This window comes from Shewanella atlantica (assembly GCF_003966265.1).
Lineage (GTDB): Bacteria > Pseudomonadota > Gammaproteobacteria > Enterobacterales > Shewanellaceae > Shewanella > Shewanella atlantica.
Map to the genome: position 1 here is coordinate 403,701 of NZ_RXNV01000002.1, position 115,343 is coordinate 519,043.

The 115,343-nt window shown below is 43.8% G+C and carries 108 protein-coding genes and 6 tRNA genes (2 of these 114 cut by a window edge); 70 read left to right on the top strand and 44 right to left on the bottom strand.

The window, feature by feature from the left end; translation table 11 throughout:
• Nucleotides 1-949, bottom strand: partial view of an adenylosuccinate synthase gene (locus EKG39_RS06985; RefSeq protein ID WP_126505021.1) — the 5' portion only. 308 nt of this gene lie to the left of the window's left edge; only the first 949 of its 1,257 coding nucleotides appear in the window; its start codon is at nt 947-949; its stop codon lies beyond the left edge, outside the window.
• A 134-nt stretch (nt 950-1,083) separates the two neighbouring features.
• Here EKG39_RS06985 and EKG39_RS06990 point away from each other — a divergent pair, with 134 nt between their 5' ends.
• The 5 genes from EKG39_RS06990 to EKG39_RS07010 all read left to right on the top strand — a co-directional run bounded on the left by EKG39_RS06990 (nt 1,084) and on the right by EKG39_RS07010 (nt 9,429).
• A complete protein-coding gene (locus EKG39_RS06990; RefSeq protein ID WP_126505022.1) occupies nt 1,084-1,998 on the top strand; it encodes a LysR family transcriptional regulator in 915 nt (304 codons plus the stop codon).
• A gap of 604 nt (nt 1,999-2,602) precedes the next feature.
• Entirely contained in the window at nt 2,603-3,838 is a 1,236-nt protein-coding gene (locus EKG39_RS06995; RefSeq protein WP_126505023.1) for an HD domain-containing phosphohydrolase, read from the top strand.
• A 151-nt stretch (nt 3,839-3,989) separates the two neighbouring features.
• A complete protein-coding gene (locus EKG39_RS07000) occupies nt 3,990-4,751 on the top strand; it encodes an N-acetylmuramoyl-L-alanine amidase (RefSeq protein ID WP_126505024.1) in 762 nt (253 codons plus the stop codon).
• 467 nt (nt 4,752-5,218) lie between these two features.
• Entirely contained in the window at nt 5,219-5,974 is a 756-nt protein-coding gene (locus tag EKG39_RS07005) for a DUF4197 domain-containing protein (protein ID WP_126505025.1), read from the top strand.
• Between the two features lie 422 nt (nt 5,975-6,396).
• Nucleotides 6,397-9,429 carry a UvrD-helicase domain-containing protein gene (locus tag EKG39_RS07010; protein ID WP_246028432.1) on the top strand — a complete coding sequence of 1,011 codons (3,033 nt, stop codon included), beginning with the start codon at nt 6,397-6,399 and terminating at the stop codon, nt 9,427-9,429.
• Between the two features lie 149 nt (nt 9,430-9,578).
• Here EKG39_RS07010 and EKG39_RS07015 read toward each other — a convergent pair whose 3' ends face one another.
• A complete protein-coding gene (locus tag EKG39_RS07015; protein ID WP_126505026.1) occupies nt 9,579-10,910 on the bottom strand; it encodes a sensor domain-containing diguanylate cyclase in 1,332 nt (443 codons plus the stop codon).
• Between the two features lie 787 nt (nt 10,911-11,697).
• On the opposite strand from EKG39_RS07015, the gene EKG39_RS07020 reads away from it, so the two are divergent.
• A complete protein-coding gene (locus tag EKG39_RS07020; RefSeq protein WP_126505027.1) occupies nt 11,698-12,945 on the top strand; it encodes a patatin-like phospholipase family protein in 1,248 nt (415 codons plus the stop codon).
• 230 nt (nt 12,946-13,175) lie between these two features.
• Entirely contained in the window at nt 13,176-13,538 is a 363-nt protein-coding gene (locus EKG39_RS07025) for a group I truncated hemoglobin (protein WP_126505028.1), read from the top strand.
• A 129-nt stretch (nt 13,539-13,667) separates the two neighbouring features.
• On the opposite strand, the gene EKG39_RS07030 is transcribed toward EKG39_RS07025, so the two are convergent.
• Nucleotides 13,668-14,051 carry a hypothetical protein gene (locus EKG39_RS07030; protein WP_126505029.1) on the bottom strand — a complete coding sequence of 128 codons (384 nt, stop codon included), beginning with the start codon at nt 14,049-14,051 and terminating at the stop codon, nt 13,668-13,670.
• A gap of 245 nt (nt 14,052-14,296) precedes the next feature.
• Between EKG39_RS07030 and EKG39_RS07035 the strand changes: the two genes are divergently transcribed.
• A complete protein-coding gene (locus EKG39_RS07035) occupies nt 14,297-15,013 on the top strand; it encodes an RluA family pseudouridine synthase (protein ID WP_126505030.1) in 717 nt (238 codons plus the stop codon).
• Between the two features lie 115 nt (nt 15,014-15,128).
• Here EKG39_RS07035 and EKG39_RS07040 read toward each other — a convergent pair whose 3' ends face one another.
• The gene (locus EKG39_RS07040) at nt 15,129-16,262 is read right to left on the bottom strand and encodes a tyrosine-type recombinase/integrase (protein WP_126505031.1); all 1,134 of its coding nucleotides are present in this window, start codon (nt 16,260-16,262) and stop codon (nt 15,129-15,131) included.
• Nucleotides 16,263-17,112: 850 nt separating this feature from the next.
• Between EKG39_RS07040 and EKG39_RS07045 the strand changes: the two genes are divergently transcribed.
• Nucleotides 17,113-17,625: a hypothetical protein gene (locus EKG39_RS07045; RefSeq protein ID WP_126505032.1), complete on the top strand. Its 513-nt coding sequence runs from the start codon at nt 17,113-17,115 to the stop codon at nt 17,623-17,625.
• A gap of 91 nt (nt 17,626-17,716) precedes the next feature.
• Here EKG39_RS07045 and EKG39_RS07050 read toward each other — a convergent pair whose 3' ends face one another.
• Nucleotides 17,717-18,691, bottom strand: a complete 975-nt coding sequence (locus tag EKG39_RS07050) for an ABC transporter substrate-binding protein (RefSeq protein ID WP_126505033.1) — start codon at nt 18,689-18,691, stop codon at nt 17,717-17,719.
• A gap of 545 nt (nt 18,692-19,236) precedes the next feature.
• Nucleotides 19,237-20,286, bottom strand: coding sequence for an oxidoreductase family protein (locus EKG39_RS07055; RefSeq protein WP_126505341.1), 1,050 nt, complete (start codon nt 20,284-20,286; stop codon nt 19,237-19,239).
• Nucleotides 20,287-20,532: 246 nt separating this feature from the next.
• On the opposite strand from EKG39_RS07055, the gene EKG39_RS07060 reads away from it, so the two are divergent.
• Complete coding sequence (locus EKG39_RS07060; RefSeq protein WP_126505034.1) at nt 20,533-20,880, top strand: hypothetical protein; 348 nt, start codon at nt 20,533-20,535, stop codon at nt 20,878-20,880.
• Nucleotides 20,881-20,928: 48 nt separating this feature from the next.
• The gene (locus EKG39_RS07065; RefSeq protein ID WP_126505035.1) at nt 20,929-21,624 is read left to right on the top strand and encodes an SDR family oxidoreductase; all 696 of its coding nucleotides are present in this window, start codon (nt 20,929-20,931) and stop codon (nt 21,622-21,624) included.
• A gap of 112 nt (nt 21,625-21,736) precedes the next feature.
• Here EKG39_RS07065 and EKG39_RS07070 read toward each other — a convergent pair whose 3' ends face one another.
• Both EKG39_RS07070 and EKG39_RS07075 read right to left on the bottom strand, forming a co-directional pair.
• Nucleotides 21,737-22,792 (bottom strand): hypothetical protein, encoded by a 1,056-nt coding sequence (locus tag EKG39_RS07070; protein ID WP_126505036.1) that lies wholly within the window; start codon nt 22,790-22,792, stop codon nt 21,737-21,739.
• A 212-nt stretch (nt 22,793-23,004) separates the two neighbouring features.
• Entirely contained in the window at nt 23,005-24,702 is a 1,698-nt protein-coding gene (locus EKG39_RS07075) for a dipeptidyl-peptidase 3 family protein (RefSeq protein ID WP_126505037.1), read from the bottom strand.
• Between the two features lie 206 nt (nt 24,703-24,908).
• Between EKG39_RS07075 and EKG39_RS07080 the strand changes: the two genes are divergently transcribed.
• Nucleotides 24,909-25,463 (top strand): GNAT family N-acetyltransferase, encoded by a 555-nt coding sequence (locus tag EKG39_RS07080; RefSeq protein WP_126505038.1) that lies wholly within the window; start codon nt 24,909-24,911, stop codon nt 25,461-25,463.
• 102 nt (nt 25,464-25,565) lie between these two features.
• Entirely contained in the window at nt 25,566-26,909 is a 1,344-nt protein-coding gene (locus tag EKG39_RS07085) for an NAD(P)/FAD-dependent oxidoreductase (protein WP_126505039.1), read from the top strand.
• 26 nt (nt 26,910-26,935) lie between these two features.
• On the opposite strand, the gene EKG39_RS07090 is transcribed toward EKG39_RS07085, so the two are convergent.
• Nucleotides 26,936-27,934: an ABC transporter substrate-binding protein gene (locus EKG39_RS07090; protein ID WP_246028433.1), complete on the bottom strand. Its 999-nt coding sequence runs from the start codon at nt 27,932-27,934 to the stop codon at nt 26,936-26,938.
• Between the two features lie 322 nt (nt 27,935-28,256).
• Between EKG39_RS07090 and EKG39_RS07095 the strand changes: the two genes are divergently transcribed.
• A complete protein-coding gene (locus tag EKG39_RS07095) occupies nt 28,257-28,532 on the top strand; it encodes a hypothetical protein (RefSeq protein WP_126505041.1) in 276 nt (91 codons plus the stop codon).
• Nucleotides 28,533-28,655: 123 nt separating this feature from the next.
• Nucleotides 28,656-29,045 carry a glycine zipper family protein gene (locus tag EKG39_RS07100; protein ID WP_126505042.1) on the top strand — a complete coding sequence of 130 codons (390 nt, stop codon included), beginning with the start codon at nt 28,656-28,658 and terminating at the stop codon, nt 29,043-29,045.
• Nucleotides 29,046-29,155: 110 nt separating this feature from the next.
• On the opposite strand, the gene bfr (EKG39_RS07105) is transcribed toward EKG39_RS07100, so the two are convergent.
• Nucleotides 29,156-29,638, bottom strand: a complete 483-nt coding sequence (gene bfr / locus EKG39_RS07105) for a bacterioferritin (RefSeq protein WP_126505043.1) — start codon at nt 29,636-29,638, stop codon at nt 29,156-29,158.
• 1 nt (nt 29,639) lies between these two features.
• On the bottom strand, nt 29,640-30,110 hold the full coding sequence (gene bfr, locus EKG39_RS07110; RefSeq protein ID WP_126505044.1) for a bacterioferritin: 471 nt from the start codon (nt 30,108-30,110) through the stop codon (nt 29,640-29,642).
• 393 nt (nt 30,111-30,503) lie between these two features.
• On the opposite strand from bfr (EKG39_RS07110), the gene EKG39_RS07115 reads away from it, so the two are divergent.
• Entirely contained in the window at nt 30,504-31,907 is a 1,404-nt protein-coding gene (locus tag EKG39_RS07115) for a transporter substrate-binding domain-containing diguanylate cyclase (RefSeq protein ID WP_126505045.1), read from the top strand.
• Nucleotides 31,908-31,974: 67 nt separating this feature from the next.
• Here the strand turns inward: EKG39_RS07115 and gap are convergent, their stop codons facing one another.
• Together gap and EKG39_RS07125 are read right to left on the bottom strand one after the other, a co-directional pair.
• Nucleotides 31,975-32,985 (bottom strand): type I glyceraldehyde-3-phosphate dehydrogenase, encoded by a 1,011-nt coding sequence (gap, locus tag EKG39_RS07120; RefSeq protein WP_126505046.1) that lies wholly within the window; start codon nt 32,983-32,985, stop codon nt 31,975-31,977.
• 418 nt (nt 32,986-33,403) lie between these two features.
• Nucleotides 33,404-34,252, bottom strand: coding sequence for a DUF2989 domain-containing protein (locus tag EKG39_RS07125; RefSeq protein ID WP_246028434.1), 849 nt, complete (start codon nt 34,250-34,252; stop codon nt 33,404-33,406).
• Nucleotides 34,253-34,456: 204 nt separating this feature from the next.
• On the opposite strand from EKG39_RS07125, the gene EKG39_RS07130 reads away from it, so the two are divergent.
• The 11 genes from EKG39_RS07130 (at nt 34,457) to EKG39_RS07175 (ending at nt 41,045) form a co-directional block, all read left to right on the top strand.
• Complete coding sequence (locus EKG39_RS07130) at nt 34,457-35,896, top strand: glyceraldehyde-3-phosphate dehydrogenase (RefSeq protein ID WP_126505047.1); 1,440 nt, start codon at nt 34,457-34,459, stop codon at nt 35,894-35,896.
• A 318-nt stretch (nt 35,897-36,214) separates the two neighbouring features.
• Nucleotides 36,215-36,290 (top strand) — tRNA-Gly (locus EKG39_RS07135).
• 160 nt (nt 36,291-36,450) lie between these two features.
• A tRNA-Cys gene (locus EKG39_RS07140) sits at nt 36,451-36,524 on the top strand.
• Between the two features lie 83 nt (nt 36,525-36,607).
• A tRNA-Leu gene (locus EKG39_RS07145) sits at nt 36,608-36,693 on the top strand.
• 852 nt (nt 36,694-37,545) lie between these two features.
• A complete protein-coding gene (locus EKG39_RS07150) occupies nt 37,546-37,950 on the top strand; it encodes a hypothetical protein (RefSeq protein WP_126505048.1) in 405 nt (134 codons plus the stop codon).
• Nucleotides 37,943-38,116, top strand: coding sequence for a hypothetical protein (locus tag EKG39_RS23325; RefSeq protein ID WP_185817537.1), 174 nt, complete (start codon nt 37,943-37,945; stop codon nt 38,114-38,116). The genes EKG39_RS07150 and EKG39_RS23325 overlap by 8 nt, the downstream gene beginning before the upstream one ends.
• Before the next feature lie 6 nt (nt 38,117-38,122).
• The gene (locus EKG39_RS07155) at nt 38,123-38,635 is read left to right on the top strand and encodes a hypothetical protein (protein ID WP_126505049.1); all 513 of its coding nucleotides are present in this window, start codon (nt 38,123-38,125) and stop codon (nt 38,633-38,635) included.
• Nucleotides 38,636-38,882: 247 nt separating this feature from the next.
• Nucleotides 38,883-38,958, top strand: a tRNA-Gly gene (locus EKG39_RS07160).
• A gap of 163 nt (nt 38,959-39,121) precedes the next feature.
• Nucleotides 39,122-39,195 (top strand) — tRNA-Cys (locus EKG39_RS07165).
• 83 nt (nt 39,196-39,278) lie between these two features.
• Nucleotides 39,279-39,364: transfer RNA gene (locus EKG39_RS07170), tRNA-Leu, on the top strand.
• 484 nt (nt 39,365-39,848) lie between these two features.
• Complete coding sequence (locus EKG39_RS07175; protein ID WP_126505050.1) at nt 39,849-41,045, top strand: amino acid aminotransferase; 1,197 nt, start codon at nt 39,849-39,851, stop codon at nt 41,043-41,045.
• 102 nt (nt 41,046-41,147) lie between these two features.
• On the opposite strand, the gene yvcK is transcribed toward EKG39_RS07175, so the two are convergent.
• Entirely contained in the window at nt 41,148-42,050 is a 903-nt protein-coding gene (gene yvcK, locus EKG39_RS07180) for a uridine diphosphate-N-acetylglucosamine-binding protein YvcK (protein WP_126505051.1), read from the bottom strand.
• A 138-nt stretch (nt 42,051-42,188) separates the two neighbouring features.
• On the opposite strand from yvcK, the gene EKG39_RS07185 reads away from it, so the two are divergent.
• Both EKG39_RS07185 and EKG39_RS07190 read left to right on the top strand, forming a co-directional pair.
• Complete coding sequence (locus EKG39_RS07185) at nt 42,189-43,016, top strand: glucosaminidase domain-containing protein (RefSeq protein ID WP_126505343.1); 828 nt, start codon at nt 42,189-42,191, stop codon at nt 43,014-43,016.
• Entirely contained in the window at nt 42,994-43,620 is a 627-nt protein-coding gene (locus EKG39_RS07190) for a DUF2987 domain-containing protein (protein ID WP_126505052.1), read from the top strand. The genes EKG39_RS07185 and EKG39_RS07190 overlap by 23 nt, the downstream gene beginning before the upstream one ends.
• 100 nt (nt 43,621-43,720) lie before the next feature.
• Here EKG39_RS07190 and ttcA read toward each other — a convergent pair whose 3' ends face one another.
• From ttcA to ccoN, 11 genes are all read right to left on the bottom strand, one after another.
• Nucleotides 43,721-44,671 (bottom strand): tRNA 2-thiocytidine(32) synthetase TtcA, encoded by a 951-nt coding sequence (gene ttcA, locus EKG39_RS07195; RefSeq protein WP_126505053.1) that lies wholly within the window; start codon nt 44,669-44,671, stop codon nt 43,721-43,723.
• A gap of 78 nt (nt 44,672-44,749) precedes the next feature.
• Nucleotides 44,750-45,682, bottom strand: a complete 933-nt coding sequence (uspE, locus tag EKG39_RS07200; protein WP_126505054.1) for a universal stress protein UspE — start codon at nt 45,680-45,682, stop codon at nt 44,750-44,752.
• Nucleotides 45,683-46,045: 363 nt separating this feature from the next.
• The gene (etrA, locus tag EKG39_RS07205) at nt 46,046-46,795 is read right to left on the bottom strand and encodes an electron transport transcriptional regulator EtrA (protein WP_126505055.1); all 750 of its coding nucleotides are present in this window, start codon (nt 46,793-46,795) and stop codon (nt 46,046-46,048) included.
• Nucleotides 46,796-46,850: 55 nt separating this feature from the next.
• Nucleotides 46,851-47,543: a sulfite exporter TauE/SafE family protein gene (locus EKG39_RS07210; protein ID WP_126505056.1), complete on the bottom strand. Its 693-nt coding sequence runs from the start codon at nt 47,541-47,543 to the stop codon at nt 46,851-46,853.
• The gene (ccoS, locus tag EKG39_RS07215; protein WP_126505057.1) at nt 47,540-47,725 is read right to left on the bottom strand and encodes a cbb3-type cytochrome oxidase assembly protein CcoS; all 186 of its coding nucleotides are present in this window, start codon (nt 47,723-47,725) and stop codon (nt 47,540-47,542) included. Before ccoS ends, EKG39_RS07210 begins: the two co-directional genes overlap by 4 nt.
• Entirely contained in the window at nt 47,722-50,100 is a 2,379-nt protein-coding gene (locus EKG39_RS07220; RefSeq protein WP_126505058.1) for a heavy metal translocating P-type ATPase, read from the bottom strand. The genes ccoS and EKG39_RS07220 overlap by 4 nt, the downstream gene beginning before the upstream one ends.
• 156 nt (nt 50,101-50,256) lie before the next feature.
• Nucleotides 50,257-50,736, bottom strand: coding sequence for a FixH family protein (locus EKG39_RS07225; RefSeq protein ID WP_126505059.1), 480 nt, complete (start codon nt 50,734-50,736; stop codon nt 50,257-50,259).
• Between the two features lie 110 nt (nt 50,737-50,846).
• Complete coding sequence (ccoP, locus tag EKG39_RS07230; protein WP_126505060.1) at nt 50,847-51,815, bottom strand: cytochrome-c oxidase, cbb3-type subunit III; 969 nt, start codon at nt 51,813-51,815, stop codon at nt 50,847-50,849.
• Nucleotides 51,815-51,982, bottom strand: a complete 168-nt coding sequence (locus EKG39_RS07235; RefSeq protein WP_126505061.1) for a cbb3-type cytochrome oxidase subunit 3 — start codon at nt 51,980-51,982, stop codon at nt 51,815-51,817. Before EKG39_RS07235 ends, ccoP begins: the two co-directional genes overlap by 1 nt.
• A gap of 15 nt (nt 51,983-51,997) precedes the next feature.
• A complete protein-coding gene (gene ccoO / locus EKG39_RS07240; RefSeq protein WP_126505062.1) occupies nt 51,998-52,624 on the bottom strand; it encodes a cytochrome-c oxidase, cbb3-type subunit II in 627 nt (208 codons plus the stop codon).
• A 12-nt stretch (nt 52,625-52,636) separates the two neighbouring features.
• Nucleotides 52,637-54,064 carry a cytochrome-c oxidase, cbb3-type subunit I gene (gene ccoN, locus EKG39_RS07245; protein WP_126505063.1) on the bottom strand — a complete coding sequence of 476 codons (1,428 nt, stop codon included), beginning with the start codon at nt 54,062-54,064 and terminating at the stop codon, nt 52,637-52,639.
• A gap of 262 nt (nt 54,065-54,326) precedes the next feature.
• On the opposite strand from ccoN, the gene EKG39_RS07250 reads away from it, so the two are divergent.
• Nucleotides 54,327-54,800 (top strand): hypothetical protein, encoded by a 474-nt coding sequence (locus EKG39_RS07250; protein ID WP_246028435.1) that lies wholly within the window; start codon nt 54,327-54,329, stop codon nt 54,798-54,800.
• A 75-nt stretch (nt 54,801-54,875) separates the two neighbouring features.
• Here the strand turns inward: EKG39_RS07250 and EKG39_RS07255 are convergent, their stop codons facing one another.
• Nucleotides 54,876-56,456, bottom strand: coding sequence for a DUF3369 domain-containing protein (locus tag EKG39_RS07255; RefSeq protein ID WP_126505064.1), 1,581 nt, complete (start codon nt 56,454-56,456; stop codon nt 54,876-54,878).
• A gap of 680 nt (nt 56,457-57,136) precedes the next feature.
• Here EKG39_RS07255 and EKG39_RS07265 point away from each other — a divergent pair.
• On the top strand, nt 57,137-58,429 hold the full coding sequence (locus EKG39_RS07265) for a tyrosine-type recombinase/integrase (RefSeq protein WP_126505066.1): 1,293 nt from the start codon (nt 57,137-57,139) through the stop codon (nt 58,427-58,429).
• Nucleotides 58,430-59,729: 1,300 nt separating this feature from the next.
• Here EKG39_RS07265 and EKG39_RS07270 read toward each other — a convergent pair.
• Nucleotides 59,730-60,032, bottom strand: a complete 303-nt coding sequence (locus EKG39_RS07270) for a helix-turn-helix transcriptional regulator (protein WP_126505067.1) — start codon at nt 60,030-60,032, stop codon at nt 59,730-59,732.
• 184 nt (nt 60,033-60,216) lie between these two features.
• Here EKG39_RS07270 and EKG39_RS23330 point away from each other — a divergent pair, with 184 nt between their 5' ends.
• The 24 genes from EKG39_RS23330 (at nt 60,217) to EKG39_RS07365 (ending at nt 73,716) form a co-directional block, all read left to right on the top strand.
• A complete protein-coding gene (locus tag EKG39_RS23330; RefSeq protein WP_185817538.1) occupies nt 60,217-60,369 on the top strand; it encodes a hypothetical protein in 153 nt (50 codons plus the stop codon).
• Nucleotides 60,366-60,599: a hypothetical protein gene (locus EKG39_RS07275; protein WP_126505068.1), complete on the top strand. Its 234-nt coding sequence runs from the start codon at nt 60,366-60,368 to the stop codon at nt 60,597-60,599. The genes EKG39_RS23330 and EKG39_RS07275 overlap by 4 nt, the downstream gene beginning before the upstream one ends.
• Nucleotides 60,587-60,748, top strand: coding sequence for a hypothetical protein (locus tag EKG39_RS23335; RefSeq protein WP_185817539.1), 162 nt, complete (start codon nt 60,587-60,589; stop codon nt 60,746-60,748). The genes EKG39_RS07275 and EKG39_RS23335 overlap by 13 nt, the downstream gene beginning before the upstream one ends.
• Nucleotides 60,748-60,927: a hypothetical protein gene (locus tag EKG39_RS23340; RefSeq protein ID WP_185817540.1), complete on the top strand. Its 180-nt coding sequence runs from the start codon at nt 60,748-60,750 to the stop codon at nt 60,925-60,927. Before EKG39_RS23335 ends, EKG39_RS23340 begins: the two co-directional genes overlap by 1 nt.
• Complete coding sequence (locus EKG39_RS07280) at nt 60,917-62,851, top strand: replication endonuclease (RefSeq protein WP_185817541.1); 1,935 nt, start codon at nt 60,917-60,919, stop codon at nt 62,849-62,851. Before EKG39_RS23340 ends, EKG39_RS07280 begins: the two co-directional genes overlap by 11 nt.
• Nucleotides 62,852-62,865: 14 nt before the next feature.
• Nucleotides 62,866-63,039: a hypothetical protein gene (locus tag EKG39_RS23345; RefSeq protein ID WP_185817542.1), complete on the top strand. Its 174-nt coding sequence runs from the start codon at nt 62,866-62,868 to the stop codon at nt 63,037-63,039.
• Nucleotides 63,039-63,248 carry a hypothetical protein gene (locus tag EKG39_RS07285; RefSeq protein WP_126505070.1) on the top strand — a complete coding sequence of 70 codons (210 nt, stop codon included), beginning with the start codon at nt 63,039-63,041 and terminating at the stop codon, nt 63,246-63,248. The genes EKG39_RS23345 and EKG39_RS07285 overlap by 1 nt, the downstream gene beginning before the upstream one ends.
• Nucleotides 63,248-63,589 carry a hypothetical protein gene (locus EKG39_RS07290; RefSeq protein WP_126505071.1) on the top strand — a complete coding sequence of 114 codons (342 nt, stop codon included), beginning with the start codon at nt 63,248-63,250 and terminating at the stop codon, nt 63,587-63,589. The genes EKG39_RS07285 and EKG39_RS07290 overlap by 1 nt, the downstream gene beginning before the upstream one ends.
• 45 nt (nt 63,590-63,634) lie before the next feature.
• The gene (locus EKG39_RS07295) at nt 63,635-64,075 is read left to right on the top strand and encodes a hypothetical protein (RefSeq protein ID WP_126505072.1); all 441 of its coding nucleotides are present in this window, start codon (nt 63,635-63,637) and stop codon (nt 64,073-64,075) included.
• A complete protein-coding gene (locus EKG39_RS07300) occupies nt 64,059-64,682 on the top strand; it encodes a hypothetical protein (protein ID WP_126505073.1) in 624 nt (207 codons plus the stop codon). The genes EKG39_RS07295 and EKG39_RS07300 overlap by 17 nt, the downstream gene beginning before the upstream one ends.
• 88 nt (nt 64,683-64,770) lie before the next feature.
• Nucleotides 64,771-66,102 (top strand): AAA family ATPase, encoded by a 1,332-nt coding sequence (locus tag EKG39_RS07305; protein ID WP_126505074.1) that lies wholly within the window; start codon nt 64,771-64,773, stop codon nt 66,100-66,102.
• Nucleotides 66,080-66,727: an RloB family protein gene (locus tag EKG39_RS07310; RefSeq protein WP_185817543.1), complete on the top strand. Its 648-nt coding sequence runs from the start codon at nt 66,080-66,082 to the stop codon at nt 66,725-66,727. The genes EKG39_RS07305 and EKG39_RS07310 overlap by 23 nt, the downstream gene beginning before the upstream one ends.
• Nucleotides 66,728-66,979: 252 nt before the next feature.
• Nucleotides 66,980-67,786, top strand: coding sequence for a major capsid protein P2 (locus EKG39_RS07315; RefSeq protein WP_126505076.1), 807 nt, complete (start codon nt 66,980-66,982; stop codon nt 67,784-67,786).
• Between the two features lie 10 nt (nt 67,787-67,796).
• On the top strand, nt 67,797-68,135 hold the full coding sequence (locus EKG39_RS07320) for a hypothetical protein (protein WP_126505077.1): 339 nt from the start codon (nt 67,797-67,799) through the stop codon (nt 68,133-68,135).
• A 124-nt stretch (nt 68,136-68,259) separates the two neighbouring features.
• Nucleotides 68,260-68,424, top strand: coding sequence for a hypothetical protein (locus tag EKG39_RS07325; protein ID WP_246028436.1), 165 nt, complete (start codon nt 68,260-68,262; stop codon nt 68,422-68,424).
• Nucleotides 68,370-68,762 carry a hypothetical protein gene (locus EKG39_RS07330; RefSeq protein ID WP_126505079.1) on the top strand — a complete coding sequence of 131 codons (393 nt, stop codon included), beginning with the start codon at nt 68,370-68,372 and terminating at the stop codon, nt 68,760-68,762. Before EKG39_RS07325 ends, EKG39_RS07330 begins: the two co-directional genes overlap by 55 nt.
• On the top strand, nt 68,762-69,526 hold the full coding sequence (locus tag EKG39_RS07335) for a hypothetical protein (RefSeq protein WP_126505080.1): 765 nt from the start codon (nt 68,762-68,764) through the stop codon (nt 69,524-69,526). The genes EKG39_RS07330 and EKG39_RS07335 overlap by 1 nt, the downstream gene beginning before the upstream one ends.
• Nucleotides 69,523-71,016 (top strand): hypothetical protein, encoded by a 1,494-nt coding sequence (locus EKG39_RS07340; RefSeq protein ID WP_126505081.1) that lies wholly within the window; start codon nt 69,523-69,525, stop codon nt 71,014-71,016. The genes EKG39_RS07335 and EKG39_RS07340 overlap by 4 nt, the downstream gene beginning before the upstream one ends.
• Nucleotides 71,016-71,645 carry a hypothetical protein gene (locus EKG39_RS07345; RefSeq protein WP_126505082.1) on the top strand — a complete coding sequence of 210 codons (630 nt, stop codon included), beginning with the start codon at nt 71,016-71,018 and terminating at the stop codon, nt 71,643-71,645. Before EKG39_RS07340 ends, EKG39_RS07345 begins: the two co-directional genes overlap by 1 nt.
• Nucleotides 71,599-71,985, top strand: coding sequence for a hypothetical protein (locus tag EKG39_RS07350; RefSeq protein WP_126505083.1), 387 nt, complete (start codon nt 71,599-71,601; stop codon nt 71,983-71,985). The genes EKG39_RS07345 and EKG39_RS07350 overlap by 47 nt, the downstream gene beginning before the upstream one ends.
• Before the next feature lies 1 nt (nt 71,986).
• The gene (locus EKG39_RS07355; RefSeq protein WP_126505084.1) at nt 71,987-72,430 is read left to right on the top strand and encodes a hypothetical protein; all 444 of its coding nucleotides are present in this window, start codon (nt 71,987-71,989) and stop codon (nt 72,428-72,430) included.
• Nucleotides 72,430-72,624, top strand: a complete 195-nt coding sequence (locus EKG39_RS07360; protein WP_126505085.1) for a hypothetical protein — start codon at nt 72,430-72,432, stop codon at nt 72,622-72,624. Before EKG39_RS07355 ends, EKG39_RS07360 begins: the two co-directional genes overlap by 1 nt.
• The gene (locus tag EKG39_RS23350) at nt 72,602-72,745 is read left to right on the top strand and encodes a hypothetical protein (RefSeq protein ID WP_185817544.1); all 144 of its coding nucleotides are present in this window, start codon (nt 72,602-72,604) and stop codon (nt 72,743-72,745) included. The genes EKG39_RS07360 and EKG39_RS23350 overlap by 23 nt, the downstream gene beginning before the upstream one ends.
• A 128-nt stretch (nt 72,746-72,873) precedes the next feature.
• Nucleotides 72,874-73,716 (top strand): DUF2971 domain-containing protein, encoded by an 843-nt coding sequence (locus EKG39_RS07365; RefSeq protein ID WP_185817545.1) that lies wholly within the window; start codon nt 72,874-72,876, stop codon nt 73,714-73,716.
• 105 nt (nt 73,717-73,821) lie between these two features.
• Here EKG39_RS07365 and EKG39_RS07370 read toward each other — a convergent pair whose 3' ends face one another.
• Nucleotides 73,822-74,304, bottom strand: coding sequence for a hypothetical protein (locus EKG39_RS07370; protein WP_126505087.1), 483 nt, complete (start codon nt 74,302-74,304; stop codon nt 73,822-73,824).
• A gap of 798 nt (nt 74,305-75,102) precedes the next feature.
• On the opposite strand from EKG39_RS07370, the gene EKG39_RS23355 reads away from it, so the two are divergent.
• Nucleotides 75,103-75,246 carry a hypothetical protein gene (locus tag EKG39_RS23355; RefSeq protein ID WP_185817546.1) on the top strand — a complete coding sequence of 48 codons (144 nt, stop codon included), beginning with the start codon at nt 75,103-75,105 and terminating at the stop codon, nt 75,244-75,246.
• An 8-nt stretch (nt 75,247-75,254) separates the two neighbouring features.
• Here the strand turns inward: EKG39_RS23355 and EKG39_RS07375 are convergent, their stop codons facing one another.
• Nucleotides 75,255-75,839, bottom strand: coding sequence for a hypothetical protein (locus EKG39_RS07375; RefSeq protein WP_126505088.1), 585 nt, complete (start codon nt 75,837-75,839; stop codon nt 75,255-75,257).
• Nucleotides 75,840-76,362: 523 nt separating this feature from the next.
• On the bottom strand, nt 76,363-79,104 hold the full coding sequence (locus EKG39_RS07380) for a fibronectin type III domain-containing protein (protein ID WP_126505089.1): 2,742 nt from the start codon (nt 79,102-79,104) through the stop codon (nt 76,363-76,365).
• A 1,351-nt stretch (nt 79,105-80,455) separates the two neighbouring features.
• Here EKG39_RS07380 and EKG39_RS07385 point away from each other — a divergent pair.
• On the top strand, nt 80,456-80,770 hold the full coding sequence (locus EKG39_RS07385; RefSeq protein ID WP_126505090.1) for a hypothetical protein: 315 nt from the start codon (nt 80,456-80,458) through the stop codon (nt 80,768-80,770).
• A 476-nt stretch (nt 80,771-81,246) separates the two neighbouring features.
• Here EKG39_RS07385 and EKG39_RS07390 read toward each other — a convergent pair whose 3' ends face one another.
• A complete protein-coding gene (locus EKG39_RS07390; protein ID WP_246028437.1) occupies nt 81,247-81,993 on the bottom strand; it encodes an alpha/beta fold hydrolase in 747 nt (248 codons plus the stop codon).
• Nucleotides 81,994-82,231: 238 nt separating this feature from the next.
• Here EKG39_RS07390 and EKG39_RS07395 point away from each other — a divergent pair, with 238 nt between their 5' ends.
• The 3 genes from EKG39_RS07395 (at nt 82,232) to EKG39_RS07405 (ending at nt 83,492) form a co-directional block, all read left to right on the top strand.
• Nucleotides 82,232-82,438, top strand: a complete 207-nt coding sequence (locus tag EKG39_RS07395) for an AbrB/MazE/SpoVT family DNA-binding domain-containing protein (protein ID WP_126505092.1) — start codon at nt 82,232-82,234, stop codon at nt 82,436-82,438.
• Nucleotides 82,439-82,637: 199 nt separating this feature from the next.
• Nucleotides 82,638-83,153 (top strand): DUF6515 family protein, encoded by a 516-nt coding sequence (locus EKG39_RS07400; protein ID WP_126505093.1) that lies wholly within the window; start codon nt 82,638-82,640, stop codon nt 83,151-83,153.
• Nucleotides 83,154-83,234: 81 nt separating this feature from the next.
• The gene (locus EKG39_RS07405) at nt 83,235-83,492 is read left to right on the top strand and encodes a hypothetical protein (protein WP_126505094.1); all 258 of its coding nucleotides are present in this window, start codon (nt 83,235-83,237) and stop codon (nt 83,490-83,492) included.
• A gap of 222 nt (nt 83,493-83,714) precedes the next feature.
• On the opposite strand, the gene EKG39_RS07410 is transcribed toward EKG39_RS07405, so the two are convergent.
• Nucleotides 83,715-83,915 (bottom strand): hypothetical protein, encoded by a 201-nt coding sequence (locus EKG39_RS07410; protein WP_126505095.1) that lies wholly within the window; start codon nt 83,913-83,915, stop codon nt 83,715-83,717.
• Between the two features lie 139 nt (nt 83,916-84,054).
• Nucleotides 84,055-84,729 carry a LysE family translocator gene (locus tag EKG39_RS07415; RefSeq protein WP_126505096.1) on the bottom strand — a complete coding sequence of 225 codons (675 nt, stop codon included), beginning with the start codon at nt 84,727-84,729 and terminating at the stop codon, nt 84,055-84,057.
• 1,612 nt (nt 84,730-86,341) lie between these two features.
• Between EKG39_RS07415 and EKG39_RS07420 the strand changes: the two genes are divergently transcribed.
• Nucleotides 86,342-88,105: a hypothetical protein gene (locus EKG39_RS07420; RefSeq protein WP_126505097.1), complete on the top strand. Its 1,764-nt coding sequence runs from the start codon at nt 86,342-86,344 to the stop codon at nt 88,103-88,105.
• A gap of 85 nt (nt 88,106-88,190) precedes the next feature.
• On the opposite strand, the gene EKG39_RS07425 is transcribed toward EKG39_RS07420, so the two are convergent.
• The gene (locus EKG39_RS07425; RefSeq protein WP_126505098.1) at nt 88,191-88,856 is read right to left on the bottom strand and encodes an SDR family NAD(P)-dependent oxidoreductase; all 666 of its coding nucleotides are present in this window, start codon (nt 88,854-88,856) and stop codon (nt 88,191-88,193) included.
• Nucleotides 88,857-89,081: 225 nt separating this feature from the next.
• Nucleotides 89,082-89,999: a GGDEF domain-containing protein gene (locus EKG39_RS07430; RefSeq protein ID WP_126505099.1), complete on the bottom strand. Its 918-nt coding sequence runs from the start codon at nt 89,997-89,999 to the stop codon at nt 89,082-89,084.
• 260 nt (nt 90,000-90,259) lie between these two features.
• On the opposite strand from EKG39_RS07430, the gene EKG39_RS07435 reads away from it, so the two are divergent.
• Both EKG39_RS07435 and EKG39_RS07440 read left to right on the top strand, forming a co-directional pair.
• Nucleotides 90,260-90,868: a class I SAM-dependent methyltransferase gene (locus EKG39_RS07435; protein WP_221767369.1), complete on the top strand. Its 609-nt coding sequence runs from the start codon at nt 90,260-90,262 to the stop codon at nt 90,866-90,868.
• Between the two features lie 311 nt (nt 90,869-91,179).
• On the top strand, nt 91,180-93,597 hold the full coding sequence (locus EKG39_RS07440; protein WP_126505100.1) for a Lon protease family protein: 2,418 nt from the start codon (nt 91,180-91,182) through the stop codon (nt 93,595-93,597).
• Nucleotides 93,598-93,691: 94 nt separating this feature from the next.
• Here the strand turns inward: EKG39_RS07440 and EKG39_RS07445 are convergent, their stop codons facing one another.
• The 7 genes from EKG39_RS07445 to EKG39_RS07475 all read right to left on the bottom strand — a co-directional run bounded on the left by EKG39_RS07445 (nt 93,692) and on the right by EKG39_RS07475 (nt 100,766).
• Nucleotides 93,692-94,132 carry a universal stress protein gene (locus EKG39_RS07445; protein WP_126505101.1) on the bottom strand — a complete coding sequence of 147 codons (441 nt, stop codon included), beginning with the start codon at nt 94,130-94,132 and terminating at the stop codon, nt 93,692-93,694.
• A 255-nt stretch (nt 94,133-94,387) separates the two neighbouring features.
• Nucleotides 94,388-94,633, bottom strand: a complete 246-nt coding sequence (locus tag EKG39_RS07450; protein WP_126505102.1) for an acyl carrier protein — start codon at nt 94,631-94,633, stop codon at nt 94,388-94,390.
• Complete coding sequence (locus EKG39_RS07455) at nt 94,630-95,826, bottom strand: dihydrolipoamide acetyltransferase family protein (RefSeq protein ID WP_246028438.1); 1,197 nt, start codon at nt 95,824-95,826, stop codon at nt 94,630-94,632. Before EKG39_RS07455 ends, EKG39_RS07450 begins: the two co-directional genes overlap by 4 nt.
• Nucleotides 95,827-95,858: 32 nt before the next feature.
• Entirely contained in the window at nt 95,859-96,842 is a 984-nt protein-coding gene (locus tag EKG39_RS07460; RefSeq protein ID WP_126505103.1) for an alpha-ketoacid dehydrogenase subunit beta, read from the bottom strand.
• Nucleotides 96,839-97,834, bottom strand: a complete 996-nt coding sequence (pdhA, locus tag EKG39_RS07465; RefSeq protein ID WP_126505104.1) for a pyruvate dehydrogenase (acetyl-transferring) E1 component subunit alpha — start codon at nt 97,832-97,834, stop codon at nt 96,839-96,841. Before pdhA ends, EKG39_RS07460 begins: the two co-directional genes overlap by 4 nt.
• Nucleotides 97,831-99,600: an acetate--CoA ligase gene (gene acsA, locus EKG39_RS07470; RefSeq protein ID WP_126505105.1), complete on the bottom strand. Its 1,770-nt coding sequence runs from the start codon at nt 99,598-99,600 to the stop codon at nt 97,831-97,833. Before acsA ends, pdhA begins: the two co-directional genes overlap by 4 nt.
• A gap of 245 nt (nt 99,601-99,845) precedes the next feature.
• Nucleotides 99,846-100,766 carry a manganese-dependent inorganic pyrophosphatase gene (locus EKG39_RS07475; protein WP_126505106.1) on the bottom strand — a complete coding sequence of 307 codons (921 nt, stop codon included), beginning with the start codon at nt 100,764-100,766 and terminating at the stop codon, nt 99,846-99,848.
• A 176-nt stretch (nt 100,767-100,942) separates the two neighbouring features.
• On the opposite strand from EKG39_RS07475, the gene EKG39_RS07480 reads away from it, so the two are divergent.
• Nucleotides 100,943-101,368: a LexA family protein gene (locus EKG39_RS07480; RefSeq protein ID WP_126505107.1), complete on the top strand. Its 426-nt coding sequence runs from the start codon at nt 100,943-100,945 to the stop codon at nt 101,366-101,368.
• 135 nt (nt 101,369-101,503) lie between these two features.
• Entirely contained in the window at nt 101,504-102,757 is a 1,254-nt protein-coding gene (locus tag EKG39_RS07485; RefSeq protein ID WP_126505108.1) for a Y-family DNA polymerase, read from the top strand.
• A 150-nt stretch (nt 102,758-102,907) separates the two neighbouring features.
• Here EKG39_RS07485 and EKG39_RS07490 read toward each other — a convergent pair whose 3' ends face one another.
• Both EKG39_RS07490 and EKG39_RS07495 read right to left on the bottom strand, forming a co-directional pair.
• Entirely contained in the window at nt 102,908-103,249 is a 342-nt protein-coding gene (locus tag EKG39_RS07490; RefSeq protein ID WP_126505109.1) for a P-II family nitrogen regulator, read from the bottom strand.
• 264 nt (nt 103,250-103,513) lie between these two features.
• Nucleotides 103,514-103,888, bottom strand: a complete 375-nt coding sequence (locus tag EKG39_RS07495; protein WP_012142513.1) for a hypothetical protein — start codon at nt 103,886-103,888, stop codon at nt 103,514-103,516.
• A 442-nt stretch (nt 103,889-104,330) separates the two neighbouring features.
• Between EKG39_RS07495 and EKG39_RS07500 the strand changes: the two genes are divergently transcribed.
• The 5 genes from EKG39_RS07500 to EKG39_RS07520 all read left to right on the top strand — a co-directional run.
• Nucleotides 104,331-105,329: a DUF4382 domain-containing protein gene (locus EKG39_RS07500; RefSeq protein ID WP_126505110.1), complete on the top strand. Its 999-nt coding sequence runs from the start codon at nt 104,331-104,333 to the stop codon at nt 105,327-105,329.
• A 469-nt stretch (nt 105,330-105,798) separates the two neighbouring features.
• Nucleotides 105,799-106,989 carry an efflux RND transporter periplasmic adaptor subunit gene (locus EKG39_RS07505; RefSeq protein ID WP_126505111.1) on the top strand — a complete coding sequence of 397 codons (1,191 nt, stop codon included), beginning with the start codon at nt 105,799-105,801 and terminating at the stop codon, nt 106,987-106,989.
• A 3-nt stretch (nt 106,990-106,992) separates the two neighbouring features.
• Entirely contained in the window at nt 106,993-110,175 is a 3,183-nt protein-coding gene (locus tag EKG39_RS07510; protein ID WP_126505112.1) for an efflux RND transporter permease subunit, read from the top strand.
• Between the two features lie 515 nt (nt 110,176-110,690).
• Nucleotides 110,691-111,566 (top strand): RnfABCDGE type electron transport complex subunit B, encoded by an 876-nt coding sequence (locus tag EKG39_RS07515; RefSeq protein ID WP_221767370.1) that lies wholly within the window; start codon nt 110,691-110,693, stop codon nt 111,564-111,566.
• Nucleotides 111,567-111,627: 61 nt separating this feature from the next.
• On the top strand, nt 111,628-115,343 hold the 5' portion of the coding sequence (locus tag EKG39_RS07520; protein WP_126505113.1) for a 2-oxoacid:acceptor oxidoreductase family protein. It continues 1,210 nt past the right edge of the window; the window shows 3,716 of its 4,926 coding nt (coding positions 1-3,716); its start codon is at nt 111,628-111,630; its stop codon lies beyond the right edge, outside the window.

Consider the following 115,343-nt stretch of genomic DNA (forward strand, 5'->3'; position numbering starts at 1 on the left):
CACCATTACGGGTGGCGACAGCATCGAAGTAACCCATATCACGTGGACGGCCGGTAGTAGCGCCATACTCATTTGATGTTTCACGGAAGTTATCCTGCTCTTCCATCGCAGTCACTAATGTACCGGTACCTACAGATGAGCTGAACGATTTAGCCACGGCAATAATACGTTCCGGGCGAAGAGCGGGTAGTCCGCTGCCAATACCTGCATATGCGGCTGTTACGTTAGAAGAGGTTGTCCATGGGTATTCACCATAAACAAGGTCACGACCTGCACCTAATTGAGCTTCAAACAGTAAGCTGGCATTCTTGCTTTGCATCACTTTTAGCGGCTCTGTCACGTTGCAGATAAATTCACGCCAAGGTGCCGTGACTTCTAATAACCATGCGGTCATCTCTTCGGCGCTTTGAGTGAAGTCGCAGCTTGGGTATAGGGCTTTTAACTGTGGCATTTTCCAGTCGAGCATAAAGCGAATACGCTCAAGTAAGACTTCAGGTTGCATTAACCAACCGACAAGAATGCCTTTCTTCATGACACGATCGCCATATGCAGGTGCAATACCTTGTCTGGTAGAGCCGTAAGCACCATCGCCTAAACGTTCCTCTTCCAGAGTATCTTCCAGTGCGTGCAGTGGCAGACATAGGGTTGCACGGTCAGAAATGTGTAACTTGACGTTCACGCCAGCGGCTTTAACTTCTGCAATCTCTTCGGTTAACGCTGCAGGGCTGATAACCATGCCTGGGCCAAGGACCGCTGTACAGTCCGGGTTGAATATACCACTTGGCAGTTGATGTAGTTTAAAGGTACCAAAGTCATTGACGACAGTATGGCCCGCGTTATTACCACCTTGAAAACGAATGCTTGCAGAGGCATCTGCAGCAAGATAATCAACGATACGGCCTTTACCTTCATCGCCCCAATTAGCACCCACAACAACAATAGACGGCATATCACACACTCCTGAATAATTAAGCGGCTATGCTAATTGAAATTCTTAGATATGAGAAATTAATAATTATTATCGGTTTGATAAGAATTTCATATATCATGGGCAGGTTATCTCTATTTTATCGGGAAAAGGGCATGATCGATCTCAACTGGCTTAATACGTTTGTCACCTTAGCTAAGCATCAACATTTTGGTAAGGCCGCTGCGGCACTGCATATGACTCAGCCTAATGTCAGCCTGCATATCAAGCAGTTAGAGAATACGACAAGAGTGAAATTAATCGAGCGAAATCCATTTCATCTGACTGAAGCTGGCGTTCGTTTATTAAAGACCAGCGAAAAAACCTTAATGGAGTTGCAAGTTTGCCAGGCAGATCTCAACGCCATTAATGATCTCAGCCAAGGAACACTCACCATTGCGGCCAGTGACATCATCTCTCGCTTACTTTTGATCTCGCCATTTCAACTGTTCAAAGCCGAATTTCCGGGGATCGATTTTTCGCTGTTAAATACCACCTCATCACAAGCATCTGAATTGGTTAAAAATGCACAAGCAGATTTGGGCTTTGTGATCGCTCAAAAAGAGAGTCAGCCGCTGCATTTTACTGAGTTACAACAGATACGATGGTGTGCATTAGGGGACAACCTGGCGCTATGGCAACGGGCAAAACTTGACCCGGAACTGGTATTGGAGAGTGAGCCTACCTTGATTTTATTAGGCCATGATACCCGTACCCGAGATCTACTCGACTCAGCATTGCCTTCGCTGAATCTGCCAAAGTATCGGATCATGGAGGTTGGCAGTGTCGATGCACAGATAGACTGGGCTGAAGCGGGCTTTGGCGTGGCGATAGTGCCGGAGTTTTCCATTTACAGTAAACGCAATCTCGAAAATCATCTCAAAACTCATCTCAAAACAGAGGTGACGCCGTTACCGGAGTTTCCCACCACAAGCCTAGGTTATATTGTTCGCCAAAACCAGATACTATCGAAGGCTATCAAACAGCTATTAAAATGGGTCGATGAGGAGATCATTCGCTCGCAGAAGTAGGGGGACAAAGCTAAGTCGATTATTGTTCCTTACACAATCGACATTTCCACATCTGACCCATAGGGATATGGGAAATGTATGGGAAGTGTCTGGAACACTTCATACCTTGGCGGTCAGTTGACGCTTCGTTGTATAAGCTTAGTCGACGCTTTGCTGAAGAAGCTAAGACGATATAAAAAACGGAATGACAGAGCTATATCTAAATGTAGGACAGACTTTAGTCGGGAATGGGTCTGCTTTACAAAAAGCTTCGCGGCTAAAGCACGCTCCTACAAGTCGTTATTTTGAACTGATTCTTTCTGATATGTAGAACCTAAATTTTAGAAAAATTGGAAAACTGGAGCCTGGAATAAGTCCGGGATGACGTTGAAAGATCGGAATGACGTAAGAAGTTAGATACCGAAATGAGTCCGGTATGACGGTTATGATGCCCAAGATGATGGAATAGATTCGAGTAGTCGGTTTGCCCTCATCATTTTTCCTGTTTAATTCGTATATTATTAGCCCAGATCAAGCGCATTTCTGCAATCACATATATCCTGACTATACTAGTAGCACATGATTGGCTTATGTTTAAAAAAGTAGTAATTTTGAGGTGTTAGACATGGAAGAAGCACGAAACTCTCAACCCGAAAATAGCGAAAACATGATTGATATGGACGCCATGGGGGATTTCTATGATGACTTCAAGACTGCTCATGAGACATGTGATTCTGTATTAATCGATTTAGAGCTGGATCCCTCTAACGCCACTCTGCTTAACTCGCTGTTCAGGTCCATTCACACCATAAAAGGCAACTTGATTTATGTAGGGCTGAAAGATATTACACCGCTTATTCAGAGCGTGGAAGACCTACTGGATGCCATCAGAAAAAACCGCATCGAATACGATAGCCTGTTATGTGATGTCGTTCTGCTCACGCTAGATAAAACTGAGAGTATGGTTCAGTCAAGAATCGATGACTTACCCAGTGTTTTGTCGGATGATGAGATTGACCGTTTGTGTATCAATATCAGCTGCATTGCCGATGTCGCACCAGAAGCAAGAATTGAATACATTAAAAAATGCTTATTTATACTGGACCCGGATACTCACTTAAACAATAGCTATCTTAATCTATCCCTCGAGGATAAACCTCTCGTTTCCTCAACAACAGAGGAAAGTGATGAAGGCAGCCGTGAGCCTTTAGTTAATACTGATTATTTAGTCGACAACCAAGTTGTTGCCGATAAAAATATTAGAGATGTGCTGAAAAGCCACGATATCGAACTTGATGAAGATATTCATTTCTTCGAAAGTCTAAGTAGCCCATTAGAAAACCGTTCTTTCTATTGGAAGGGACGTACGGTACGTCTACTGATGCTAGCGCTGGCGATGAATGACAGGTCAGGGGGACTGGTTAATCCAACTCAGCTAGCGGTTGCCGTGCTTCTACATGATATCGGCATGTCATTTTTACCTAAAACGCTGCTTACCAAGAAGGGGGTCTTCACCGAAGAGGAGCGACAAGCCTTATATCGTCATCCCAACTCGGGTTATCAATTACTCAGGGAGTCAGAAAGGTGGGCTCAGGCTGCTCAGATTGTTCTACAACATCATGAACAGGTGGACGGCTCGGGTTATCCGAATCGCTTGAAAGGAGATGAAATTTGTCATGGGGCTAAAATTTTAGCCATTGCCGACACTTTCGATGCCAGATCCCATGAAAGAGCGCATCGCACGCTACTTAAGCGTCCGCTGGTTCGGACCATGAATGAGATCAATAACTTCTCAGGTACTCAGTTTGATCCGTTCTGGGTAGTGATTTTTAATCAGGTTGTATGTGAGCTTGAAGGTTAGGTAATCAGGATTTAAGCAAAGTGTTTTCGTTTGAGCTGAGTTGCTATCCCTTTGTTTTGAGCTAAGATATTAGCTAAACATCGATATACTTGCCTTCTTTGCAAGTTATCAATGATGACAAATTGCTAATAAGTTTATTCAAGGAACGAATATGACTAATGCTACCGGTCCATCACGTGTCACTCGCCTTTCTGTATCCGTTGCGATAAATCCCACGACCTTTCATTTCACGCTACCGCCGGGTCATAGGCCCCAGTTTGCACCATTAAAGGAGGAGTTGCACCCAGCCTTTGGATGGTTGACCAAGAACAGAGCCCGCTCGCGAAGGCGTGATGTGTTTGAGTCTATCGACACTATTGTTATCCATGCTACCGCAGGTTTTGCAACAGAGCATGCGGTGGACACATGGAAAGAGAGAAAGGCGAGTGCCCACTGGATCATACCCGATGAAAATGAAGCCGAGCATGGTCACTTCATCTGGGCCACTGTGGCCGAAGCGAAAGCGGCCTATCATGTTGGCAATGTCGATTATGAACCGATATTAGGTGAAGGGCCGAATGTTAACGACCGCAGCTTAGGCGTTGAACTGGTTAATACTCAGAATGTTGAATATTATCGCGACCCCTATTCCCTGTGGCAGATAGATATGTTGGCTCGCATCGTCCTCTATGCCTGGGCTAAGTACCCCAATCTTAAACACGTTATCTCCCATGCCAGCTTAGATCCTTCCCGGCGAACTGATCCCGGCGAAAATTTTCCCTGGGAGGTGTTCAAAGATAAGGTTCTTACACAGTCTGTATTGGAAGAACGACATCCTTTGGTACTCGCCGCAAGTGACAAATCTGTGCCGCCTGATACCGATAACTTGAATCTTGCGGTAACGGACAGGGCGGGTCATTGTTGCGAGCCGTAGACGTACGGTTTTTTCCCCATCGAGTCGTCACTCTGCGCTGGTAAAGCCGGCTCCTGCCGAGGGTCACACCCTCGTGGGTGAGACTACCCCTACAAAGAATATACATCTTAGAGGATAAAGCTGGCGCTTATAGAGATGGGAACAGAGCTATATCTAAATGTAGGACCGGCTTTAGCCGGGAATGATTCTCCTTTGCAAAAACCTTCGCGGCCAAAGCCAGCTCCTACAACACATCATTCTTTATAAATAGTTAAATCCTGTTTCTGGCATTTGCTCCTTTATGAAGAGGTACCCATAGGGCCTGTGATAATCCTGATATCACTCAGGCACTTCCACGTCCGTGTGGGTCAGATGGTAAATGTAAGAAAGCGTCTGGAACGTTTCTTACCATGGCGGTTAAACGACGCACCTTTGCTGGTATGAATGGACTATCTTTAATACAAAGTGATTTATCTGTTGGAGTTTCCATGAAAGTGCTCAATAAGCTTTATATCCTGATGTTTACTGTGTTCTTTATTACGGCATCCTTGTTGTCGATTCAGGTTTATGCCGGTGACGAGTGGTGGAAAAGCATTACCAAACAGTTAGAGACGAAAGACGAAACAAGAGCTGGGGAGCTCAGTATCGGCGAAATGGGGGATGCATTTAAACAAGCACTGCAAATTGATTCAGAAAACGTTGTCAATCAATTAGGCGGTGTTGATGGCTTTAATGGTGATGCATCTATCCACATTCCGTTACCCGACGAGATGGACATGGTCAGAGGGATGTTAGATAAAGTAGGCATGTCTGCGATGGTAGACGATCTGGAACTCAAGCTTAATCGCGCAGCCGAAGCGGCTACACCCAAGGCGAAAGCTCTTTTCGTACAATCTATCTCTGAAATGACCTTTGATGATGTAAAGACTATCTATGAAGGCCCTCAGGATTCCGCGACTCAATACTTTAAAAACAAGATGTCACAATCTTTAGCGACAGAGATGGAACCGATAGTTAAAGAAACGTTAGCCAGTGTAGGAGCTGTACAGGCATACGACTCTGTTATGGGTAAATATCAAAGTATGCCATTCGTACCAGATGTGAAAGCTGATTTGACCTCACATGTAGTAGAGAAAGGAATGGAGGGGATTTTCTATTACATTGCAAAAGAGGAGGCTGCAATCAGACAAGATCCTATGAAACAGACCACAGAGTTATTGCAGAAAGTATTTGGCGTAAACTGATTTAGATGGATTGGTTTATCAATCACAAATATCAATCGCGGCTGAAGCCTGCTCCTGCCGAGGGTCACACCCTCGTGGGTGAGACTACCCCTACAAAGAATATACATCTTAGAGGATAAAGCTGGCGCTTACAGAGGTAGGAACAGAGCGGTATCTAAATGTAGGACCGGCTTTAGCCGGGAATGACTCTCCTTTGCAAAAAACTTCGCGGCTAAAGCCAGCTCCTACAATTCGTCACTGCCTTACCGCTTGTTTATTGCTCTGTCAGTTTTTCTTTTTATGACTCTCCATGACTCAGCTATAGCTATCTTGTAAACTTAATTCTTATCTCTTTCATATAACTTTCATATATTTCTGAGCCTCATGTCATACCTTTTTTCTCTTTTAGGGCTGATTTTTAGGCACAGCTTTTAGGACTCACCTTGTCTCGACTCATTCCTGCTGACACCGATTCTTTCGCATCTTGCTCAAGTTCATCTGCTCCGGCTATGAATAAACCATCGTCAGGTATCACTGCAGATATACAGGCGGCAGGCGAGTCTGCTCCCGCTCTAACGGGAGTAGGGCCTTCCAATGTAGATCAAGCTGAAAAGCTTATAACTTACAGTTGGTTCGGTAGAGTTTTTAAGAAGAGTCAACTTGCTGTCAGATACAATGCCGATGGGCTTACTCTCACATCTCTATATACAAATCGCCTGTTTGCAAATCAACTTTTATCGACTGGGGCAGGTAGCTTTGACCAACATACCGATAAGAATACTGTTGACTACCCTATTAAAAATGGCGCGGGCCATGATAAGGACACTGAGATTCATTTTAACTGGCAGCAGCTAGATAAGCCGGCGGTGTTTAATTGGAGTTTCTTCGGCTATCTGATGAGCTTCACGGTCGGGGAGAAAATCTACACTACTCCTTTTCTCTCTTACGACTCCAAGTCAAAATTTAGTAATGATATGGATGTGTACTGGGCTGTAGCCAACCGACAAGGGCTATGTGAGCTAGTAGCCAGAATTGAAAAGGCCATGACTCATGAGTATTTGCGTCGTTCACGTATTAAAATGATCACCGCACGGATAGCCCGCGAATATGCGCGCTGGTTTCCCTGGTCACAGAACCCATCTCTTGAGCTTCCCCAAGAGATCCAAGCTGCTTTATCTAAGTTAAAGCAGTTCAAAGCCTGGACAGAACAAGATATTGAGCAGATCCGTGAGCAATATGTACAGCTGCAGCTCATCATGCACAAGGCGTTTTTCGATAATGTGGAGTCGAATCCACTGACAGAGAAACAACGACGGGCTTGCGTTATCGATGATAATAACAATCTCTTATTGGCTGGTGCCGGGACGGGAAAGACCAGTGTAATGGTGGGCCGGGCTGGTTATTTGATTCAAAGCGGTCAGGCCAATGCGAGTGAGGTATTACTGCTTGCTTATGGCAAGGTCGCCGCTAAAGAGATGGAAGAACGTATTAAGCTCAAACTGGGTTCGCCTTTAACTCCCGGTGAAACAAGCCAACCGGAAAATGGTGTCGCTGTTAACGATATAAGGGTGAGCACCTTTCATAGCTTAGGCATGCGAATTATCACCGAGGTCGAGGGGGCTACGCCGAAGTTGTCGGCCTGGGTTAATGATGACAAAGGTAAAGATAAATGGCTTAACGACACGCTGGGATCTTTGCTTAATGACACGCGTTATCGTAAGACTTTGTTGGCATTCTTAGGTGAGCATTTTCATTCAGAGATGAGCCCATTCAATTTTGAGAATGAACAGGATTATTTAGCTTATTTAAGCGCTAATGATATTCGAAGCTTCATGGGCGATAAGGTTAATAGTTTTGCAGAAATGCAGATAGCTAATTGGCTGTTTAAGCAGGGTATAGAGTACCAACATCAAGCGAGCTATCAGCATAAGAGCTGTGATAAAACTAGTGATAAGAGGGTGCGTCAATACAAGAGTAACTTCTATCTTCCTCATGATGATCTGTATATTGATTACTTTACTATCGATGAAACCGGGCTAGCGCCTGTGTTTATCGATAATGATTCATATCAGGATTCAATAGAGTGGAAACGCGAGCTTCATAGTCAAAATAAGACTCACTATGTAGACCTGTATCATCACCAGCACAATCAGGGTCAGTTGCTTAAGGTGCTTTCAAAAAGACTGAGTAAATACCGTGTTAAACGTGCGCCTATCGATGATGAAACACTGTTAGACCAGTTACAAAAACAGGGTTATATCACCAAGCTGGCAAAGTTATTCGGTCAGGTACTGACACTCTATCGGGGGGCATGTCTAGATGATAAGTCACTTGCCGAGCTCCTGTCTTCATCGGTATTTCAAAAACAAACAGAAGCTGCATTTAAGTTAATAAAACCCATTTTAAAATCATATCGGGCTCATTTAAATGCAAATGGTGAAATAGATTTTGAAGACATGATAGCAAAGGCGATTGAGTATATTGAAAAAGGGGAGTTTATCTCTCCCTGGCGCTTTATCATGGTGGATGAGTTTCAGGATATCTCCGAACCGCGAGCTCGACTGGTTAGGGCATTGCGAGACTCGACTCATTGTATTTCAAAAGAAAAACATGCAAAAGAGGCAGAACCGACCGCTGGAACTGAGGCCAAAACCCAGCCAAAAAACCTCGTAAAATCAGGGCGTTCAGCCTCACTGTTTTGTGTTGGTGATGACTGGCAGGCGATTTATCGTTTCAGTGGCGCAGATGTGAAATTGACTACACAATTTGAACATTACTTTGGCCCCGTCACTAAGAGCCACCTGGATCTGACATTTCGTTTTAATTCACGTATCGGCGATGTTGCGACCCGTTTTATCACACAAAACCCAATGCAACTGAAGAAGACCATCAACTCGGTCAAAAAAGGCATCAGATCGGCTGTGACGGTTGTTAAACCCAGGGCTACAAACAAACAGGCTGGTGAAAAGGATCAGCAAGACGCAATAAATCAAAACCAGTTTACGAATAGTACGCTCACTGAAACCCTAAATGCGATTAACCAGTTAGTGAGTAAGGAAAAAGGCAAACCAGAAGCAAAACAAAAAACTAAGCAAAAAGCTAAACAAAGGGTCTATCTGCTTGCCAGGTATTGGTTTGTGTTGCCGAATCAACAGGAGTTAGCGTTACTCAACCAAGCCTATCCGGGGATTAACATTGAGTGCCAGTCATTTCATGCTTCGAAGGGAAAGGAGGCTGACTATGTGATTATTATGGGGCTGACTACCGGCGTTCATGGTTTTCCATCGCTTAAGACAACGTCCCCCGTAGTTGATGCTTTACTTCCAGAGGCTGAGGATTTTCATTTTGCCGAAGAGCGCCGCCTTTTTTATGTGGCATTGACCCGAGCTAAGCATAAGGTGTACCTGTTGGCCGATAATAAAGATGTAAGCCCGTTTGTAGGTGAGATCTCACAGCTATGTAGGAGCCAGGTTTAGAGATTAAATGTAGGAGCATGCTTTAGCCGCGAAGAATCTAACATTGTAGGAGTCGGCATTTGCCACGAATGCTATACACTTATCGAAGCCCTTCGGTTTATGACATAGGTGTGAATAATTTCTGTGTGTGATTTTGATAATAAATGTACTCAATCAGATACACGATTCCTGCCGCCGACTTTGGCCTTGTATAGTGCCTCATCTGCGCGATTCATTATGCTTTTTACATCGTCTTCAGGTTCAAACTCTACGACACCAATACTTATCGTAAATGGAATTTGTTCCTCGTTTGGTCCGATAAACTCCTGTTCAGAAATATGATGGCATAATCGATTGGCTGTCAGTTTTGCCGCATATAGCTCGGTTCCAGGGAGGATGACCGTAAATTCCTCACCGCCGAACCGTGCAATTTTATCTCCCTCCCGCAGTAGTCCGGTGGCTGCATCGGCAAAGCATTTTAGAATTTGATCGCCAACCATATGGCCATAGGTATCATTGATCTGTTTGAAATGGTCTAAATCGATCATCAACAGGGAAAATCGAAAGCCATACCGCTTAAAGCGATTCGACATGCTTATTAGCTTATGGTCGAGATAGTTACGGTTTCTCAGTCCTGTAAGATAGTCTGTATTAAGCTTGAATTTCAGTTCATCAAGCAACTGTGTTCGCTGAGATACATCCCTTATGATTGCGGTAAATTCGGTATCTCCTTCAACGACTATCTTAGATATGCTGATTTCTGCGGCAAACTCCGCACCACTTTTCTTGAGGCCGTATATCTGAATCCTTTCTCCCATGTCACGGGAAGAGACCTGTTCATTGTTAAACTCTTCTACATACTGTGAATGATTATCTCTGTGGCGAATCGGCATCAGGCTAGTGATTGGCTTACCGATAATCTCTTCGGCGCGATAGCCAAAGATTATTTCTGCCGCCCGATTAAAATAATTAATTGTCTGATATCTGTCCATGGTAATGATTGCATCAAAGGCTCCCTTAACCACTGAGCTGTATCTGGCTCCTGTCTTGTTTATTTCGGACTCGATGGCAATTTTGTCATCCATATTTATCCCCGTTATCATCACCCGCTTTTGATGACCCTGGGGTTGAGCCATAGGTTTCAAGAACAAACGCCACCATTTCGACTTTTGGCCTCTCTCGAATGCCTGCTCCAACTCTATCGGTTCGTCTGTATTAAATACCTCGGGAAGAAACCTCATCAGAGTATTAGCGACCGAGGTAACCAGGATGGTGTTAAGCGAGCAATAAGGTGTTAGGGGGGGAGTCTCACCGAGCATTTCTTTAAAACGTTCATTACACGCAAGAATGATAAACTCATCGTCATGTTGTTCAACCACGGCGACACTGGCATGGATGGCTTCGACCATTTGTTGCAATTTTTGTGGCGTTTTCAACATGAGTTTCGCTTCAACCTCCAAGATCAACCATTTAAGTCTAGTTGCAAGTTGCAGTTTTTTCATAATCTAAGGATTCCCCTATGACATTTTTGGATGTCTCTTTTATAGCCAACTTAGCTGGTTAAAACACAATCAGAGCAAGTTTTAATGCGTAAATATGCATACCTTTGCATAGCGGTTAGAAAATTCTCGGGAATACATTTTTGCTTTTGCATAGGCACTGAATAAATGGTGCATGAGATGATAAAGCAGATTGTTATGCTTATTCAGGTGGAAACATGAAATCGATAACTACTGGTGGCCAGTGAGCTCGTCTTAAAAATCGAATGACAAGATAATCTATCGAGGTTTTTGTAGGAGCTGGCTTTAGCCACTAATGACATTATGTAAGAGCCGGCTTTAGCCGCGAATCGAAATAACCTTTGTCATTCCGGCATGCCTTTGGCCAGAATCTAGATTTAGGATAAAACATGCTGAACTGGTACCCCATTCGTTGACGAGATCGACACGGATATTAAAGCTTGTTTAACCTATTAAATCGATTCTTTGTGCTTACTTTTTTAAGCGCTATTTGAGTGATTATTTTTTGTGAGATAGTCATACTAAGTGCATGTCTTTTACTATGCTTAGATGTGTTAATTGGTTTCAAGTTGATTTAATTGGAGTTGATTAGTTCAAACCACACCGTATGCTGACCAACTGTTTAAAATAATATATTTGTGTACACCCTAGATATATAGCAGCAAGTAGAGTACATCGGCCTTAGGTAAGTTATTGATTAATAGTGCATTGCCTTTCTGCGAGAATGGTGATGACATAGGTTGTTCTCGATTAATAAAAGGATTAGGTTATGCAACTGAATCAGCAGTACTTGTGTCTCTTGTTGTCTCTGCTTTTCATTTCCGGCTGCTCAACAGTACCAGACCACACCCCAGTTCCTGAACACCTTGTAAATAAAGTTGAACCTATGGGGATACCCGAAATTAGAGCTTGGGGCGATGTTAATGACTATGTCATTGGCACTTATGGTGAGACCGTGCTTGCAAGACAGGACGCTGCAGGGCTCTTGTTGAATGAGGATGGTAGTTTTAAAGAAGCCAATATGTTGACTCTATCTGGTGGCGGAGAAAATGGTGCCTTTGGTGCAGGAATTCTCAAGGCTTGGAGTGATTCAGGATCACGACCTGAATTTTTAGCCGTGACAGGTATCAGCACTGGCGCGATCATCTCTGTTTTTGCTTTTTTAGGAACAGACTATGATGACCAATTAACCAGCTTTTATATTTCAACCGATGCTAAAGATTTATATGTTCAAAAAGGCTTTCTCTCTGCGATCACAAGCCTATCTTTATTCGATACAAGCCAATTTGAATCCGAGGTACGTGACACCATTAGTCCAGAGTTACTCTCACGAACTGCTGAGGCATATGAACAGGGACGCATTCTACTAATAGGTACAACTAATCTCGATGTTCAGCGCATGGCTATTTGGGATATGGGATATATTGCGTCACTGGGAACCCCTGAAGCAGAAAAGCTGTTTGAAGATATTGTGTTAGCTTCTGCGTCTATTCCTGGTATGTTTCCTGCTGTGCCTGTGAATGTCGAGTATGAAGGGGAGCAATATCAAGAAATTCATGTTGACGGTGGTGTAGTGCGACAAGTGTTTTTACTTCCTGATGAAATAGCCATAACTCCAGAGCTGTTGACTTATCCTGACAGAGAACGCCACTTATTCGTCATACGTAATGGTGAATTTAAGGCTACCTACAAACAGACGGAACTAAAGCTACTAAGCATCACAGGCAGATCCATATCCACATTACTCAAATATCAAGGACGTGGTGATGTAATGCGCTTGTACAACAAGGCTCACGAAGCAAATATGAATTTCAATATGGCCTACATTGATGATGATTTTGTGACTCATTTGAAAAAGAATATATGCAAGCTCTGTTCGATTACGGTTACACAAAGTTTCAATCAGGAAACCTGTGGAAAGCTAAACCGCCAGGTATCGACTCTAAAGAACTTAAGTTCCTTAAAATATCAGAAAAACCTTAATAAAGGGGCTTACCAGTTATTACTGGTTCCATAAATTTTAAATTCGATATTTCAATGTTCAAGTTTCCTGTTCGCGTCACCGATGGGCTTCTCTGTAGTGGCTCGGCACACTAAGCCAATGACTCTAAATAGAAAAATATCACTACGTAAATTCTTACAATTTTAGACTTCAAGTCAGGTGAAATTGATACGCATTTAAGATCCATAAAAGGACCTGTTTACTATGCTTAGATGTGTTAATTGCTTTCAGGTAGGAGTTTTACAATGAGTGATGCAAGTTTGTATGAGCGCCTCGGAGGTGAGGGGAAAATAGCCCTTATTGCAGCCGATATTTTCGATACTCACGCCGCTAACCCGACGATTGCCAGCCGATACAAAGACTCAGATAGGGAGAGAGTCATTAAGGTAGTCACCGAGTTTCTCTGTTCGGGTACCGGTGGGCCACAGGATTATACGGGTAAGAATATGCTCGATGCACACAGAGCGATGAACATAAATGAACGTGAATATATGGCTGTATTGGATGACATCATAGTGGCGTTAGACAAGAATGATGTTGGAGAGCGGGAAAAACAAGAGATGTTGATGATTGCTTACTCTATTAAGGCAGAGATCATCGGAGTTTAAGCTACCCATTTTGGTGCATGTCCTATTAATCTGTTAACATTTTTACCTGTTAATAGATTTACATAACCGTATTAAAGCAAAACGCAGCCATTTAGGCTGCGTTTTTATGATGCTTGCGTAACACTTTAACTAGTGTTCCTCTTTAGTGACAGATACCGTCCACTCATACAAGGGCGCTTCGTTATCGATCTTAAATTCTAATGAAGCTTCTTGTCCATCGGGTAATAGTGTAAAGCCGGGTAGAGTTTCAATATTGAGGAAGTCACCCTTGCGATAAATAAGCTGTGCGGTCAGATCAATCTGCCCCAGATTATCCGAGAGACTTAAACGTAAGATATTGGCGCTCTCGAGTTCTATCGGAAACTCTATAGGGTGGCCTGCTCCTATCGTCACTTGAGTAGGACCTAACGTGATACCGTCGCGTATCAGATCTGTATTAACCACGTAGTCTTCGGAATGACATGCACTTAATAATGTTATCAAGATAAGTGAAAAAATAACTCGTAAAAACATCGTACTCTAATGATGGATAACTTTAATGTCGCCATGGTAACACTAATCGTTATCAGATTAGTTACTTTTTACTAACCAATTGTAGGCTTGCCTCATCTTTTGAGTTCTCGTTCAGCTTGTATTCAGCAAAATTTTAATGGTGTAATAACTCTGGAGACAAAACACGCTCATTACAAAATACTCTACTTCAGCCTGTCTCTATTTTTCTGTATTATCTGCCTCCTGAATTAATTGTAAGGTGAGCTATGCAGCCCCAAGCCGACCCGTTTATCGTTCCTGTATGTCATGATGAGATAGAGATCTTATATCAGGATGAGGCATTGATTTTAATCAATAAACCCAGTGGCTTATTAAGCTTATCCGGTAAGCATCCGGATAATAAGGATTCGGTTCACTTTCGTCTTGTTCAGGATTTTCCGACCTGTACTATGATCCATAGATTGGATTTTGGTACCTCAGGCATCATGTTAGTTGCGATGAATAAGCAGGTGAATGCGCAACTTTGTAAACAGTTTAGTGAAAGAACCGTGTCGAAAAGCTATACAGCACTACTACATGGTCATCTCGGTGCCGATGAGGGGGTGATTGACTTTGCTATCGCGAAAGATAAAGAGAACTTTCCGCTGATGAAGATCTGCCAGCAAAGCGGAAAGCCTGCGGTCTCAAAGTTTAAGGTACTCGAACGTTTCGTTCAGACTAACGAGCACGCTTATTTCCAAGAGCATGAAAAAGCGGGAGATAGGACGGTTACCCGGGTTGAATTTGAGCCGGTCAGTGGTCGGACTCATCAGTTGAGGATTCATAGTCAGCAGATCCAACACCCGATTCTGGGCTGTGATCTCTATGCCACCGATGAGGCGTTCTTTGCCTCTTCCAGATTAATGTTACATGCAACCGAACTCGCCTTTGATCACCCAATAACGGGTGAGCGGATGAATATTATATCTCCGAGTCCGTTTTAGCTGTCGTATAAAAAATTTAAATTGTGCGGAGCCGATAGTGTAGGACCGGCTTTAGCCGGGAATGGATCTTCATTGCATAAAGATTCGCAGTGAAACACGCGCCTACAAAATAGCCTTAATCTTTTGGTTTCAGATAGTGTCTGAGTGATCTCGGATCTGTGTGCCCGGTTCTTGCCATTATATAGAGATGATCTTTGTCATTCTCATGGAGCTGGGTAACACAACCACTTCGTAAACTATGTGCTCCGTAGAATTCAGGACTTAACCCGGCTCTCAGACAATACTTCTTTATCATCTGGTAAATGTCATCACCACGAAGAAAACCGCTGTTTTTATTTAAACGGGGCTCTTTAGTTTGCATTGAAGTCAGGTTAATTTTTCTATTTGTTGCATCGCTGACACTGTATGGCCTGATCTGACTCCCATCTCGTGAGATCGAGCGAAACAGGTGACCCTGCTTTATTTTTGAAATTTCTATCCACTCTTTAACGGCGTCGAATGCGGCTAAGGTTTCTGTCTGCGGTAGATCTTTCCACTCCCTTTGTCCTTGCTGATTACTCTTGGAGTAGGGCAGGCGTACTTTGAGCTTATTTCGCAAAAAACTGACATGGTTAACTTGAATGTCGGCAAGCTCAGAGCGGCGAAAGCCTCCCTGAAAACCGAGTTGAATAATGGCTTTATCGCGTGCTCTGGTAAGTGGTTGCGGGTGCTGATTGATCACATCTATCAGCATTTCCAGTTCATCATACATTATCGGTTGTTGATCGTAGTCCGCAACTTTTCGATACTTGTTTCGACTTAACCCACGCATCACCCGGATCACCAAGGGGTGTTCAGTCGGCGAGTGAAATCCGGCCTTAATATGATGATATCTTATCGCAGCCAATCTTGAGGTTAATGTCTGCCGGGAAAGTTGGGCACCACTGCTTTGTTGAATACTCTCTTTTTGATGACCGATAAAGGAAATAACAGAACGGGGATCGGCGGGCAGCGGGCTTAAACCATGTTCAAGGCAGTAACGATTAAATATTGAAAAACTGGAGGTATAGACTCGTCGGGTATTTTCTGAGATCTCATACTCGGTTTCGCTGGCAGCACTCTTATAATCATCAAGGATTGAGAGAGGCAGTTGAGTCTCTTCGAAGAATGACTGTTCAGATGTGTTTCTATTACCACTTGTTCCGGATGGAACAATAGTGCTGTGTGAAGGCAAAACTGAATTTGGTGTGTGGTGCGCAGACTTTGACATGATATTTAAGGCACCTATAAAGATATAATTGCTAGCGGGTAGAGTTAATAGAAAATAGTGATCGGTTTATTAATTAGCCGATGGCTGAGTCCATTTGTGACTATTTAATAAACAACACATCAAAACTGACTGATTGAATAAATACTCTTTCATCCAAATTAAGTCCCAAATTATAGAGACAAGCAGCCACCTCTACCAGTGATAATCGTCATTATCACTGGTAGAGTGTCTAAACGAATAAATAACAATCAGAGTGATTGTATATTATTCGTTTATTCGACTTAGAGCAGGGACGATGTTCTTCAGGAAAAAGTACCTCGCGTACTTAAGGCAACTTTTACGGTTTTGCTAACAAGGTGCTTGTTCAACAAGCCCTGAGTGTTTGTCGTGTCTCAGAGCTGTGCAACTAATTTCCCCTGGGATATCAAGCTAATACCTGCTTATAAATAGTACGTTAAGCTAGTTTTTTGAGCGGTCTCAGGTGAAATTAACAGGGTAATTACCGGTTAGGTTTAGCAAATTTAAAGAATGGTTGCACCATTTTATAGCGTGTTGTTTAGTTAATCTCATCAATTGTTGAAAGGGTATCCTTAACCGGATGTTTAATGTGTCGTGAAGCAACCACGATTTTCATATTAAACTTTTGCTTGTCGAAACTGCGGGGCAAGGTTTCAAATCAAGGTAGTACACAATCGCATATAATGGTGTAACCATACTATTGTTTTGTGTTCTTTTGATGTGTAATATACCGAGATTAATAATTGAAATTTATACATGAAACACGTTTATAGATAGTTCACTCGTAACTAAATAAAAAAGATATTAAATTGCATCAAGCAAGGGAGAAGTTATGGAGCAGCAACAAGCATGGGTTTATCACGGAGAGAATCCTAAGGCTGGAAGAAAACTTCTTTTATTGGAAGTTGAAGAATTGATGCTGGCAATTCCATTAATATATCGCCTCATTCATCCGGATGAAATGTTATTAAGAAAGGATTGGTTCCTACCAGAGTTAATTGAAGACAACTCTCAAGAAAGTTCTCGAAAAAGTGACAAATACATTTCACTGGTCCCTCTACTACAGCGCGTTACTCAACTAAGAAAAGACCATGAGTTATTATCCGCCCCCTTACAGCAACTGAATCTTAGTCTGAATTCATACTTCAGTGATTTGGGTTGGCGCATGGTTAGAAGGGAATTGTCGCAGCTCAAGAAAAGACAAAAGAAAGCGCATATAGAACTTAGCAAAGATATCATCACAAAATTGAAGCATTACATGGAACGTGGTCAGTTTGAGAGTTTCGATCAGGCAATTGATAATTTGTTAACCGAAGTAAACACTAGTCATGAGCTTGAACAGTAATTTTGTAGCTCACTGGGACATGGTTCTCTTGGTTAGGAGTTATCAAGACCGCGATGAGCAACCAATGGGAATATAAACGATTGCGTTAAGGTCAATCTACAAGAGTACTTTTCTTTAGTAACGTCGGTGGAAGCTGGATACTCCAACGATCTAATTCATGCTGACTAAACATGAACGTGCCACGTTTTGGCGTCGATATCGCGGGTAAGGTTCCTTTAACAAAAAAGTGATTAACTTTCTCTGCAGCTGCAAGACCTTGCTCGGTACCGTTGATAATTAAGCCTCCAATCGCTTTTCCTTCCCCAATGGAATATGACCAAAATGCAAAAACGGGGAGGGGGCTTTTTCTACTTGTCCAGTGACTGACTTTGTCCAGGCTGACGTTTTCGCAGAACCTATTGGTTAATGCTGCATAGTTAGCGATGATGATTGCATCATAGCCATTCTCCTTTGTTTTCGCGACCGTAGCTTTCCAGTCATGAAAGCTCTGCTCGAGAGTTATGTCGACCTCGATATCTGAGATAGTTTGTTTGAATTTGTCATCGAAGGAGGTTTCTAATATGGCATAGGAAGTTGGATTCCTATCCATCAATACTTTGACCTTTCTAATGCTGGGCATTAGTTGACGTAACATAAAAACTGAACGTTTTAGTAATGGGCGTTCCAGTGAGCCCGAAACATTCTTATCGAGTGTAATATAGTGACGGGGGTTGGCATTGATGCCGAGAAATACCAGAGGAATTTGAGCCTCAACAATTCTGGAGCCCAATAGTTTTAGAGCGTTATCATCGGCAAGCACCACAACCTTTGGCTGTTGCTCTTGAATAAATTGCCACGTTTGATTAGCGATCGCTTCATATTCAGTGGCCGGCTTACGCTTAGTGTCCATCTCATATTCGGAAATACTATGACCGTTGACACCGGAAAGAAAGCCATCTCGATACTCTTGAACCCAGGGGTACCCTTGATGGTAACTATGAATAAAGGCAACATCGGCCGCAATTGCATCTTCTGCAAACATGCAAAATAATAGGCCGAATAGTGATGATTTAAATGCCAATTCCATATTTTTACAATCTATTCCCAAGTCATCTATATATATCATTTTCTGTGACAATATGCTGATTTTATTTCGATAAAAGTGTTTTATGTTAACTAAGTTATGTTTAGCATGCTTCCCTATCTACAGTTTAATAACTACTGCTTCATAATGGTGCGACAGAACACTGGCAAGAAGACCGAGCAGGTAAGAGCAAAGGCGACAAGGACTAACTTTTGTGACGATTTGATTTGATTTGGTTTGAGTGCAATAGTTTGAGTGCAATAGTTGTAAAATCCGGTAAACAACAAGCATACAAAAGAGAGTCCTGATTTCGTAATTTCGCGTCACTTGACGCTCTTGGTCACTGACCGCTTTACGTTTATCCGTTAACTCTCTTATACTATTAGTTTAGTCCAGATCAGGCTTAATGGGTAACAAATAACGTGAAAATTTGAATCTGAATTATCCTCTGTAAGCCTTTACCCATAAGCCTTTTAGAGGGAAATACTATGGGAGTAAACGACAAAATATCGCTCTCTATTTCGCTATAGTATATTTATATTTAAAATCTATATTTTGCCGGATGAAGACACAAGACTCTCAAGGGCAATGTCAGTCATTTTTTGGCTGAAACCATTATTTTTAGGATGATCCGGAGACCAACCAAGTATAAAGCGCTGAAAATCTGCCCATGCAACAAAAAATAGCGGGCGCCATTCTCGCTCGACCATCTCGAAATCAAGATGGGAATTATTCAACTTCAATGCAACACTCAGTTGTGAGAAGTAATGTTCAATTAGCTCTTCATACTCCAGATGACATTGTTCCTCAGTTAAACAGCTTCCTATAAAGTAGATTAGATCTTTCATTCCACAACCAGCCCCGACGTATTGAAAGTCTACGGCAGCAACCCGATCGCAGTTTTGACTAAAACAGAAGTTAGCGACTTTTGCATCCCCATGAACCAGAGTCTTAAATCGGCAGCTATTCAATTTTAAATCAAGGTCTGAAGCAGCGCTCTTTAATGGTGAGTCTGGCATAACTGCATATTCGTCGGAACGTGTGCCCAGGTGCCAATAGGTTCCAATCGGCCACAAACCTTCAGGCCAAGTTTTATCAGGTGAATCTTGCAAGAACCTGGCATGAAAATGGGCTAACCAGGTGATGCACACTTTACTCTGCTCAATGGTCAGGGACTTCTTTCTCACCATAAATCCAGCCTGATCTAGATCGCTGAGTAAAATTAAACACTTTTCAGCTGTTTGCACGGATCCGGCATTTATTTGGCTGTTTTCATGACTAATATCTTCTAAGATACCAAAACATTCGGGTACAAAAGAGGGACCACTGCACTGTAAGGCCCAGTCACGGTACCAGTTTGCTTCGACCCGATAGGATAGCAATTTTCTTCTATGGGAATGCTGCGAATCCCATCCTCTTGGGTGAGCCGACTCAGTTGGTGGGGAGACAGATTTGACTATGATACTCTCAGGACAATGTTCCCCCTTGATCCTATAACGTACAATCTCGCCATAACCACTCCATAGCGTCTGCACCGATTCTAATCTCTGCACCGCATTACAATTTAATCGCTGTAAAATATATTCTTCTGTATTCAATGCTATTTCATCAAAATTCGTCATTGGATAATTTTATATCAATTGAAGGTGTTATGAATAGACTATGGTAATATGAATTTTCTTTAACTCACGGAGTGAGCTAAAAATTTGCTGAGTCTAACAGCATTTAACTGATTGAGTGTTCGACGATAAACTTGAAAAAATCATGTCTTATGAATACTTTTTCAAATGGATTTTTACAAAAGGAGTTATAATTATCTATACCTCTATTTCGATATTCAAGTTATGACGACATCACGCGCGCTGCCTCAAGAGAAGAAGCTGACGGTTTTAAGTCGGATTGAACCTGGTTGCCTCGGGCCTGATGGTATCGATCATATTGAGTCATTTTGTCGATTCGCCAATCACGAGCTTAAAAAAGTCGACCCGGATTTTATCAAATGGATACCTTTGCCCCGATACGACAAGTCACTGTCTGAGATGCAATATTCAGTAAATAAGAAGCAGTTAAGCCGTGATAAAGCAGCCCAGTACCTTGCTCTCTTTGAAAGTGAACTTGATGATTTTGAAGAGCATTTTCATGACAAGGTCTCATTGTTGATAAATGAGTTTCTTTCTAAACATAAAGAGTAACCTTGCGTTCGAGGCTTACTCATTATCGCCCTAATAAGGATTTTCAAAATGGCAAAACATCTTTTTATCACAGGTGCTAATCGTGGCATCGGTTTAACTCTGGTTCAACATTATCTTGCTGATGGCTGGCTTGTGACTGCCTGCTGCAGAGAGCCGGAACAAGCCGAAGAGTTACAGTCGTTACTGGAAGATAATGAAGGGCTCTCGATATTTCAACTCGATGTCACCGATTATGAAGGGGTAGATGAACTAGCTGAAAACCTTGCAGATGAGCCAATCGATCTGCTTATTAATAATGCAGGCTATTACGGCCCTAAAGGTAGTGGTTTTGGCGGTACTGACGTTGAAGAGTGGCGTCAGGTTATGGAAATAAACACCATTGCCCCCTTAAAAATTGCAGAAGCCTTTTGTGCAAATTTAGCGCTTGCCGAGAACGGGGTCTATGCTGCTATTTCATCTAAGATGGGCAGTATGGGTGATAACGCGAGTGGTGGTTCCTATATTTATCGCTCGTCAAAGGCTGCACTAAATTCTGTAGTAAAAAGTTTATCTATCGATTTACAACCCGAGGGCACAAGCGTGGTCGCTATACACCCTGGATGGGTTCAAACAGCTATGGGCGGGCCCAACGCATTAATCACTACCGATGAATCAGTTACCGGCATTAAGCAGTTTCTAGATGGTTTGTCGACAAAACACAATGGTGGTTTTTATGATTTTAAGGGTAATGAGATAGCTTGGTAATTAAGCAATAAAACAAGATACCAGGCCGATATCGGTCGCCTGGTATCGGTCGCCTAGTATCGAGTTCTATCACAAAACAGAGCCGTGAGTGCTACCTTTGCACTTGCCATTATCAACTCAGTGCCGGGAAGGCTGGAGAGATACACTTCTTAACTTCGAACGTAAATCCATATTCTGCAGTTTTATCTTTTCTTATTTCCACTATTTCATAATCATTAAGTTCAACGACATTACTACCTGGTGATATCTGGCATCGTGAACGACTGTCGGATTCCAGTTGATAAGCGAAACGTGCAATCAAAGTTCTGACCAACTTCTCATAATCAGAACGGACATCTCTATACTGTTCTTGCTTCAGTTTTTTACTTTCATCAGAAGCGAAAGACAAACCTATAGTCATGTCCTCATTCGTTACCTCTTGAGCTTCAACTCCACTTTTAGCACTATTGAGCTCTTTCACGAGTTCTTGTTTATCATTTTCAGAGAGCTTGTTTAGCACTATCCCATCAGGATCGTTTAAGTCGGCTGATAATTCATTATTCAAGCTGGCGATTAAAATTAGATGATAAAGCACAACCGAAGCTAATATCAGACGTATGAACATGGTCGTATACCTGAAGTGGTTGTGGTTAATCAGCCTTAACCCTTTTACGCCGAAAGGTTTTAAGAGCAGTAAGCCTATAAGATAAAAAGGTACTGCAACTTGTAACATCAATATGGCCAACGCTGTCATGGCTATTACCCATGCTGGCAAGTAAAGCAATATGGCAAAGTTGTGGGTATACGAGAAGTGTGTGGTAGCGACACCTACCACCTCATTCACCACAGATGCTGCACCAGCAATGGCAAAGTTTGCGATGATAGCGTAAAAAAGCAGTAAAACAGCTTTGCCAGATAAAGAGTGCCAGACACGCACAAAAAGAGGCCAAAATTCCAGGGTTAATGCAATAACAGTAATTATTGCAACTAAACCCAAATTATCAGGAAGAACAAGAAGGATAAGGGATAGAAGATAAAGCTTCTGAGCAAGAGTCAGTCGACCTAGCACACCACTTGTTGAACTGATAAATTTTGCAATGAGCTCGTAGATGACGACTGCAAGTTTCCTTGGTCTGCTAACTGCTTTTTTAAAACGTACACCAGGCTCTTCTTGTGGTATCTGTTCCATCTATATCCTTTCCTGAAATATGCTCCATATAAATCAGATGATAACCTTTTTGTAACAATCGCTCCATCGATTTTCCCATCAATAAGCCTGTCATTAAGGTTGATAATATTAAATAAAACGCCCATCAATCTACTCAGATTGATGGGCGCTAAGATGTTACTCATCGCAAACACGCTTAAAAAAGACTGTTCTCTATAAGTTAAGGATTAAGTTTAAATTTTTGGATAATTTGGCCTGATATCCGTTGGAATGGATTCCATTTTTATGTTCAGTTTAGCGACTTCGGCGGCCATGACTGCATACTTTTCCAGGAACAACTTCGATTTTTGATATTCACCCAGCGCTTGGATCATACAAACATCATGTACAAGATCTGAGATTGCCTGAGCCATGGTGTCTAAGTTAACGGTGTAACGCTCAGTAGCAGGATCGAAGCTGAAGGCTTGCTTCTCTTTAAAGTAATTATATTGAAAGGCAGCTCCTGCTCCATGAGCCTCATGAACGCCGAATCGCATAGAGCGGAATAGACCTGCAAAATAAGTGACTAACATGCTATCGCGCTCAGCCTTTGGCAGCTGGCCTTTATCCATCAAAAATAGCATATTGTAAGCACCCATCACATCCGCTTTTCCTTCCTCTATCTTAGAGTAGGTCTCCTGGAGTTGCTCTGCGACAGTGGTATTTTTACCATCCTTGACTATAGAACCAGGGCCCAAACCATGGGACAACTCATGGAACAGTGTCTCGTTGAAAAAATATTTCTCCATCAACAAAGACTGCTGCTCTTCGGCAATAATCAGCTGGGAAATAGGTTTCATAACCGCATTGTACTTAGCGTTCAGCACATTTTTAAGCATCACCTTCTTGCTGCCTTTTACCTCGCGAACATATTCGTCGTTCGGTAAGTTAAAGGCAGTGGTTTGAACTGCAGGCTTATTGTCTCCGCCACCAGCGACCTGATCGACCACTGAGATAGGGGACTCAGACCCGCGCTGCAGGTTTTTATGCTGATCCGGTATCGGCAGGTTCAACTCCATCTGTTTGAGATACTTCTTGTATACATCGAGTTTTGCACTGTCCTGAGGGTTTCTGACGGTTATGAAAGCTTCATAAAACGTCTTATATCCGAACAATTTATCGGTATACGTTTCATAAGGACCGATGGCAACTTCAAGACTACCATCGAGATCCATCCATGCCATCTCAGAGTCCCGGTATTCGTCGTTAAGAAAAGCATCGGCACGTTTATTGAGGAAGGTTTTAAGGCTTTTATCTAACGTTAGTTCTGCGGCTTCGCGCATCAAGTCTGCCGATGCTTTCATCTCTTTAGCGTAATATTGGCTATAGGGGATGGCAATGAGTTTATCGCCCTGACGGCGAATGACGGTATAACCACTCTTGAAGTCAGCTTCGTCTTCCGGATGAAGCCTGATCCACTCATTAAACTCCTCTTTACTCATGTCAGTTGGGTAGACACCGGCACCATCGGGCCTCTTGATATCACCAAAGAAGTTTTTATCTCCCTCTAAGGTATCCCAGGGGCCATAGTGAAGATCATAGAGAGAAAGTATCAAATCTTTGTCTGCAAGAGATGAATCCAGGATTTGAGCACGTATTGAGGCATTATCTTCATAAGTCTGGCGCAGATACACCTCATCAAGAATATCGGCAACTTGTATTAACTTTATTAATACTTGTTTGTCGATGTCACTGAGCGCCGTAAGATCTGCTTTCATGTCAATGGTCACGAACCTATCTAACATCTCCTGATACACGTTATTTGCAACAGTCTGAGAGTTTTGAGAACTGTTCTGGGTATCAGTTTGAGCTTGGTTGAGACTATTTCCATCTGTTTGAGAGCAGCCAGCCAAGGCGGCTATCAATGCTAAGGATATTAAACTTGGTTTCATTTAGTGCTTCCCCATCTTTTTGTTTTTTTCGCGTATAAGTTACAGGTAAAGCCATGAATGATAAACCCTGGAAGAGACATACTTAGGTTTGAATACTGGCTACACCAATCAACATCAAAATTTCCGTCAGAACGAAAGCTCATCTTTCTCCGCTATATACAAGGCGTTCATTTTTGTTTAATTTGAATCAAAAAAGAGAAATTAAGATGATACAAACCTTAAGTCCCCAGAATTTCAGTGATGTTATCGAGCTTGGTAATCTCGTTCATGGTGAGGGATATTTGGACAGCCACTCTATCGAGTTACTTTATGGAAAAGGAATCAAATCCGGTATTAATGCCAATTTTGTTGCTTATCAGGATGGGGAGCTAATTGGCTTCAGGCTGACCTATGCACCGGGAAATTGGGAACCTGACCGTTGGTGTACGCCAGATGCCTGGGGGATTAAACCTGCTGAGGTGTGTTATTTTAAATGTAACACCGTAGGAGAAGACTCTCGGGGAAAGGGGATCGGTGGTCAACTTCTTAATGCTTCTATAGCGGCCGCTAAATTACAGGGCGCAAAAGCTGGTGTTAGTCATTTATGGAAACAAAGCCCAAATAATTCAGCCATTCGCTATTTTTCCAAGGCTGGCGGGGTGTTAATTAAAGAACACCCGGATAGGTGGAATAATACCAAAGAGCACCCCGATTATATCTGCGTATTATGTGGCACCGATTGTCATTGTACGGCCAGTGAAATGTTGCTAATTTTTAAGTAATAAAATTAGCTTATAAACGTCTATTTAAGTGATTTAATTAGTTCTTAAACAATTGACTGAACAGTGCTCTTTAGTGAGCAACAAAAGCCGACAGAGTTAACCATGACCACCAATACGACCTATGACCCTTTAATTGATACTTCCCCGGCTAACCTTGATTGGCCGGACTCCTATTGGGCCAGCACAGTCGATACCCCAAAGATTAACCCAAGGTTATCGGGCTACAAGCAAGCTGATGTTGTTATCATCGGCGCCGGATATACCGGACTGACCACTGCTTATTACCTTGCGAAAAGGTTTAATATTGATTGCTGTGTCTTAGAAGCGAACAGTGTAGGTTTTGGTGCCAGCGGTCGTAACGCGGGTTTTGTGTTGAAAGGTTCCGGCCGGCTGGGCTATGCGCAGATGGCTAAGCGCTGGGATCTCGACACTGCAAAGGGGATCTACAATGAATTTAGTCAGGCCGTGGACAGAGTCAGTGACCTGATAAGTTCTCATCATATAGAATGCGATCCCCAGGAGAAGGGCTACCTTAAGATTGCTCACAACATGAAGGCTCTTAAGTCACTTCAAAGCGCATCGAAATTTATTACTGATCACTTGGGAGGTGAAGCTGAATTTGTCTCACAAGAGAGGTTAACCCATGAGTTTATGGATCACCATCAAGCCTATGGCGCCCTGAGGTTAAATGATGGGTTTGGACTAAATCCGCTTAAACTTGCGCTGGGCTATAAGCAGATGGTTGAGAATCAAAATGTCACTATTTTTGAAAACTCCTGTGTTAAACAGTGGCTCGAGGAAAACGGGAAGCATAGGTTGATCACCGAACATGGTGAAATACAGGCCAACAGAGTCATCACCGCTGGTAATGCATACACTCCAAAGTTATTTAATCCTAAACTTGACGAAAAATTCCTGCCCATATTAAGTAATATCATTGCCACAGAGCCACTAAGTAATGAGGAGCTAAAGCTTGCTGGTCTTCATACAAGGCAAGTGACCATGGACACTCGTATTCTAAAATACTACTATCGTCTACTTCCCGATAACCGCTTGTTGTTAGGAGGGCGTGGAGCTATCTACGGTAAGGATGCCACTAACCCGGCATACGCCCGCCGCTTACGTTTTGCATTGGGCCAATGCTTTCCATCACTTGCAAATAAACCAATATCTCATAACTGGACAGGCTGGATAGCCGCTGCAATGGACGATATGCCCCATGTTTATATGCAGGGAGGCACCGGGTATAGTTTAGGTTATTGTGGCGCGGGAGTATCCTTCAGCGCACAAGCCGGCTTCAGACTGGCTCAGTCAATTGCAGGGGATGAGTTACCATCACTCCCACTTTATACTCAGCCTTTACCCCATTTCCCTATGCCGCAGTTACGTCGACTGGGGCAATGGGGCTATTACCATTATGGCTGGTTGAAAGATCGCTATTTCTAATTCTAATTTTCAAGTTATGCCTTAAATTAGTGCCCCTTACTAACCTTTGCTCTGTCGGTCATTTTTTCCATGATTTGATAACTTGAATTATCAAAAGGAGGAACTACCCATATTTTTTTCACTATATTGCCTACATCTCCCAACATAGGATTGGCAGCGACTTTCATAGAGGCTGGGACCATCGACAGTTCACTGGACAAACGAGATTGAACCTTTTTACCGATGAAATAATTTGCAAAGATTTCAGCGGCTTCTAATTTTTTACCTTCCACCCCTTTTACGAAATTTATGCTGTCAAACCAAGCCATATGCCCCTCTTTAAAGTCGATTAATTGCCAATGATCTCCTTTAACGTTTTGGGAATGTACCTCCGGCCCCCAGCTACTGACTATTAACAGTTCATCGTTAAAACCGGATGAGTTTAACCAGAAGCTTCTCGCTGCCTGGTAAAGCTTGTCTATTTTATATTGCAAAGTCCCGTCAGGCGCAGACATCTTAATTACAGTATTACGATCTTGTGATTTCAGTGACTCATAAAGATAAAATGGTGAATGTCCCATGCTCATCAATGCCAACCCCAGGTTGTACCACTCCTGGCCAATATTCAATGAGAACCTGTTGTTCCACTCATCCAGCCACAAATCGGCTACAGATGTGGGAATATCTGACTGCTTAACTTTATCTGTATTAATATAAAACCCATATATTCCTCCACCCCATGGTATATACAAAGGCTCACCGTCAGCGTTCATTCCCATATCCACACGAGTCAATTTGTTATAAAGATCTGCATAATTACTTAACCTGGGTGACTTAGGGTTGATGGCTTGCAAAAGCTTAGAGGTCTGCTCATTCTGCATCTTAATAAAATATAAGGTTAGAAATGTTATATCGCATTGTTTTGCTCGAATGAGATCGAACATCTGTTCAGCACTTTGGGCAAAAGGCACGACCAGCTCAACTTCATAGTTATAGCCTTGCTCGGCGAGAATGTAATTAACTTCGCGGATATCTTCGGCTGTCACATACCCCTCCCAGGCCAGTACCCTTAAAGCTTGTTTAACTTCAACCGCTTGTATTTGGTTTGTTGCGAAACATGATATTGAAAACAGCAAGGCCACGACCAGGATGGACCACTGAGCACTAAACTTTAATCTCATAGGGATTCCTCGTGATAATGCTTCTTAAACCATTCGTTACATGGCAGCGTTATTACAAATGGCAACAATATTAAAAATAAGTCCACACTAAGTTTAGTACAGCTTTTAACAGTGCAAGATTTTGATCGAAATAGTGCTAAATATGCGCACCCTTGCTATCCTTAACGACTGGTCTATGGGGGTACAGATGAAATCAAAATTAGATAAGATGCTTTCCAGTCATGACAAACTGGTTCACTCGGAAGGTGTGAAGATAGTTTCTCATACACAGAGAGATGTTGAAGAGTGGGTACAACATACAGTCATGATTGAAGGTTGCGATGCCCCATTCAAATTCAGAAGGCCAAAAAAATTCAGATGCTTGAAGGGTAACAGAGTCAATATGACCTATTATGCTGAAACAGAAAAAGTTGCAGGCTTTGATATTGAAGTCATGAAAGTCGTACGTATTAAACGCTTTTAATATCAGAAAATATAACTTCTTACTATTCAGTTGGAATTCAGGATACTAGGCGTAAACTTAATGCCTACACTCTAGTGGTGACACAATTTTCTTCAGGGCACCAAATAATCTGGTAAGGGTACTATGAAAAAGTTTCTATTGTTTATTGGCTTGATAACATTTCAAGCTTCAGCTTTCGCCAACATAGTCGTAGATAAGACGGGTGTAGATGAGAAAGATTATATTTTTGATCTACACGAATGTACTGAGCTCTCCCAACAGGCTCAAAAAAAGGAGACACAGGGAGGAGCAATTTCCGGTACAGCAAAGGGAGCTGCAGTTGGAGCGGCAGCGGGCGCAATATCGGGTGGCTCAGGGACTGACGGTGCTAAGACTGGTGCAGCGGTGGGTCTGGTGGGGGGAGTGCTTGGTAAGAGTCGCTCAAAAAGACAAAATGCAGCCAGCCATGAACAGGAAAAACAAACGATAATTAAGAACTGCATGACTAACCGGGGTTATGTTGTATTAAATTAAAGCATAGATAAGCTGGCAATGAATAACAAAAGGTTATTCATTGCCTCCAAAGATGAAAAAGATAGACGAACAAGAGTAGGGCACTCCACTCGTTTGAAAACTACAGCCTGCTAACCATCCTGACTACCCATTTGGGATTGAATATAGTTATGGATACCAACCTTATCAATTAAGCCTAACTGTTGTTCTAGCCAATAAATATGGTCCATTTCGGTATCTTCTAGTAAGTCTTCTAATATTTCTCGACTAACATAGTCTTTTTCAGTTTCACAGATAGCGATTATCTTAGTTAAGCTTGCGGCAACGACTCTTTCTGCTTCGAGATCATTTTCATGCATCTGTTGCACATTGTTGCCAACGTTAATCGCTTTCCTGGAAGCGGTATCCGGCGTTCCTTCAAGGAATAATATTCGCTCAATTAATCTTTTTGCGTGACCGAGTTCCTCTTCGTATTCATGGGACAGCCTGTCGTGGAGTTTGTTGATCCCCCAGTCTTCGTACATCTTGGAATGAGCAAGATATTGATCCATTGAGGTTAACTCTAAAGTCAATTGTTGATTAAGGTGGTCAATAACCTTCTGATTGCCTTGCATGTTAATCCTCCATCATAGATTGTAGATAATTCTGTACACCGGTTGTATTGATCAGGTATTCCTGAGACTCAATCCAATCCAGATGCTCTTCTTCATCTTCTAATATTTTATCCAGTAGTTCACGACTGACATAATCCTGTTCTTGCTCACATAAGTAGATTGCACTACGTAATTCAGCAATTTGTTCTTCTTGTAGAATCTTGTCACATTCGATCATCTCTTCGGTATGCTCACCAATGCGTAACTTATTAAGTTGTTGTAGATTAGGAAGGGCCTCAAGAAATAGGATCCTTTCAATCAGGGAGTCGGCTTGTTTCATATCTAATATAGATTTTTTATACTCCTTTTCGTCGAGCTCCTCTAATCCCCAATTTTTGTACATTCGAGCATGTAAAAAATATTGATTAATCGAAGTCAGTTCAAGCATCAGTATTTGGTTTAGCACACTGGTTACCTTCGTCTTACCTTTCATTGAACACGTCCTTTTATTGATCTATATCAATTAATGCTAGACAATTTAGCTACTGATGCTAGAACTAATTCTTATGCTTGGAGTAAAGACTGCGACAAAGACAATAAGCAAATCAAAAGGATAATCATTCCCATTGTGAGGGAGGAGGGAAAACTAAGGTATTGAGGGTGATTTACTCGAGTATTGACGAATTTAAGAGGCGTCTCACCATCATATCTTACACTTTTGTCAGAAATGCTGATAAATGAAGCGGGAAATAGAGCACAATCACAATTGATTAGAGGCACCTTTCAAGATTAAGTCTAAACTTTCACTATAAGCCATTGATGAAACATTTTTTGCACTTGAGTCACTAGAATAATACCGCTTCTGAAGGAGGGAGATAACAAACAAATGACCATCAACGTTTGCCGTTATATTTTTATTTCCATCCTTATGACTATTCATCAAGCCAATGCCAACGAGTTTGACAAAACATCAGAGGCCAGGGCAATGGAAGGTAATACAATCATTGTCGCAAATTCAAAAGCATGGAAGCCTTTTTCCTATGTTGACGACTCTGGAAACCCACAGGGTTTACTTGTTGATATTTGGGAAGAATACGCCAGAGTAAATAATATAAATATTAGGTTTATGCTGACAGATTGGAATGAATCGATTGAACTCGTTCGCAGCGGTAAGGCAGATGTGCATGCTGGATTACTGTGGTCAGAAGCCAGAGAGGTATATTTTGACTTTCTCGACGGAGTCGTTGAAATTGATACACAACTTTTTTTCTCGGCCGACACCCTTGGAACAGATGTGGAGCAGTTTCTTCAATCTGGTGAACTTGGTGTCGTTGCGGGCGGATACGAAGAAAGTTATATGAGAGAAAACTATCCAAATATTAAATTGATCTCATATGCAAATAATGAAGTAATGTTAAACGGTGCGTTTTCCGGCGAACTCAATGCATTTGTTGCCGATTTTCAAGTGGCAAACTTCTATCTGTATACCTCATCTCAACCAAGCTCATTCTCGCCCGTTAAACACCTCTACAGCGCTCAAATAAAACCTGCAGTAAAGGCTGGTGCGCATAAGCTAAGAATTCAACTTGAGACGGGTATGAACAATATCTCTGAGATGGATCTGCAGCGAATTGAACGAAAATGGCTTCACGTTGAAACGGTTTATCCTAAGTATCTATTTCAATTCGTATTTTCTCTATTGTTAGGTTTTTCTCTTCTCTACATCCTGCAACTTCGTAAAACCGTTTCTTCCCGAACCGCTGAGCTGAGAAAAGTTAACCTGGAATTGCAACACCTGGCTTCAATAGACTCTCTAACTGGCATCTATAACAGACGTTTTTTCATAAAGAGTTTGAAAGAAGCGTGCCTTACGATGAACGAAGAGACCAGCCTCACTCTGCTCCTATTTGATATCGATAAGTTTAAAGCAATTAACGACAATTTTGGTCATGTAGTTGGTGACTATATCATTAAGCAAATTGCCAATGTTGTGGCCAATGAAATTCCGGAAGATGCTGTTTTTGCCAGAATTGGGGGGGAGGAGTTCTGTATTTATCTACACAATTTAACAGTTCAACAGGCCAATGCCTTATCAAAAAAAGTACAAGCTAGTGTATCTGCGGCTGAGTTTGAAAAAGATTTGGTTAGTCACAATGTCAGTGTCAGTCTAGGGAGCGTGTTCTGTACCACTGAGAATGTGGACCATCAGTACCTTATAAACCAAGCAGATCATTTGATGTATATTGCCAAGTCTTTAGGAAGGGACGGTTACCAATTCAAAACGGTATAACTACGAGTTTGTCAGATACAAAAAAGCCAACCACTTAGGTTGGCTTTTACACTCTATGAAAACGAAATTACTTCGCAGTCATCAAGGCTACAGCATTATCTAACATGCGGTTACTGAAACCCCATTCGTTATCATACCAAGACATCACTTTAACCAAGCGACCTTTAACACGAGTCTGAGTTGCATCAAAGTTTGATGAGAACGGATTGTGGTTGAAATCGATAGAAACCAATGGCTCGATATTAACCGCTAACACTTCGCTCATTGGCGCAGATGATGCAGCTTTTTCGATTATCGCGTTCACTTCTTCAACAGTAGTATCGCGAGATGCAATAAATGACAGATCGACAAGTGAAACGTTTACCGTAGGTACACGTACAGCTAAACCATCAAACTTACCGGCAAGTTCAGGTACCACAAGACCGACTGCTGCAGCTGCACCAGTTTGTGTTGGGATCATTGACATCGCAGCAGCACGAGCACGGCGTAGATCAGTATGGTATACATCTGATAAACGTTGATCGTTCGTGTAAGCATGAATAGTAGTCATCAGACCCGATTCAATACCAATAGCATCATTTAACGGCTTAGCTACTGGCGCCAAGCAGTTAGTAGTACAAGAAGCATTAGACACAACTGTCATATCGGCTGTGATTTCATCGTTGTTTACGCCGTAAACAACGGTAGCATCGACGTTCTTGCCTGGTGCAGAGATAAGTACTTTCTTAGCGCCAGCATCTAAGTGAGGCTGAACAGCTTCTTTAGATGTGAACATACCTGTACATTCAAATACTACGTCAACATTAAGGTCTGCCCAAGGAAGTTTACCCGGATCTCTTTCAGAGAAGGTCAGGATCTTGTCTTGGTTAACGTAGATTGCTTCATCATCATTTTCAACTTTTGCATTGAAACGACCATGAACTGAATCATACTTGGTTAAATGAGCGTTAATAGACGCATCACCTAGATCGTTAATAGCAACAATCTGGATTGGGTAATCTTTTTCACTTTCATAAAGTGCACGTAAAACATTTCGTCCAATACGGCCATAGCCGTTAATAGCAACGCGGATAGACATCTCATATCCCTCAGGTAAGTTTAAAAATAATTTCTGGTAGTAAAATTACCAAACTGACAGCCACCGTCAAGCAATATCCCTGATTTAGGCCGTTTATCATTAACATTTTCGGTATTTCTTTTACAATGATCATGCTTTTTACAAATAATGACACTTTTGGTGCAAAAATATTCGTTATGGCAAACATCTTGCCGAGCTTAAAATTGACTTAACTCATTGAGTGCCGTCACCTATCTATAGGTCAGTTCTTAATCAACACCATAATTTTAGAAATTTTCAAAACAGATACAGTAATGAAAATATAGACCAGGTTAATACCAATTCAACTAATGCTCTTATAAGCTGCAAATTTTTTGACCATTTCATTTCATGAGAGTGCCACAGCCCATAAAACATCTTGACTAGTAAATACTATAGATCAAAGTGCAGACTTATCTCTCATAAACATTATTCTGAATGAGCTGGTTTTGAAATCCCCTGATTCCAGTTCATCGACTAGGTCATCAGCTTGCTCATCTAGTATGGATTTTATCGCTTCATCATTATTGATTAGGCTCAGCATTTTTTGCTCAGATACCTTATGTTCAGTCATTAAGACATTCGCTCTGGAGAGGAGATAGGTGAGTTCGAGATCATTGGTTTTTTGGTAAGTATTAGCTAAACCTAGCAGCCAATCCGGGTTAAAGTTATCTTCATTACTCAGATCAAAAACATGTAGATAAACTTGTTGGGCCTTTTTAGCATCAAATTTTTGATAGTAAGAAGCTATTCTTGCCAACAACTCAATGTCATCCACCTGCTGCTTTTTTTCAGCGTTTAAGACGATAGCTTGGGCTTTTTCATCATTAAATCGTGTCCAGTGATAATAGGCAAGATAGAGGTCAGTACTGTCTTTAGTCGTTTCCTGTAATTGAGCTAAACTCTGTGCACTCAAACCGTAGGCTCTTACTCTGTCATTAGTGCGTTCCGGATGAAGGATGTGCTGCACACCGGCAGCCAGTTCTATACATTTACTGTAATTTTCTAAGTTGATGAGAAGGTGATATAGCTGCTCACCAGTAGGTGAAGGAGTTTGCTTAAGCGTGTATCTTTTATTAATAAGGTCTGCTTTTTCATATCGGCACCAACTATCTTTGTGTAAATCACTACAAAGTTCAGGATTATTTTTACAGATCGTGCCTGTATTCACATCATTATCACAGCCAAAAAGGCCTGAAATTGCGACAAAGCTAATAAATGATGTAAATATTACGAGATTTCTTCTCAAAATAGGCTCCACAGCAACTTTTTTGCTAATAAAATTACAACCTTACAAAGAATATCTTACTGGCCTGAATGGCGACTTTTCATTACAATAGCGCCGACCAAAAGGGATTTTATCCCTACCAATAATTAGAGTATTGGTCTTTTCTTTTTGTTACTCAATCATTTCTGCAAAAAAAAGCAGAATAGTGAGATAAAGGATCTGTTAATGAGCGCTGATAAACACCTACAAAGCTGGCAAGAACGTTTCGAAATGGCAGAGGCTATGCAACCTTTGCTCGGTAAATTATATCGTAATCAAGGTGTCGAAGTCGTTCTATACGGTAAGCCACTACTCAATGCATCGACGATAGAGATCATCAAGTCACACCGTTTGGTGCGTCGTCATGTCGGACATAAGCTTAGATTGCGTGAAAGTTTTCCATTTGTAGAAGCACTAAGTAAGTTAGCGGTTAAACAATGTAAAGTTGATATCGGTAAGCTTGCTATCAAATATTGGCGCGAAAATGATACCGTCGATGGTATTGAAGCGTATATGAGTCGTGAACTTGCTGACGGAATTGACCATGAGGATAATGAAAAAGCAAGAGACGTCGTACTCTATGGTTTCGGACGTATCGGACGCCTGCTCGCCAGACTGCTAATCGAAAGAACCGGCGTAAGCAATAAGCTCAGATTACGTGCGATTGTTCTTCGAGGCGGCCGGAAAGGGGATCTTGAAAAGCGCGCCAGTTTACTGAGAAGAGACTCGGTTCACGGCCCATTCAACGGCTCTGTAGAAGTTGACGAAGAAAACAATGCAATTATCGCCAACGGAACCTACATCCAGGTGATATACGCTAACTCTCCTGATGAAGTCGATTACACCGAATTTGGTATCGAAGATGCATTAGTTGTCGATAATACCGGGATCTGGAAGGATGAAGACGGTTTAGGTCTTCACTTAAGATCTAAAGGAGCTTCAAAAGTACTATTAACTGCACCTGCTAAAGGTGGTATCAAGAACGTCGTTTATGGTGTAAACGAATCAGATATCCTCGATGAGGACAGAATTGTCTCTGCAGCGAGTTGTACAACAAACGCTATTACACCCGTTTTAAAAGCAATGAATGATAAATATGGCATCACCAATGGCCATGTTGAAACTATTCACTCTTATACTAACGATCAAAACTTGATTGATAATTACCATAAAGCCGACCGTCGTGGACGTAGCGCTCCATTGAACATGGTGATCACTGAAACTGGCGCTGCAAAAGCAGTAGCAAAAGCATTACCAGTTTTAGCCGGCAAGTTGACCGGTAACGCAATCCGTGTTCCAACACCGAATGTATCGATGGCTATCATCACGCTGAATCTGGACAGTGCTACAAACAGTAAAGATGACGTCAATCAGTATTTACGTGACATGTCACTTCACTCTGAGTTGCAAAACCAGATCGATTTTACCGAATCTACTGAGATAGTATCTTGTGATCTGGTCGGTTCTCGTTATGCCGGCGTAGTTGATTCACACGCAACCATTGCTGAAGGAAACCGTGCGATTCTTTATGTTTGGTACGATAATGAATTTGGTTATAGCTGTCAGGTTGTCGGAGTTATGCAGAAGATGCTTGGCCTGAACTGTCAGTCGCTACCTCATGGCTAGCCTCTAATCGTTAATCGTTAATCGTTAATCGAGTATGCCTAACTAAAAAGCCTCATTGATTGAGGCTTTTTGTTTTATGCCTACTTTTTAGTTTTACTTTTTGACCAAGGGAAGTCGATGAGAGATGATCTATGATCTTCGACTGAGTCAAAAAATACTCAACACTTCACAGTAAGGCTAATTTTACAACACTCAGATCAAAAACAGCTTTTTATCCGCTTTTGATTATTGACTCTACCCACCAAATCGGTAGAATGCCATTCCGCAGTCAGGGGAAAGCAGCAATGCAAATTTACTGACAGAAAGATAATTTGAAATGCGACATTAGCTCAGTTGGTAGAGCGATACCTTGCCAAGGTATAGGTCATCGGTTCGAACCCGATATGTCGCTCCAAATTTTCTGATAGAAAAAGCGACATTAGCTCAGTTGACTCTTTGTTTAAATCAACTGCGCGATACCTAGTTATAGGATGTCGATAATTTGTTTCGAACCCACTCTTTATTGGTGAGAGTTCGCTCCAATTCTCTTATTGAGAATTACGAAAATAAAATATGGCGCGATGGCAGAATGGCTATGCTGCGGATTGCAAATCCGTCGATCTCGGTTCGACTCCGGGTCGCGCCTCCATATTCGATTATGATGAGTTTGCTTTGAATAAGAGCAAGCAGTATTAACTACCGATAATACGCATCATCAGAATCAACGAGTTTGCCCGAGTGGTGGAATCGGTAGACACAAGGGATTTAAAATCCCTCGCTGAATAAGCGTGCCGGTTCAAGTCCGGCCTCGGGTACCATCATTCTCATAGAGAGTGAGCAATAGGCCTCAACTAAAGTTGGGGCTTTTTTGTATCTGCTGAACGATGAAGGTGGCGATATGGATTTAAAATCCCTCGCGCTGTTGAAATACACGTGCCTATGCAAGTCCGGCCTCGGGTACCATCATTCAAGCCCTGACTTATTGTCAGGGCTTTTTTGTATGCGCAGAATGATGAAGGTGGCGATATGGATTTAAAATCCCTCGCGCTGTTGAAATACACATGCCTATCCAAATCCAGCTTCGAGTACCATCATTCTCATAGAGATAAACAGTAGCCCTGACTCATGTCAGGGATTTTTGTATGTTCAAAATAAATGAAATTTCTATCGCGGTTTATTAACCATGTCCCAGTTCTCAAGTGGGGTTTGAATTAAGGTATTAATAGAATTTGAATCGATATACGTGCGATTAGCTAATAAAATCGGTTTAATACTTACCACACCTTGTGTAGTCATAGTACCCGAACAGTAGATGTCGCTTGCCTAGTTAGTACTTAAGGATTCATTTTGGACTTGATTGATAAAAAAAATATACTCAATAATGTCAAGTACCTTCTCAAAGATATCGAAGGCGAACTGCACTTTCGCTCCCCCCATTCTTCTAAAATTAAGAAAATCAGAGATATGGTGGAGTGGCTAGAGTGTGGCAATCCTGTAGGATGCTTTAAGCAATTTTACGGTAAGGAGAAGGAAAAACGAACCTCAGTGCCATGTACCTTTTTATGAGCCTTTAATTTACCCATTAAAGAGTAATGCCCTTGTGCTAGTTCTTGATAATTACAAGCCACTTTTTTCTTTTTACTAAATACATATTTTTTGTGAGATAACTGATGAACAAGTGGTTTCTTATCATTTTTGCTATGCTGTTTACCGGTCTGACTACACCAGTGGCTTCTTCGGAGAAACAAATTTTACGCCATATTGAAGCCCTGAGTCGCGATCACTACTATGTTCACATTGATGATCCTCAAATACCTTTCCAGGCTCGGAGTATCGTCGGCGGCGAACACGAAAATGAGTACCGTATTCTTGGATTTCAAGGCGATAAATATATCATTTATATAGAGTCAATAGAGGGCGAGGCTGGTTATTCACTGCGAGGAGCCGGCTACGAACGCCAAAGAGGGGAACTTGGTGACATTGTGACAGTGACGGATCTTCACACTTGGGTTAGCATTGGAGTATCCGCGCACCCTTATGCAGAATATGTTTTGACGGTAAAGAAAAATGAGTAGTGAATTATCAGAAGAAAAGACAATTCAAGATGAGATAGAGGCCTTGCTCGATTTATTGCCAACTCTCAATACTGAACTACGCTTTGCTGGCTGTGACGACAACGCACTGATATTAAATCGTATTAAGCAGGCATGTAGTGAACTTAAACGAATACAAGAGGTATAAGAAAACATGTCAGACATCTTTGCGTGCGATATCATCAACCCCGTATCGGTATTGAAGCAATATCAGTTTATTGAGCCGGTCTATCATTCGGATGGAATGGGACATGTTCAAGAACAAATATTAGTAAGTGACCAGCCATGTTCGCTAGAGGGGCTACTAGAAAGAATAGAAGAACAAGGTGACTGGGACAGCTGTTTGGTGATGTTTGAAGATCAGCCAAAGATTTGGTTACTGAGTTTTAGCGATAAACTGGAAAATATTGCTGACTACCATACTAAGTGCAACATGAAGATTTTGAGCCTACTGACGGAAAGAAGTGACATTATTGCATTGTTGCAAGATGCAGATAGATGGTTCTGGGATGACTCAAATAGAAAAATGATAACTCCGCTGTTAAAAGAAATAGAAGAACTCCTAGACCATCAATATTCTGATGATTTAGAAAAAGAAATTGATGTCTCAATACTCACCAGGATTAAAATCAATTTAGAAAAATTATATAAGCCCTATATCGGTTGATGTTGTCTACGTTTAATACACTCGAAGCATAAACCTTAGTGTTATGTAAAATTAGAGTGATGCTTCATTATCTGTTCAATATACAAACGTTGTGCAGGGAAATTAAACGGCCGCGAGCGGATTTCAACCAGTTGATTAAAAGAGACAAAACTTCCTGTTGACTCATCAGAGAAATCCGTTAAAGTAGCCACACTTTCTTAGAGCAGCAATATTTATCAGGCTTTAAGTGAGTTTAAAAGTTTGATGTGCGACATTAGCTCAGTTGGTAGAGCGATACCTTGCCAAGGTATAGGTCATCGGTTCGAACCCGATATGTCGCTCCAAATTTTTGATAAAAGATGCGGCATTAGCTCAGTTTTTCGATAGAGCAATACCATTTTTTGCCAAGGTATAGCTTCTTGTTAAAACAAGAGCCGGTTCGAACCCACTCTTTATTGGTGAGAGTTCGCTCCAATTCTCTTGTTGAGAATTACAAAAATAAAATATGGCGCGATGGCAGAATGGCTATGCTGCGGATTGCAAATCCGTCGATCTCGGTTCGACTCCGGGTCGCGCCTCCATATTCGATTATGATGAGTTTGCTTTCAATGAGAGCAAGCAGTATTAACTACCGATAATACGAATCATCAGAATCAACGAGTTTGCCCGAGTGGTGGAATCGGTAGACACAAGGGATTTAAAATCCCTCGCTGAATAAGCGTGCCGGTTCAAGTCCGGCCTCGGGTACCATCATTCTTGAATAGAATGAGCATTCAAGCCTCAACGAAAGTTGGGGCTTTTTTTGTATCTGCTGAACGATGAAGGTGAGGGTATGGATTCCCCTCCATCGTGCCGTTGAAATACACGGCCGGTTCACTCTACTACGAGATGGGCGTCGGGTACCATCATTCTCTTGGATATGAACAACAGGCCCTGGCGCTGTTGCTATAATTCTCTTTGTTATTAAGGGTGAATGCCTATCTAAGCGTTGGCAGAGTTAGCATCAAGGTCATATCAAATCAGAGAACGAACTCATTTTTATGGGATTTTCACATTCATCATTATTACCGGACATTTATTGAAGAATTATCAAATAAAATTGGTTTATTTATCGGTTAACCCAGTTTATAACTATTTTTTATCGTATTACAAAAACTCACTATCGAATGTTAACTGACAATGGTATAAATAGACCCGAAACCTACCTACATTCAAATATTTTAGGAACGCCATCATGATATTTACCCAGGTTGAACTTGCTCCTGCAGATCCAATTTTAGGCTTAACAGATGCATTTAAGGCCGATACCAGAACAGAAAAAGTGAACCTTGGGGTAGGCATTTATAAAGACGAGTCAGGATCAACGCCTATTCTGAAATCAGTAAAACTGGCAGAACAGAAATTACTGGCAACGGAAAACAGTAAAAGCTATCTGGGTATTGAAGGCGTTCAGGCTTATAACCGTGTCGTTCAAGAGCTACTGTTTGGTGCCGATCATAGTGTCGTAAAAAATAAGCGCGCTCTAACGGCTCAGGCACCCGGTGGAACCGGTTCTTTAAGGGTCGCTGCAGAGTTTCTCGTACGCAATACCGAATCTAAAACCATTTGGGTGAGTAACCCAACTTGGGCAAATCATCAAAATATCTTCAAATCAGCTTCTCTGGGCATTGAGCAATACCGTTACTACAATGCCCAGACACATGATAAAGACTTCGATGCCATGCTTGCCGACTTGTCACAAGCTAAAGCCGGAGATCTTGTCCTGCTGCATGGCTGTTGTCATAACCCAACGGGTATCGACTTAAACGAGAGTGAATGGCAGGCCATTGCCGATTTGTGTCTAAAGCAAGCTCTGGTGCCTCTATTTGATTTCGCCTATCAAGGTTTTGGTGTCGGCGTTAATGAAGATGCACAAGGCTTAAGAATAGTGGCAGATACTGTGCCTGAGCTTTTGATTGCCAATTCATTTTCGAAAAACTTTGGTCTTTATAATGAGCGTATTGGTGCTGTGACCTTAGTGGCCGACTCCGAAACTACTGTGGCTAAGGCATTCAGCCAGGTAAAGAGTACCATCCGAGGTAATTACTCAAATCCGCCAGCTCATGGCGCCTTGATAGTCAGCACAATTCTTGCCGATGAAGGATTAAGTTCATTGTGGGAGTCTGAGCTGAAAGAGATGCGTGAGCGAATTGCAAAAATGCGTACACTATTTGTCGAAACACTTAAAGCTGAAGGTGTTACCCAAGACTTCAGCTTCATCTCAAGACAAAATGGCATGTTCAGCTTCTCGGGCTTAACCAAAGAGCAGGTAGCGGAGCTAAAAGAGCTACATGCAGTGTATATCGTAGGTTCAGGACGGATCAGTGTTGCCGGTATGACTCGAACCAATATGCCGGTGATCTGTAAAGCCATCGCTAAGGTACTTAGCTAGAGCGATTTTAGCAGTGCGAAACAAGTCTTAGATAATAGAAAGGACAGCATTGGCTGTCCTTTTTGTTATTTAACGAAAGAGCTGATTAAGTTATTTGATTAACTATTTTCTGGCAGTATCGGTCAGCATACTTGAAATAGCATCGATCAAAGCTGTTCTGTCATGTAGACCTGGATGATGCCTGCTGACGAGCGGGCGGTAAGATATCTTCCCATCTTGATAACTTCGCTCAGAGTGACAAAGCACCTTATCAATAACCTTCACTCCCAGCACCTGATGACACCAATCTATTCGCTGTTCTAATGAGAAGTCAGCGGAGGGAGAGGGCTCACGAGTTAAATTATCTATCAGAATCACTTCTGCATTTGAATTAGAAAGCGCCGATGCAAATTTAGGCAACAACAAGGGCGGCATAATACTGGTCAAGAAGCTTCCTGGGCCAAGTATGACCAGATCGGCCTTAGAAACCGCTTCACATGCCTCACATGTCGCAGTAACCATAGGCTCCAATGATAAGGCCATAGGATGTTCATCCATTTTATCGACATTGGTCTCACCAAAAATCTTGTTTCCGCATGCCTCTATAGCGACCAGATGTGTCGGCTCTTCTGACATAGGGATCACACGAGTTTCAATTTTGAGTAATTGCCGAATAAGGTTTACTGCTTCTAGAGGTCTGACACAGAGCTGGTCCAGGGCTAGGAGTATAAGGTTTCCCAAATTATGACCAGCCAAGTCACTTTCACCATCGAAACGATATTCAAATAACAAGGTACCGATAGAAGGGTGGTTGGCGAGTTGAGACAGGCAATTTCTCAGGTCTCCCCAGGCGATACAGTCTTGTTCTTGTCTCAGACGCCCCGTAGAACCGCCGTTGTCTGTAGTAGCAACGACACCGGTAAGTTTAGGCCCAAGAAATGACAGTGAAGACAGGACTCGTCCTAAGCCGTGTCCTCCACCTATAGCGACAACACTTTCGTATTGATTTAACACATTATTTTGCATCCGGGTTTTTCCTTCCTGAATACCCTAGAGATATTTGATATAAAACGAATTGGATTATAACGCAAAACACTGTTTTGATGTGTAGTTTAGTTCAATATGGCATATAATCCGTTTCAGTTTTCTACTACAGAGATAAAAATGAAGACAGGAAGAGTTGGAAAATTAACCGTGGCTGTTAGCCTAGTCTTTATTTCGGTCATTGTATTAAAGGTGGTTTTCGTAGACATCGATGACGATAAAGAACAGCAAGTCGGCTCATTAGTCGAAAATAAACAAGCGCTTAGTCTCATCCCTGACTTTTCTGCTATCTCTAATATTGCCGAAAAAAAGCAAGCTTTTTTCGATTACTTAAGACCTTCGATTCGACTTCAAAATGGCATCATCAAAGATGAGCGTAATTTTTTACAACGGTCTAAACAACATCTTGAAGATGGCTTGTTACTCACAGATGCAGAGCTATATCGCATCGAAAAGATAGCAAATAAATATCAATATTCGTCCAGAAGTATAAACACAAGCACGCTGGACAAATTGTTAGTCAGAACCGACACCATTCCGGAGTCAATGGTTCTGATCCAGGCCGCCAACGAAACGGGCTGGGGGAGTTCTCGCTTCGCCAAAGAGGGTCTTAACTTCTTTGGACAGTGGTGTTTTAGAAAGGGATGTGGACTGGTTCCTCAGTCAAGAACAGCGGGGATGTCACATGAAGTTGCGGTATTTGATTCAGTTGAAGCTTCAGTCGCCTCTTACATGAGAAACCTGAACTCCAATGCCGCATATTCATTATTGCGCTCCATAAGAGCCGATCTGAGGGCTCAGAATAAGCAACCTCAGGCAAGTGAATTAGTTTGGGGCTTGGTAAACTATTCAGAACGTCAGGAAGCTTATATCGATGAGCTCCTGGAAATGTTACGTCAAAATAAACAGTACTTGGTGGAGAATCATGAAGAAAGGCCTTCTGTTTAGTTGTTTAATACTCGCTTGTTCAACAGTTCAATCCGCACCTATCTCTCTGGAGTATCAGGGTTTTTACCAAAGACTAAAGCAAGTTAATAAGGGGCACTATCCTTTAGTTGAGGTCGCATTTTCGGTACCTATGGCAGGACCCTGTATCGTAAAGAGTGGAACCTTGACTACAGAAAAAGAGTCTTTTCCTCTCACTATTACCAAAAGGCAAAGGATATTCCTGCCCTATGACGACAAGCTAAAGTCAGATCGTGCCCTGATAAATCTCGATATCGATGGTGACAGCAGTAAATGCACTATCGCAATGCAGGTCAGGGCGAAACAGACAAAAGTGGAATATTTACAAGCTGAAGTTGTGCAGATACAAACCGAGATGGACGAGCTGCTCAACGATATGCAAGGGTTTCCCATGCGTTATTTTAGCTCAAACATTGCCGGATTAAACTTTGAGTTTGAGCCAGGTAGTAAGATACGTGTAACGATTGATGGTGTAGAGCAGATAGTCACAGGTCTACTGAGATTACCCCGTGAAAAAATTGCTACGCTAAGCAACATAGAGTTTGAAACTAAACCTTTAGTTATCAGCCCCTGGACCAATGGTTAAAGCCTATATCAGTTGAATTAAACAAAAGCCCGGCATTAGCCGGGCTTTTTTATATTTGAACTATTATATCTGAACTTTTAAAACTTCTTCGAAGGCGGACCTAAGGAGTATAAGTACTCACGATGTCGATTTTATTTTCGCTGTGACTCTTGGCTGCAGCATCGAGATCGATATGACCGTTGTTAGCGACATCGACAAAATCGAATGCCGGCAGGTCTGATTCGGCCACATCACCTTTAAGCGGCGCATCGGCATCTCTTTGCAGAGAGACAAAGTCAAATTGCTCGCGGTCGACGCCCTGTGAAGGAGAGGTATTCTGCATCGCAGTGAAGATAGATTCTATTCGGCCGGGATGATGCTCGTCCCAGAGGTTAAGCATATCTTTAACTTCTGCACGCTTAAGGTTTTCCTGTGAACCACAAAGGTTACAGGGAATGATGGGGAAAGACTTAAGCTCAGCGTATTCGGCAATATCTTTCTCACGAGAATAAGCCAACGGACGGATAACCACGTTCGCACCATCATCGGATAACAATTTCGGCGGCATAGCCTTCTGCTTACCGGCAAAAAACATATTCAAGAACAGAGTCTCAATGATGTCGTCTCTGTGATGGCCTAAAGCGATTTTAGTCGCACCAATTTTTTGTGCGAAACCGTATAAGGTACCGCGACGTAATCGAGAGCATAGCGAGCAGGTTTTTTGTCCTTCAGGGATCTTCTCTCTGACGACTGAGTAGGTGTCTTTTTCGAGAATATGGTAGGGCACATTGAGTGTGTCCAGATATGCCGGCAACACCTCTTCGGGAAACCCGGGTTGTTTCTGATCCAGATTGACGGCCACAATCTCAAACTTAATTGGCGCACGCTGTTGAAGGTTGAGCAGGATATCAAGCATCGCATAGCTATCTTTTCCGCCGGAAAGGCAGCACATGACCCGATCACCTTCCTCAATCATATTGTAATCGCCAATCGCTTTACCTACTTCACTACGCAACTTACGCTGAAGTTTGTTCATTCGAGAGGTTTGTAGTTTGGAAAGATCTTCAGACATAAAAAACGCGCCTAGTACACTTGAATTCTGGGCGCGTAGTATATATTAAAACTTAATATGAAAAAAGAACCGAAAAGGTTAACTCTCTTCAAGCGGTGAATGGTAGCCATCGGGTTTAATGGCCAGCAGATCACAGTTAATACTATCGATGACATGTTCAGCAGTATTGCCTATGAGTGCGGCAGAGAAGCCGGTACGACCAACGGTACCTAAGATCACCAGTTCAGCGTCCAGGTGCATGGCCAAGTCCGGGATCACATCCTCAGGTAACCCTTCTTTAACATGACAAAAATCAGTAGAGATCCCAAAGGTATTTGCCAGAGAACCAACTCGCTGCTCATGCTGCATACGAATAGTCTCGCTATAGGTATGCGCATCGAAGTCCGGAAGCTCAATGGCCAGATTAACCGGTGTTCCCGGATAACCATTAACCAAGTGCACCTGGGCATCAAACTTTTGAGCTAAGCCTTGTGCATGTTCTATGATCTTGCCATTTAACGACTGGTGGTCATCATCTTCGGAGCCAACATTAACGGCACAGAGAATTTTTCCTGCGACAGGCCAGTCATGCTCTTTAACCAATAAGACTGGAACGGGAGCTTTACGCATAAGATGCCAATCTGTTGGAGTAAAGATAACAGACTTGAGTTTGTCATGTTCATGGGTACCCTTGACGATGAGATCATACTCGCCAGCGATGGCATGCTGGATAATGCTCTCGAAGGGACGGTTATGCCAAATGACCTCAGTTTCAATCACTGAGTCAGTTTTAGAATAGGCTTCGACTAAATCTTCTATCCATGCTTTGCGCTGGGCAATGACACCTTGTCTCATCGCTTCACGTTCATGACCCGAGAGTATTGAAGTCATCTCATAGGAGAAATCAAAAATTGATAGAAATACGGTTATAGCGGCCTGATTTTTTGACGCGAGTTCAACGGCTCGAGCAAGTGCGGGTTGCTTATCGCTGGTCGGATCCACGACAACTAAGAGCTTTTTATAGTCCTTCATAATCATTCCTCTTTCTCATACGTTAACTTAATAATGAGCTACAGAGGGCAAAATACATTGTTTCAGATCAATATTGCCCGATTTTCCTCAACAGGTTGGAACTGAATCTCATAGATAAGTATCTTGATTAAAAGTTTAAATAAGCTATGTGAGTCATGTATTTAACTATACATTAATTTACGTGAAGTAGAACAAAATAGAGTGAATTTGGAGCAAAAAGTTACTGTTTTTGATTGGGCTTTGCAAGAAGGGGGTCGAACATCTATTTGAAGGAGAGGAAAATATCAATTAGATTTACAAAAGCTAGAAAACTTATAGAGACATAGCTAATTTTTATGAAAAATAGCCATGTCTCTTTATGCTTTACCTTGCAATAGCAGTGTTACCGGCGAGGCTATTGAGTGCTTCAAAATCAACGATAGTAATATACTTACCCTTAACTTCTATCAGGTCGGCTTTTTGGAAGCGTCCAAGCAGGCGACTTATCGTTTCTACCGTCAGTCCTAAATAGTTACCTATATCACCGCGAGTCATGGTTAACCTGAACTCTTTCGGAGAAAAACCACGATTACCGAAGCGGGTAGCCAGGTTACTGATAAATGCAGCAAGTCTCTCTTCAGCATTCTTCTTACTGAGGAGTAGAATCATCTCCTGGTCACTTTGGATCTCATTGCTCATTAAGCGCATGATCTGTTGTCTTAGCTTGGGCATAGTGCCACTGAGATCATCGAGAGTAGTATAAGGAATCTCACAAACCATCGATGTTTCAAGGGCTTGTGCAAAACTTTGATGTTCCTGAGAGTGGATACCATCAAAACCAATCACATCACCTGCTAAGTGGAAACCAGTGATCTGCTCATCACCTTGTTCTGTAATCGTAAAGCTTTTAATGGTGCCGGAGCGAATGGCATAAAGAGATTTTAAAGGGTCACCAGACTTGAATATCTGCTCACCTTTTTGGATAGGCTTTTTTCTTTCGATGATCTCATCGAGACGATCGAGTTCATTAGTATTGAGTGTAAAAGGAATACACAAGGTTCCCATACTGCAATCATGACAATGAATGGCGCATCCGGGAACGGTCGAACGACGACTTTTATTGTTGTCTGTCATAGTGTCTCTCAAATTTCTCTATTACGCGTATGGTAAACTAATTTAATAAGCTGAGCTAGTTCAGCTGAGCAATTGCAATGTACAAAGTTTGTAAACCAAATATGACCAAGATCGAGCCGCTGACCAATCTCACCATTCTATTTTGAACCCAGCGACCGAAAACATTGGCCGCAACACCCGCACTAAGCAGGGCTGGGAGGGTACCAAGTCCGAAAGAAGCCATTATCATGGCCCCCTGAGCCGCTGAGTTAGCCGCAACGGCCCACGTTAATGTACTGTAAACTAAACCACAGGGAAGCCATCCCCATAACATACCGCCGATGAATGCCTGAGGTATCGTTTTAACGGGTACCATTTTGCTCGCAATGGGAGATAAAAACCGCCATATAAATTTACCAGCGCGCTCAACCTGAACGACACCAGACCAAATCTGTGCAATGTATAGACCTGTAGCAACCATCATAACGCCTGCTATAAGTCTCAAAGTGATGAGATACAGGTCCATATCAAACAGCATGCCTAGCGCACTTGCAGAGCCTCCTACAAGTGCACCCGCTAAGGCATAACTCAATATTCGGCCTAAATTGTAGGTAAACAGAAATCGCAGTTGTAGTGCCAGCTGGTTTTGCTTAGTGGAGCGGGGAAGTTGGGACGAAAAAGCACCGATTAAACCACCACACATTCCAATGCAGTGGCCAGCGCCCATCAGCCCAACCAAGAAGGCGCCGGTTATGCTGTATTCAATCAAGAGCGCGTAGACTCGTTTTCGTCAGTTTTGGGTGCCGGTTTCTCATCTTCGTCAAATAGAATGGAAACGCTCTGCCTGTCAAGATCATCAAACTGTTCAGACTTTACGGCCCAAAAAAAGATCCCTATTGCGATAAGAACAAATAACATGGCTATCGGGATCAAAACATAGATGATACTCATAAACGAACCCTTAATAATCTAAGACTATTACCGACTACAATAAGAGAACTTGCAGACATACCTAAGGCGGCAATATAAGGTGCAACATGGCCTGAAACGGCCAAGGGGATTATAAACAGGTTATAACCGAGAGCCCAGTACAAATTCTGCTTAATGATCCTGTCGGTTAACCTTGCGACGGTTACTGCATCGTTGAAGCGTGAAAGGTGATCGCCAAGCAAGATAAGATCGGCACTATTTTTAGTTATTGCAGAGCCACTGCCCATAGCAACAGAGAGGTTGGCTCCCGCAAGAACCGGGGCATCATTGATACCATCGCCAAACATGGCAATAGACGCGTTCTTCTGAAGCTTTTGAATAAGACTCAGCTTATCCTGAGGCTTTAATCCTTTATGGACATCACTAATTCCAATTCTGCCTGCAACCTCGTCAACATGAATCGAAGAGTCACCACTTGCCACTGACACTCTACAGCCTTGCTTTGTAAGCGTCTGAACCGTCTGTTGGGCATCTGTTCTTATGGCGTCCACTAAGGTGAATCTCGCGAGAAGCTCATCGCCTTGGGCCAGATACACAGCTTGTGATTGATCGCCAGCGACTTCAATAAACTCGGCGCTGCCTATACGATAATCTGTATTATTAATCTGACCACTCAGGCCCAGACCAACAAAACTTTGTATCCCACGGACTGCAAGTTGTTGATTATTATATTGCTCGAAGGCCTTAGCGATCGGGTGTAGAGAGCTTGCTTCGAGTGCTGCAGCAACTTCGAGTACCTGTGTCTTATCGAGTTGACCATAAAGCTCTATATCTGAGATCGTCAACGTGCCACAGGTGAGGGTACCCGTTTTATCGAAAACAACATGATCTATTTTCGTGAGTTTTTCGAATACACCAGGCTTACGGGCAATAACACCGATTCGGGTAAAGATCCCCGTTGCGCAGGTCACGGCAGTAGGCGTAGCGAGGGCCAACGCACAAGGGCAGGTCGCGACTAAGACGGCTAAGGTGACCCAAAATGCATCTTCAGGCCAATAAATTTTCCAAACGATGTAGGTGAGCAAAGCGATAGACAGAATTGCCCAGGTAAAATAATTTGAGATGGTATCGACGTAAAGTGCGACTTTAGGTTTATTATTTGAAGCCGACTCCTGAAGCCGAATGATCTCCGCCACGAGTTGATCTTGACCAACTGCTGTGATTTTCAGTTTAACCGGCTGCTCAACATTAATGGTGCCTGCATAAACTTCACTGGCGTCAGATTTCTGTACCGGAGTCTGTTCACCTGTGAGCATGGCCTCATTGAAGCTGGAACAGCCTTCTATAATAGTGCCATCCGCGGCGACTACTTCTCCCGGTTTAACCAGGATTATGTCTCCAACTTTCAACCCTTTAGCGGGAACTTCTTCACAAGTTTCATTCACTATCAGATGAGCCGTAAGCGGCACCAGTTTATGCAAATTACTGGAACTTACAGAGGCTTTTTGGCGAGCATTTTGCTCAAAGTATCGACCGAGTAACAAGAAGAAGGTAAACATACTGACCGATTCGAAATAGACCTCTCCGGTAGCGTTAACCGTTGCAATACAGCTGGCAATATAAGCCCCTAAGATGGCAATGGAGACCGATACATCCATATTGAGACGCCCGCTGAACATGGAGCGAATGGCACTAAAATAAAAAGGTTGAGCAGAATAGAACACCACCGGGGCGGCAAATATCATACTCACCCATCGAAAGTAGTCACGGTACTGAACTTCGAGTTCTGTAAAATAGCCGGCATAGAGGGCGAGGGCGAACATCATCACCTGCATGGTGGCAAACCCGGCTAAACCCAGCCTTAATAGAAACTTTCGACTGTTCTGCTTGCTCTGGATCTCCTGCTCATCAACCTGATAAGGGGCTGCCTGATAACCGATAAGGCTAATTTGACTGAGTATTTCACTGAGCTTTATCTGTTCTGGCAACCAAGTGACTAAGGCTCGTTCCGTCGTCGTATTTACCTGGATACTGGAGATCCCCGCAACGTGTCTGAGTTTGTGCTCAATAAGCCAGGCACACGCAGCGCATGTGATGCCATCGATAGAGAGCGATACCCTGGATATATCACTTTCACTGTGAACAAAGTCCTGCTGGACTTCGGGTAGATCGAATGCTGAATATGCGGTTAATTCATCGGGTACAAGCGCCGTTTGTTTACTGCCGGGCTCGGTTCTGTACTTATAATAGTTACTCAGTCCAGCATCTAAAATTGCAGCTGAAACGGCCTGGCAGCCAGGGCAGCACATCAAACGATCACTATTATTAATGTGGGTCGTGAATTGAGAGCCTGTTAATACGGGTTCACCGCAATGAAAACATTCAGGGTACTTCATAGGTATGTCGTTTAACCTGTTTTGAACCACTTTCGTCAAAAAGAAAGTCAAAACAGGTCATACAAAGCAGAAACGGGGAACGATGTTTCTCAGATGATAGGTTTAGCCTGTTTTGAACTATCTTTACCGCTTTATGAATTAACTTAATTAATTGACTTAGTTCAACCAGTATTGAGAGTCATCTTTGATCTCAAGTCGTTTTTGAATTCGCCAGCTGCGGTCATATCCTTCCAGTCTGACTTCCCAAGCGCCCGCAATAGGGGTCGCCAGTTCGATCCGGTAGGCTTTATCGCCGTCAGCCGTAACAATTTGTCCGAAATCACGCTTCTCTATGGTGGGGTGGAAAAACTCTACGCTCAGTGCTGCAAGGTAAGACTCACCACCATGCTGAGTGATAGTGACTTCATTGTCGTCGACGAGTAATTCAAATTGCATTCCAAGCTGTTTAGCCTGTTTGATTTTCTTAAGATCCATATTAATGGCTTTGCCATCTTTATAGTAGTCTTCAGAAACCAGTGAATCTTTATTGTCTATCGCAAGAAAGAGTAGGTTGATACTAGCCACAACCGCACAAAGGGGCAAAATAATTAAAAACCAAGGCCAGAACTGCTTATACCAGGCTTGTTGCTTGTTCATTTGTCATACCTATTATAATAATTGCGATTATTTTACCGCTAAAAATGTGATTTAGCACCTTAAAAAAAAGGCCTCGATAAGATCGAGGCCTCCATGTTGCTTAGATGTAACTACTTGTTTGACAAGCTATAAACATAAGCTGTGATAACGTGAACTTTCTCTTCACCCAACACATCTTTCCAAGCAGGCATCACACCACTTCGACCATTTTTGATTGTCTGTTCGATAGAACCACGGCTACCGCCGTACAACCAGATATTGTTAGTCAGGTTAGGGGCACCCATTAGCTTGTTACCTGAGCCGTCCATACCATGACAGGCGAAACAGCCCTTCATGAATGAGCCTTGACCTTGAGCGGCCAGGGCTGCATCGTGATCTCGACCGGCAAGCTTAGTAATGTACTCAGCCAGACCTTTGACTTCACTGTCTTCGATTGGCAGTCCACCTTTTGGCGGCATCATGCCATGACGACCGTTCATGATGCTTGTTTTAATCTCGGCAAGTTCGCCACCCCATAACCAATCACCATCGGCGAGGTTAGGGAAGCCTTTACTACCGCGAGCATCACTACCATGACACTGTGAACAGTTTTGTAAGAACAGACGACCACCCACTTTAAGGGCCTCTTCGTTCTTAACCAACTCATCGAGAGGCGTTTCAGCATATGCCTTGAAGATAGGGCCAAATTTTTCATCGGCACGCTTAACTTCCTGATCATACTGAACCCAACGACCCTCTTTAGTCGCGAGTTCAACCGCTGCTTTAGAATCGGCTGCGATGCCATTCTCGGTTCCGATGCTTTGGTTAGCACTTGACCAGCCTAAGAAACCTTTGAAGTTTCCAAGACCAGGATAAAGCGCTAAGTAAATAACACCAAAAACGATTGTGACGTAGAACAGGTAACTCCACCACTTTGGTAATGGGTTGTTAAGTTCTTCGATGCCGTCAAAGCTATGGCCCATAGACTCGCCTTCTTCAACACCAGTGTTGTTTTTAGAGACAATTCTTAATAGGACAAAACATCCAACGATTACCACGATAGTGAGTACGGTAATCCATATACTCCAGAAGCTACTCATCACTTATGTTCTCCTGAACCCTTGCTTAGTTCATCATCTGAAAAAACAAGGTTAGCCGCTTCGTCAAATTGATCTTTACGACGAGAGCTGTAAGCCCATGCAAATATACCGACAAAGGTTAACATCACGACAATGGTTATAATGCCTTGTATTGTTCCGTAATCCATATAGTTGCCTCCTAGTTATTTCAGTGCATGTCCAAGGGACTGCAGATAGGCGATAAGTGCTTGCATCTCAGTTTTACCTTCGACCGCTTTTTGTGCACCCGCAATCTCTTCATCGGTATAAAGGTCTTGGCCCTTATTTCCACCTTTATGAAGGTTACGTAGGATTTCCATCTTCTGACCAGTTAACTTGCCGTCAAGCTTGTTCTCTGCCAACCAAGGGAAACCAGGCATATTTGACTGAGGTACCACTGCGCGTGGGTCAATCAAATGGACTTCATGCCATTTATCACTATATCTACCGCCTACACGGGCCAAATCAGGACCGGTACGCTTAGAACCCCACTGGAATGGGTGATCCCATACAGACTCACCAGCTACAGAGTAGTGACCGTAACGTTCGGTCTCTGCACGTAGTGGACGGATCATCTGGCTGTGACAGTTATAACAGCCTTCACGGACATAGATGTCACGACCTTCAGTCTGGAGAGCAGTGTAAGGAATCAATCCATCGACAGGCTCAGTAGTGTCTTTTTGAAACAACAGGGGAGTAATCTGCACTAAACCACCAATACTAATGGCGATAACAGTGAGAATACCCATTAAACCGATGTTTTTCTCGACTAACTCATGATTAAATTTCATCGTTTCTACCCCTTATGCTTCTGCTAATGCAGGCAAAGATTCTTTAGGCGCTTTTACTGTCTTAAACACGTTATATGCCATTAGAAGCATACCGGTTACGAAGAAACAGCCACCAAGGAATCGAACAAAGTAGAATGGGTATGAAGCTTCAATACTTTCAACGAAGCTATAAGTCAGAGTACCGTCAGAGTTAACTGCACGCCACATCAGACCTTGCATCACACCAGAGATCCACATAGATACGATATACAGAACAGTACCGATAGTCGCTAACCAGAAATGAACATTAACCAGGTTAGAGCTATACATACGACCGTGTCCGTAAAGCACTGGGATTAGGTGATAAAGCGAACCAATAGAAACCATTGCAACCCAACCTAAAGCACCAGAGTGAACGTGACCAACGGTCCAGTCAGTATAGTGGGATAGGGCGTTTACGGTCTTGATTGCCATCATTGGACCTTCGAAGGTAGACATACCATAGAAAGACAATGAAACAACAAGGAAACGTAATACAGGATCGGTTCTTAGTTTATGCCAAGCACCTGACAGGGTCATGATACCGTTAATCATACCACCCCAAGAAGGAGCGAATAAGATAAGTGACATCACCATACCCAACGACTGAGTCCAATCGGGTAACGCCGTATAGTGTAGGTGGTGAGGACCAGCCCAGATATACAGAGCAATCAATGCCCAGAAGTGAACGATAGACAGACGGTATGAGTAAACCGGACGACCCGCTTGTTTAGGAACAAAGTAATACATCATACCTAAGAAGCCAGCTGTAAGCAGGAAGCCTACGGCATTGTGACCGTACCACCACTGAACCATTGCATCGACCGCACCGGCATATAGAGAGTAAGACTTCCATAAGCTGACAGGTACAGCCATAGAGTTAACTATGTGCAATACAGCGACTGTGATAATAAAGGCACCGAAGAACCAGTTCGCCACATAAATATGGGAGGTCGTTCGCTTAATAATAGTACCGAAGAAAACTATCGCATACGTGACCCACACTATGGTGATCGCGATGTCGATAGGCCATTCTAGCTCAGCATATTCTTTACCACTGGTGATACCCAGAGGCAGAGTCAGTACTGCCGAAAGAATGATGGCTTGCCAACCCCAGAATGTAAATGCAGCCAATTTGGGTGCAAAAAGTCGGGTTTGACATGTGCGTTGAACGATATAGTAGGATGTTGCGAAAAGAGCTGAAGTACCAAACGCGAAAATCACGGCATTAGTATGCAGAGGTCTAAGACGACTGTATGTAAGCCATGGAGTATCGAAGTTTAGTTGTGGCCAGATCAACTGAGCCGCGATCAATACACCCACTGACATACCAATAATTCCCCACAAAACTGTTGTGAGGGCAAACTGGCGGACAACGGTGTAATTGTAATCAGCGCCTTGAGGCTGGGAATGGTTCATCATATTGCTTCCACTGCTTATTACTTATACTTATTGTTTGAGTAAAAATGAGTATTTACCCGTTAAAAAGACACGAAACCGCGTTCCCTACGGAACATTGGGGGAGGTGTCAACGTGTAGCCCTGTAATATTTGTCATATTAACAAGGTAAAGCAATGATACTTGAGCTATGTCAAAAAAGATAGGAATTGTGGAGGGGTAAAAGTTGATCTAGATCAACCTACTCAATAGAATGTAAAGACTTTTCATCTAAAGGTTAAAAATTGTGCTACGTGTAAAATTTACTAAGTACTTTTCGCTTTATCTTCTTCTAATATTGGCATTATTTTGCTCATCTTGCTCTCAGGATGCACCCGAAGATGTATCAAAAACAATCAAAGATACCTCGCTTTGTGACTTTAGAGTGGGTAAATGTACGCAATCTGTTGCGGGTGTGAGATTTGACCTATTAGTCAGCCCCTACAATACGCCCAGTGAAAAGCCTCTAACCCTAGAGCTCATAAGCTCTGAAGCCGTAAATGACCTTGTAATGCGAGTTGAGGGAAGAGATATGTTTATGGGGGTTATTCCGGTTAATTTAACTAAAGTTGATGAAAATCTATATAATGGTCAGCTGATATATGGTTCATGCAGCAGCAACTATATGGTATGGAGAGCCTTTGTTACTTTTACGAAGAAAGGTATGCAGCATGCCGTCATGTTTGACTTTCTAGCCGATAATGAAGAGAGCGTTGATTAGCTGTTTTTCATCGAAGCTGTATATTTACAGGAAACTTAATAGGTGTTGAAATTCCAATAATGCCTATTAAGCCTCCTAGCTCTGTAGATTTTCGTCACTAAGCTCATCTTTAACTTTGGTAAACACTTCAATATTATCGATAAAGTGTCTTAACAATTCCGGGTCGAAATGTGAACCAGAACCTTCCTCCATCGCCTTTAGCACTTCATCTAAGGGCCATTCAGGTTTATAGCACCTTGCATGGGATAGGGCGTCAAACACATCGGCAATGGCAACGATTCGGGCGAAGACATGGATCTCATTAGCTCTCAAACCCGATGGATAGCCTGAACCATCGAACTTTTCATGGTGTTGCAATGCGATGATACTTGCCGCCTTCAAAATTGGTCGCTCAGAGTTAGCCAGGATCTGATGCCCAACAGCAGGATGCTGCTTCATCACATTCCACTCCTCTTCGTTCAACTTACCCGGTTTTAATAACACTGCATCAGGCGTCGCAATCTTACCTATGTCATGCATAGGGGAGGCGTGCTTTATCAGATCGGCCTCATGCTCTTCCATACCCGAAATAAGCGCCAGCTTATAACAGTACTCGGCCATACGCTTAACATGGTTTGCCGCCTCTTTAGAGCGACTCTCGACTACATCGCCCAAACGTAAGATAAGTTCAGATTGAGTGTCTTCGAGCTCTTTATTTAACAGTAAGTTTTCAAATGCGACGCCGACATTGATAGCGAAGATGTCTATCAACTTCTTATCCAGATCATCAATTTTACTGATCCCGTCCATGTAGAGCAGATTAATCCAGCCACTCTTAGCGGGAAAATACCCAATAAAACAATCCTCTTCGTACAAGCAACGCTTCTGTTTAAGGGCTGACTGTAATAGCTTTCTGATGTGATCGGGTACCGGCTTTTCATGATGGCTGGAGAATTGTCCGGTACCGGCGAGAATATGTAGCTCATCGGTATTAACCTGTTCGCTCATGGCATCGATGGCATTGCAGGTCAGTAGCAAGGTTTCGCTGTCGAGGTTTAACAGGTTGGCGACCTGAGTCAGCAGACCATCGGCAAAATTAAACAGGGTACGGAGTTCAAACAAACCCGATGTGGCCTGAACGACTCTTTCCAACCCTTTTCTGTGCTTAATTTGGTTTTCCCTGGCCTCCTCAATCACCATGATATCCCGGTAGGAGCGAAGCGCGGAGTAGACACTGGTAACTAACTTTCTTGAGTCGAGTTCAGCCTTTGCCTTATAGTCATTGATGTCATAATTGACGATAACATCTTCTTCGGGGGCCTGACCGGGCTGACCCGTTCTGAGTATCAGTCTGATTGAGCTATTTTTTAGTTCCTCTCTGATCCATTTAACCAACTCAAGCCCAGCGTGATCGCTTTCCATTACCACATCGACAAAGGCCATTGCTACATTGGTCTCTTTACTGAGGATCTGCTTTGCTTCTTCGCCGCTATAGGCATTAATGAATTCAAGTGAACGCTTATCTAGTTTAAATCTGGATAGGGCTAATTTGGTTACAGTATGGACATCGGGCTCATCATCGACAATAAGGATCTTCCACGCAGGACCAGAGCTTTCCTCCGGCGCCTTTTTTTTACCTGAAAAGAGGGGGCTTTTCTTTGCTATATCAATCAGCATTAGACAACCTCAAAAATTAAAAGAATGTATCCCTATCCATTGAGTGTAGAACAATGTTCAGGATGCTGGAAAATAGTCAGACAAAAAATAGCTAAGCACCTTTACCTATTAATTATCGTATAGTTTTACATATACCGCTATTGATAATCATTCTCATTTAAGGGTATCATTTAATCATTGCTGCTTTAAATTGGGTCCAACAATGAAAAACTCGAACGTCAATATGTCTATCTCTTCAAAGAAGTTAACTGAGCTTATCCAGTCGGGCGCCTTATGTGCTGCGGACTTTCGTTGTCTCGATATAGAATCTAAACAAACCGTTTGGCAGATGTGTCTATGGTGCTGTAGTAAGCGGATACATTGCTCCCATGACTGCATTAAAAATTGCCCAAATTCGTGTGCAGATCCATTAAATTTACACACAACTACAAGTATTGAACAAGTTGACCAAATAACAAGTAAAGAGATGAAGTTTATCAGCATAGTTTGAATGACTTAGTAGTACTGTAGGTCAAAGTAATCATATCGATTTCATCAATTTAGAGAGTCTGTTCTACAGCTCAACTCAAACACAAGAAAAGATTACAAATTAGATTTAATACTGATAAAATCATGAGGTTACCTTAAACGTCAATTTCCCGATTCTCGGCCATTACCCCCATGTATAAAGAGCAATTAACATGCAGATGCCTCCCGTTTTTCCACTGTTTGAATCAGCAAGCAACATTGAGGAGGGGAACAGCATTGTCAATCAGTACATTACGCAGATCAGTTTAGATTCGGTTCCCGATGCGGGGCTGGTGTACGAACATGCTAGCGAGTTACTCTATGAGCAGAAGCATAACGAAAATAGTTATAAAGCCTACAGAAGCGAACTCACTACCTTCTTTCACTGGTGTTTCGATGTCGCAGGGCAAACTCCGGCTTCATTAACCCGCAGAGAGATAGCGCGATATATCGATTATTGTCAGAACCCACCAGACACCTTGATCGGTTACTTTAATGTCGCCCAGTTTAAACTCGATAAAGCTTCCGGGGTGAGGGTGCCTAATCATGCCTGGCGTCCGTTTGTGGGTAAAAAATCACTGGGTAAAGAGCAGCCTTATAACCTGAGTGAGAACGCGTTAAAGACAAAGATAGCGATTCTTTCCTCCTTCTATAGTTATTTAATGAGCGAAGACTACTGCGAACGCAACCCTGCGCAGGCATGGATGAACCACAGTCGATTCTCTTCGAAGAAGAAATACCAAGTCAAAACGGAGGAGGGCAACACGCTTTCCTTCACCGAATTACAGTGGTCCTATGTCATCGCATCGGTGGAACAGTTGGCTATCGATGAGCCGGAACTACATCAACGAAGCCTGTTCCTGATTAAGCTTATCTACTTTTGTTATCTGCGTATCTCGGAAGTGGGGGCCAGGGCAGGTTATTCACCAGTCATGGGACAATTTAAGCAAGATAAACAAACCGGGATCTGGAGTTTTTTTATTCCCTTAAGTAAAGGGGGGAAACGACGCAGCGTAGCTATTTCAAAGGCTCTACTCGAGGGGTTAGTAGAGTACAGGAGACATCTGAAACTCCCTGATTATCCAACTCAGGGAGACAATCATCCGTTATTTATCAGGCACAGAGCAGCGGGGCGAGGCAGGGAAGTAGGAGCCATTAATGCCAACTTAGGGATCCGTCAAATAAGAGAAGAGGTGGAAAAGATCATTGAACATGCAGCTAACAGTGCCGAAAATGATGGTTTTAGTGAAGATGCTAAGCAGATGAGAGGGCTGACGGCACATAATATTCGCCATACAGGGATCACCCATGACATCAATATTAATGGCCGACCGCTATCCCATGTACAGGCCGATGCAGGACACGAGAGTATAGATACCACATCACAATATCTGCATACCTCGCAGATTGAGCGGCATCAAAGTGCACAAAATAAAGTACTGGATCACCTGCACGGAATCGAGTGATTATCGAGTTGGTGATCATTGACTAGTTAAAGCAGATGTTCAACAACCATCTAATTATATGTAATGAGTTAATGCCGATAAGTGTCATTATCGGCAATTGAGATGAAATCCAAATACTATCTCAGGGCGTTTTGCTGTATCTTCATATTGCCACTCATTCAGCAGTAAACGGTGATGTTATCAATCTTTAACTCGTCACGGATCACACTGTTATGCGTGTCACTCACTAACAAGGAGTTTTAAACTGCGGTTACTTTTTGCGATTTATTCTGGACGCATACTGATAACCAATAAGAACAGGTTCACTGACAATCAGTTCAACCAGCTAAGGGATCTTTCATTAGAGTTACAGGTTTGATATCAATCGAGCCTGAGATTTCAAACACTAAATATCTGTCCATATCGGCATCCAGCTCAACTCCAGTCAATTCGTACTGACAACACGGATAGCCATAGCACTCAAGATTCTAATAAACGGTACAGATACGAACCCGAAAACAAGATCGCCATGTATAGCAGCTTCGGGATATCATTAAATCTATGGGTTAATAATATTTGCTCGCTAGCAGTAAGCTACAATCTGGAGATCTTTATCTGTGCTTCATTAAACGCTGGCTTACCAGGTCTGAGAACGTTAGAGAACACAAAAGTCATTAAAACACACAAATTCAATGCGTTGCTACGTGCGTGCTTTTAATTTTGCTGGGTAGTTATAGGTCAGATTTCTCGTAGCGCACGTTAAAAATTCTTTGGTCTAGCAAGTTCCTGGATAATGCCCACGGACAATAGTTCATACGTAGAAGTTCGTGTGCAAATGTTCGCTGATAAAATGCTAGTTGATAGATAGCTAATAGAATTATTCACCACACACAATCAGAGCATACGATTAGCTCTTGAACCCATCCATGTGTAATGAGAAACCTGACAGTGTCATTTTATTGGAGAAAGGATTTCAAGAGGCATATTTATAGTTAAAACAAATAGATAAAGTTACAGACTAATCATGTGGGTTAGCTATTGGAGTTAGGTATTTACATATCTGGTAGCAACGTCTGTAAAATTTAATGATACTCGGTTTTCAGTGAATCAAGCATCTAAGAGGCTGAGTTTCAACTCTGGCTCTTAGTAAGCCAGTAGATTTATAAATATAATATGCGTCACCTCGTTAATAGACATTTCAACACGACTGCGCACAATGTATAGAAAGTTAACTCAAGCGTAAACGGATAAAAACGCTTGTATACAGTCACTTAGTAAGATTTAACAACCCACCAAATGTGGCACATAATGCCACACCTAATCAAGCCTCCGCCTCTTCATCTTCGGGATATTTGCAATAAGGGAGCATATTCAAGATGCTCTCTAACGCCGCCTTGGCTGTGGGGTCTTTTTGACGCCAAATCGCTGAATGCAAAAGCAAAACGCCGAGATGAATGTCGAGCGCTTCGGCCATATTAATCAAAATGGCATCATTTGGAAAACTACGGTTTACACGCCAGTTTGATACCCCAGCCTGTGAAAAGCCGAATTTCTTCATCACCTGATAATCAGAAGTCAGGCCGTACGCGGCTCTTATCAAATCGAGCAGTTCTGAGGGTTGCATTTTTTAAGTCCCTTTAGTGTCCTAGACCTATTGTAGTAGGTGCACTTTAGAACTGCAAAGCACGTAGGGGCCTAATTGTAAACGTAGACACCTAAGTGTATCGTTTTCCTGTCCTGTTGTGGCGCGGATCGCCGGATGCGTTCCGTTAGCCACAAAACCAACAGGCATAACAGGAGGAAAACAAATGAAATACAAACAAATCCCAAATTCAACTTGCGAATTCCCTGATTATTATCCGACTTTGCCGACGATGGCGAAGATAGACCCAAATAAATTGGCAAGAAGTGCCGAGATATTACGCCGCCTGAAAAGGAAGTTTTTCGGGGGGGCAAAATGATTTTTAAACTCCCTATCACACCAGAGATGCGAATTCAGTTGATGCACGCTGAAAACCTTATTGTTGATTTGACTGGTCACCCAGACTTTGAAGATTTGGGCGGTTTTGAAGTAGTAGCAGAACTAGCTCATTTACATATCGATGTTTTACACGCGCTTATCAAATCCGGTGATCTCGATACCGCACAAAAAATGGTTGCAGATTGGGAGGCTGATGAATGTCCGTTTTAACTCCAGAGCATCTAATCGAATCAGCAAAAAATCACCTTAAATACGCTAAGTATTGGCGTGGGGTAGGTGATACGGCCAGATATAAGGAATTGATCCAAACTGCTAAAGAGCTTCGTGAACAAGCCGCCGAAATGGTAAGAGGGCTGTAATGACTGATTACGCCCTTGAATTAATCGAATACATCGAAGAACACGGCGGCCAAGGTCAGTTACTTGCTGAATTGTACGCCGATGAAAACTTCGCGCCGGATTGGCGTACACGCCAGCAGCAGCCGAGCGCTAATGATAGCGGCTTTGTCGTTTCCCAAGGGGATGATGATGAAGATTAAGTCCGCCAAGTACGCGCCAGCGGGTCAGGTCGATAACTATCAGCCCGTTATAGTTGTTGTGCCGCAAGAGATTGATCCCGCTTATGCGGTAACGCCATTACCAGTATTAAACTTTTTACCTGCCAAGATTCGCCGCAAGTTAGAGGCAGATTTTGCCAAGCGATTACTTAAAGTTAAAGCGCTTGAGCATGTTGCGCCATTCGATACAGAGACAGATAAACAGGTTGATAGGTTGCGCCGAATTTGGGCCAAGTACCCGTTTAGATTATTGGACAGTAAAGCAAAATATACCGTTAGGTATCGCAAGTCTGAACAGCTCATAAGGTTAGCCAACATGAACGCCGCCGACTCTCTCCATTTGGTACATGCCAGCGCCGAAGATGACGACTGCACCATTTTTGATGCCTATAAGTCGGCAATGCTTTTGTGTGAAAAATGGATGATAAATGCGCCCTATCAAACCGCTGTTTTGCAAGATGAAAACGAGTTAGCCGCCGAGTGTGCAATCTTGCGCATGATCTGCCCTAAATGGTGGGCGGGCAAGTTATCGAACTTGCGCGATAAGTGTATGGAGCATCTTTTTATCGGTGCGGGCATGGTTGGCAAGTTTAACCCGTATATCAGCGCCGAGTCGTTCGCCGAATGGGAAGCGCAGCAGCGCAGCGCCCAGCAGTGGCTTGAAATGACCATGATTGAATCAGAGAGCGGGATGATGTTGCCGCTTGCTGATGCCGCCGCCAGCGGTACGGCTAACCCTTCAAACCGTTTTACTGAGTTAGTTGTTCGGGCGCGTGGACTTGAGGAAATGGCCGAAGATGCCGAGAAAATCGGCCTGTTTATCACCTTGACCGCCCCGTCTAAATATCATGCCGTTAGTCATAAGTGGAATGAGGAAGCGCCGAAGGTTGCGCAACGCTATCTGGTCGGACAGTGGGCGAAGATGCGGGCCAAGTTAAACCGCAATGGTGTTGATGTGTCAGGCTTGCGAGTGGTTGAACCGCACAAAGACGGAACGCCGCATTGGCACCTGTTGGTATTTGTTAAGCCTGATGAGGTCGAGCTGTTTAAAAGCGTGTTGAAAGAATACGCCTTCGAAGTAGATGGAAAAGAGGCCGGAGCCGCCGAAAACCGTCTGTTGATTGAACCGATTGATGCCGCTAAGGGGTCAGCCGTAGGTTATGTCATTAAATATCTGTCAAAGAATATCGCGGGCGAACACATGGAAGGTGAGAAGGATTTAACCGCCGATGTAGACGCACAGCGCGGCGCACGTTTAGCAACCGCATGGGCGAGCCGTCACCGTTTAAGACAATTTCAATTTTTTGGTACTTCCTCTGTTTCTATTTGGCGCGAGTTGCGCCGCTTTCGTGTCTGCCCGCAGCCGCAAGGCATCGAGGCGGCCCGCGCCGCCGCAGATTCATCAAACTGGTTAGAGTTTGAAAAATCATTATCTGTTCAACCTTTAGCTCTCGATTACGAGATCACCGAATGCGGCAACGAATACGGCGAAGCGGTGAAACGTATTCGCGGCTTGTTATCCGATGGGCGCGAAGTGGTCACAAGGGGCGAGCGGTGGAAGTTGCGCGAAATGACGCAAACCGAGAAAACCGCTTTTTCAGATCTGAAAAATGAGCGGGCCAAAGTTTCTAATTTTAATCGTCAAGTTTTAAAGGAAGAACGAAAAGAAATACCAACATGGAAGCAACCTGCTTTAGATGTTGATTTTCGCTCTCCTTGGACTTGTGGGAATAACTATACGGCCCTTGATTCTATGCCTCCAAAGGTGGCTAAAGGGCTTAGGGCTTTGGGTATTGTTGATAACGATTCGTTAGATATTCTTTTCGATGGAGGCTTAATTTCTTGTGATACAGGGGGAACTGCTTTCACGATTCGAGATGGTCAATTAATGGAAGTTGAAATTTAACTAAGGGGTGAATGATGGGTGTAGAGAAGTTGAAAGCAGAACACGTCAAAATCGGTTCGACAATCAAAGCGGCCAATAAGGCTATGCCGTTTCAGGCAATGACGTTAGCCAAGAAAGCTGCCGAACAATCTCATGATCTGTTGGGCGAGATTATTAACAAGATTGAATCACTAGAGGCAAGCCGATAATGAAAAACTTATCTTTTCAAGCGCGCCAAATTTGGTGGCGTTCACGTGCAAGAATATGGGTAACCTGGTTACTTTCTCGCTTAGGAATTTTTGTAATTGAAGCCGCAGAGAAAACGGCCCAAGCCATCAGCTTTGCGTGGTATTTGTTACCCGCTATGTTTGTGTCATTTCTGTTTGTTTGTGCATTACGCATTGTTTGGGGGCTGTGATGGCTAGAAAACCAAAAAATCCCGATATTGGCGAAATTAAATGCCCGTTTACGGGGGAGATTGCCCCTGTACGTAAAGACTGTAACGGAAAGCTTTATTACGTTGGTAAGGCGGGAATGATTAAACCTAACTTACCAGAAGGGCAAAACTGGATGCTTGATAATGCCAGTATTTGGACGGGGGGAGTCAGACCTGTACCCGTTACAGAAACACCCGCTGCGAATGAATCTGATTTTGAGCCAGAAAAAATGCATGTACCCGTTAACGAGTCCGTGCCCGTTAAAGATAAACAGGTGATAGAGTCTCCTCTAACAAAAATTAGCCGCTTCATTATTGGCTAAACCAGATAACCACGCTGTGAAGCGTTACAGTCCCAAGGATAAAAGATGGAAATCACAGAACAAGAATCTCCCTTAACAGGTGATGATCTCACTCAAACCGAGCAATCTCACTTCGATGAGTTCGCAGGCATTGAGAATATGGCGGCAGAGCTTGAAGGCGAAGCCTTTCCTAACTCCCCCCAACAAGCTGAGTATCAAGAACCACAGGTAACAGGTAAAGAACTCGTTGCGCCCGTTGTAGCATTGGCCTGTACCATGCTTGCACCCGCTTGGAATATTCAAAAAGAAGAAGTCGACGCACTAAGTGGCGCTTATGGTGATCTGCTTGATAAGTATTTCCCAGAAGGAGCGGGGGCTTTTGGTGTCGAGTTAAGTGCATTACTGGTGACTGGAGCTATTATCATGCCGCGACTTGGTACGCCGCGTAAGGAAGAAACCAAGATAGATAACACGAAAGAGGCGGCCAACGATGAAACCGAGAGTTGATACAAGTCGCAATCCGGATATTCGAGCTGTGTGCGGTGGTAGCGGTTCGGGTAAATCCAGTTACGTAAAAGCTGAACTGAAAAAGCTTAAGCCTAAACGGTTAATCATTTGGGACCCCGTTGATGAGTATGGTGATCTGTGTAATATGCGGATAACTAGCCCACGTGAACTCGCAGACCTGTTAAAACGATATCCCCATGGCGCGCTAAAAGTGCGCTTTGTATCAGACGGCAAAGAGATGTTCGAGTTCTGGGCGCGTTGTGCATTCGCATGGTGTAATGCTGCCGTTGTTGCCGAAGAAACCGCAGATGTAACGAGCCCAAGTAAAGCCCCTTACTGGTGGGGGCAACTCATCCGTAAGGGCCGCGCCCGAGGTTTGTCTCCTATTTTTGCGTTAACACAACGCCCTGCAGAATCAGATAAAACAGCAATTGGTAACGCAACACTGTTCAGAACTGGGCGTTTGAAGCGCGCCGATGATAGAAAGATGGTGGCTAAGGAGCTAGATGTGCATGTAAATGAAGTTACTGGACTCAAGCCACTGGACTTTGTAGAGCGAAATGATGTTACGGGAGAAGTTAAGAAAGGAAATCTAGCATCAACATAACAATAAGGCATGCTTTACGCCCTTTAAGCTTGCTTTTTACGTAAAAAATGCCATTATCTACGCTTAAAGGGATAAAAGGTTGGTTTTTATGTTATTAAGATTCGGTTGTGAAAATTACAAATCTATCAAGGAGTATCAAGAGATTTTGTTTACTTGTTCCTCCACGAAAGATTGTGAACATCATAATTTGTATAAAACAGACGCGATAAAAGAGCACGTTTTACCAATTGTGGCTATTTATGGAGCTAATGCTTCTGGTAAAACAAACATGATTAAGGCTCTCCGTTTGTTATGTGCTGGAATTGAGAATAGTGCTCGGGGGAGAAATGACAATGTTCCTCCTTTTCGCCTTGATAGCGAATGTTCTAATGAGCCCTCTATTTTTGATTTAGATTTCATATTAGAAGGTAAACATTACCATTATGGTTTTGCAATTAAAGATTCCATCATCGAGGAAGAGTGGTTATATTCATTTTCTAACAAAACTAGATCATCCAGAAGTGTTCTTTTTTATCGTGACAAAAATTTAGACATAGAAGATGAAGAATTCTATTTTGGAAAGAATTTCAAAGGTCAAAACAAAAGCATTAGTAAAATCACTAATGAGACTAGCCTATTTCTCACTGTTGCGGCTAAATCTAACCACTTATTAGCAGAAAAAATTGTTGAATATATAAAGAATTTTGTAAAGTTTAGGTTTAGCTCTGATATGGCAGAGCAGACTGTTGGTGAATCAGTATTTGATAATTCTCTTGAAAAACCAATATCAAAATTCATTTCAAAAATTGATATTGGTGCTGTTAAACTTTCTGTGGAGAAAGTAGAAAGGGAGGAGGAAGAGAAGGATAAATTCAATAGATTTTATGATGCAATCAATAATGCATTCGGCGGTGATGGGGGAATACAAACTTCAGGTATTGATGACTTCGAGTATGTTATTAACATTCATCGACATGATTCTAACAATAACGAAGTTAAATTTAAATTTTCAGATGAGAGCCTTGGTACAAGGGCTCTTATATCTATCTTGGCTTCTATTTTTAAAGTATTACAAAGTGGAGGGGTTTTTGTAGTTGACGAATTAGAGTCAAGTTTACATACATTATTATCTCTAAAAGTTGTTGAGCTTTTTAATTGCCCCAAGAGCAATCCACATGGAGCACAATTACTATTTACGACACATGAAACACAATTGCTTAATTTCAATGGTGTAAGAAAAGATGAAGTCTGGCTATCTGAAAAAAGTTTTGATGGGAGTACACAATTACGCCCACTAACAGAGTATGCTATTGATAAAAGGGCAAATTTAAGAAAAGGGTATCTAGAAGGTCGATTTGGAGCTATCCCATTTTTAAGTACTTTAGATGCATTTAGTTTATTTGAGGATGATGTTGAAGATGGGAAGAATTCGCAAATTTAGACCTTCAAGAACGCTAGCTAGAAAGCAAGGGACAATACAACCCAAACTTAAAATATATGCTTTCTGTGAAGGAATGAATACAGAGCCAAAGTTCATCCGTGAATTCAGTCGAGAGCAAAGTAACGGCTTAGTATCAGTTGAGGCCATTGGAGCGGCAGGTGCACCATTTCAAATAGTGTCCAGTGCAGTTATGAAGAAGCTAGAACTTGAAAAGGTTGCCGCTTCATCAGGCGACTCTTTAGATGAAAAGTTTGAAGTTTGGGCTGTATTTGATAAAGATGAACATCCAAAAATCCCGGAAGCATTTCAAAAAGCGGCTTCAAATAATATTCATGTTGCCTTTTCAAATCCTTGCTTTGAGTTATGGCCAGCTTTACATTACAAAAATCAATCAGCACCAATTCATAGGCATAAGCTACAGTCTGATTTAAGTAAGCTAATACCCAATTATAAAAATAAAGGAAGTAAGGAGGTAGCATTTTCAGATTTGCCAGACGAATATACATTAGCGAGGTCAAGAGCAATTGCTTTAACAAAAGAGCATGTAGCTGTCGGCACTCCTTTAGGTAACCCTTATACAGATGTTTACCAATTATTTGATAAAATCATTCATAATGGAAAGTAATTGAATTGTTTTGGCCGTACCCGTTAACGGGTACGGTTTTTTTATGCCTAAAATTCACGTATACCTGTCCCCCTGTTAACCGCCAATGTTGTGAAACATAGGCAAGAAATCACGCCGTGAGGCGCTACTTTCCCAAGGGGATTAAACCATGCTTAAAAAATACCTTCCGTTTGTTGCCATTGCTGTCGGTGTTGTATACGCCGCCAATCGTGTTCCTTCTGTTCGCCGCGTGATTGGATAGGGGTATATTAAATGGCTCGTAACTTTCCGAAACTACCAAGCTTTTCTAACGTCAGCGCAAGCAATACAGCTACGCTGGAACTTCCCATCGGTCGCACCTATGACAAGCTGCATGTAAATTATGCAGGTGTCACACTGGCACAGATGAAAAACATTCGTCTGGAAGTTAACGGCAAATCCATTTTAGAATTTGCCGATGGTCAGGCGTTGCAGGACTACAACAAATACTATGGTCGCAACAGCGTTGCGGGTGTACTCGATTTCCATTTTAAGCGTGATGAAATGAAAACCTTACAAGAGGCTCGCGCCTTTGGTTTGGGTACGCTCAATGTTGAAGGTGCACCGCAAATCGCAAACGTGACGTTGCGCATTGAGATTGATGCCGCAGCCGCCGCGCCAGTGCTTGAAGCGTTCGCGATTCAATCGAATCCGTCACCTATCGGCTTTATCACCAAGGTGAAAAACTTCCCTGTTGCGCTTAATGCGGGTACTACCGAAGTGGATAAAATTCCGCGTCCGAATACGGCGCGTATTGCGGCGATTCACGTGAAAACGGCGGCAACGGTCACGGCGATTGAGGTCGAACTTGATTCGATGAAAATCTACGAGCTGCCGAAAACGCTGGCCGAAAAGGTTCAAGTTGACCATGGGCGCGCACCGCAAGGCGGCCTTATCTCGCAGGACTTCATTTTAGAAGGTGACATGCTGCAAGCGTTGGCAATGCAAGGCATTCAGGATTTCCGAATCCGTGTGTTGTCAGATGATGCCGCGCCCGCCGTGATTGTGGTTGAATATTTTGACGGCCTAGCGGGCATCTAAGGGGGCGCATATGGTTCCATTAATGCAAGCATCGGTCGCGCCCGCCGTGGTTAACGCCAACACGCCAATGAATAACTCATGGTTTGGCGGCGTAAACGACTTTTTGAGTGTGGGGCTTGATTCCTACATGAAATGGGAGCAGATCCAGAAAGTCAAAGACGCGGGCGGTTCTGGTCAGGACGAACTAAGTAAAACCGTCCAGACGCCAAGCCCTGCCAGCGCAACCACCGCGCCTAATCCCGCCGCGGATTTACGGGAGCAAATGGCGCAAGGTCTGCAAATTGGTACAGGTACGCTCGCCGCCGTTGTCGGTGGTGTGGTGGTGCTGTACTGGCTTTCACGGAAATAGGGGGCGATATGTTGAACAAAGCATTTTTAAAGCAAATCGCCGCCGCCGTGATCGCGGGCTTAGTCGTTAATCAGGTCATTGCTCGTACTAACAAGGCGGGTAACTAATGGGCGGCATGCCAAGCATGAGCAACTCAAGCGCCGCCAGCTCAGGCACAGGTGATCAGGCGAATAACGCCGCCTTTCAGGGCGGTAATATTAATTTCGGCGCGGGCAGTGGCAGCGGTGGCAATTTATGGTTGATTCTAGGCGCGGCAGCGATTGCGGCTTACTTCATCATGAAAAAGTAACCTCGCTTGCGTGGCAAAAATTAGCGCCCGCCTTGCTTGATGACTTGCGCATAATTCAAAGCGAAGTATCACAAGGCACGGCGCAACTTATTGCATGGGGTGATAACGAGTTCTTTACCGTTTTACGAGGCGAAATCAGCGCCCATGGTAAAGAGCTGGTTATTGTTGCGGCAGCGGGTAAAAACTCCGTTGCTCACCTTCAAGCTATCCACAAGCAAGCAAAGGCGCAGGGATTCGTCAGCGTCCGACTTCATACGATGCGCCCCGAATCCATGCTAAGAATGGGAAAAAGTTTGGGCTTTGAAAAAGCCGAAACGATACTAAGGGCGGTTTTATAATGGGGTCATCTTCTCGATCTGCTTCAACACAAACCACAGAAAACAACTCAACCACGTTCGGCATTCAAGGGCCGAACAACGGTTTAATTCTCAATGGCAGCGGTAACACAGTAACAGACGGCGGGGCGTTTAAGCTGGTCGGTGATATTGTCGATGCCTTGCCGCTCATGTTCGCGTCAGGCGGGGGCATGGTCTCCGATGCGTTCAATGCCGTGACTGATGTAGCTATGGTCAGCGAGCGCCAAAACGCACACTTGCTCAATACGGCGGGTGATCTGTTTGGTGATGTGAGCAACGCTCAAACCGAAATGATGCAACTTGGGGCAGAGGTGCTTACAGATACGGGGGCGATTCTCGAACGCTCACAAGAACGCGCCTATGACTTTGGCTCTGATGCCATGTTACATATGAGTGATACGGCAGATGGTGCAATGACTGCCAATCTTGCAGTTACACAGGCCGCACTCGATGGTAATGCTGATTTGGCCGCATTGGTTGTGGGTTCAATTGAACGCTCAAACGATAACAACACCAATCTAGCCGAAACCCTCACTCAAACCACACTCGATGCCGGAAACGAGGCCAACGAAACCGCCATGGGGCAGTTACAGCGCGGCTTCGATTCGATGATGGGGTTCGCCGAGCAATATAGCCGCTCAGACGGCGCAGCATTGGCCGAAAACAACAATAAAACCATGTTATTCATGTTAGGCGGTACCGCATTAGTCGCTGGTGCTGTCGTACTCGCGGGGCGCAAATCATGATTATTAACCAGACCATAGTTAACGGTATGTGTGTCCTTAACAAAACAGGGGCGTTTTTCTCGTTAATCAGTGCGGGCGGTGTTGTGCGCATCAAACTGACACTTAACGGCAGTACTGTGCTTGATTCGAAAATGTGGGTCGGTATGTCTCTCGATCAAGCCATGCCATTCGATGAAATTGAAATTTTCGGTGATGATGGGGCTGTCGAATTTTGGGCGGGTCAAGTGTCGATGACACAAGCTCGCGCCACCATTGCAGGGGCTAACGCGGTGCGTACCTCAAATGTGTTTTTAACAGGCGGGGCGCAACAGTTAACCGCCTCAGATGTGACGCGTTCAGCGTTGCGGGTGCGGCCGTCATCTGAAATGTATGTCGGTGGGGCTGGTATTGACGGCACTGGTTGGCGGGTAGCCGCGAATGAAGTGTCAGAAATTCCCGTTGCGGGCGCGGTTTTTGGTTTTGTGCCGCCTGTGCTGATCGACTATTCAGCAACGGTATATAGCGGTGCAGAAGTGGGATATTGGGATGCATCTGTCAGGGACGATGCACGGAAGCGTTATGTGTTTGTCTCGCCTGATGAGTCAGTGCGCTTATGCTCTAATGGTAATGCTCTTAAGCTCTATAAGGGTGGTGCATGGGCTAACCACCCCTATTTTGCACTATCGACGGGTAATTTCTATCTATTGCCTGATGGTAAAAATGCGCTTTATTTGGTGCATGAAAAGAATGAGTTTCTGACATTTTACAAGTCCACTGACTACGGGCTGACATTCACTCGTTTAGTTAATGCGGTGGATGGTAATGCGTTAGGGTTAGCAAGTACCGATAGAAGTGTCTCAAACCGACCCGCGTTTATTGCGGGTAATATTATCACTGTGTCTTATACCGCCTATTGGGTGACATTAAATGTTGAAACGGGCGCGATAAATTTCGGCCAATGGGCTGAATACAAATCTTATAACGGCGCATGGCTCACTGATTCAGTCGGTGTGTTTTCGAAAGCTGGTTTTTATGCCGGGTACAGTGGCTATATTCGTTATACCGAAGATGGTGGCGCTACGTTTATCAATAAGCTGATCGATGTCGATAATCAAACTCTAAGAATCGACCCGACAGGCCAATACATGATTGTTAGAAACTCTAACCGTTATTGGCTCTCAGATGATTACGGTCAAACATGGGTGGACAGTGGCGAAGGCTGGCCGTATGGCAAAGATGTGTCGTATGCGGGTGTCGGTTCGTGGTTACTGGTAGAAAATGGGGTGTTGTACGCCATTTATTTGCGTGATGGAGTTGCCGAACGTGTGACCGTAAACACCGAGCATGGTGGCACTGATGATTATCAACAATGTGATCTGTTTGTCACTCCATCGGGTAAGGTCATAACGGGCGCCTCAGATACGCTTAGTGGTGATGCTGTAGCGTATCAACTCGCAACCACGGGAGATTTAGCGCCCGTTAAAGTAGAAGTGATGGAGCTGTTAAGCTAATGCGCCGCGTGATGATAATCACGGCGAGCGCAGTATGTGCGGCGGGGGCGTGGTGGTGGCTTAAATCCCCGCGGTCAACGCCCGCAGCCGTCAATAACTCATTGCCTGGTCAAACGAATGATGCAGGTTCGCCGCTCGATTACCTTAATTTTGATTTTGGCGCACTGCTTCCAAAGAGCAGCGCGGCAAATTCTGCCGAACAAAAACCGTATATTGTCGAAGGAGACAACATGATTTTACCCAAAGGGTTAAAAAACAATAACCCGCTCAACATCGAAGCGGGCCGCGATCAGTGGCAAGGCATGACGGGCAATGATGGGCGTTTTATTATCTTTGAATCCGTCTTTTATGGCATTCGCGCCGCCGCCCGTATCATGAAAAATTACCGTGATAAATACCGCTTAAACACCGTTCAAGGCATCGTTAACAGGTGGGCCCCGCCAAGTGATAACAATCCAACCGAAAAGTATATTAACTTTGTGGCAAATCGTGCGGGCGTATCTGCGCAGCAGCCGCTATCTATGGCCGATTATCAAAATGTAATCGCCGCAATGATCTATTTCGAAAACGGATATAACCCTTATGACCAAGCTGAAATTGCCCGCGCTACCAGTGCAGGGCTTAAATAAATTAAGTAATGGGCTGGTTGCCGTTGCGGTGATTTATGGGCTGTATGTGATGCAAAAAGCCTATTCAGCAGGGGACAGATTAGCCAATCAAGCCACAAGGCCAATAGGGCAGGCGTGGTCTGATGTCAGCGCGTGGGCGGGCGGTTGGCAAGCCGTAGAGTTAACGCCGCTCATTATTCAGCCGTGGTACCTGGATGACAATTATCAGATCTCTGATCAGGCGTGGGAGATTTTAAACCGTGATGAGGGCTATCAGGTATTAATGGCGGGCCTGTTTAATGGCCGGACACTAAAACCTGAACTTAGGCATCTAATCGGCCAACCAATCGAGGGCGTATAAAATGGGGTGGATCTCTAAACTGTTTAGCTTTCTGACTAACCCGATAGCCGATCTAACTGGCGGCTATCGTGAGCGCAAGCGTATTGCCTCAGTTATGGCCGCCGATGTGGCCACAGCAGAGAATAACCTCAAAATTGCCAAGTTTAAAGCGCAAGCGGCGAGGGTAGAGCGGCAAGAGGACAATGACGCGGGGTATGATCTGACCGTGTTAAATAACCGCCGTGAAACAAAGATGGATGAGCTGATTATTATTGTCTTTTTGGGTTTGTTCCTCTGTCATTTTATCCCTGTGATGCAGCCATATATGGCGGGCGGGTGGCAGGCTATGGGCTACAAGGGTGCGCCGTGGTATTTCGAGTTTGTGATTGTCGGGATAGCGGTTAGCACCTTGGGATTAATGCGATTATTTAGGGCGTTTTGGCGCGCTAGGGAGAATAAAAAATAATGGATATGACACTATTTGCCTTGCTCAAAGCGGCAGGGGTCGATTTTTCAAGTGTAGCGGTGGTGATGCTGTTATGGCGTATCAGTACGTTGATGAACAGCCAGAAAGAGGCCATTGTAAGGCTTATTCATAAGCTCGATAAGCGGGTGATTGCATTGGAGGCTAAAAGCGATGTTTCAAGACCTGCCGACTAATTTCGCCGTTGATTTGAAAACGCCCGACCCCGTAGTGGTTCAGATCCAGCCCAGCACAGAGCTGATTGCAATCTTTGCCGGACTGGTTATCGTTGCAGCCGCTTGGGTAAAACGCCGCTAGTTTAATGCCGATAAGTGTCATTATCGGCAATTGCTTTAAAATAAATCTCAAAGTTTGAATCGGTGTTATTGACTTATAACAGATTGTTTTGCAATGTGTATTGCAATTAAGGCATGCATGGTAAGAACATGAAAGAATTAGAAAATTGCTATTTCAAATACACAACCCTCAATCAGAATGTTATTCACTCACTGCTAAGCGAACAGTTATGGCATGCGGAGGCTGACTCTTTAAATGACCCCTTCGAATTCAACTTTGCATTTAAAGAGGGTATAAAAGCAGAGAATGCTGACGATCTTGCGCGCATACTTAAAGAAAACAGATACTTTGTCAAAGAAGAAGAAGTTGAGGCTGAAAAAGAATTTTACTTAAAATTATTTGTAAAGGGTGATTTAGATAAAGTTAGAACTGAAATCGAAAATGCAAAAAATGTAATGAAAACAGCTATTCGCTCAACAATTGATAAAGTAAACTTTCTTGTTTGTAGTTTGAGCAAAAAATATGATAATTCGATGATGTGGTGCCACTATGCAGACGGTCTTAAGGGCATCTGTATTGCTTATGATATCGACCTACTTTATGAATCTGATTTATCATTCAAAGATGTAAAGTACTCAGAGTCAGCTAGAGAAATAGATTTTGAAAAAGCTTACAAATCAATCATCTTAGGTGAAGTATCAACTAAAGAAGAGGACGAGTTCGATCTTTTTTCAATTTTGCTTTCTAAGCATGATAAGTGGAAAGATGAACATGAAGTTCGCTCGATATGTGTTGGCGATGAAGATGAAATAATCATTAAGGGTTCATCATATCAACTTTCAAATAATACGATTAAAGCGATTATTTATGGTAGTAAAATCAGAAAAACGGAATTAGAGATTTTACAAAATTTGTCTCAAAAATTAAATTTTTCACTTTACAAAGCAACACCTAAGCATGGAACATTTTCCGTTGAAACTGCCGAAGGTTAAGCATAAAAAAGCCCGCAGGAACAAGTGCGGGCTTTTTGTCTGGAATACTCACAGAAGGATGTGAGTAACTCAAAGCTTAGCTATTATCGCTGGGATGACAAGTTTTCATTTACGCTTGTTGCGTACCGTTTTGGCGTAAGTCAGCTTAGGGGCAACAATAGGTGATCGCTTTAACGACTCAAGACTCAGTATTAACCCGTCAATTTCCTCCCGTATCGCGTGGGCTTCGTCCTCATTTCTTAGTTCGTTAACCTGAGTTTTCAATTGGTCTTTTTCAACCCGGTCGAAACGGTTAAATTGCCTGTCATAGAAAATGCGCATTAACTCACTTGGGGCAAAGGTCAGCTTGTCGTAAGGCGTGATTAAGCGACCATCTTTAAACGTAAAACCGTCCCAATCTTTTGTTTCTGGAATCGTACGAGATGCTAATTCGGCCAATTTATCGATCCAAGGTGGACAGCCAACGCGCCACCATTGGCGAACCGTTCGCGGTGATACGCCAATATAATCAGCGGCTTTTTGACTATCTATAGAACCATTCTTAGTGCCAAAGTTAGTTAAAAACCAAAAGCGGGTACGACTTAACATTATAGGAAACTCCATTTCTTTAGAATTATTAGTCATAGAAAGCTGCCTCATGTGTTTTTAATGGTTATATGTCGAGAAAACGGTAATGTTTTCAAAACAGGCGGTTAGCTTTCTATTTCTGTATTTTACTAATGAAAGTAATACTTATGTGCTGTGGCAATATCTGCCTATGCGCACAATGTATATTATGTTAAATAGCAACCCTGCAAGCAATTGACTTTTATAGAGTTTGATCACTGCCACTTAAGTTGAGAATTTCCGGCAACCTGAGATTATTTAGATTCAAAGCCTGTTATACGAATATGTAGGTACGCTACTTGGAACTTACCCCTAACCTACTTATGACTCCATCCCAGGGAATATTACTTGCTGATGACAATTCATGAGTTGGTATAGATTTAAGTATGTTTGTCTCAACATCAGACATTTCAACTGTAATGCCTTCAGACTTTTAATTAGCTATAAGCCTATCCAGAACATCGTGGGTGTAATACGTTGCACCACCTTCACCGTCTTTCGGTAATACATAAACGCTACCAGATGACTGAGACCACTCAAATTCATCTCCCTTATCTACAAGTGTTGATGAGTCTACCGCCCCAGATGATAAGCGCTATGCATCCGACTCACGCCAGGAGGCAAATACTCGATCCTTCAGCTTTAATTTCCATATTCGATCTTACTTGATTACGCCTTCAAACTTTGGGGCATTAATGAGCTAGAGATTTGACTCTAGCTCATGAGGTTTTGATTAGGAAAAATAACTTTAATTATTCAAAAGAATATTTGATTGATGAGATGACCATAATCACGATGCCGATTCTGCTGGATTGTGGCTCTTCACTGTTTGGCGACCTTGCCACACCAATCAACTTTCCCTTGGCGAACAGTGCGACATTTCTCGATACCATTGTGCAGAACCACTTTAAACGAGAGCGTTAACCTTGTAACTACTTGGGCTCTTCATCGATGGTTGTGACCTCAGAGCACGTCCCATCGGTATTATAATTTGCACATTTCCACTCTTCATCATTCCAGACAATTTTTTCAGGGTTCCACATTCTGTTTTTGTTAAACACGCAGGTGCAGGGTTCATCGTCTGGATTGGAACCAATCTTTGCTGGTCCATTTTCATCTTCAGTGTTCTCTTTTTCGATCACTTTTTCGGGGGTGGTTGGTGTATTAAAGTGAGTGTCAAGTCCATAGCTGCTGCATTCTAAGTTTTTCCAAGCGCTTATTGCCCCATCCAATAACGATGCCTCATTACAGCTTTGTTGATTCTTACAACCCTCATGCCAGCCATTCACATAACCTGTTCCCCTGTCGTATTCTCTGATTAGCATAAAGTGATATTTATCTGTTGGCTTCGCTATTTTAATCAAATACTTCATCATATTCGTGCTACTTTCTGAGTTATAACCACTCAACAGCCCACTACAAAACGCGACTTCTCTCTCTTGCTTTGGGGTGTATGACGGCGCGGCCGACAGCGCGGCTGTAAACAAAAGCGTCACTATTAAAGTTAGGTATTTCATTTTTCCCTCCTGGCATGACAAACAATACATTCACACACGTAATGTCTGTCTATCTTAATCCACCAAAAGGCTATGATTGTTGATCTGAAGTAGCATAACTCGCGATGAGCAGGGCCTAACGGCTAAACTCTGCGCGTCGTATTGTGGCGGTGGCAAACAACATGCTTTTTTGCCTAATAGGTTGTGAACATGAACCACGATTGAAATAGTCACTAAATCGCCCTGTTATAGGGCAATAATCAATTTTGTAGATCTCCACATCGCCGCCTGAGGCATCCACCAATCCAGCCAGCGTCTTAATGAGCCCGTAACAGGCAAATACAAAGCATTCTCAATATGCAGTTCATCGAGAGGAAAGTGGTTGTTAAGTCGCTGCTGAAGAATGTGGTCTGTGCATCCGGGGGGGGGAGTATAAGAATGCAGGAATTAGACAAATCTAAATACTCAGCAACTAAGAAACCTTTAACTGATAAAGACTTCTTAGTTAACATCGCGTTCCCTTGTGCTTCCCGTAAAAACATCTCTATTCAACGATCTGGAATGTTTTGCTTGTCTGGATCTGATCCCAGACATAGCCGCTTGCCGTCACACCATTAATGAATACGACATATTCTCCAACAGCTGTGCCGCCTACTCCTTTTTTATTTGGCGCATCAGTACTCCACGACGCTTGAGCTATACCGTTTTCATTACTGACGACACTGGTAAATTCTGTCGATTCGGTACCGTCAACCAAGAAGTTAACCGTCGCACCCGATATAGGCAAATCACTTTCATCCTTAACAGTAACTTGGAACACTACATCTTCACCCTGAATGAATTCACTGGTGACTACAAACGTTATAGTCTGGTGCTTTCCTTTTCCTTCCTTAAGCCACTTACCAGTTTGTATAGGCTCTGCGATTCCAGCCAAATCCTCCTGACCCGGCTGGATCGGAATTGCACAGAGGATATTACTAAACTCAGACTCGCAGACATTGTTATACGATGTAACCTTATAGCAGTATTGTTGACCGTTAGTCAGGTCTGTGTCGGTATAGTTGGTGCATTCCAATATTGAATCAGGCGTGCATGACAGGTCTTCGACCAACTGGGCCTTACCAGCTTGATCGTAGTAGAGTTTGTAGCCGCTTATACTTGGTTCACTGGTTACCTCCAGCCAACTCAATGCAACCTGCTTTTCAGCTGGATTTGCGGTAAGAAAGTTGGGGGCTGTTGCATTGCATTCACCCGGCGGTGTTCCCCACATTGTTGATGCCATCACATAAGGTTCAGCCATAGAGGTATTTTGCCAGGCATCTAGCATGTTGAGACCCTCCTCGCCTAAAAACTCATTACCACCCGCATTTGGGTCTGTACCGTTATTAGCAAGATAAAGGAACTGAATGTATTCCCAGCTGGTTGGCTGGTACATAAGGTTAACTTTGGCAGATTGGGCACCGGTTGGTACATTCAGGGGAACCTCATCAAAATAATCATATATCCCCCCAGGATTACCACCATACTGCTCTACAGGCATAGGCAACGTATTTCGTATCCGTGCCAGCTCATAACTCATTCCAAAGGGTGGGATACGATTATCCTTGACGACTGTATTGTTCAGTACAAAATGGAAGGTATCGTGGCGTTCGGGGTTACCTGGACATGGTGGTAATGAGTGACCCTCGGCATCAATTTGAGCAAGGTTCCCCAATTCACAGTTAATATTGCCTGATATACGATCATAACTAAGAGGAAGGCTGGCTGGATAACCCAAATTGATCAACTGCATGGCCCACTCTTTCGTCATCCCCATGTGTGCCTCATAGATCTTAGTGTTTGTTGCTTCCAGATCGAGCAAACTTCTAACTGTTAATGCTTGTCCTTTTAAAGTAATACTAATATCACCATATTCCCCATCTTCACGGATCAGGTTACCAGTGCCATCATACCATTTGATGTTAAGCCACATCCGGCGACCTTCCGGATAGCCTGAGATCAGTTTATGACCAGTATGGTTGACGACTTTCACGCTGCCAGGAGTCCCCATAATAGTCAAAGTCGCCGCCAACTCTAGTTGTTCTTTTGCACGCAGAACACCATCCAGCATGGCATGGACATTGTCTTGAGACATGTCGCCGCCAAGCCTGAGCTTACCTTTCTCATTGAGGTACGCTATGACCTCAGGCATCCAGTAATTGCCTCCGGTCAGGTCATGTAGTGGCAGATCACTCCGCATAGGTACTCCTCGCTTATTTGCCCCCTTGCCAGTTACTGGACGCATGTGACAGGACTGACAGCTAAAGTATCGTGGAGCGGCTGGGTTTCTGTAATTACCGTCAGTGGTTCCATTCAGCGTGGCGGCATTATAAATGGCCTCAAGTGCACCATCTTGCAAGTCATCCGGTAGAGTTGGATAATCCGCAATCAACGTTTCGGAGATCTGACCCGCCTTGTATTCACTGAAGGTGCGCTCGACAATGCCATATTTATAGGGCGGGTTATTGAAAGCAGCCTTACCATCCACTGCTCCCCCTAATATGCCATTTGCGATGACGGGGTCTGCGGTAGGCTGAATGCCATGATTGTGTGCTAAGTTGCCAACGACCGGATTAGAAACATCGTGGCAAGTGCCGCAGAAGTCTCGATCACGATGGAAGTTTGATTTAAGGAACTGGTGCCGCGCCTCTGCGTTGTTATATGGTCCTAATTTATCACTCCCTCCAAACATGGATGACATGCCGGAACCAAGATAACCTTCAATCCCAGTAAAAGGTTCATCCCAATCAAATACTGAATCAAAATTAGGCTCGGATTCATTTGTAATAAAAGGAGCGTTCATCGTTCCTTGATGCTCTGAATTATCTGGATTAGTAAGTTTATGGCAGTAGTCACAATCTACTCCGTCCGAGTCCCCGGTAGCCAAGCCTGAACCATCAGTTGGTGTAGAGCGTCCACCGAACCAGCCGCTTGTACTATGACACCGTATACACAGATCGCCTGAACCGTCGAAGTCCTGTTCGGCTATTGCCACAGTCGCCCAAAAAATAGGATCTCGTCCAGCATGAGCCATCATACTGCTTCGCCAATTGTGTGCAGGTTCTATTGAGCTGTTATAGCCGCCGTGGCAATTATCACACTTGTTCGGGGATTCTAAGTTACCAATTTCTCCTTGCTGGGTACCCGGTTGTTTTATATCCGTCGGAACCGTATCGGCGGCCAGAGCGTTAATAAAAGTGAACAAGAACAGATGAAGAATTAACATTAGCCTCAAGGAAAATTTCATAATCACCTCCGCACTTAGTTACACCATATTTAGCACTTTTTGATCCAAGAGTTCTTTAGTACAAAGAAACTTAAGTTGCTGTAACTCCATAATCAAACCTGCACAGTCAAAAAGGATTTTTTCTTTAGTGTTTAGATTTTATTTTGTTCATGGTTAAACTTTGTTGGATACAAAACATGGCTTTCCTATCTGAACTTAATTTCCTATGTACTCAGTTCTAAACCATTAACTATGTCTTCTGGCAACAAAGCATAGGAGTGAAGACCAGACCTACAGCAAAAAGCCTGCTAAGAAGCAGGCCTATAGATAATTGAGTGAAAAGCGCGTCGGGGGCTAGCTATTTCAGGGTTATGTTACTTCCCTCGTTGACCGCGCTGTAAGCCCAGAAACTAACAAGGTTACTGCTCTTAAAGTCAGGATATCCTATAAACTTAACAACCCTATCACGCTCTAAGAATCGTTTTCGTTTTTCAGTATAGTCTATTTTCTAGCTCAAACTCATTTAGAAACCAAACAGTCTAAAAAACGATTTGCCTATTCAGTAAGGGGTTAAGCAGTCTTGCTGCATCCATTTTTCATCGAACAACATGTTCCTACTAGAAATTTAATTTCTGTTCTTTTCATTCACGCGTATTCGTTCTATTGAAATTTTAAACAGTACCCTTTCGTCCACCCTTCCCTGATGATTCTACCAGTGTCATGCCAGCATATATTCCGCAGGAAAATCAGAATTCAAAGCTTGTGTTGTGTACTCGGCTCTCTGCGACAAATTTACATGCCGCCAATCGCATTAACTGTGGTACCGCCCGCTAGTAGTCCATTTTTTATCAAGAAAATACAATTACTCCATCGAAATAAATATCAATTAAGAGGTTAAATGAAGACATCAGTTTCTGGTAAAAAGGTCTTATGCTTTAGGCCTCACCATCGACAGCCTCGCTTTTAGGCTATTTAACTGTTTAGACATGAAGATTAATAGATTTTAATTCCCACTTCAGTTTAATGATATAGCATGAGTTTTTTATAAAAACTCTTATCTAGCGGGCCGTTCAACTTAAGCCCTAGAAATTGGTAATAAGGTTAACCATTGATTTAAAGGTATATTATCAAGAGAGTATTTACTGTTCCATTCTTCAGTTTCGTTAAAGAATTCTTGGAACAATTACGTTTTATAATCCTTTAACTTGCTGCGATAGACTTAAGCATAACGACTGCATCATTCAAAACAGAGTGAATAGAGAGAGGAAAATTAATTAAGACCGACCTTATGGCGAGGGTATGCTCTTCAACATCATTTGAGGTTGGTTCAAAGCTAAGATCTGATTAGCTAAAACTAAACGAGAGCGCGAAAATGACACAAATCAATATCGAAGACAAAATGAATGAACGCCTAAGAAATACCTTCAATACAATCCTTATTGGGTCGATGATAGCGCTAGCTATCGTTGGATCTCATATTGCTTTAGATAGAAATTTCCCCGTTATAGTCGAACAGACAACAGATAGCACAAATATCAGAGTCAACTGTACCGGTAAGGGCCAGGGGCATATTGTCGATAGCTATCAGATCGAGGGTGACATACTGACCTACAAGTTGTCAGGTAAAAACACTGAGGTCATCGCTCATATGGCTAACTGTAGAATTATGATCGAGAATAAGCAGTAACATGTTAGCGGCTCTAACAGTAACTGTTGTTTTCATTTCATAACCGGAAAGCCTTGTTTTTAAACAGCAATAAAAAGGGCCTGCTAAGAAGCAGGCCTTAAGAAAAGTGAGTGAAAAGCGCGTCGGGGGCTAGCTATTTCAGGGTTTTGCTACTTCCCTCGTTGACCGCGCTGTAAGCCCAGAAACTAACACGGTTGCTGCTCTTAGCGTCGTGACATCCTATAAACTTAACAACCCTATCACGCACTAAGAAACGCTTTTCATTGTTCAGTATAGTCGACTTTTTACCTACTATTCGCCTATAAGTGGCTTAGGAACCAAACAGTCTAAAAAATTTTAGCCTTATTTCGATTAAGCAGATAAGCACTTTCCATGATGCTTGTCCGCCCTTCTCACTTGCTCCCCCCGCCGGATAGAATTTGCGGTTGAAGTACGTATCTATTCAACTATTTATCTATTCATCTACTTATCTATTTTCAATGAGAATGAGTTATGAAGCTTTCTACCTTGTCACATAACCATTGAGGATCATCCAATGGTATATCATGACCAGCAAGGGTATTTACAATCATAGGCGCTAGCCATTTCTCCGCTATTGCCTTGGTAGCAATATGGCTAACCAGGTTATCATTGAGGGATGATATAAATAGCACTCGACAACTCACTGGCCTTGTAATATCAAATCTAAATGCTGCCAATAACTGTCTGAAAAAGTTGTTTTTACTGATTGGGTATTCATCTGCATAACTAATCCAACCATTTATTACTTCAGTGTTTTCGGGTCTGTTTGAAACCAGACTATAGATAGCCTTCTCTCTGTACTTAACATTTGAGAATGCAGCCTTGATGATATTGAAATAGTTTTTCGGTCTTAACCTGTGGCAGAAAGTGGAATAATTCTTGGCACTGGTATTGATACAGATAAGGCTATTAACTTCATCCGGATACATTGCAGCCCACTGCAAGCCAATCATGCCCCCCATTGAGATGGCTATAATGTTGACCGGAACTCTGGCATCGAAATCATCTCTGATTTTATCTACCATCGACTCGATAGAGGTTGGAGACAGTTCCATATTTCGCCGCCCGGCTCCCGGAATATCTACACAGATAACATCGGAATCGGGGAATGCCTTAGATAACAGAGCCGGGAATCTTCCCCAATGTCTCTGCTCTCTGAATAGCCCCCTGATCAATACAAAGGGTGTCGATTGTTTCATCATCGGCATATGCTTCTACTGTTTCTGGGGCTAACCAAAAGTTTCCTATCCCTTCCGGGCGAGCTCTATTTTCATATTAGGACACACCCCAAGGATAAGAAAGAACAAGAAGGCCATAACTAAGGTTCACGACTCGTTTTATATCGAACAAATCTGCTTCTACTATAATTTGAATTTAAATGCTTCGCTTTTACAGGCTAGGCATAACTCCAATGCTTTATGATATAAGTGAATAACGACAATGACTGAACTTAAATTACGGACCGTCGGTACTGGGTTGGGAATCGAGCTGCCCCAAGATGTGCTTGATCGACTCGAGCTCCACGAGGGAGAGAGTATCTGCCTTGAAACCATGTCTAATGGCAACTATCGACTGGCAAAAATTAACACATTAGTCGATGAGCAGATGACGCGAATCGAAGACTACATGCACGAAGAAGATGCCTGAGATAGTGTACCTGCTACCCTACCCCCGATTATTGTGACATCAGCGACCTATTTTTTGGGGACACCATATTCGACCTAAATCTGATGTTCTTTTCCCGGATGGGAAAGGTTAGCATAGATTTTACACGCCTTTACATTAGCAAGACACAGCTTGAACTTGCAGTTGATACGCTATAACTATCAACTACGCCGGAGTGCTTATGTCTACATCAACCAGCTTACGCAATGCGATCTTATTGCTCACTTTAACCGGAGTCACAGGCACTGTAATGGCTCATCCAAACCAAGTGGTTCCCACCAAGGCTTCCCCTTACAAAGCAAGCGTACACGTGAAGAAAGTCGTCGTTAAGCCTGGTCATCGCCCGGTTCATAAAGCACCTAAACACCGTTCATACCATCATAAGCACCTACCTGCCTCTGCAAGCTTCATTGTAATTTCAGGGATCAGCTATGCCATCGTCGATAATGCCTACTACAAGAGAAATGGCGACCAATATATTTACATTGAACAGCCACCGGTAACGGTGCAAACAACCACAGACGAAGCCCCAGCCGCTCAGTCTACAGAAACGATAACCGGGTCAATAGTGGATATGCTTCCTGCAGGTACCACTACTGTGACTGTGAATGGGGTAACCTTCTATGTCGATGGCAGTGATTGGTATGCGCCTATTGCGGGTACACCTAGGTTTGTTATTGTCGAGCCCCAGCTTTAATTCCACGGTAGGCTACACTCAAAGAGACTCAAGAATACTTTAGACCAATAATTCAGCGCTTATGATCTGTAAGGAGTATAAATGGAACTATTACTTGATGAGCTTATGGAGATTATCGAATTTGTGAGTGAATACCAATACAAGGGTGATGGAAGCTATGAGAAAAAAGACAGCTTCCAACAAGGTCGCTTTAGGACGATTGAAATAAAGGAAAAGTGTATCGCTGACTATAATGACTCTCCGTCCATCGAAAAGCTCAACCAGCTACTTGGACAACTGGATGAAAAATTAGAGAAAGGCTACGACAACCCGGAACTTCAGGTCTGGAAATTGATTTAAAATATTCCCTTCTGTTAGCCAGTTGATGTAACAACTGGCTTTTCTGTTTGATATAACTCTAAGCTAACTTTGCATACAGCACTTCACAGAGACTTTACTTAGTTCTCTCTTTTACAGAACCATATACCTTGAACGACCAGCCCTAGATATTAGCCCAATCCATTAGCCCGAGCGACAAGCTCGAACTTAGCTCAAAACTTAGCTTGAAGTACACGGGACTTATTAAGCGATGGTGGTTAACACGCCTGATTTAATCTCTTTTTCACGCAGTACCCATGCCTGAGCGATCGATTCTTGTGCGCTGGCTAAGGGATTATCTCTCTCTAATGCTTCGGTCATTGTCTCTAACGTGTTCAGCGATTGTGCTCTTCTTAACTTGAGAAGGTAATCCAATGTCATTGGATCAATTTTTGAAGTTTGCATTTAATCTCGTATTGTTATTAATCTTGTTTCGGCCAGTGAATTCAGAGCTAAACCAAAGTAGTTAAACTGTGTGAATTGTAGCTTGTACAGCCGTATCTTGCTAGATACGGCATAGTTTAAACGATCGCTAATTGAAAGATCAAAGTTTAGTGGTGGCTAACTTGGCTCCAAAGCCAAGAAAGAGGCTCCCCGAGAGATAATTCAGGCGACGTGCATTGCTTATGTTCGTCAGGAAAGACTTAAATTGTTCGGCTAATAGTATCACCAGTAAGAACCAAGCTGACACGACCATAGCCTGGGTCATTCCCAACACCATACTGTCATTCAGCATCTGCTCTTGTGAAACAAACTGAGGAAAAATTGATACATAAAAAAGCACAATCTTAGGATTAAGCATGTTAGTCAAAAATCCCTTTATGAAATAACCAGGTAAATCACCGAATCTAGCTTTAAGTTTGGCATTCTCTCCCTTTTCCAGCACCGGTCCTTCTTCACCGTCTGCTTGCACGCTCTGTCCATCTTGCAACAACAGACCTGCACGCAAGTGAGATATACCTAGCCAGATTAAATAACTCACACCCAGCCATTTCATTATCACAAATGCCCTGTCTGACTGAGCCAGTATCAGACTTAAACCCTGAGCCGAGATAAACGCATGGACTAAAAAGCCTGTACTCACGCCCAGGATATTAATAAATGCATGAACCCGGCCCTTTGTCAGTGCCGTAAATAACACCAGTAACGCATTAGGCCCGGGAATGATAGCGATAATGAAGACAATTCCAGCGAAGATTAAAACTGTATCTAAAGACATAAAAACTCCATCGTACTCGTAAAAGCTTAGCTTCACACAAAGACATCACTACCTTGAATGCAAGTAGTTTTCATGTGAATAGCTTTTTAAGCTCATTTAAATAGCGTGCACATTGACAAACCTTACCTGTCGATAAAGCTTGAAATAAACTTGTCTGAAGCCGCAGGATATGCGGGCGAAGTTAACTGCACGGTGGGCAGTGGTTTCTATTGATACAAGTCATGTGCATGGAGGTATAAATTCTTATGCGAATACGGATAGGCAGGTTAATTAAGTTTGCATACCACCGCATGCCCCGCCATTCTCTCCTATCGAGCATTCATTGAATTCTATCTAAGTAGAATCACTTTTAAATTACATTTAAATTTAATTATAAACTTATTCCGTTTCGTTCTAATAAAAAGAAGAACACTTCAACCTCGGTAAGAATTAAAGACTGGATTAATGTGAACGCCTATCAACTCGTATAATAGTTAGCATCTAACAGTCAAACGCATCAAATAACGAGATCCAAGTCACTATCTTCGTCACCATTTTAACAATTCAGATCCCAGGAGATGAAACAATAATTGTTATCTTCTACACCTATGGTTTACATGCGATAAAAACAGTACTTGATGTAAATACACTTAGATAAATTAAGGCAGTAAAAATAATAGTAGAACTATTAATGCATACACCAACTAAAACAGGAAATACTTATGTAAGTAATAATTAAAGTACTTTGTTCTTAAGCTACAAACCTTTCAAACCTGTTTGCCCTTCTGATTATATCTAAAGTTATTACTAAAAATAACTTCACATGCCTAACTTTTTGGACACCTGCCTCTATATAAATCAACGCAAAAATGGCTAAAACAAAGACAAGTCACATTCCTTAATATTTAGTGACTTAGTACTCACGCTCTAGATAAACAACATGGAGGATTAATAGCAAAGTCCGATTAAACAAGTAGTTACATTAGAGTAGCGAGTCTAAAATATATTGAGAATGGTAACACATGACCCACATAACATAATTCACACAGGTAAGCTGCTAGGAGATATCGTTTGTTCAAATTCTCAGTAATTTTGTTAAGCCGCACCAACAGTGAAATCTAATTAACTAAATACTGTAGTAAAAAAATCTTATGGGCTTTTACAAAAACAAGATCCAGCTCATAAAATAAGCCCGACCGTTCGTGTAAGTTGAACTAAAATAAAGTAACAAACTTGTTAAACGATATTTAATGAGAGGGTGAAAGCATTACACCCTCAATTAGTTACCTCCCAATAGGAATATTAACAAAACAACATAAAGCCAAGATAACTCTCGAGCGTAACACGTCGGCTTACGACCCGAGATATAAGTTAAATGCCGACAACAATAGCCGTTGCATACGGTTTTAATTTTGAAAAAGACAATCACTAAATTGAGTCTTTCAGATAAATGCACCCTAAATAAACATGATGTTTTTTGAGTGACTGTTGCAAACAGTATTTTTTTATAAAAGACAGCTATTTTATTGTGGTGATATTAATAAAACTGAGTAGATAAAGACTTAAGCCAGTAATTTAGTGAAAAAGTTGAATCCACAATTAATATTTAATAAAAATAAAATGGAGTGCAGTGATGAGTAAAACTAAAGTATCAGGATATATAGGCTTGTTGGCCTTAATCCTTGCTCTTCCGGTCAACGCCGGTAAACCAGTAGACAATGATGGAGATGGTTACAAATCCAGTTTAGATTGTAACGATAACAACTCATTAGTCTGGGAGCTCAACTCATGTGGCGTCTGTGACGTCGAACCTGTAAATGGCTGTAATGCTTCTAACCCACACTCAGATCTCAGTTGGACCGACTACCCGTCGGCTTGTATAAACTGTCACGACGGTGGAGTTGGTGGTTCTCAGTATGATGAAATGTTCGGCTCTACTCACTATCAATGGACAGGTGATACACCTGACATGGTAAACCAGGGTGGTACCCTACAGGGTAAGCTAACCAACGCAGTAAACAGCTATTGCATCAATATCGAAGGTGACTGGCCGGTTTGTGGCTCATGTCATGCTGGCCGTGGTATTAAGCCTGGCGAAGGTGATACCAACGCCAATATCGATTGTTTGATGTGTCACAACAAAGATTACGCCCTAAACCGCGTAAGAAAACCAGACGGTAGCATGGGTCCATCGGACGGTACTGCACAGACCGATCTTGATGCTTATGTCCAAAATATAGCCGCACCAGGCAGAACTAACTGTCTTAAGTGTCATGCTTATGCCGGTGGTGGAGATGGCGTGAAACGTGGTGATATCTCTTCTGCCTTAATGGCTAACTCAGATATGCATTTTGATGTTCATATGAATGTCGCCGGTGCTAACCTGGAGTGTCAGGATTGTCATAAGTTTGATAATCACAGAGTAATAGGTAAAGGCTCAGATCTTCGACCTACCGATGACATAGTCAGAGGCGCTGAAGTTACGTGTAGCAGCGGTACCTGTCACGTAGGAATGGACTCAGGTTCAGGACATGCAAGCTCAGGACGTCGTGATGAGCCCGATCGTCACGTGGCCAGAGTTTCCTGTCAGTCTTGCCATATTCCAACCTATGCGAAAGATCTCGGCGACCCTTCACACGTTCCAACAGAGATGCACAGAGATTGGCGCTTCCATCATGATGGTACACCAGCCGATGGCGTTTCCGGTTCCGGTCACCCACATGCCGATAAATTAGCAAACCAGACTCCTGAGATGAAGTTCTGGAATCGTAAGAGTGACAACTACCTGCTACATGATCTTGGTATCGTGGATCCCGCAACAGGTCGCTATCCGACTTCTCGTCCTATGGGTGATGTAACCGATGGTAAGTTAATGCCATTCAAATACAAGACAGCGACTCAGCCAATGACGGTTGCCGACGACCGTATGATTGCACTCGATACATTCGAGTATATCAAAGGTTCCGGTGACGCAGTTGCAGCTATCGAGGCTGGTTTGGTTAACATGGGCTACCCTGTAAATGAACCATACAAGTGGATAGAAACCGATACTTATCAGGTGATAAACCACGGTGTTAACCCGGCAAGTGATGTTGCGGCTTGTAGTCAGTGCCATGAAGAAAATCTTGATTTGACTACTGACTCTAAGCTCGATGCCTTAGGGTACAAACTCAAAGGACCTAAAGAGCAAGTGTGTGCTCAGTGCCATGATGGCAGCAAAAACTTACCGCGCACCTGGGATCGCATGCATAATCATGTCGAGAAAGGCAGCGCTGGTATAGGTTGTAATTTCTGTCACGATGTTGAACGTGTAGAACGTAACTTGTGTGATCCTTGTGACTCTTCTTGCTCCATCGAATATGTGGATAACATCTCCTATCCACATCAGTGTAACTAACTAAATGTCACCAAATCATCAAAAGTAAGTAAAGGGCTGGCACCTGGTGCCAGCCTTTTTATTCGCCTGTTTAGCCAGTTAGTTTCTAGCCCCGTGCAATAGTAATATCAGACACATAGCCATGCTCGGTTCCCACCAAGGCCTGCTTAAGCATAGCCGCCGCTTCATCTGCACTCATAAAGCCTGATGTATCCAATGCTTTACCACTCGATGGCCAAAACTCTGTTGCCATTCCCCCGGGGTAAACTGCAATTAGCTTCATTGGGCTTCCTTTAAGCTCCAACCGTACCGATTCCACCAAGCCTCGTACCGCCCATTTCGCCGCACAGTAGGTCGACTCACCCGCCTTAGCCGCCAGCGCCGCGGTCGACATAACAATTACAACCGTTACAGGCAGATCCTTATAGCGTTTCACTGCCTCGCGCAGAAGCATGATTGCCGAGGTCACATTGTTCTCTATTAATGCATTGATGGCATCGGGTTGTTGATTCTCCAGAACACCAAAGTATCCGCTACCGGCGCAATGTATGATGGTTTGTGGTGTATCTTGGCAGGTGTCAAACAAGACTTTTATATCATCGGCATGACTCAGGTTCGCCGTCTGAGTCTGGACCTTATCGCTTAATGGGTCTGCAACTTCACTAAGGCGTTGTTCGTTGCGACCGGAAATGAGCAGTTCAATCCCCTCTTCACTGTACAGCTTCGCCAGAGCAGCCCCTAGACCGCTACTTGCACCGGTAATGACAATCATGGATAACTCACTGTTTTACTAATTCGGATAAAAATAGTCACATAAATGGGGCAAGACTACAAAGAAATCTGGTCAGGGTGAGTCATTATCTGTGACGACAGAAGAAGTTCCGGACAATTCTGCACATGCTCCCATGCCGCTCCGACAATACTCATCAATATTTGCAGAGCGGTAAGTCATTTACGTATCCAGCTAAAGCTAGTGCAGGCCCGCAGAAACACGGTATCAATAACTACAGACGTTATTCCTGTCACGACTCTTAGCTTCATAGAGTGCAATATCCGCTTCATGAATAAGGTCGGTCAATGATTGCTGCTTGTAACAAGAAATACCAATACTAACAGTAAGGTGTAGTTGCTGATCTTTACTCAAGCTCATCGACTTTTCGGCCAGCGTCGTTCTATAGCGCTCAGCGAACGTGACGGCATCGCCTTCGGCAACATTGGGAAGAAATAACAGAAACTCCTCTCCACCGTAACGAACCAGAATATCTGACTGACGACTGGTTTGTCGCAGGGTATCGGCTATAAATTGAAGCGCCCGATCGCCGATCTGGTGGCCGTACTGATCATTCACGCGTTTAAAATGATCTACATCCAGCATTAATACGGCTAAGGGCATCTTATTACGCCGGGTTAATTCATATAATTCACCCACCCGGTTGAGCCCTTCCCGCCGATTGTACAAACCGGTGAGGGAATCATAAGTGGCTTGCTCTGTCAGCTTATGTTCGAGTTGTTTCTGAGCCGTAATATCGAAGATGACCCCAATGAGACCGGCAACCTCATTCTTACTATCCCCAAAGCTGGTTTTATGAAATTTTACATAGCGTTCATCCCCTTGGGTTGAACGTACTACGCTTTCATAGTTCTGTATTCCGGGGTTATCGAAAAGGGCCTGATCGGCACTGTGATAGATCTCGGCCAGCTCTCGGTCATAAAGTTGAAACACATTGTTCCCGATAAGCTGACTACGTTCGATCTTGATAAAATCTTCGAATGCCTTATTACAGCCGAGGTAATACCCAGCCTTGTCCTTATAAAAAATCGGCACTGGTAATGTGTCTATCAGATACTGCAACATAGGGCTATTATCTGATAAATACCTGATGAGATCAGAGTCTAACGAACTATCCATATTCATTTAGTGACATTCTCTAATACTATATTTATTATGCAATTTAATTGTATTCTGTTCTGCCGATAACCGCTAGCTTCTTGCTCGTTTTTTGTCCGCTTTTCATACCTAAATCTCTTTAAATCATACTTGTCACTCATTCATGGTTTCACAATAGTGATTATCCAGCCTTTTTCAGCAATTTATTGATAGTTACCACTATTTCGTTCACAGTTATTATCTCAGCGCTTAAGTGCGTTTTAACCTGTTTTTCTGAATGAGGTATCATGTCTCTGTTTGAAGTTAGTATATTGCTGATCACTATTTTTCTGTCAGTCACGATAGTTTGGACCACGATGCGCGTAGGGATCTCTCCTATGCCGAGTTCGGCTCATGCATATCAGGCCATGCTCAAACTCACTGAAGACACAGGTAAGGGACCTATTTATGATCTCGGCTCTGGCTGGGGGACGTTAGTCATACGTATGGCCATCAAGTTCCCGAAACGTCAGGTGGTTGGCTACGAACTCTCTTTATTACCTTACCTGGTGAGTTTATCGGTTAAGCGACTGATGAAGTTAGAAAATTTAAACCTGTATCGGAAAGATTTTATGAAGGCCGATCTATCCGCAGCCTCGGTACTGGTTTGCTACCTTTACCCGGGAGCTATGTCTGAATTGGATCATCTCATAGAGGAGCGCACTCAGCAGACAACTCCTCCATCGAGTGTGAATCGTCATGATCTCAAGCATCAAAGATGTAAACCCGACTTCGTCATCAGTAACAATTTCGCACTGCCATCCCGTGTTCCCGAGAGCTTAATCCGATTAGACGATATCTATCGCTCCCCCGTTTACCGTTATGACCTTTCCCTCCCGGTTAAGCACACAGATTAAACGAGTGGTTGTATTCATCGACTCATAACTAAGTTATCACTCTAACTCTCAAATACCGACTAAACTGCCTTAAGATGTTTTTTAATCCGGCGCCATTTTGAACGATTTAATCCCTGAACACACTTTTACGGCTGGTTATATAGGTTGGGATGCAGTGTCTCGCCCCACTTAACACTAATATCTGTTTATAAAGTAGGCACTCGGTCAAAATTTGTCATAAATTTCACTGACAATGGCAATAAACTACTGAAATTTAAAATCTTCATGCCTACACTGAAAATAACAAGTGTCATATATGAGGTATTCTCCCTATGAAAACATTTCCTCTTGTCTCCCCTCTAAGTAGTGACCAGCTTTACCGAACATCTGAACTTTCGGGTCTCGCTCCTGAATTTAAATCCACAAAGAACTTAACTCCCATCAATGAAATCGTGGGTCAGGAACGCGCTCAACAAGCAGTTGAGTTTGCGATGTCCATGAAAGAGAAAGGCTACAATATCTATGCCATCGGACGTAATGGTTTAGGTAAGCGGACTATGGTACTGCGCTACCTCAACCGCCATGAGCCCGATGGTCATGGGCATACCTTACATGACTGGTGCTATGTCATTAATTTCGACGAGGCACGTACACCTAAAGTACTCAAGCTGCCTTCAGGCACAGGAATGGAGCTGAAGAAAGATGTAGAGAAGCTCATGGTACGTTTGGTCAAAGCCCTGCCGCTCGCTTTCGACAACGAGATGTACTACTCCCGCGCCGAAAAACTCAAGGGATTACTCGCTCATAAGCAGGAATCCGCCCTGCTGGGTCTCACCAAAGAGGCACAAGAGTCCAGTATCAGTTTGACCATCACCCCTCAGGGTAGCTATGAACTGGTGGCCATGAATGGTGAGGAGCCCTATACAGAGGAGTCTTTCGCTCAGCTTTCTAAGAAAGCTCAGGATAAGTTAGAGACGGCTATCACCTCACTGGAGTCGAAGCTTAGAGTTATCGTCAGGCAGTTTACGGTTTGGGAAGAGGAGTATTCGGAGAAACAGCTCAAACACGATGAGCAGGTCGCTCAAGATGTATTGGCTCACCTCACCGATAAGTTAAAAGATAAATACAGTAGCTTACCCGCGGTGAAAAGCTATCTGGCTGGCATGCACAAAGATATTATCGATAATTTGGATCTGTTTCTTGAAGAGAACGAGGAGCAACTGGCTCTCTCCTACGCCTCACTGGACAAGAAGATGCCAAGACGCTATCAAATCAATGTGTTGGTAAACCAAGATACAGAGAAAATGCCGATCCTCATTGAGGAGACACCAAACTATCACTCCATCTTTGGCTACATAGAGAATGCGACGTTCAAAGGCACCATCTTTTCCGACTTCTCACTCATCAGACCCGGTAGCCTACACAAAGCCAATGGCGGCGTGCTAATGATCGATGCGATTAAGGTACTCGAACAACCTTATGTTTGGGATGGGCTTAAACGCGCACTGAGATCCAGAAAGCTTAGCCTTAGTTCACTCGAACGCGAAGTCTCACTTTCAGGCACCATCTCATTGGATCCTGAGGCTATTCCATTAGATATCAAGATTATTTTACTTGGCGATTATCAAACTTATCAGCTTCTACAGCATTACGATCCTGAGTTCAGTGAGTTATTCAGAGTAACTGCCGACTTCGAAGACGTGATGCCACGCACACAAAAATCTGAAGCCCAATACGCTCAATTTATCTCGAGTATTATCCACGGCAATAAGATGCTGCATTGCGACCGTAGTGCAATAAAACGCATTATTGAGTTCAGCTCCCGACAGGCCGATGATCAGAACAAGCTCTCGCTGCACTCTGCCGATATAGCTAACCTGCTACGCGAGTCTAACTATTGCGCTCGTTCAGGCAAGGCCAACATGATCCGTGCCAGCCATGTTGAGCAGGCACTACATAATAATGAACTCAGGGTATGTCGACTCAAAGACAATGTGATGCAGAGTTTTGTCAATGGTACTACCCTGATAAGTACGCAGGCCCATGCCATAGGTCAGGTCAATGCCCTGTCTGTGATTGCAACCTCAGATCATCAATTTGGTGTGCCTAACCGGATAACCGCCACCACCGCATTTGGTGAGGGTAAGGTTTTCGATATCGAGCGAAAGGTCGCACTCGGTGGCCGCCTGCACTCCAAGGGGGTGATGATCCTATCGGCTTACCTTGCCTCTATCTTAGGCCAAACGGCCAAGATACCTTTGACCACTCACCTCACTTTCGAGCAATCATACGGTGGTGTCGATGGTGATAGCGCCTCAATGGCTGAACTGTGTGCCATGGTGTCGGCGTTTTCTCAACAGCCCATCAGGCAAGATATCGCCATCACAGGTTCCATGAACCAATTTGGCGAGGCTCAACCAATCGGCGGCGTCAATGAGAAGATCGAGGGCTTCTTCGATGTGTGTGCCATCAAAGGACGTAAAGCGACTCAGGGAGTGATTATTCCTAAATCTAATGTTCAAAACCTGATGCTACGTAAAGATATTGTAGAAGCGGTTAAGAAAGGTAAATTTAATATCTGGGCAATTGAACATGTCACCCAGGCCATAGAACTGATGACGGGAATTCCTTCGGGAATGAATGTCAAAGGTAGCCGTAAGTCTGCTACATACCCCGATAAATCTATATTCGGTATGGCTCAACTACGATTGGAAAAATTAAGGAAAGAGAACCCTAAAGTCGCTAAGTAAGGAAAATAACGAAGAAGGTTTATGACCTTTATCATCGATGACCCGTGATTGTTAACAGGTCATCGATGCCTGGCCTTATCCTTACCATTTATGGTTAAGGGACTAATACCAGCGGAATACCGATATAGTGGGCTAATTTGTTAGCGACACTACCGAGTATCAGGTCAGCGAAACGAGAGCGACCTCGGCGGCCGACAAAGAGCATATTGGCGCGTTCCTCTTTTGCACAATCATGCAGTACCTGTGCAGGATCGCCCCATACCAACTCAGTAGTTATCGGTACATCCGTTCCACCATATTTTCGTTTAAGTGGTTCGAGTACATTCTTTGTGACCTGCTTTTCCTCTTCGTCTCTGTCTAAAATAATTGGTGGGGCCACCTCTTCTAACATCATAGGTTGAACTGCCGGCCAACTCAGCACATAGACCAATTTTACCTGTGCATCGGTTTGCTTAGCTAAATGTACGGCTCGTTCCACTGCCCTTTCGCCCCACTCGCTACCATCCACACCCACAAGATATAGACATTTATTCATCAGTTATCTCCATTGTGCTAAACCAGAAACCTCATAGGTACATTGCACTGCTCACCGATGAGTTATACCTCTATCATGCCAAGCAAAAAAACAGCCGTCCAGCCTTGATTTAAATATATTTTTGATACTCAATCAGAGCCCAGCGACACAGCCTGTGTCGCGTAGAACATATAAGATCAAATTAAGAAAGTGAGAAGAAACTAACAGTGATAATTGAAACACTAACCTTGCTAAGGTGAGCATTTTTTGTTTTTCTTACTCTGTTTTTTGCTCAAGATATGCCACCATTTTCTTAAATGTATTCACATTCTGGTAGTCTCCCTCGGTTATTTTCACCCCTGTTAATTTCTTTATTTCGATCAGGTAATTCAAAAAGTCCATAGAGTCTAAATCACATTCATCACGTAGATCTTCATCAACATCAATATCTTCAAGCTCAATCTCCGGGGCTATCTCCTGTATCGCTTTCATTAAGACAACTTTTATCTCTTGGATTTTCATAACAGCTCCGGTTTCTGCAGTTGTTTTGACAAAGCATTAAGGAACTTTGCCCCTAACATACCATCGATAACCCGGTGATCGGCACTCAGGCACACACTCATTACTTCGGAGTTTACGAGGTCCCCGTCAACCAGTTGTGGTGTCTCTCTTACCTTTCCAAAACCAATAATGGCCACCTGTGGAGGATAGATAACACCAAATACGGTATCGGTTCCACGTTCGCCCATATTCGTTATGGTAATGGTTGCATCGGTTAGCTCCGAGCTACGCAGATGTCCGCTACGCCCTCTTACCGATATGTCGCGGATGGCCTCCATGGTTTCATCTACCGATAGTTTATCCACATTATGGATAGCCGGGACGACCAATCCCCCCTGACGTAAGCTGATCACGTTACCTATGTGGATCTCTTCTGCATGTACAAATTGATTATTTTGATAAAAACCATTTAAATCCGGGTATTTCATCAATGCCTTTGCCGCGGCTTTCAATAACAGAGCTAAAAGCAATATATGCTGATCCGGCGCTCTATCTTCATTGGTTCGCTTTAACCACTGCAGTGCATTACCCAGTTCGATATCTAAGGATTGATAAAAATGGGGGATCTCGTTTTTTGATTTACTCATTGCCGATGCAATAGCGCCGCGCATTGCCTTTTTAGTATTAATGGCGTCATCGACTTCGATGGCGTTTGTACGATCGATATTGCTACCCGATAGATCTCTCAATAAAATTGCGCCCAGTGGGCCGCTGCCCTTAACCTCTGTTAAATCCAGTCTTTGATCCATAGCCATTTTGCGAACAACCGGAGAAGCTAAAGGAGTACTTGTCTCTACATGAGTGAGCGATATTGAGTCTAATGGAGTTACAGTTACTGAATCTAATGGGGTGACTTTTGCTCTTTCACCAGGTTCGGTTAATGTCACTCGCGCCATAACGGTGCCGACGGGCAGAGTGACGATAGGTTCATGTAATATTTCACTGATGACCCCAGTGTGGTACACCTCCATATCGATCGCACCTTTTTGTGTTTCGATAACTGCAATAACATCGCCCCGTTTTACCGGGTCTCCGGGCTTAACCAGCCATTCAACTAACATCCCCTCTGTCATATCGGCCCCCAGAGAGGGCATAATAATGTCTTCTACAATGTCGTTTCCCAAAATCTCTGCCACAGAATCTTCTTCCTTCATCTGCAACTCCTTGTGGTCACTTTCTCTGTCCATCAGCGGCCTTCCATTATGGCTTGAGCCATTTCGACGATCTGTTCTGCCTGAGGAAGCGCCGCCTGCTCCAGGTGGCTCGGATAGGGGATCGGCACTTCGGCGGTGCAGACTCGTTTGACCGGGGCATCTAAAGACCAAAAACCTTGCTCCATGATGATGGCACTGATCTCTCCGGCCAGCCCACAGGTTTTCCAGCCTTCATCAATGATGATGGCACGATGGGTCTTCGCAACACTGGATAAGAACGTATCCGTGTCCAGTGGACGTAGGCAGCGCAGGTCCACGACCTCGGCACTAATGTTTATCTCGGCAAGCTTATCTGCCGCATCTAAGGCCTTATGCAGGCTACCTCCATAAGTGATAAGGGTGACATCATCTCCCAGTCTACGCACCAGCGCACTCTCCATATCGGCTTCAGGTGCTTCAGAAACTTCTCCACTCTCATTCAATAACATGACATGTTCAAAAATAATCACGGGATCGGGATCCCTCAATGCCTGTCCCAACATATGCCTGGCATCAGTGTGAGTGCCTGGGCTCAAGACTTTTAACCCAGGAATATGCGCGTAAAAATTTTCCCAGCTATGCGAGTGTTGCGCGGCCAATTGACGCCCTGCACCGCAAGCCATTCGGATCACGACCGGGATATTAAACTGGCCTCCCGACATATGCCGTAATGTGGCAGCACTATTGACGATTTGATCCATAGCCAACAAGCTGAAGTTAACCGTCATCACCTCGATAATGGGCCTTAGTCCACCCATTGCTGCACCAATTCCAACACCAACGAACCCGGACTCACACAGGGGCGTATCGATAATTCTCTGCTCGCCATAGTAATCAAACAAACCTTTACTCACCGCGTAGCAACCACCATAGCGGCCTACATCTTCCCCCATCAGGAATACACGCTCATCATCTTCCAGGGCCTGCTCTATCCCCGCACGTAATGCTTCTCTGTATGTTAAGGTTTGAGCATTCATCCCGGCTCTCCTTCTCGAGTTGGACTATAGACATCTTTGCAGAGATCCCCGGTATCCTCCCAGGCGCCCCCTTCGGCAAATTCGATGGCGGCTTCGATTTCGGCTTTTATTTCTGTCTCCAGCTCATCGAGCTCATCTTCATTGAAATGATTATTTTCTTTTAACCAGTTCTGTAACCTGATCACCGGTCCCTTCTCCTCCCACTGACGGATCTCCTCTTTTTCACGATAGAGTTGCCCGTCGAAACTCGAGTGACCACGGAAGCGATAGGTTTTACACTCCATAAAGTATGGCTGAGAGGTTGTCTTTATCAGTTCCAGCGCAGAAGAGGTTGCCGATTCTACATCGACGACATTCATACCATCGACCTGAGAGGAAGCCATGCCATAGCCGGATGCTTTCCTGGCCAGATTGGTTTCAGACTCAGACAGAGACAAGGCCGTCCCCATAGCGTAACCATTATTTTCACACACAAACAAAACGGGAAGCTTCCATAACACGGCAAGGTTCATGGCTTCATGAAACTCTCCTTCAGCTACGGCACCCTCACCGAAGAAACAGACAGTCACCGCGTCTCTATCTTGCTTTTTATTTGCCATTGCCAGTCCGGCAGCTAAGGGTAAACCGCCGGCCACGATGGCATTACCACCATAGAAACTCATCTGCTTATCGAACAGGTGCATCGAGCCCCCACGCCCCCTGCTGCAACCATTGGTTCGACCAAACATCTCAGCCAGTATGCTACCCATCGACAGACCGCGTGCCAGTGCATGACCATGTTCCCGATAGGTGGCTACTATTTGATCTTCCGGGCTCAACACAGACATCACCCCAACTGCTATAGCCTCTTCGCCTATGTACAGGTGTAAGAAACCACGTATTTTCTCCTCGGCGTAGAGCTGCGTACATTTCTCCTCGAAGCGACGAATACGCAGCATCTGCCTTAGCTGATTAATCAGATGTACTCTATCTATACGTAATTTTTGATTCATTGCTCGTCACTCTCCAAGGTTGAAATATCACCTTCCGGTAGGCCAAGTTCTCGTGCCTTTAACAGGCGACGCATTATTTTTCCACTACGGGTTTTGGGCAGATTTTGGCGAAATACGATCTCTTTTGGAGCGACGGCGGCACCTAAGCGTTTGCGGGCGAAGCCTTTCAGCTCCTTTTGCAGCGCCTCTAGTGTTTGCTCTGTCTGCTCTACGTTCGGTTTCAATGCCACATAGGCTTTAACCATCTCACCGGTCAGCTCGTCCGGAATGCCAATGACTCCCGCTTCGGCTACGCTTTCATGCTCCATTAAGGCACTTTCTACCTCAAAGGGACCGATCAGGTGACCCGATGATTTAATCAAGTCGTCGACGCGACCAACGAACCAGTAATAGCCCTGTTCATCACGCATGGCTAGATCGCCGCTCAGGTACCAGCCATGATTAAAACAGCGCTCATACCTTTCACTCTGATGCAGGTAACCGCGAAACATGGATGGCCAGCCCTGCTTTAACGCCAGCTCACCGGTTTCCATCGGTTTATGCACCTCTTCAACATCACCTTGCTCATTTCGTTTAACGATCCCGGCTGTGATCCCGGGCAGAGGCTGACCCATAGAGCCGGGTTTTATTGCCTGACTCGCATAGTTGGCAATCATGATCGCCCCGGTTTCTGTCTGCCACCAATTATCATGAAACGGAAGGCCCAAGGTCTTCTCTCCCCAGATAACCGCTTCAGGGTTCAGGGGTTCACCGACACTTGCAATAAAACGTAATGCCGAGAGATCATATCCCTGTCTAACTTCACTCCCCGCCCTCATCAACATTCGAATGGCTGTAGGTGCGGTATACCAGACCGTTATGTGCTGTTCCTGTAAGATCCGATACCAGCGCTCCACTTCAAACTCAGCCTCATCGACGATCATCGTCGCCCCCATGCATAATGGAGCGACAATGCCGTAGGAGGTACCTGTCACCCAACCGGGATCGGCTGTGCACCAATAGATATCCGATGGGTGAAGATCGAGTGCGTAATAAGCCGATAGCTTATGCTCCTCTACGGCCTGATGAACATGTATCACCCCCTTGGGCTTACCCGTGGTGCCACTGGTAAAATGCAATAATGCCATCTCATCCTTTTGAGTATTCGCACAAGGGTAATGGGGATCTCCCTGACTCATTAACTCAGGTAGTGCATAACAGCCCTCGTCCAGCTCACCGCTGCCATCTATCAATAAAATGGCCTTAAGGTATGGCAACTCGTGCCACCATGATGCGACTTTTTTTCGATATAGGCTCATGGTCGTGATCAGCACATTTGCTTCACCGATCTCCATTCGCGAACGGATTGGTTCTGGCCCGAAAGCCGAAAACAAGGGGGTAAATACACAACCCGACTTTAATGTTCCCAGGGCCGAGATATAGAGCAATGGCAGACGACCCGCTAAGCTGAAGACGCGATCTCCCCGCTCAAATCCCAGACGATGAAGCACGCTGGCAAAGCAACTGGTTTGCTCGGCTAAATCCCGGTAACTGAAATCCATGGTTTCACCCTGTTTACTCAGCCAGCGCAGGGCCAATTTTTTTTCAATTTCAGTATTCAGGTGACGATCGACCGCTTCATAGGCAATATTTATCCTTTCTCTATGGGAGATATCAGATACTGCCGAAGGGGGTTCAGAACAAAAGGAGGTGTAGCACTCATGGTAGTCGGTCAAGTTTGATTTGGCTTGCCGCCGAGGTGATTTATCAATAATGGTCTCTGTCATAAGAAGGTCTTCCCTGGCTCTGAATGGATCCTATCTGGTACAGCCTGGTATCAGTATAGTATTCAATCGACAGACGACTGCTGAATTGCTTGATCTACATCAATCTATTCATAACCTCCTAAAAGTATGCCCGTTATTCACTCTTTATCAGCTCGCGGTTTAGCAGATACAAAAAGGCCGAAGCACTATTTCTAATGAAAAGTGCTTCGGCCTGCTATTTGGAAGGGTCGAAAAAGCGCTATGGGTTAAGCTAATGCTTCCTGCAGCGGCGGCACGACCTGCTTCTTACGGCTCAATACGCCATCAAGCCACACACGGCCATTTTCAGATGGTTTACCGTAAGCACGCTCGGTTAAAGTCGCATCATCGCTGACAATTAACAGCTCTGAGCCTTCCTTCATGATATCGGTCAGCAGCAGTAGCATACTGTGACGCCCACCCTCGGCTTTCATTGCGACAAGATCGGCTTCAAGCTCGGCCTTGATATCATCGAATACTGAAAGGTCGATAACCTCCAGTTGACCGATACCGACCAGATGGCCGTTCATGTTGAAATCTTTAAAGTCACGCATAACGAGATCACGTACCGGCGTACCTTCGACGGCAGACTTAACCTTAAACATCTCCATGCCTAACGCTTTAAAGTCTTCGATACCGGCAATTTCGGCCAGCGCTTCGACACACTTAATATCTGCAGTCGTACATGTTGGTGACTTAAAGATAACCGTATCACTCAAGATGGCGCACATCATGATTCCGGCAATATTCGCTGGAATTTCAACACCATGAAAATCATACATCATCTTAATGATGGTGTTACTGCAACCAACAGGACGGATCCAACACTCAAGTGGTGTAGAGGTGGTCAGATCGCCCAGTTTATGATGGTCGACAATCCCGACAATCGTCGCTTCGCCAATATCGTCCGGCGCTTGTGTTAGCTCAGAGTGATCGACAATGTATACCTGTTCACCGGCATAGCTTGTCTTAAACTCAGGTGCTTCAAAGCCAAATTTTTCTAAGATGAATGCGGTCTCCGGCGATAACTCACCGAGTCGTGCTGCAATCGAAGCTTCACCGATTTGATTTTTCAGGTAAGCAAGTGCAATCGCACCACAGATGGAATCTGAATCTGGGATCTTATGGCCCACAACATAAACTGACATTGATAACTCTCCTATTAGTCCCCCCTATTCTACCAAATCTCAATCATTTGAAAAACACTAAATTGGCGCTTAAAAGCGCATGCCCGCGCACTGTGGCTAAAAAAGATTGCCTGTTGGGAGATTACTGCTAAACTTACAACTGTATATTTATACAGTACATGGTAGATTATAAACTTATGAAAGTGATCCCCATCTCAGCCAGTGCCGGCATTACCGGATTCGAGAGCCCGGCAGCAGACTATAAGCAACTGCCATTGAGTCTGGATGAGCTACTCGTCGAACATCCAAGCGCCACATTTATCGGCCAGGCCAGCGGCAACTCGATGCAGAATATCGGCATATTTGACGGTGATATTCTTATCGTGGACAGGCATGTATCCGTTAAAAATCAAGATGTGATCGTCGCCAATTACAACGGCTGCTTTGTCTGCAAAATTATTGATACATACAGACGACTGTTACTGTCTGCCAGCGATGAACACCTGCCGGTAACCATACATGAATACGACCAATTCAGCGTTGAAGGCGTTGTAGTACGGTCGATACGCTGTCATCGCCCAAGTCCTTTACTGACAAAAGGAGCGGGGAGGAGTGAAAGTTAACTCATGAATAAATTTGATACAAACAACGGCCCTACCTTAATATATCCCACAATTTCACGTCATAGGCAGGCCTGTACCCCGTCGCTATCAACAGCCGAATCTTGCACATTTTCACCGATAGCAAGGCAGAGATAGATGTTTGCACTGGTCGATGCCAACTCCTTTTACTGCTCCGCCGAGCAGGTGTTTCGTCCCGAATGGCGCGGTCGCCCGATTGTGGTTCTGTCTAACAACGATGGCTGTATCGTGGCGGCGAATCGTCAGGCCGTCGATGCCGGGATCCCCAAGTTCGAACCCTTTTTTAAGGTGAAGTCACAATGTGAGCGATTAGGTGTAATTGCACTCAGCTCAAACTATGAGCTTTACGGCTCGTTGTCGGCCAGTATGATGGAGGTCATAGGCCGCTTTGCCCCCGAACAACACATCTATTCTATCGATGAATCCTTCCTCTCCTTTAAACACTGCTCTGCGGCGATCCCCTGCTTAATCAAGCATGGTGAGACCCTGAGGCGTGCCGTCTGGAAAGAGACCCGCCTGCCTGTATGCGTTGGTATGGCTGAGACGCTCACCCTGGCCAAGATTGCTAACCATGCCGCGAAAAAACATGAGGGCTATCATGGTGTCTGCCTAATCGACAATCCACAACAACGTAAAGCGATCTTACTTAAAATGCTCCCGGGAGATGTATGGGGAATTGGGCGCCGTCTGGCTAAGCGCCTGGATATCATGGGCATCAAGACCGCCTACGCCCTATCTCAAATGGCCCCCGGGATCGCCAGAAAACAGTTTAGCATTGAGGTCGAGCGCACCGTTCGTGAGCTCAATGGTGAGATCTGTAAGGGGTGGGATGAGGCCCGCGCCGATAAACAGCAGATCTTTTCCACACGTAGTATGGGTGAACGGATAGTCGATGCCGTATCACTGCAACAGGCATTGAGTAAACATGCAGGAATTGCCACCAGCAAGGCAAGAGAGCAAGGTTCATTGTGCTCTGTGCTACATATTTTTGCGTCGAACTCCCCTTTCGATGAAAATCCGACGGGCTTTAAGATCACCCACCGTTTCGCCTATCCAACCAATGATACCGGCGAGATCACCGAGGTGGTCAACCGCATAGCCGCACGGCAATTTCGCGAAGGAGTCCGCTACTACAAGGTAGGTGTAGGTTTAATCGATCTCGTCAGCGAAGCACACCTGCAGAGGGATCTGTTTGAGCCCCCTAAGAACCCTGCCTTAATGCGGGTGTACGACAGGGTTAATCATAGATATGGTTCAGACTCACTCTTTATGGCGGCCCAGGGGATCACGCCGAAATGGCGCATGCGCAGACAATATCTTAGCCCCCAATACACCACATGTTGGCAGGATCTGCCTAAGATACGGTGCTAGAGGTATTAACTATAGATGCCAGGAAGTTGTACTAAAAAGTAAAAAGAGTGCTTGCTGGTTAATCAAACCAAGATCAACCAGCTGATACGGAACATGAAAACATTAGCCCATATAGGGCTGGCTCATATAGGGCTGGCTCATATTCAACCCCTATTTTTCGAAATAGTTAAAATCATCTTCATTGACGACACGCTGTTCATGAACCCAAAGCAACTGTTCTACATCGGTAACGGCGACAAAACCTATGCTGATCTCACCAATTTCGGCGGCCTTCATGATGAGTTTAGCTACGTTATCAACATGTTCAGCGCTGGTATAAACTTCCAGCTGAGTATGACCAACTAACTGATCTTGAGTGTATAAGTTACTGTATTTACCGCGTCCTCTGACGGTAAACACCGTAAAACCGCTGATGCCATGCGCCTCGAGTGCATGTTGAACACTTTCAAGTTGCATATCCCCTATAACCGCAGTGATTTTCTTAAGCTTCATACAGAACTCCTTTCAAAATGAGTTAACTCGAGTAGCTAAAAAACATAGCCAATGAAGAACGAACATCCCATTAACTAGTTTAGCCGTAAATAACCGGAGCCTATGACAAATTGTGCAAATAAATGACGAGGTTATGGAAAGCAGGACGAAAGACGATTTGCCCGACGTTCCTGTTAGATGAAGTTGGGGGGAGTGATAGATAATGACGACATCAAGAATCAATCAACCCCTCATATTTGAAGGGTTGAATACTTTTATTGAGCGCTAGTGCTTCTTACTGCCAGGTAACGCTTTTGGTAATGAATTACGGGGAACGGGCTCATTCTCATCGTTGTCTTTGACGTTTTGATCGACGTACTTGTAGTAACCCTCTTTAAAACGAGTCCACCAGCCGTGAGACAACTCGGCTCCATGAGCCTCTATATGCTCCTCGATTCCATCCAGATTACAGTGGGTCGCATCATAGGCAACATTTAACGTTGAAGATTCATCATCATAAGAGACACTATCGATACCGATTATTTGATCTATCTCATCTATGATAATCTGTTTATTTTCAGCCGTGATACCCTCTAGCTTCAGATGTCTGACAACAAGGTTAACTTCTTTTACACCGCCTCTGTGGTCTAAATCACTCATTTTACCTTCCTCATTAAGTCACAAATTCTAATAGAAACAACTGATTTTATTGTTATATGAAGCATCCTATTAAAACCCCAATGTATCGAATACCTGAAAATAAAAGCCTTTCCGGTACGCTGCACATAATGGCTAATAAGCCTGTTTAAGCTTCATTGCTTCTTACTTCCGACTCCAATAATAGTTCACCCTAAGCATCATCTCATACAAAGAAACATTTTTTTAACTGTTTTAACCCAGTTTTGACACAGATCAACAACCGGTAGTCAGCCTCAAGCCAGATAACAAGCCTAAGACTCACAGTTCTCATTAACAGAACCGTTACAACTAGACCTTAGTCGCATCATGGTTAAATCTCGAGCAGTAATTGACAGAGATCAACAACGCCTACCCACGAAGAGGTATTATCGAGCAAGATTCATACAACAGTGGCCTTCATACAATGAAAACTAATACAGCACTCCTACTATTATCTTCTTTGCTACTGGTTAGCGCATGTGGAAGTGACAGCTCCGATCCTGAAAAAGAATCGGTATTGCCTACAGGTAAATTATCATTAGCTATCTCCGACTCGCCTATGTCCGGAGTTTCACGTTTAGGCTTGGTCTTAGATGAGCTGGTCATGACCGATGCTGCAGGAGTCTTACACAGACACGATCTGCAAGATATGGCATTTAACCTACTTGATTACCAGGGAATGGATAGTCATATGGTCATCGAAGGGGTTGATATGCCTGTGGGACATTACCACGATGCCTTTATTACAGTTCATCAGGGTGATGGCAATCAGGGCTGTTACATTGAAGATGGCCAGGGGCGTCACGGTCTGCATGTGACAGATGGGCACCTACCGGTTCAGGATTTTGAATTGATCGCAGGGCAGCACCTTTCGCTCACCATGGAGATGGATCTCTATCGGGGGCTTTCATATCACCAAGGCCAGTATCAATTTAACCATGAAGGGATGTGGAGTGTAGACAACAGGTATATGGGCCACCTGATAGGTGAAGTCGACCCTCAATGGATAGCCGACTGCGAAACAGCCTACTCTGACTTAGCACCCGTTGGCGGACAATTTACCCATTTAGCCTATCTCTACCCAAATACAGTCACAGACATATCCCAGATGGCAGATATGGGAACGACACCACCAGCCGGATATACGGCACCTTCTGCAGTGAGTCCTATGATGCAGGATTATAACGGTAACTGGCACTTCGCTATGGGATACCTGCCTGCCGGTGAATACCGGGTCGGTTATAGCTGTTTAGGACACATAGATGATCCAATAGCCGACGATATCAGTAGTGGTTCATTTGTGATCTTTAAAGATTCTGGTGAGATCACTATAGAGACAGGATCTCAGGGCGGACGACAAACAGTACATGAATGTGGAAGAGGCAACGGTGGTCACCATGGCGGTGGCCGACACGGCGGTTAATTCATTTTTTAGGGAGTCAGGTTTTAAGGGCTTCAGATTTTGGAGCCCTCTTTCTTAGAAAGGTTACAGCCCTGCTTTCAAGTTATCAAACATGATATGTCACTTGGTAAACCCTATCCGTCAATAACCCGCTATTCATGTCCTCACACTTTGCCTTATAAACAACAACACAAATTGTAACAACCGATACTGTGCGACATAAATCTATTGTCTGTTATCGGTTATTTATAATGTTTATTATTCATATCCTTACTAAAAAATATATCGCTCCCCTCCATAATCATATAGATGACATACATTTTTACACAATCCAGATGTAACATTGACACAGATCAATTAACATACTCAGGTTAAAACCATTCTTTCGCCAAATTCTGTAGCAGATAGATGTAAAACCTAAGATGTAAAAACCTATGTGCTTACAAAAGTTTAATAATAAAAAAACTGGCTTCAACAAGAGGAAGTGTTAGTGGCTACAAAAAAACAGATTATCTTGCCTATTGTCGTACTCTCCGCCGGGATCGGCGCTTTCGTTGCAATCTCGGCACTGAAAAAACCACCGGAAGAGAAAGAGGCGGTCGACAATACTCCACTGGTCGCGGTCAAACAGGTCGAGATTAAGCCTATGACATTCTCGGTTAACTCCTACGGTGTAGTCAGCGCAAAATATGAAACTGAACTCGTCTCACAGGTCAATGGAGAGATAGTCTTCCTGTCACAGAGTTTTGTACGCGGCGGATTTGTTAAGAAAGGCACGGTTCTGGCCAAAATTGACTCCAGTGATTATGACGCCGACCTTATCGATGCCGAAGCCAATCTGGCTTCAGCCAGAGCGACGCTGGTTCAGGAAAAAGCCTACGGTAAGGTCGCCGAAGAGGAGTGGAAGCGCATTAAGGATGGCGTCCCCACAGAACTGAGCCTTCGAAAACCACAACTTGCACAGGAGATAGCTAAACTCAACTCCTCAGAAGCGGGTCTTAAACGTGCACTTCGAAATGTCGAACGCACAACGATCAGGGCGCCTTATGATGCGCTTATCGAAAGCAGGAATATCGGTTTAGGCTCCTACGTCAGTAAGGGCACCCCACTGGGTAAAGTATTAAACACAGATAATGCAGAGGTGCGCCTTCCACTTGCAGATAAAGAGCTTCAATACCTGATCAAAAAAGGTAAAGACGCCAAAGTCAGTCTGGTTGCCGACCTCGGTGGCGAGAAGCAGGAGTGGACAGGCACCATAGTACGTAGTGAAGGCGTTATCGACAGCCGCAGCCGTATGACCTATCTGGTTGCCGAAGTGATTGACCCTTATGGGTTAAAATCTGGTAATAATGAACTCAGATACGGTACCTATGTCACCGCCAGTATTGCCGGGAATGAAGCCGGTAACGTCGCAGTTGTCCCGAGACACCTTATTGTCAATGGTCAGATAGCTGTGTTGGACGACGAGAAGAAGCTGCGTTACAAGCCAGTTAACGTCATTCGCCAATTTGGCGCCGAAGTCGTCATATCTGAAGGGCTTGATGCTGGCATGAACATCATCACCTCGGCGCTGGATTATCCGGTAGAGGGAATGCAGCTGGCTCTGCCTGAAGATAAGATCCTGCAAGAGGATGATTCTGAAGAGAGTGAGACTCAGTTAGCGATGGAAGAGAAGGACTAAACGATGCCGGATACGAACAGAGGCATCATCTCCTGGTTTGCGCGCAATAGTGTCGCAGCTAACCTTCTGATGCTCATCATTATAATAGGTGGTCTCTTGACTGCCGATACCATACGTAAGCAGTTTTTTCCTCAGGTAGAGATAAATTGGGTAGAATTTAACGCTTTCTACCCTGGAGCCGCACCACAGGAGGTCGAAGAAGGGATCACCATAAAAGTCGAAGAGGCGCTCGAGAGTGTCCAGGGACTAAAACGCGTTATAACCTACTCGAATCGTAACTCAGCCAGGGGTTACTTTCGAATTGAAGACTCTTACGACCCTCAAGTCGTACTGGATGAGATAAAGTCAGAGATCGATTCCATATCCAGTTTCCCCGATGACATGGAGCGCCCTAAGGTTGAGCGCATAAAACTGCGTCAGGAAGTGCTCTATATGAGCTTGTATGGTGATATGACCCCTAGACAGCTCAAAGAGCTGGGTGAAAAGATCCATGACGAGCTGATGCAACTTCCACTGGTTAATATTACCGACTTTTACGGCGGGCTGGACTATGAGATCGCCATCGAGGTCAGCAAAGACAGGCTTCGGGAATACGGCCTGAATTTTAACGACGTTGCCGCAGCGGTAAGAGGCTTTTCCCGTAATATGTCGGCGGGTCAGATAAGAGCAGAGAATGGTTATATTAACCTGCGTGTTCAAAATCAGGCCTATGTGGGATACGAATTTGAAAATCTGCCATTAATCACACTCGATGACGGAACCACGGTACTGCTGGGGGATATCGCAACGGTCGTGGATGGTTTTCAGGAGGGGATCCAATACTCTAAGTTTAACGGCAAAAACTCAGTCACCTTCTTTATCGGCGCCGCTAACGATCAGAGCATGACCGATGTCGCCGATGTGGTGAAAGCCTATGTCGCCGAAAAACAAGACGTATTACCAGAAGGACTGAAACTCGAGACCTGGGTCGACATGACCTACTACCTTGAGGGCCGTCTGGACTTGATGTTAGACAGCATGAAAACCGGTGCCGTCTTGGTATTTTTGATGCTGGCACTGTTTCTTCGCGTCCGTCTCGCATTTTGGGTAATGATGGGACTACCTGTATGTTTCTTAGGTACCTTGCTCTTTATGCCAATGGCCATGATAGATGTCACCGTCAATGTCATCAGCCTGTTCGCCTTTATCCTGGTACTGGGTATCGTGGTCGATGATGCCATCGTCATGGGTGAGAGTGCCCATGAAGAGTGTGATAAAAATGGGCAGAGTCTCGATAATGTCATCCGCGGGGTTAAACGCGTTGCTATGCCCGCCACCTTCGGCGTTCTGACAACCATAGCGGCATTTTTACCCCTGACGCTGGCGGATGGTCCCTCCTCCGCCTTTGGTAAGGCTATCGGTTATGTCGTTATTTTGTGTCTGCTCTTTTCCTTGGTCGAGTCAAAGCTTATCTTACCTGCCCACCTGGCGCGTATGAAGAAGAAGACCATAGTCAAACCCGGGTCTAAAAACCCGATAGATTGGCTACGTAACGGGGTTAACTTCGTTCAGGGCAAGGTCGACTCAAATCTTAAAAAACTGATCCAAAATATCTACCGACCCACGCTGACTATGGCTGTAGAGTATCGCTATACGGTTATCATGTTGTTCATCAGCTTCGTGCTGATCTGCGCCGGATTATACACTGGTGGCATGATACGTTATATCGGCCAGCCTAAGATCCCCCATGATTTCCCGCGTGTATCCTTTGATATGAATGTGGATGCCTCTGAGAAGGCGACGCTGTCTGCAGCATTAGCCATCGAAAAAGCCATCTATAACGTCGATAAGCAGCTCGAAGAGAAATATGGGCAAGGCATGATCTCAGATATGCAGGTCGATCTGGAGGGACGCACCTCGGCAAAAGTGATGACCAAATTGGTCGACCCTGAGATAAGGCCACTCGACACATTCGAACTGGCAGAGATGTGGCGCAAAGCCATGCCACTCATTCCGGGAATGAAGTCGTTCGAAGTGCAGGACAACCTGTTTGGCGGTGGTCGTGACGATGGCGATATCAGTTTCCGCCTCGAAGGCAAGAATGAAGAGCAACTCGTCGCAGCATCGCAGGAGCTTAAGGCGAAACTGAACTCACTCAAGGGTGTTGGTGATGTTAACGACAGTCGACAGTCCAGCGCTAAAGAGGTGCAGTTCGAGCTTAAACCGCAAGCCTATGGTCTGGGGCTGACCTTAGCCAATATCGCCTCACAGGTCGGCAATAGTTTCTATGGTCTGGAAGCACAGCGGATCTTAAGAAACGGTGAAGAGATCAAGGTGATGCTTCGCTACCCAGAAGAACAGCGTAACTCTATCGCTCAGGTATCCGAGGTATTAATTGTGACGCCTCAGGGCGCCGAGGTACCTCTGTCTGAGGTCGCAAATATCACAGTGACACAAGGCGTTAATGGTATTCGCCGTGAAAATGGCAACCGTACGATTAATGTCTGGGGCTCTGTAGATGCCGATCAAGCCGAGCCATTCAAGTTGGCTCAGGATATCCGTGATAACTTTATGCCTCAGTTGTTGAAAAAGTACCCGAGAGTGAAGAGTGAAGTGTCGGGCAATATTCAGGAGCAGATGGACAGCGCTAAGACTCAGTTACGAGACTTCATCATATCCATGTTGATCATCTACAGCTTACTGGCGATACCGCTTAAATCTTATTCGCAACCTCTTATGATCATGGCCGTGATCCCATTTGGTGTGATTGGCTCAGTGCTGGGCCATATGATAATGGGCATAGATCTCAGTGCCCTGTCGCTGTTCGGTATAATTGCGGCGGCGGGTGTGGTGGTGAATGACTCCCTGGTTATGGTCGATTACATCAACAAGTCCAGAGAATCCGGCATAGCGATGAAAATAGCGGTTCTGGAAGCGGGTTGTCGACGATTCAGAGCCATCATGTTGACCTCTCTGACCACCTTTATCGGTTTGATGCCAATCATGACTGAGACCAGCATGCAGGCCAAAATGGTGATCCCAATGGCAACCTCACTCGCCTTCGGAGTTCTGTTTGCGACGGTTGTGACCTTGATGCTGATCCCATGCTTGTATCTGGCTATCGAAGACATTAAAAAGCTGTTTGGTAGTAAGTCTCGTGCACACCATGAAGCAGATCATGGAATGGAGCCAGAGCTAATCAAGTAACCTTGACCGAATAACCATCCAAACAAGGTTAATGGCTTAACACTAAAATGCCGCTCTACATCAGAGCGGCATTTTTTATGAAATAAGTAAACTGATAATTAAACTGATAAGTAATATAGCCAATACCACGTTGGTGAACTGCGCCACAAATATTGGATTAGAACACCCGGAAAATCAGCACCATAGCGCACAGCCAACTAGCATACATTAGTCCCTCTCCTCAATCGCCAATCTAGCACTTCAGACTCACACAGGCGAACTGTGTGCAAAGACTTCTTCTTTTTGTCGCAATTGGACTTTCTACTTTTGCTTTTTTGTAAAATTCACACTGTAAAATTTTCGTTGTAAAATTGTTAAACCAAATCTGCTAACCTACTACTAAATAGGTATACCAACTGAAGTGGTCGACCGGTACCTACAGAGAATATCAATGAACTAACAACAAGAATGCGAGGCTGGATTAGTTGCGAAAAACAGATGAAGAGCTGCAGTGACTAAATTGGAGTAACCAAACAATGGGTGAATTGACTAGTAACTTAATTGCCATAGCGTTTATGGCTGGCCTGGGCTTGATATTGGCTGGCATATTGGTGTTAGCAAATAAACGGCTTTATGTTCACGAAGATCCCCGAATCGATGATATCGAAGAATTATTGCCTGCTGCCAATTGTGGGGCCTGCGGTTCTCCCGGATGTCGCCCATTTGCAGAAGGCTTGATTAACGGAACTTTCGAGCCATCCCGGTGCACAGTGAATACCGAGGAGTCTGTCAGGATTATTGCTGATTATCTTGGTGTAGATGCAGGTGAGACGAATAAAAAAGTTGCAAGACTTGCTTGTGCAGGAGGCAAGCATGTTGCACTCATCCGGGCAAGTTATTCAGGTCTCAATAGCTGCCGGGGTGCTGCTCTGGTTTCTGGTGGCGGGAAAGGATGTGCCTGGGGGTGCCTGGGGATGGGTGACTGTGCAGTCGTCTGTGATTTTAATGCCATCACCATAGACAAACATGGATTACCTATTGTCGATGAAGGGAAGTGTACAGCGTGTGGCAACTGTGTCGATGTCTGTCCTAAAGATTTATTTAAACTGCACTCCATCGAACATCGACTCTTTGTGGCCTGTAAAAATCTTGAAAAAGGTGACGAGCCAAAGACTGAATGTGAGCTGGTTTGTACCGCCTGTGAACGCTGCGTAGTCGATTCGCCAGAAGGGCTCATTACCTTGGGAAATCACCTGGCGGTAATTAACTATGACAAAAACAGCCTTGCCTCTCCCATTGCGGTGGAGCATTGCCCTACGGGGGCTATCGTCTGGCTTGATAATCGAGGCGGCTATAGAACTGGCAAAGCCTGTAAACCAACTATTCGAAAGAAGCCCCTCCCCATAGGGTAGGATTGCTCGCTTAGATATCCACAAACTACTTCAAGATGCATTAACACAGAGGGTTGATCAGATGTCCGGTAAAGAGAGTAAGAAGACGTTTAAATACCCTGGTATTCGCATGGCAATGGATGGCAACACTGCAGTTATTATGTGTGAGAGAGAGGCTTCAGATGCTGCCGGTGCCTACCCTATTACCCCCTCCACTCAGATGGGCGAATATTGGGCAGAAGAAGTTGCCAAAGGCCATCTCAATATTGCTGACAGAGAACTGATTTTTGTAGAACCGGAATCAGAGCATGCAGCCGCGGCCGTAACTGCAGGTATGTCGATGAGTGGGCTTCGTGCTACCAACTTTTCCTCTGCTCAGGGAGTGGCATTTATGCATGAGTCTCTCTATGCCGCGGTGGGGAAACGTCTTCCTTATCTACTCAATGTTGGTTGTCGGGCAATAACCAAGGCTTCATTGAATGTGCATTGCGCCCACGATGATTACCACTGTATCGATGACACAGGTTTTTTTCAGGTGATGGGAAAAGATGCACAAGCCGCTGCCGATCTAAATCTGATCTGCCGAAAAACGGCTGAGCTAAGTTTAACGCCTGCAGCGGTTGGCCAGGATGGTTTCCTGACAACGCATCTTATTGAATCAGTGAATATTCCTGAACGTGAACTGATTGCAGAATATTGTGGTCTCGCCGATGATATTATTGATTGCCCAACACCTGCGCAACGTATGACTTATGGTAACAAGCGTCGTCGCGTACCAGAGGTCTGGGATGTCGATAACCCTATGGTGTCCGGTCCTGTTCAAAATCAGGATGCCTATATGCAGGCCGTAGCCGCACAACGCCCGTATTTCTTCGACCATATTGTCGAGCTCTTTGAGCAATCTGCCGATGAGTACTATCAATTAACCGGTCGCCATTATAAAAGAGTGGGTTTGTATAAGGTGGATGAAGCGGATTACCTCATCATTGGAATGGGATCATTGATCGGACAGTCTGAAGCCATTGCTGACTATTTACAGGAAACGCGTGGTCTTAAAGTCGGTGTTTTGAATTTAACTATGTTTCGCCCTTTCCCCGGAGATATGATCGGATCTGCACTGAAGGGGAAAAAAGGTGTGGTTGTTCTCGAACGGACAGATCAGCCATTAGCCGAAGATCTGCCAATTATGCGTGAAATCCGCGCTGCAATTACAAAATGCATGGAAAATGGCGTTGCATCAAAAAACAAACCCTTTGAGACCTATGCCAGTTACCAAAAACGTAGCGATGCTCCGCCATTATTTTCCGGCTGTTACGGGCTGGGTAGCCGCGATTTGCAACCCGAAGGTATCATAGGGGCAATTGAAAATATGCTGCCCGAGGGAGCACAAAAAAAATTCTTTTATCTGTCTGTTGATTTTGTACGTGATGAGCCAGCCAATCCCAAGCAAGAAATTCACATGCAAAAATTGCTTGATGATTATCCCCAGATTAAAAATATGGCCGTCCGCGGGAGTGAAAATCCCAATCTGTTGCCAGAAAATAGTATTACCGTACGTATGCACTCGGTAGGTGGCTGGGGGGCGATCACTACAGGCAAGAATCTGGTGATGACCCTTTATGATCTACTGGGCTATGATATTAAAGCTAATCCCAAATATGGTTCCGAGAAAAAAGGTCAGCCTACAACCTATTTTCTCTCTGCTGCACCCGAACCAATCAGGATCAACTGTGAATACCATTATGTTGATCTTGTGTTGTCTCCCGATCCCAATGTATTTGGTCACTCAGACCCTCTTTCCGGTTTAAAGAAAGGTGGCTCGTTTGTTATTCAGTCAGATCTTGCCGATGCCGATGAAGTGTGGGCCACCATTCCTTTCAAGAGTCAGAAATTCATCATTGATAATGAGATCCGGGTTTTCTTTGTCGATGGATTTAAAATCGCCAGAGAAGAAGCATCAAACCCCGAGTTACAGTTCAGGATGCAAGGTAATGCTTTTCAGGGGGCCTTCTTTGCAGCATCGCCTTTGATGGAGCGTTCCAGCCTCGATGAAAAAGGTCTGTTCAAAGCAATTGAGGGGCAATTGAAAGACAAGTTTGGTGGCAAAGGCAGTGCCGTTGTTGAAGATAACTTGCGTGTTGTACGCCGCGGCTTCGATGAGCTAATCGAGATCACCAATAAAGCAGCGGGCGTGAATCTGGCGGCAGTGGCTCGCAAAGAGGCAGGGATCCCCATCATGCTCAAACATACGCCTGTTGGTGATGGAGGCTTGGCTGATGTGCATGCATTTTGGGAAAAAACGGCGAGTTTTTACGCTAGAGGCCAGGGTGATGAAAATCTGGTCGACCCCTTTATCGGTTTAAGTGTTTTTCCGGCGGCGACTGGGATCTATCGTGATATGACCAATATTCGCTTCGAATACCCGCAATGGAGACCGGAAAACTGTACCGCCTGTGGTGATTGTTATACGACTTGTCCCGACGCTGCAATTCCCGGATTGGTCAACTCAGTCTCGGAAATATTCGATACCGTTATCAACAACATTGAAAAATCTGGTATTCCGACACTGTATCTACGACGCGAGACACGCAATGTTGAAAAGCGTTTGCGAAAAATACTGAATGAAGCCGGTGAAGCAGCAGATGTCAGAAAAATGATTGATCTGGCGGTACTTGAACATTTAAAAGATTCCGCTCTTGAAGGTAAGTTCAGAGATAATCTTGAACGGGAATTTGCTTTATTTGTAGAAGCGTTAGGTGATTTTAAATTCGCTATCACCAAGCCATATTTCCTCAATAATGAGAAGAAGACTAAAAACAGTGGTGGTTTATTCTCAATCACCGTAAACCCTTATACCTGCAAAGGTTGTATGGAATGCGTTGAGGTATGTAAAGACAAGGCTTTGGTTCCAGTTGCCCAAAATAAAGCCGCTATTGAAACATTACGTGACGAGTGGGCATTCTGGTTAGACTTGCCATCAACCTCACAGGAATTTAGCCGTATTGATGATCTGGATGAAAAAATAGGCGCGCTACAGACATTACTCCTGGACAAACGTAACTATGCAGCAATGAGCTGTGGTGACGGTGCTTGTCTGGGTTGTGGTGAAAAGACCGCCCTTCATATATTTACCGGAACTGCGACCGCCTTGATGCAACCAAGGGTTAAGGCTCAGATAGAGAAATTAAATAAACTGGCAGAACAATTAGAACAACATGTCAGACTCAAACTTGCCGACAATATCGATCTGAGCGATCAGATGGCTATCGAAACAGCAACTCAAGATAATCAGGATAGAGATCTCACCCTTTCCTGCCTCACAGCCAGTCTTGAGCAAGGAAAAATATCTCATCCCATTGATCCCGTATGGTTGCGTTGGGTCACTCAACTGATTGAAAAATTGCGTTATTTAAAATGGCAGTATGAGGAAGGCACTACGAGCAAGGGGCGTGCCGAGATGGGGATTATCAACTCTACGGGTTGCACCTCTGTCTGGGGTGCTACATTCCCGTATAACCCCTACCCTTTCCCCTGGACAAGTCATCTATTCCAGGACTCCCCTTCGGTTGCCATGGGTATATTTGAAGGGCATATGCGCAAGATGAGCGATGGTTTTAAAACAATTCGTATTGCAGAGTTGGAACTCGCTGGAAAATATACTATTGATGTTCATGATGACTTCTTCAAGCGCTTCAATTGGAAGCAATTTACTGATGAAGAGTTCCTTCTATGCCCGCCGGTCGTTGCTGTCGGTGGTGATGGTGCCATGTATGACATTGGTTTCCAGAATTTATCCCG

What these genes read in the sequence shown, in the direction of transcription:
- EKG39_RS06990 (WP_126505022.1), top strand. Translation starts at nt 1,084, where the DNA reads ATGATCGATCTCAACTGGCTTAATACGTTTGTCACCTTAGCTAAGCAT.
- EKG39_RS06995 (WP_126505023.1), top strand. Translation starts at nt 2,603, where the DNA reads ATGGAAGAAGCACGAAACTCTCAACCCGAAAATAGCGAAAACATGATT.
- EKG39_RS07000 (WP_126505024.1), top strand. Translation starts at nt 3,990, where the DNA reads ATGACTAATGCTACCGGTCCATCACGTGTCACTCGCCTTTCTGTATCC.
- EKG39_RS07005 (WP_126505025.1), top strand. Translation starts at nt 5,219, where the DNA reads ATGAAAGTGCTCAATAAGCTTTATATCCTGATGTTTACTGTGTTCTTT.
- EKG39_RS07015 (WP_126505026.1), bottom strand. Translation starts at nt 10,910, where the DNA reads ATGAAAAAACTGCAACTTGCAACTAGACTTAAATGGTTGATCTTGGAG.
- EKG39_RS07020 (WP_126505027.1), top strand. Translation starts at nt 11,698, where the DNA reads ATGCAACTGAATCAGCAGTACTTGTGTCTCTTGTTGTCTCTGCTTTTC.
- EKG39_RS07025 (WP_126505028.1), top strand. Translation starts at nt 13,176, where the DNA reads ATGAGTGATGCAAGTTTGTATGAGCGCCTCGGAGGTGAGGGGAAAATA.
- EKG39_RS07030 (WP_126505029.1), bottom strand. Translation starts at nt 14,051, where the DNA reads ATGTTTTTACGAGTTATTTTTTCACTTATCTTGATAACATTATTAAGT.
- EKG39_RS07035 (WP_126505030.1), top strand. Translation starts at nt 14,297, where the DNA reads ATGCAGCCCCAAGCCGACCCGTTTATCGTTCCTGTATGTCATGATGAG.
- EKG39_RS07040 (WP_126505031.1), bottom strand. Translation starts at nt 16,262, where the DNA reads ATGTCAAAGTCTGCGCACCACACACCAAATTCAGTTTTGCCTTCACAC.
- EKG39_RS07045 (WP_126505032.1), top strand. Translation starts at nt 17,113, where the DNA reads ATGGAGCAGCAACAAGCATGGGTTTATCACGGAGAGAATCCTAAGGCT.
- EKG39_RS07050 (WP_126505033.1), bottom strand. Translation starts at nt 18,691, where the DNA reads ATGGAATTGGCATTTAAATCATCACTATTCGGCCTATTATTTTGCATG.
- EKG39_RS07060 (WP_126505034.1), top strand. Translation starts at nt 20,533, where the DNA reads ATGACGACATCACGCGCGCTGCCTCAAGAGAAGAAGCTGACGGTTTTA.
- EKG39_RS07065 (WP_126505035.1), top strand. Translation starts at nt 20,929, where the DNA reads ATGGCAAAACATCTTTTTATCACAGGTGCTAATCGTGGCATCGGTTTA.
- EKG39_RS07070 (WP_126505036.1), bottom strand. Translation starts at nt 22,792, where the DNA reads ATGGAACAGATACCACAAGAAGAGCCTGGTGTACGTTTTAAAAAAGCA.
- EKG39_RS07075 (WP_126505037.1), bottom strand. Translation starts at nt 24,702, where the DNA reads ATGAAACCAAGTTTAATATCCTTAGCATTGATAGCCGCCTTGGCTGGC.
- EKG39_RS07080 (WP_126505038.1), top strand. Translation starts at nt 24,909, where the DNA reads ATGATACAAACCTTAAGTCCCCAGAATTTCAGTGATGTTATCGAGCTT.
- EKG39_RS07085 (WP_126505039.1), top strand. Translation starts at nt 25,566, where the DNA reads ATGACCACCAATACGACCTATGACCCTTTAATTGATACTTCCCCGGCT.
- EKG39_RS07095 (WP_126505041.1), top strand. Translation starts at nt 28,257, where the DNA reads ATGAAATCAAAATTAGATAAGATGCTTTCCAGTCATGACAAACTGGTT.
- EKG39_RS07100 (WP_126505042.1), top strand. Translation starts at nt 28,656, where the DNA reads ATGAAAAAGTTTCTATTGTTTATTGGCTTGATAACATTTCAAGCTTCA.
- bfr (WP_126505043.1), bottom strand. Translation starts at nt 29,638, where the DNA reads ATGCAAGGCAATCAGAAGGTTATTGACCACCTTAATCAACAATTGACT.
- bfr (WP_126505044.1), bottom strand. Translation starts at nt 30,110, where the DNA reads ATGAAAGGTAAGACGAAGGTAACCAGTGTGCTAAACCAAATACTGATG.
- EKG39_RS07115 (WP_126505045.1), top strand. Translation starts at nt 30,504, where the DNA reads ATGACCATCAACGTTTGCCGTTATATTTTTATTTCCATCCTTATGACT.
- gap (WP_126505046.1), bottom strand. Translation starts at nt 32,985, where the DNA reads ATGTCTATCCGCGTTGCTATTAACGGCTATGGCCGTATTGGACGAAAT.
- EKG39_RS07130 (WP_126505047.1), top strand. Translation starts at nt 34,457, where the DNA reads ATGAGCGCTGATAAACACCTACAAAGCTGGCAAGAACGTTTCGAAATG.
- EKG39_RS07150 (WP_126505048.1), top strand. Translation starts at nt 37,546, where the DNA reads ATGAACAAGTGGTTTCTTATCATTTTTGCTATGCTGTTTACCGGTCTG.
- EKG39_RS23325 (WP_185817537.1), top strand. Translation starts at nt 37,943, where the DNA reads ATGAGTAGTGAATTATCAGAAGAAAAGACAATTCAAGATGAGATAGAG.
- EKG39_RS07155 (WP_126505049.1), top strand. Translation starts at nt 38,123, where the DNA reads ATGTCAGACATCTTTGCGTGCGATATCATCAACCCCGTATCGGTATTG.
- EKG39_RS07175 (WP_126505050.1), top strand. Translation starts at nt 39,849, where the DNA reads ATGATATTTACCCAGGTTGAACTTGCTCCTGCAGATCCAATTTTAGGC.
- yvcK (WP_126505051.1), bottom strand. Translation starts at nt 42,050, where the DNA reads ATGCAAAATAATGTGTTAAATCAATACGAAAGTGTTGTCGCTATAGGT.
- EKG39_RS07185 (WP_126505343.1), top strand. Translation starts at nt 42,189, where the DNA reads ATGAAGACAGGAAGAGTTGGAAAATTAACCGTGGCTGTTAGCCTAGTC.
- EKG39_RS07190 (WP_126505052.1), top strand. Translation starts at nt 42,994, where the DNA reads ATGAAGAAAGGCCTTCTGTTTAGTTGTTTAATACTCGCTTGTTCAACA.
- ttcA (WP_126505053.1), bottom strand. Translation starts at nt 44,671, where the DNA reads ATGTCTGAAGATCTTTCCAAACTACAAACCTCTCGAATGAACAAACTT.
- uspE (WP_126505054.1), bottom strand. Translation starts at nt 45,682, where the DNA reads ATGAAGGACTATAAAAAGCTCTTAGTTGTCGTGGATCCGACCAGCGAT.
- etrA (WP_126505055.1), bottom strand. Translation starts at nt 46,795, where the DNA reads ATGACAGACAACAATAAAAGTCGTCGTTCGACCGTTCCCGGATGCGCC.
- ccoS (WP_126505057.1), bottom strand. Translation starts at nt 47,725, where the DNA reads ATGAGTATCATCTATGTTTTGATCCCGATAGCCATGTTATTTGTTCTT.
- EKG39_RS07220 (WP_126505058.1), bottom strand. Translation starts at nt 50,100, where the DNA reads ATGAAGTACCCTGAATGTTTTCATTGCGGTGAACCCGTATTAACAGGC.
- EKG39_RS07225 (WP_126505059.1), bottom strand. Translation starts at nt 50,736, where the DNA reads ATGAACAAGCAACAAGCCTGGTATAAGCAGTTCTGGCCTTGGTTTTTA.
- ccoP (WP_126505060.1), bottom strand. Translation starts at nt 51,815, where the DNA reads ATGAGTAGCTTCTGGAGTATATGGATTACCGTACTCACTATCGTGGTA.
- EKG39_RS07235 (WP_126505061.1), bottom strand. Translation starts at nt 51,982, where the DNA reads ATGGATTACGGAACAATACAAGGCATTATAACCATTGTCGTGATGTTA.
- ccoO (WP_126505062.1), bottom strand. Translation starts at nt 52,624, where the DNA reads ATGAAATTTAATCATGAGTTAGTCGAGAAAAACATCGGTTTAATGGGT.
- ccoN (WP_126505063.1), bottom strand. Translation starts at nt 54,064, where the DNA reads ATGATGAACCATTCCCAGCCTCAAGGCGCTGATTACAATTACACCGTT.
- EKG39_RS07255 (WP_126505064.1), bottom strand. Translation starts at nt 56,456, where the DNA reads ATGCTGATTGATATAGCAAAGAAAAGCCCCCTCTTTTCAGGTAAAAAA.
- EKG39_RS07265 (WP_126505066.1), top strand. Translation starts at nt 57,137, where the DNA reads ATGCAGATGCCTCCCGTTTTTCCACTGTTTGAATCAGCAAGCAACATT.
- EKG39_RS07270 (WP_126505067.1), bottom strand. Translation starts at nt 60,032, where the DNA reads ATGCAACCCTCAGAACTGCTCGATTTGATAAGAGCCGCGTACGGCCTG.
- EKG39_RS23330 (WP_185817538.1), top strand. Translation starts at nt 60,217, where the DNA reads ATGAAATACAAACAAATCCCAAATTCAACTTGCGAATTCCCTGATTAT.
- EKG39_RS07275 (WP_126505068.1), top strand. Translation starts at nt 60,366, where the DNA reads ATGATTTTTAAACTCCCTATCACACCAGAGATGCGAATTCAGTTGATG.
- EKG39_RS23335 (WP_185817539.1), top strand. Translation starts at nt 60,587, where the DNA reads ATGTCCGTTTTAACTCCAGAGCATCTAATCGAATCAGCAAAAAATCAC.
- EKG39_RS23340 (WP_185817540.1), top strand. Translation starts at nt 60,748, where the DNA reads ATGACTGATTACGCCCTTGAATTAATCGAATACATCGAAGAACACGGC.
- EKG39_RS07280 (WP_185817541.1), top strand. Translation starts at nt 60,917, where the DNA reads ATGAAGATTAAGTCCGCCAAGTACGCGCCAGCGGGTCAGGTCGATAAC.
- EKG39_RS23345 (WP_185817542.1), top strand. Translation starts at nt 62,866, where the DNA reads ATGGGTGTAGAGAAGTTGAAAGCAGAACACGTCAAAATCGGTTCGACA.
- EKG39_RS07285 (WP_126505070.1), top strand. Translation starts at nt 63,039, where the DNA reads ATGAAAAACTTATCTTTTCAAGCGCGCCAAATTTGGTGGCGTTCACGT.
- EKG39_RS07290 (WP_126505071.1), top strand. Translation starts at nt 63,248, where the DNA reads ATGGCTAGAAAACCAAAAAATCCCGATATTGGCGAAATTAAATGCCCG.
- EKG39_RS07295 (WP_126505072.1), top strand. Translation starts at nt 63,635, where the DNA reads ATGGAAATCACAGAACAAGAATCTCCCTTAACAGGTGATGATCTCACT.
- EKG39_RS07300 (WP_126505073.1), top strand. Translation starts at nt 64,059, where the DNA reads ATGAAACCGAGAGTTGATACAAGTCGCAATCCGGATATTCGAGCTGTG.
- EKG39_RS07305 (WP_126505074.1), top strand. Translation starts at nt 64,771, where the DNA reads ATGTTATTAAGATTCGGTTGTGAAAATTACAAATCTATCAAGGAGTAT.
- EKG39_RS07310 (WP_185817543.1), top strand. Translation starts at nt 66,080, where the DNA reads ATGGGAAGAATTCGCAAATTTAGACCTTCAAGAACGCTAGCTAGAAAG.
- EKG39_RS07315 (WP_126505076.1), top strand. Translation starts at nt 66,980, where the DNA reads ATGGCTCGTAACTTTCCGAAACTACCAAGCTTTTCTAACGTCAGCGCA.
- EKG39_RS07320 (WP_126505077.1), top strand. Translation starts at nt 67,797, where the DNA reads ATGGTTCCATTAATGCAAGCATCGGTCGCGCCCGCCGTGGTTAACGCC.
- EKG39_RS07325 (WP_246028436.1), top strand. Translation starts at nt 68,260, where the DNA reads ATGAGCAACTCAAGCGCCGCCAGCTCAGGCACAGGTGATCAGGCGAAT.
- EKG39_RS07330 (WP_126505079.1), top strand. Translation starts at nt 68,370, where the DNA reads ATGGTTGATTCTAGGCGCGGCAGCGATTGCGGCTTACTTCATCATGAA.
- EKG39_RS07335 (WP_126505080.1), top strand. Translation starts at nt 68,762, where the DNA reads ATGGGGTCATCTTCTCGATCTGCTTCAACACAAACCACAGAAAACAAC.
- EKG39_RS07340 (WP_126505081.1), top strand. Translation starts at nt 69,523, where the DNA reads ATGATTATTAACCAGACCATAGTTAACGGTATGTGTGTCCTTAACAAA.
- EKG39_RS07345 (WP_126505082.1), top strand. Translation starts at nt 71,016, where the DNA reads ATGCGCCGCGTGATGATAATCACGGCGAGCGCAGTATGTGCGGCGGGG.
- EKG39_RS07350 (WP_126505083.1), top strand. Translation starts at nt 71,599, where the DNA reads ATGACCAAGCTGAAATTGCCCGCGCTACCAGTGCAGGGCTTAAATAAA.
- EKG39_RS07355 (WP_126505084.1), top strand. Translation starts at nt 71,987, where the DNA reads ATGGGGTGGATCTCTAAACTGTTTAGCTTTCTGACTAACCCGATAGCC.
- EKG39_RS07360 (WP_126505085.1), top strand. Translation starts at nt 72,430, where the DNA reads ATGGATATGACACTATTTGCCTTGCTCAAAGCGGCAGGGGTCGATTTT.
- EKG39_RS23350 (WP_185817544.1), top strand. Translation starts at nt 72,602, where the DNA reads ATGTTTCAAGACCTGCCGACTAATTTCGCCGTTGATTTGAAAACGCCC.
- EKG39_RS07365 (WP_185817545.1), top strand. Translation starts at nt 72,874, where the DNA reads ATGAAAGAATTAGAAAATTGCTATTTCAAATACACAACCCTCAATCAG.
- EKG39_RS07370 (WP_126505087.1), bottom strand. Translation starts at nt 74,304, where the DNA reads ATGTTAAGTCGTACCCGCTTTTGGTTTTTAACTAACTTTGGCACTAAG.
- EKG39_RS23355 (WP_185817546.1), top strand. Translation starts at nt 75,103, where the DNA reads ATGACCATAATCACGATGCCGATTCTGCTGGATTGTGGCTCTTCACTG.
- EKG39_RS07375 (WP_126505088.1), bottom strand. Translation starts at nt 75,839, where the DNA reads ATGAAATACCTAACTTTAATAGTGACGCTTTTGTTTACAGCCGCGCTG.
- EKG39_RS07380 (WP_126505089.1), bottom strand. Translation starts at nt 79,104, where the DNA reads ATGAAATTTTCCTTGAGGCTAATGTTAATTCTTCATCTGTTCTTGTTC.
- EKG39_RS07385 (WP_126505090.1), top strand. Translation starts at nt 80,456, where the DNA reads ATGACACAAATCAATATCGAAGACAAAATGAATGAACGCCTAAGAAAT.
- EKG39_RS07390 (WP_246028437.1), bottom strand. Translation starts at nt 81,993, where the DNA reads ATGATGAAACAATCGACACCCTTTGTATTGATCAGGGGGCTATTCAGA.
- EKG39_RS07395 (WP_126505092.1), top strand. Translation starts at nt 82,232, where the DNA reads ATGACTGAACTTAAATTACGGACCGTCGGTACTGGGTTGGGAATCGAG.
- EKG39_RS07400 (WP_126505093.1), top strand. Translation starts at nt 82,638, where the DNA reads ATGTCTACATCAACCAGCTTACGCAATGCGATCTTATTGCTCACTTTA.
- EKG39_RS07405 (WP_126505094.1), top strand. Translation starts at nt 83,235, where the DNA reads ATGGAACTATTACTTGATGAGCTTATGGAGATTATCGAATTTGTGAGT.
- EKG39_RS07410 (WP_126505095.1), bottom strand. Translation starts at nt 83,915, where the DNA reads ATGCAAACTTCAAAAATTGATCCAATGACATTGGATTACCTTCTCAAG.
- EKG39_RS07415 (WP_126505096.1), bottom strand. Translation starts at nt 84,729, where the DNA reads ATGTCTTTAGATACAGTTTTAATCTTCGCTGGAATTGTCTTCATTATC.
- EKG39_RS07420 (WP_126505097.1), top strand. Translation starts at nt 86,342, where the DNA reads ATGAGTAAAACTAAAGTATCAGGATATATAGGCTTGTTGGCCTTAATC.
- EKG39_RS07425 (WP_126505098.1), bottom strand. Translation starts at nt 88,856, where the DNA reads ATGATTGTCATTACCGGTGCAAGTAGCGGTCTAGGGGCTGCTCTGGCG.
- EKG39_RS07430 (WP_126505099.1), bottom strand. Translation starts at nt 89,999, where the DNA reads ATGAATATGGATAGTTCGTTAGACTCTGATCTCATCAGGTATTTATCA.
- EKG39_RS07435 (WP_221767369.1), top strand. Translation starts at nt 90,260, where the DNA reads ATGTCTCTGTTTGAAGTTAGTATATTGCTGATCACTATTTTTCTGTCA.
- EKG39_RS07440 (WP_126505100.1), top strand. Translation starts at nt 91,180, where the DNA reads ATGAAAACATTTCCTCTTGTCTCCCCTCTAAGTAGTGACCAGCTTTAC.
- EKG39_RS07445 (WP_126505101.1), bottom strand. Translation starts at nt 94,132, where the DNA reads ATGAATAAATGTCTATATCTTGTGGGTGTGGATGGTAGCGAGTGGGGC.
- EKG39_RS07450 (WP_126505102.1), bottom strand. Translation starts at nt 94,633, where the DNA reads ATGAAAATCCAAGAGATAAAAGTTGTCTTAATGAAAGCGATACAGGAG.
- EKG39_RS07455 (WP_246028438.1), bottom strand. Translation starts at nt 95,826, where the DNA reads ATGAAGGAAGAAGATTCTGTGGCAGAGATTTTGGGAAACGACATTGTA.
- EKG39_RS07460 (WP_126505103.1), bottom strand. Translation starts at nt 96,842, where the DNA reads ATGAATGCTCAAACCTTAACATACAGAGAAGCATTACGTGCGGGGATA.
- pdhA (WP_126505104.1), bottom strand. Translation starts at nt 97,834, where the DNA reads ATGAATCAAAAATTACGTATAGATAGAGTACATCTGATTAATCAGCTA.
- acsA (WP_126505105.1), bottom strand. Translation starts at nt 99,600, where the DNA reads ATGACAGAGACCATTATTGATAAATCACCTCGGCGGCAAGCCAAATCA.
- EKG39_RS07475 (WP_126505106.1), bottom strand. Translation starts at nt 100,766, where the DNA reads ATGTCAGTTTATGTTGTGGGCCATAAGATCCCAGATTCAGATTCCATC.
- EKG39_RS07480 (WP_126505107.1), top strand. Translation starts at nt 100,943, where the DNA reads ATGAAAGTGATCCCCATCTCAGCCAGTGCCGGCATTACCGGATTCGAG.
- EKG39_RS07485 (WP_126505108.1), top strand. Translation starts at nt 101,504, where the DNA reads ATGTTTGCACTGGTCGATGCCAACTCCTTTTACTGCTCCGCCGAGCAG.
- EKG39_RS07490 (WP_126505109.1), bottom strand. Translation starts at nt 103,249, where the DNA reads ATGAAGCTTAAGAAAATCACTGCGGTTATAGGGGATATGCAACTTGAA.
- EKG39_RS07495 (WP_012142513.1), bottom strand. Translation starts at nt 103,888, where the DNA reads ATGAGTGATTTAGACCACAGAGGCGGTGTAAAAGAAGTTAACCTTGTT.
- EKG39_RS07500 (WP_126505110.1), top strand. Translation starts at nt 104,331, where the DNA reads ATGAAAACTAATACAGCACTCCTACTATTATCTTCTTTGCTACTGGTT.
- EKG39_RS07510 (WP_126505112.1), top strand. Translation starts at nt 106,993, where the DNA reads ATGCCGGATACGAACAGAGGCATCATCTCCTGGTTTGCGCGCAATAGT.
- EKG39_RS07515 (WP_221767370.1), top strand. Translation starts at nt 110,691, where the DNA reads ATGGGTGAATTGACTAGTAACTTAATTGCCATAGCGTTTATGGCTGGC.